This window comes from Bacteroidota bacterium (assembly GCA_016714535.1).
Taxonomy (GTDB): Bacteria; Bacteroidota; Bacteroidia; order AKYH767-A; family OLB10; genus JADKFV01.
The window spans coordinates 461,371-576,713 of record JADKDR010000002.1; the positions used below are offsets into that span (position 1 = coordinate 461,371).

Consider the following 115,343-nt stretch of genomic DNA (forward strand, 5'->3'; position numbering starts at 1 on the left):
TTACCACAAAAAAAATATTCAGGGTATGTGTGGAAATTAATTGCCATCTGCTTACGCAATGCGATATTAAAATAACACCTGATTTTGATTACAACTTACTTTAATCATTTTAGTTAGTTTTCAGTTCTTTTCTCGCTTACATTTTCATAAAATACACTGTTGAATTATTTCAATAAATAAAAAATCAAACTACCTTCACGGCATGACAATGATATCTCATCTTACTAAAATGGCGCACTATAATTGTTGGGCAAATGAGAAAGTCGCAACATGGCTTGTTGAAGCAGGTGACGAAGTATGCAATGCAGCAATGATTAGCAGCTTCAATAATATTAGACTTACCGCACAACATATATACGATGCTGAAACTGTATGGATTATGCGCCTTACAGGTCTACAACTTAAATCATGGCCACCAAGCGCAGATTTTAATTTTGGTATTGAAGTGTTTAAAAACATCTGGATTAGTAATAGCAATGAACTTCTTCAAATGGTACTTTCTTTTTCAGAAAGTGATTTGAGCTCCTTGCGCCAATATCCTACAATTAAAAATGATGGCACCTATAGCAGCCTGGTAGCCGATATGCTAATGCATTGCTTTAACCACAGCACCTATCATCGCGGGCAAATAGTTGCCATGCTGCGTCAGCAAGGGTTTGATAAAGTTGAAAGCACCGATTTTATAACCTTTACAAGGCTGTAATACATACAGGCTCTAAATAATAGCATTTCAAGTGTCTTGAATGTTAAATTAATCAGGCAAAAGCGCGATTTAACCATAGGAGGCTTAATATTTGTTATTTTGGATACCGTATTTATATCTCCACCACTTGTTAATAAAAGATAAATTGTATTTTTGACGTCCCTCAAAAGAACTCAACAGATTGTTATGAATAGAAAAGTATTGGTATTATTAGCGCTCATCATTATTCCGGATCTTGCATTTAGTCAATACAAAGCCAAGCGCAGAAGTGTGAGTAAGCGCTGGAAATCATACCGTTACGAATTTGATTTCGGTATAGGTGCCAGCAATTTTTTAGGCGATTTGGGTGGAGCAAATCAAATTGGCACCAATTATTTTCGTGACCTTGAATTTTCTATGACGCGCGTAGCAGCGCAGATAGGAATGAGGTATCGTATTTCCCCAACTTTTGCCATTCATCCTCATATATATTATGGGAAAATAGCCGGAGATGATAAACTTACCGATGAGTTTTACCGCAATTATCGTAACCTCAATTTTAAATCGAATGTATGGGAAGCTAGTATCAATTTTGAAGCTTTCCTGTTGCGCGAGCAGATGGGCCACCGATATAAACTTAGAGGAGTGCGTGGCCGCAAGAGCTCTGAAACCGGACTATATATTTTTGCAGGTATTGGTGGTTTTTATTTTAACCCCAAAGGTCAATTGGGCAATACCTGGTATAACTTGCATCCCCTGCACACCGAAGGCCAGAATTTGGTAGAAACACGGAAGCATTACAGGCGGATTCAATTAACCATACCCGTAGGCATGGGAGTAAAATATCAGTTCGACCGCAGGGTAGGAATGACCTTTGAATACGGTATTCGTAAAACATTTACCGATTATATGGATGATGTTTCGAAAACATACTACGATAAAACTGCCCTTGAGCAAAACTTCGGAACTTTGTCGCCCCAGCTAAGCGACAAGTCGGATGGCGCATGGCCAAATACCGGTGGAACCGGGGCAGGGCAACAACGTGGCGACCCCCGCGATAAGGACTCTTACATGATGGCCATTATTAGCATTACTTATAAGTTGCACCGTGGCAGGGTTAACTATCCTATTTTCTAATCTTTTTTAATTTTTACATTATCTCTTTTTAGTAAAAAGGATAATTGTGAGTTTGCAAGAAAATAAATGACTCGCTTTTTGCGTTATTTGTGCCCAATGTTGAAATGTGGTTTAATAGTATTTTTTGCATTCGTTTTTAGTGTAAGCCTAATGGGCCAAAGTTCTGAAATCGCCATATTTGGAGGTACTGCAACTGCTAAAACCGATATTAACCGAAGTATGTTTGTAGTGCATAAAGTTTACCCTGCTTTTGGCTTGTATTACCGGCATTGCTTTAATAATCACTGGTCATACAGGTTGTCAGTTGTACGGGCTAAAGTATATGGTAACGATGCCCTTACCAATTCGGCTTATTTTAAAAATAGAAATCTAAATTATTTTAGTCCTATTACCGAGTTTGGTGCTAATCTGGAGTTCAACTTTTTTCAATTTCAGGTTGCCAACCCACGAAGCACGATAACTCCATTTATCAGCGCTGGTTTCAATATATTCAGATTTAATCCCAAAACTAATTATAATGGCGATGTTGTTTTGTTGCAGCCCCTCGGTACCGAAGGCCAGGGCACATCAATTACTGGGGCCAAAGGCAAGTATAAGCGCACATCCACTTCGTTTTCGATGGGTGGTGGCATTAAAATAAGGCTTGCTAATCGTTGGGGAATAACACTTGATGGAATGGGTCGTAAAGCAAGTACCGACTATTTAGATGATGTAAGCACCAACTATGCTGACAAAGTTATTTTGGCTGCAGAGAATGGCGCACTTGCAGCGGCTTTAAGCGATCTAAGCAAAGATCAGCTAAACAACAATGTGGCATTGAGGCAAAGGGGCAACAGCACCGAAAAAGATTGGTATTTTATTGGTGGGCTGAGCATATCTTTTACTCTAAAAAAAGACTATCATAATATTTGCAAGCCATTCCGTGTAAAGTTACATTAAGGTGGTTTAATTATTTTTAAATAAAAAGTAGCTGTGCATTCGAATAGTGTACATTTGCGCTCCCTTTTTTTAATATGAGTTATAAGGATAAACTAGTCAAGGATAAATTGCCAAAGCACGTAGCTATTATAATGGATGGCAACGGGCGCTGGGCAAAGCAACAGGGCAAAATGCGTGTCTTTGGACATCAGGCCGGAGTTAAGTCGGTACGCGAGGCTGTAGAAGCTGCTGCCGAGGCAGGCATTCAGTACCTCACCTTGTATGCTTTTAGTACCGAAAATTGGTCGCGAACATCATTTGAAGTAAATGCGCTGATGGAATTATTGATTAAATCTCTCATTAACGAATTTAAAACCCTCATGCAAAATGATATCAAGTTATTGACCATTGGTAATACACAAGACCTTCCAGAATCAGCAAGAAAAAAATTACTTGAAACCATACAACAAACTGCCAATAACAAGCGTCTTACACTTGTGCTAGCCTTAAGCTACAGCAGCAAGTGGGAAATTACTGAGGCCATTAAAAAAATTGCTGCTCAGGCTAAAGAGGGAATAATTAAAATTGGCGATATTAATTCTTCAACTATCGATAGTTACCTTACTACGGCCGGCATTCCCGACCCGGAACTAATGATACGAACCAGTGGTGAGTATCGTATAAGTAATTTCATGCTGTGGCAACTTGCATATGCCGAATTGTATTTTACTAAAAAATTCTGGCCGGAGTTTTCAAAGGAAGATTTTTTTGAAGCTGTGGTAGATTTTCAAAATAGAGAGAGGCGATTTGGAGGAGCACAAGAGGAATAATTTTTAAAAATAAAATTGATAGTTTTGAGTAATAAGCATTCATACCTGGCGCATTTCTTTACACTAACATTGATAACCATGTTCGTGGGGTATAGTGATGTAAATGCACAGGTGCAACTTGGTCGCGATACAATAATTAAAATAGATTACAGCAATCCGCTAGAGTATGAAATAGGCGGTGTAACCGTGTCGGGCTTAAGGTTTTTAGATGAACGCGCGTTAATTACCATTAGTGGGTTAGAGGTAGGAAGTAAAATAAGGGTGCCGGGCGACCGCATTGCAAAGGCCATCGAAAGTTTATGGAAACAAGGGATACTTGATGATGTGAAAATTGTTGTAACTGAAATAAAGGGCGAAAACATTTTTCTCGAATTGCAATTAGCTGAAAAGCCTCAACTTACCCGATATAAATTTACCGGGGTCACCAAATCGGAAGCAGATAAGTTGCGCGAAAAGTTGGGTTTGAAACCGGGCAATATCATAACCGAAGCATTAAAGAAAACTACGAGCGGTATTGTAAAAAATTATTTTGTTGATAAAGGATTTTTAAAAGCTACGTGTAATATTACTACAGCGTTAGACTCTATTACCCGCAATGGCGAAATCATGTTTATCAATATTTCGAAAAGCAGCAAAACGAAAATAAACAAGATTTATATTGAAGGAAACAGCGAGTTAAAAGACATTAAAATAAAACGAAAGCTAAAAGACACTAAGGAAAGGCATTGGTATCGCCTTTTTAAAACATCCAAATATATTGAGTCAAATCTGGAAGAAGATATAGAGGCAGTAATAGCCAAATACCAGGAGCGCGGTTTGCGCGATGCTAATCTTGTTTCGCATAGCATAAAAGATTATGATGCGAAGTCCATCGATTTAACCCTTACCGTATATGAAGGTCCTAAATACTATTTCAGAAATATTACCTGGATAGGAAATACCAAATACCGTAGTGGACAGCTAGATACTGTATTGAATATTAAGAAGGGAGATATATACAATCAAAAGCAACTTGACGAAGCATTATACATGAGTCAAAGTGGCCGCGATATACAGTCGTTATATATGGACGATGGATATCTTTTTTCAGCATTACTCCGGTAGAGGTGCGTGTAGAAAATGATAGCATCGATCTTGAAATGCGCTTATACGAAGGTAAGCAAGCCACTATCAACAAGGTATATATACGTGGCAATACCAAAACCAACGATCGCGTGGTGTTGCGCGAAATACGCACGCAGCCCGGTCAATTGTTTAATAGAAGTGATGTAATACGTACCGTAAGAGAATTGGCACAACTTGGCTATTTCGATCAGGAAAAACTAAATCCATCACCCAAGGCAAACACGGTTGATGGTAGCGTAGATATGGAGTATAATGTGGAAGAGCGCCCATCCGACCAATTGCAGTTATCAGGAGGCTATGGCAATAATCAACTTGTAGGAACCCTGGGCTTATCGTTTACCAATTTCTCGGCACGTAATATTTTTAAAGGCAAGGAGTACACACCACTGCCGGCAGGCGATGGTCAGCGTTTGTCCATTCAGGCGCAATCGTCAGGAAGGAATTTTCAATCCTATAATCTATCCTTTACTGAGCCTTGGCTTGGTGGTAAAAAACCAAATGCGTTTACAGCTACTATATATCACTCAAGGTCTAATTCATTTTCAGGAGGCTCTAACTTAAGATTAAGTGGTTTAACATTTGGACTGGGGAAACGAATTCGCTGGCCAGACGATTTTTTTAGCCTCTACTACGATATTGGATTTAATATCATCGAAGTAGTTACGCCTGAAGGTAGTATACCAACATACCAATTTGAAAATGGAACAATAAGTAATGGTACTTCCAACAATTTTAATTTGGGTGTTTCGCTATCGCGTAACTCTATTGATGCACCCATCTACCCTCGCAGAGGGGGGTCATTTGCCGCCTCAGTAAGTGCTACACCGCCTTATTCGTTCTTCAATTCTATCGATTATAAAACAGCATCAGCTTCCGAAAAATTTAAGTGGATCGAATATCATAAGTGGAAATTTACAAGTAGTTGGTTTACCAAAATTGCCGATAATCTTGTTGTTGCAGCCCGCATGCAGTATGGGTTTCTGGGAATCTATAACCGTGCAGTTGGTGCTTCCCCATTCGAGCGGTTTTTTATTGGTGGAGATGGAATGACCGGATTTAATTTTTTTGAAAGTCGCGAAATAATTTCGATGCGCGGCTATGATCAAAATGATTTAACCCCACTATCAAACAGGCAAGCTGCCGGTGCAACTATCTATACCAAATATACCATGGAGTTGCGGTACCCCGTATCTCTAAATCCCAATGCCACCATTTACATTTTAGGTTTTGCCGAAGCCGGAAACGGATTTTTAAAGTTTCGCGATTTTTCTCCTTTCAATGTAAAGCGTGCTGCCGGTGCTGGTGTCCGTATTTTCTTACCTATGTTTGGCCTTCTTGGCCTCGATTGGGGTTATGGTTTCGATAATCCATATGGTACAACGCAAGCACGTAAGAGTGGCTTACAGTTTACTATCGGGCAGCAATTTTAAATTGGTCTATCGTGTTATTTCATTACTGAAATACAATTCATAAATAGAAAGTTTATTTCAGGTGCCGAAGTCATACCCTGTGCCGGGAATTTTATAACCTGTTTGCTCTTTCTTATCCCTATCAAATATCAAAACATAAATAATATGGATATCGATAGTTTTATTTATTTTTGAGAAATAATAATACTCCGCACAATGAAAAATTTTCTTCTTGCTATCGCATTCTGTGCAAGCTTAAATTCGTTTGCTCAAAATTTAGTGCTCAATGCAGGCTTCGAAACTGCAAACGTTGGATTGCCCTTTGGAAGTCCTATCCCATTTTTTCCTAACGTATTAGACAATTGGAGTGCAGTTAATGTTGATGGCGAGTTCATGTTTGATCTTAGCCTTGCTCATTCCGGCACCGGATTCTTAAGCGTACTCAATAATCCTAATGGAAACCCACAATTGCCATGGCTTGGTACAACAAATAATGGTAATGGATTTGACAGAGTAATGCAGGTTGTAAATGTAATGCCCAACACAACGTATCAACTTTCGTTTTGGGTACGACATGGCGATGGATTGCGCTATGGAGGCTATGATGATGGAACCTTGCTTGTTGAGGTTGAAGAGTTTACCGCAGTTCAACAAGTGATTGATTCTTTTCATATTGATTTGACAACTGCATGGACATCCTATCAATACTCGTTTACCACCTTGCCCGGTACTACATCCATCGCATTATTGTTTTCATGTTTTGGAGTGGATGCAGCCGATGCCTGGATTGATGATGTTGAAGTTTCAATTCAAGGCGGTGCCGCACCGGTTGTAAATTTTTCAAGTACCGATTCTGTTTTTTGCGATAAGCAGTGTATTAACTTCAACGACTTGTCAACCAATTCACCTACCTCATGGTCGTGGGCTTTTACCGGTGCAAATCCACCAACAAGCACCGATCAAAATCCAACTGCAATCTGCTATAATACCTATGGTACTTTTAATGTAGAGCTAATTGCATGCAATGCTGTTGGTTGCGATACCTTATTAATTTCAAATTTTATAACCGAATTTCAATTACCACCCGCACCAACTATCACCTTAGTAAACGATACACTCTATTGTTCTGCTGCTTTTCAGTACCAGTGGTTTAATATTGATAGTGGATTTATCATTTTAGGCACTAATAATTATTTTGTGCCCGTAGCGCCAGGAAATTATTATGCTTTAATTTCGGATAGCAATGGCTGTCAATCGCCAAGCAATGTAATAGGCGTAACGGTAGGTATATACGATCATAATGCAAGCCAGCAATTGATTATACATAATCAGGCAGACAATATGGTATTGCTGCCTGAGGGCCTTAATAGTACAAGTGCATTTATTTTTGGTTCCGATGGCAGGCATTATAGTGCCCGCATAGCCAATGGAACTATTGATATTTCGCATTTAGCAGCAGGAGCATATGTGCTGATTTTAAAAACACCTAAACAACGATACTCTTATAAATTGATAAAAACTAAAACCGATTAATAGCTATGAATAATTTTACCAATTGTTTAATTACCGTTTATGCCATTTGCTTACTAAGCAGTTGCGCAAGTGATAATACTCAAACAACGGACGTTGCCACAAACACCGTTGCACCTGCACCTATCGATCCGGGCTTTGCACCCAACTTGGGCGGAGGTGCCGCCAATACAAACATGGCCCCTGCGCCAAATCCCGCTGCAGCAGTTGGTGCCGCTCCAAGCACAAATCTGGTTGCAGGCAAAGAAAGAGGTTCGCATTTTACCTGCCCCAAATACTGCACCGGCAGTGGTGCCGAAACCAATGGCATTTGTCCTGTATGTAAGTCAGCTTATGTACATAATGAAAACAGTGATGGCCACCGTGCAGAATTGGCTCGCGTAGCAGCTGCTAATGATCCTTCTATATTGCGTATGCAATTTAAAGATACGGTTTACTCAATGCCTAAAGGCAATGAGTATGAAAAAAAGGCACATTACATTTGTGAAAAAAGTTGCAAAGGAAGTGGCAATGAGTTCATGGGTAATTGTAGTGTTTGCAATGCTGCATACAAGCATAATGATAACAGTTATCATCATGAGGCGATGAATAAGTACGGCTTTAAGGAAGGACAATAATTTTACACTGATACAATTATCTCAGGCCTATGTTGTACCTGAAAGTTGCACGATTGTGCAATAAAGCAAAAGTGATTGGCCTTGTGGTGTAAATCTATAGCAAGTTCCTTTTTCGAACTATCAGTTATAGTGACTTTAGGATACAAGGTTACCTCAGTAAATTTGCCTGCTCCCGTATCATCCTGCTCCATAGTGCCGGTAGCATTATCTTCGTATGCGGTTACAATAATTCCTGCATCGGCACACAAGTGCAAATACCACAGCATATGACATGATGAAATTGATGCAACCAACATGGTTTCGGGATTATGTTTGGTTTCGTCTCCTCTGAATGCTGTATCGCTAGATAACGCAAGTGTTTCTTTATTAGCTGCATTTAGATTAAAATTGCGACTATAGGCTGCATAGTTGCTTGTGCCAGTGCCATTATTGCCCGTCCACGCTATGTTAAGTTGGTAATGGTGTTTCTTGCTCATGCTATAGAGTAATAATTATTTTATAGAATCTTTAGAGGTATGCATCATAAAACCAAATCGCTTGCCAGTTTCAATATTAGTAGACGTGCGTGTTTTTATTTCTAGCAACGTGGTTTGTATCATACTATCGTATGGCATAGCTTGTGGATCAATATCAATACAATATTGAAGTATATCTTGTAACATCGAATTTACCTTTTCTTCCGAAACTACATCGGTATCGAAGCGATTGTAAAGAAGGCCAATTTGTTTTTTGCCTTCCATAAAAAAGTGTTTCTCTTTATTTACAAAAATTCTAGCTACAAGTAATCCTAAGTCCTGCTCACGATTGAACTTGAAAGTGTCGGCCGAAAAGTTGTACACATAAATCATCCCACAAAAGGCTAATAGCGGGTCTTTTTTTGTGTAATTTAGTTTGAGAATGGGGTGCGAATGATCAAAGGTAAGCACCGAAGGATGCATGATAAAAATGAGAACTTCGTTGGCTACTTTAAAATGAATTTCGAGATGGCCACGGTCTTCAAATACTACCTGCAAGCGTGGGTCAGATGCATTAATGGCTGCTTTAAGGCTTTGTTCAAGTTTTAGTAGCTCTGCTTTTATTAGTTCGAAAGCGCTTTTGGTACTTGCAAATACATCAAGCGCTGTACTTCCTTTGTTTATTAGTCCCTTTATTATTGGTTCTGTCATCAAGTTACTTTTTATAATTAATTAATAACAACGCAAAGTTATTAAAACTGTTTTTAGTCAATTAAAATAAAATTTTAAACCTTTTGCAACGTTTACTTTTACAAACAAATAATATCCTATCATCTGTGCGCAAGTTTCGCAACATACTAATTATAGTAGCAGCTGTTTTTTTTATTTACAGTTACCATAAGCAAATTATGCGGGTAGGGTACAAGGCGTATAGGTATATTAAAGCAAAGCGGGTAGTGCCTGTATATGGCAAGCATCAGTTTTCATTTCCCAATAAGTACGCTATTCATGGAGTGGATATATCTAAATGGCAAGATGAAATAAATTGGAGGCAACTAAAATCATGTAATCTTGATGGTGATACCATTCAAATGAAGTTTGTATTTATAAAAGCAACTGAAGGGGCGCTGTACGAAGATCCTATGTTTAGCGACAATTGGGAGGCGGCCAAAGAAGTGGGAATAGCCAAGGGCGCATATCATTTTTATCGACCTAAAATTAATTCGACTATACAGGCAAGTAATTTTATTCAAAGCGTGCAACTGATGAAAGGCGACCTTCCTCCGGTAATTGATATTGAAGAAACCGATGGTAAATCGAAAAAGGAAATCGTAAAGGGGTTAAAGAATTACATTGAAATTATCGAAAAAAAATATGGAGTAAAACCAATCATATATAGCAATGTCAGTTTTATTGAAGATTACCTTGCCGATGACTTTTCGGAATATCACTTTTGGGTAGCGCATTATTATGTAAGCGATTTACACAAGATACCCGGTATCAAAAATTTATTTTGGCAACACCATGACAAAATCAGAATTTTTGGTTGCGCCAATCAAATTGATGCAAATGTTTTTTTAGGAGATGAAGGACTTTGGAAAAAGCTGCTAATTAAATAGCCAAGGTTATTTTGCCGTATGCAAATGGAATTGCTCATGACCGTTTATAGTTACTACATGGAGTATATAGGCTCCATGTTTTAAGCGACCTACTTCAATCATTTTTTCAAAATTAGTTCGCCCCGATTTAAAAATTCCGGTATGAATGATAAGCCCTTCGCTGTCTAGCAAACTTATTTCGATATCACCAATTTGGTCATCACAGCTAAGCAACAAGGTATAATTGCCTGTAAGGTCCGACCTTAGCAAACTTTGTACTTTCATTTTTTTGTGTTGGTGTAAGTAATGTGGTTAGTGTATTGTGCACCTTTACAATACGAAACAAAAGTATTAATTAGGAAGTTGCCATTACTCCAAAAAACCAGAACTACAATTAATTTAGTAACAGGAATACTAACATAAAAAACAGACGCAAGGCTTGGAGTTGCCTAATCTTTGCCTTCTATTTCAGTTACACCGCCCGAAATAACAAACTTCATCATCTCGGTGCCCGCGGCATTGATGGGGGTCACATTGCTTACAGGAACAATTACTAGTTGCCCATTAAAGCCATATGAAAAAGGAAGATATACGGCAACTTTGTGTTCGCCAAGCCCAAGTTCACTCCGGTCGCTTTGGGTAATAAAACCGATACGTTGTACCTGTGCCTCTTTTTCTACCAACACCAGTACAGGATGATTAAATCGTTTTTTTTCGCCCACAAACGCTTCTATCAAATCTTTAATACTTGAATATATTAGTTTTAATAATGGAGTGCGTTCAAATAGACTGTCAATAAAAAGCAAAACCGGATTGCGCACTATATGAGTGGTTAGTATTCCGAGTAAGGTAACAATCCCAATGATGGATAATATTCCCAAGCCCGGCAATTCGAATGTATAATCTTTTGTAATCCGAATAGGAATATGAAATGGAATAAGACTATCTACCCACGCTATGCCCTTTAACAAAATATATAAAGTAAGTACAACAGGTACTGTAACAAGCGCGCCTTGCAAAAAATAGTTGAGCAGTATTTTTATAAAGTTTTTCATTGAGAATTTTTTAATTTGCTTTGGCAAAATTAATACGCCCAGGCTATTATACTTGCCGTATTTTAATGTAAATATTTCAGTTGTTAACATCTCAAACTTGCAAGCGATATAAATTGTAGCTATACTTGAAGCATCTATAAAACATAAAGAGCTGTCACCAATGAAGAAAATACTAAATCTGTTTATCGCGCTCCTAATGGGCATTAGTGCATCCATGGCGCAGGAATCGCTTAAAGAAAAAGAAGTGCCTAAGCCTGTTATCGAAGCATTTAAGGGTGAGCATAGCGATGTGGAAAAGGTTCGATGGGAAAAATATAAGGGCCGCTATCAGGCAGTTTTTTCTGTCGAAAAAAAGGAAACGACCATTGCCTATGACAGAACAGGAAAATTATACAGTACCCAAAAGCAAGTTGATAAGACTGAGCTACCCACAGGATGCGAGTCGTACCTGAACGAAAAGTTTGAAAAAACAAAAATTCTGGATGTGCTTAATATTAATATCAATGACAGTATTGTGTACTCAGTAGCCATGAAATGCAAAAAGGGCGACTATGAAATATTCTTTGATAAAGACGGAAAGTATTTAAAAAAGAAAAGTTACAACTAAGACGATATACGTTCTCTTGAGTTAGTTTAAATTTCCATTTCAGGTTCGTTGCCGGTGGTCATAAGTTTTCCGGCAGTTGCATTTATTACCTGGTCTACGGATATGCCCGGTGCACGTTCTACCAGTCGGAATCCTTCGCCAGCTATCACATCAACTACGGCAAGTTCGGTTACTATACGCTTTACGCAACGCAAACCGGTAATTGGCAAACTGCAGGAAGGCAGCAACTTCGATTCTCCTGCTTTGTTTACATGTTGCATGGCAACAATAATGTTTTTTGCCGATGCAACCAAGTCCATTGCTCCACCCATTCCTTTCACCATTTTTCCTGGAATTTTCCAGTTGGCAATATCTCCCTGTTCACTAACCTCCATTGCACCTAAAATAGTGAGGTCAACCTTTTGCGAACGTATCATGCCAAAACTCATAGCACTATCAAAAAACGAACTGCCCGGCAAGGTGGTTACTGTTTGTTTGCCAGCATTAATAAGATCGGCATCTTCTTCGCCTTCAAAAGGAAAAGGACCCATACCTAATAATCCATTCTCGCTTTGCAATACAACAAGCATTCCTTTTGGTATATAATTCGCCACCAAGGTAGGTATGCCTATACCAAGATTTACATAATATCCATCGCGCACTTCTCGCGCTATTCGTTTCGCAATACCATTCTTATCAAGCATTCTTCTTAATTTTTTTTACAAATAAAATTTTTTAGTTTGAGCACTGCAAAATATGTTAATAATAACTTATTTAATGATTCTGTAGTTTTGATACGGACGAATACTTATTCCCAGGTAATTATCGAGCCAATTAATAAGCCGGTACTTTAAACGCAGTTTTTTATAAGTTAAGTCGTGCTCAAATTTCCAGTTTTTTGAAGCAATGCGATTTCGCATTACTTCGGGATGTGTTCCTTTAAAAGGAATAAGTGAGTCAATTCCTGAATAATCAAATTGATTTTCTTTGCTCACCATTTGTTTTACAGTTTCATCGCTGTGCCAAAGTTTATGAAAACTTTGTTGTTTTAGCTGTTGCGCTTCGGGTGGTTTTACCCATCCATAGTGATAGATAAATGCATCGGCAGGTTTTACTTTCAATGGTTTGCCGTTACATTGAAACCCCTGTGCATCGCGAAAAGAGATAATCTGTTGATTTCTGCGTATAATGCGTACCTCATGCTTATACCACTTTCGCGAATCAGCAACATAATCATACGAACCGTAAAAGTGAACGTAGTTGAAAACTAAACCCTGCACCCTCAGGTCATCTTTGTAGGTGTACATCTGATTACGTATATGGTTACCGTAACGCTCGTGCACTACCTCATCGCCTTGTATATAAAAACACCAGTCTGCTAGCGGATTGGTCGCGTTAAAGGCTTTCATGGTTTCTTCTGCCAATACCCGGCCTCCGGCACGGAGCGTATCGTCCCAAACCGTTTCAATTATTTTTATTTTAGGGCTTTGTATAGATTGTATAAGTTCAAGCGTATTATCGCTGCTCTTTCCAACTGCCACCACCACCTCATCGCAATAAGGTAAGATGGATGCAATGGCTTCGGTTACAGGATAATCAAAGGTAATGGCATTGCGAATAAATGTAAACCCGCTTACAAACATGGCATAGGTTGTAGATTATTTACAGGCAAATATACGCTTGCCTTTTAGGCAGCCAATTAATTTGCTAAACAATATACATTTACAATTGCTTAGCAAGCAAGGCAGCTATCTTTTGTTGCCCTATTATAGGTAGTTATCGTAGGTAAGGGCTTAAGTTAAACTGGTAGTATTAAAAATAGATGTAAGTTGGTAGAACTGAAAAAAAATAAAAGCCCCGCTATTAGCGGGGCTCGATTACTTTTGCTGGCGTATTAATAATTAATTGCCATTGCCTTCTGATAGGTAATTGCGCTTGCCTTTTTCTACTCCGGCCTCATACACCATCCAATAAATGCAACCAAAAGCAGTAAGAAAAATGAATATCCAATTGGTTAATACACCTATATATGGAAGAGGTTTGAACAGGAAAAGGAAGATATCTCCTATAAAATGCCAAAATGCTGAGTACATACTATTAAAAATTGATTCTAAATTTGCGGCAAAAATAATCAATACTTTATTGTAGGCAAGGCCTTTATCTTATATGCTAAAGATTCTTAAAACATCTCCCATTTTTCCCTTAATTTTTATGGTGGTGTGCGGCATATCGGGCTGGGCACTTGGCTTTACAAGGTATTTCAGAGTCGATACTACGGCCGATACGCTTGTTGCGCAATGGCTAATGTCCTATTTTCAGTCATTGCCCCACCGGATTACCATCATTATACTAACTTCGTTAGTGATACTGCAGGGGTTTTATTTAAATTACATTATGAACCGCAACGAAGTCTTGTATAAGAATTCGTGGTTGCCATCGGTATTTTATGTATTGATAATGGGATTGTTTGCCAGGAATTTCACCTTTTCAATTCATATAGTGGTTATTTCGTTAATCTTAATAGTGCTTAATAATGTATTTCGACTTTATAAGTTAAACGAAGCCAAGTCGTTAAATTTTGATACAGGTGTATTGATAGGTGTAATAGCGTGTTTACAACCTCAGGCGGCTTTGTTAATTGTGTTTTATTGTACGGTTATGTTCATTTTGCGTGCGGTAGTATTGCGCGATATACTCATTGCCTGTCTTGGTTTTACTTTGCCATATCTTACAGTTGCCACCACCTGCTTCATACTCGATATACCCATGTCTTTTGACCGCATAACAGGCTTTAAAGCAATCGGTGTTTCCATTCCTTTTGTAGACTATTATCATAAGGTTTCAATTTTTACTTTAGTACTGCTCCTATTTTGCCTTACTATTTCGTTGCTTAAACTATCCGGAAATTTTTATAAAAATGTTATTAGAACGCGTAATATGCAACAAGTGCTTTTTATACTTTCCATTTTTGGCATTGCATATATTTTTGCTTTCCCAAATGAGAATTCCTTTCGCTATACTCTTTTTATTGTCCCATTGTCTGCATTAGTTTCTTACTATTTTGTTGCGGCCAGAAGATGGCTCATTGCCGAAATTCTTTTTACACTTATCATTGGGCTTATGTATTTTAAACTTTACAAAGCCTCTTAATTCTTATTCTCTAAGCGCTGCATTTACTTCCATTTTTATCATTGGTGGCGCTAGCGTATGCGTATAGTTGAATTCAAATATAGCATCTGAACGAAGTGAAAAAAGTTCGAGTTTTTTGCCAATTGATTGTTGCAGAGAATCGAAATGTTCAGCGTCTTTTATGCTTGCCTGAAGCAAAAAGGTGATATTTAATTTTTCTGAAGTAATATCAACCTTGATTTCAATATCGGGCGTATGCACGATAAACAAATTGCTGCAGTAACCAGCCAACTCGCACAACAGCAATGGCGGAAGGCTCCATTCCTCAGCTTCTTCTGCTCCGGTAATTTCTATTGTAAATCGAATGCGACTATCATGTGCCAATTTTATAACGTGCATTAATGTTTCCAATAATTGTATTTCGTCTGTTAGCTTTACTGTGTCGGTATTACTTATAGCAAGCACATTGCGCATGTATAACGATAGTTTGCTTAGCAGTAAATTGGCATTATCTACATCGCCCGATTTTATTTTTTCATTTATACTATCAAGACACAAAACTACAAATGCCGGATTATTGCGGGTTCGGTTTATTCGATTTTTGAGTAGACTACTTTGCTCCTCTACTTCTGCTTGATGAATACGCAACTCTTCGGCTGTTTTGCTATGTTTTATACTCTCTCTTTTTAACTTATAATAATTGGAACCTACTCTGAATAAAAGTATTGTCAATACTACCATGATGGGTATGAGTAAGTAATACAACTCCTGCCAACTCATTTTGGTTACATGCAAGTATTCATTTTTGCTTTCCAATTGGTGCCGTTGTTTGTCTTGAATGCTTAATTTATAAGCTTGTTGCAGGGCGATAATATTTTCATGGTTGGTAAGTGAAGTAATGCTATCCTTTAATAGTTGATTTTGTTTAAAGGATTCATAGGCACTCTTGTAATCTTCAAGTTTATACTGGGTGTTCACTAGTAGGTCGAGTCCTTCAATCAATAATTGATGCGAGTGTTGCTTTTTTAGCATAGGTAGTAGTTGCGTTAGACTTGCCTGTGCGATTGCGAATTTTTTTTGTGCTAACTCTGTTTTTATTTCAGCTATTTTTAGTTTGTGTAAAAGTTGTTCAGGTAGCTTTTGTACTGCAGTTTCTTTGGCTTTGGCAATGTTGGCGGCAGCTTGTTGCACATCTCCCTTCGCAAGATAGGCATCGCATAAGGCAATGAAGGCTTCGGTAATTTCTGATTTAATGCCTAGTTTTTTTTGAACTGCCAGATTATTTTCTAAATACTTGATTGCAACGTTATGTTCATTTTTAGCGGAATGTGATTTTCCTAGAAACAAATTATTTTGGCCAATTCCAGGAGTAATACCTTGTTGTATGCATATGGCAAGTGACTTTTCAAAAGTAGGAATAGCCTCATTAAAATTTTTCCAGTCATAATACATGCGGCCTAGCGAGTAGGTTGCGTGCGCTTTAGCGCCCGCGTTTACTTCTTGCCGCTCAGCAACCTGAGCAGCTTCTATAAATGATTCGAGTGCCTGTTGCTTCAATTGTTGCTGACTTAATATATACCCCCTGTTACATAATGTTCCAGTCAGAAAATTGAAATCTTTTGCTGTTCGGCCATGTGCCAATGCCGAATCATAATACCTGAGTGCCAAGTTGTTTTGGTTATAGTTTTCGTAAAATCGAGCATAATAACTATACGCCCTCGACAATAACAAAGGGTTTTGGCTACTATGTGCCGTATCATACAATTTAGCTACACATTTATATGCTTTTGCACTATCGTTGGTGAGAAAATATCGTATTAGCTCAAAATAGGATTTTGCCAGTGTTGTATCGTTTGCTGATGCTTTAATCTTTTTTTCAAGAGCAAGAGCAATCGTGTCCGCTTGGGCAAATAAGTAAAAGCCATTGTGCATGCTAACGAAAAGCAATAAACAAAACAGGTAATGCTTGTAACGCTGCATTCTTAAAAAATTAATATTGGGTGTAACGGAATCAGAATGGTGCAAATGGTGCCTGTAGCATTTCCGGCTGTGTCTGTCAAATCAGCAATATTAAGCGCGCCTGTTTTACCTTCAACAGTTTTATAATAGTTGAGCCTTTCATTTAAATTAAGTAACGCTTTCGATTGGTGCCCTGTTTTTTTGTTTGTAAGTGACGATTGCTTGCGGCCAATACCATTATCTGCTATCGTTATATTGAGTGTGTCGTTTGTTGCGCTAATGGTAATATCAAGTTTTTTAACCCCTTCCTTTTTTGCCAGCCCGTGCCATATAGCGTTTTCTATTAGCGGTTGCAGCATCATAGTAGCAATGTAGGTGTTAGGTTGCACGATCGCTTCATCAACAATTATCTTATAATGCAGGGTATTCCTCAATCTTAGGTTTTCAAGTTCAATGTATTGGGTTATAAATTCAATTTCTTTATCCAATGTAATTAATGCTGATTGGCTATGATTGCCAGCAAGTTTGAAAAGAGTTTTTAATTGCACCGTATATTTTGAAGCATCATCTAATTTGTTTTGATCTAGGCAAAATCGAATTGCGCTCAATACATTAAACATGAAGTGGGGATCCATTTGTGCTGTGAGGCTTTGTAATAAAAGTTGATGATTTAGTTTTTCTAGTTCTAGTTTGTGCTTACTATTGGCTTTGTTCAGTTCCAATAATACACCATGCCTTTTTCGTTGTAGCCGATTTTGATAAATAACCATACCAATTAATAAGGCAATCGAAAAAAGTAAAATCGATATCAACAAGATGTTTTTTCTGATGCGGTCAGCATTGAGTTCCAGTTCGCTGTTTGTGGTAATCAAATTCTTATTTCGTTTTTCCACAGCAATAAGATCAAGCCGTTTGCTATGATACGCCACCGTTGAATCATAATTCGCATTCATGCGAATGTGCTTTAACGAATCAATTGCTTTAGCAATTTTAATAGCTGATTGGTACTGACCGGAATTAATTGATTGTGCTTCGAGGTGGGATAAGGAGTCCAGGACAATTGCATTATTATCTGCAACTATGCCTTCTTGAGATATTTGACCTTGGCAAAGCTTGCCAATCAAAACGAATATGAAAAAACCGGTTCGCATAAACTGATTCTTAAAAATACCCGGTGAATATTGGAAACTTAATACAGGAAAACTAATCGTTGGCACAAACTCAAGAGCTAAGTTTTTCCTTTACCTTAATGCCGGTAACAAAATACTTATCTATTTCGCATTTGTTTTCATATGGGTTACGTTGCGATATGGTTAATTCACCCTGTCTTTTATTATTGTTTATTACAGCCATAATTAGGAATACATGGATGTTGATTACACCTCACGTGCGCGAGGTTCATTGTTGTATTTGTTCTTTTTAAAAAAGCATAAAAAATTGTATGTGTGCACATAATTGATAAGGAATTAAAATATTATTAAATAAGGAGTTGTAGTTTAGTAATGTTGTTAAAGCTGGCCACAAGCCAGCATGGTCGCGCATCCCGGCAATAGTAAATTAATAAATGGTGGTATTTCGTACATACTTATTAATGTATATTTGGTAAATATTAAAAAAAATAAATAAGAAGCAAATATATATTGTATGCATTTTCTTGTAAAATAAGTTGGTTTGTGTTGTATAAAATCATAGCAAAACGAAGTGAAAGTTTATTCTAATTAAACATCTTGTCCTTCCAATACCACCAATTTAATTTCCCTTTTTAGTATTTTTTTCTGTGGCAAAATATGCGACACAACGAGAAGTGTACAGCATACAAATGTCGTGTCTTATTCTGGTGATGGTATTTAAGTAGGGGGTAGTATATGCCATTCCACTATCCACATATACACTGTCGGTTAAATAAAAATTTAATTGTCGGTATAAATTTTATCGCACTCTATTATTTTATTGGCAATGGTAAAGTACTTGCTTGCACTGCCGGATGCGGTGCTCTTAATGTAAAACTTTTAAAGTTAATTTTCTAAAAAAAACAAAAATATGATTGATGCAGCTTTTTTTTAAAAATAAAGTAGATATTAATTATGATTGCTATTAAAAAAAAGGTATTTGCTTTTAAAATATTTTAATGAATAGGACACTGCTTCATACGGGTTTGCGAAAGCACTATTTTAACCCTTGAACAAAGTACATATCTATTTCGCCTTTGTTTTTAGCTTGTACTTTACCACGGTGAATACAATGAAAGCTATTCTTAATCAATTCATAAGTAGTACCACTGATGTTCACTTTTCCAACCTCGCCACTACTTTCCATACGCGATGCAGTGTTTACCGTGTCGCCCCAAATATCGTAAGCGAATTTTTTAATCCCTACAATCCCAGCTACTGCCGGACCGGTATGAATTCCTAATCGCAGTTCGAAAAATGGAAGTCCTTTTGCTTCTCTGTCAATTTTATTTTTTTCAATAAACTGTTGCATCTCTAATCCGGCCTTTACAACATCATGCGCATGCGTTTCATTTTTTACAGGCAAACCACCGGCACACATATAGGCATCACCAATGGTTTTTATTTTTTCAATGTTATGCCGGGTTACTATTTTGTCAAACTCACTGTAACAGCTATTAATTTCTGCAACCAACTCTTCGGGCGTAAGTTTTTCTGCGGCTTGTGTAAAATTTTTGAAGTCGGTAAACAGAACGGAAATCAAATCAAAACTCTTGGCTTTGGCAGAACCGGTTGCTTTTAATTCTTCGGCTGTTTCGGCTGGTAAGATGTTCAGCAATAATTCATCGCTGCGTTTTTTCTCTTTGGCTATTCGTATTCGTTGTTTTAAAAATATGGATGCAAATAGAGCAACGATTGCAAAGCCTCCAATAAATCCATTGCGAACCAACTTTTGTCTTCTTATTTCTTGTTGTTGTAATTCTTTGTCTTTGGTAAGCAATGAAATCTCGCCTTCCTTTTTATCAAGTTCGTAAGTAAACGAAAGGGTTCCTAGTTTTTTATCGGTTTCAATATTGTATAAGGTGTCTTTTATATTTAATAGTAAGGTTTGATATTTATATGCATTGCTATAGTCGGCAAGTTTTCCATACGATTCGCTCAACCCTTGGTATGCATCTTTTAGTTCAGCGTTTGCATTTAGTATGATAGCGCTATCTTTTGCTTGTGTAAAATATTTTATAGCCAGGTTTGCTTCACCTTGCTGCTGATGTGTTTTAGCAATTGAAACTAATGATTGGGCCACATCTAATTGCGCACCTAAATTTTTTGCAATTTCATACGCTTCTTCTTGGTTTTGAAGTGCCTTTTCAAATTCTCCTTGTTTTGCATATACCTTACCCATAAGGTTAAGGGTGTAAGGAATATTTTCGGAACCTTCTTGCGCTGCCACGGCCTTCTTAAGATACATAAGTGCCGAGTCGTTTTTTTGTTTCACAAAATATATCTCACCCACATTTGCCAAGGCGGTACCTAAAACATCTAGCGCACCAATGTTTTCGGAGATCTTTATTCCTTTTAAATAATACTCAATTGCCTTATTATGCGTAGCTACTTTATTATAGTACACACCACCAATATTAATACAAACTGTTGCCAGGCGCAGCGAATCATTTATCTCTTCCGAAATTTTTAATGCCTGTAAATAATAATCCAATGCATTGGCATCATCACCCTGATTAAAATAAATGGCACCGAGGTTGCTCAATATGTTGGCCATTCCTGCTTTATCGCCTACTTCTTCAAAAACCTTTTTCGACTCGGTCCAATGTTCAATAGCATTTAAGTACTCTCCCTGCATATAGCTTACAATGCCCAAATGTTTTTCAGCTAAGGCGATGCCTTTTTTATAGTTTATTTTTTCAGCAAGTTTTTTTGCGTCTGCAGCAAGCTTGCAGCCGCTTCAGGGCTCGAGTTAAAGTACGTTTTCGTTAATGTATTGAGCAAGTTAACTTTTGTACTGTCGTCCTTGGTGATATTTATTAATTTACGAAGGCTATCACTTTCTGAATTTTGACAATATGAGTTTGATACGGTTAGTAGCCCGGCCGTTAAAACTAAAAGTAAAATCCATTTAGACAAGGTGTGCATTTAAAGTCGGCTAATGTATAAAATATTGAGAGTAGGTTTATGATTTATATCTTGAAATTATAAGATTACGAAAATTTGATTAAATGGAAGTGTCTTTCAAGATACTTGCAGCACAAAAGCATTTGCTGGCACAACGGTTATATTTTGATAATTTGCCTATGAAAAATTCAGATCACTTTAAACCAAAAGACGATAAAACTTAAATTACATATAAAGGGCACCAAATTGGTGCCCTTGATTTTTGCCTTAAAGTGTTACGCTCGTTATTCTCGTTCTTTTTGAATTTGTATTCTGCGATGTGCAAGGCCTTCTTTACAATGCAACTCAACCATGTATGTGCCAGGGGCAAGTAAAGCGCCATCTATTTTCATTAAATTTTGGCCTTCGCTTACGTTAAATTGCTGTTGCAGCATTTTTGCTCCCATCATATTATATACCGTAATTGTTGCTTCCTGCGCTTCTATTTCGCTCCAGAAGTCTACTGTAAAATATCGATCTGACGGCACAGGGAATAAATTAAAACTAAAGGCTTTTGTTTCAGCCAGTCCTTCACGACAAGTAAATGACACGGCTAAGGAGCCCTGCAAACTCGAACCGCAAGTACTCATAGTTGTCACCTTAATTTGTCCGTTTATATTTCCCCAATTTACAGTAATGCTATTGGTTCCTTGTCCACTTACGATGGTGCTTCCTGGTACCACTACCCAGTTATAGCTGGATACTCCAGGTAATACAGCTACCGAATACACCACACCTTGCTGATTTTGACATGCAGTGTTGGTGCCAATTATGGAAGGTTGCGCATACATGCTATACAGCGCTTTGTTACGAAATGCACTTGAGCCACAATTATTATTTGCCTTTACTCTTAAATTACCATGAGCCACAAAGTTTACAAAGTTTACGACTATTGTATTAGTTCCTTGTCCTGAAACTATGCTGCAACCTGCCGGTGCAACCCAGGTATAACTGGTAGCTCCTGTTACCGATGGTATACTAAAGGTTACATTGTTTCTTACTCTGCAAACACTAACTATACCAGTAATAGGAGCAGGCATAGCCGGAGTTGCTATAGAGCCATTTACAACGGAGCTTGCACTAACGGTACAGCCACGGCTATCTGTAACGGTTACGGTATAGGTTCCGTTTAATACCCCTGTTTGCGCTTTGGTGGTAGCCCCACTATTCCACAAGTACGTGTAAGGACTTACTCCACCTGATGGCACAGCTGTAACACTTCCATTATTGAAACCGCATATTGGATGGGTGGTTTTAATAATAGTATTCATTACCATAGGTATCACAACGTTTAGCGTGGCAAGATAAGAGCATCCGTTTGCATCGGTAACCGTATAGGTTTTAATACCGGCAGTTTGATTGTTAAATACCCCTGTGCCTAAATAAGGGCTTGTACCACCGGAGGCAGCAACGGTAACAGTGGTGCTGGTTGCATTACATGCAACCGGTGATGGCGTAGCAGCAGCAAACAGTAATGATGGTTGAGTTATGCTTCCGCTAACAGTCGAGGTGCAACCATTGCCATCTGTAACGGTGTAGTTATACGCTCCTGCATTTACTGTGAAAGTTCCGGTGCCGCTATACGGTAATACACCGCCAATTGCAGAAACTACTACAGTGGTTGTGCCACCATTGCATGCTATGGTGCCGGCTGTTCCAGAAGCAACCAACGCTGCAGGTGCCCAAACGGTTCCTGTAACCTCGAAGGTGCAACCATTGTTATCCGTAATTGTAAAGCTGTATGGACCCGCAGTAACCGTATGTGGCCCTGTATTGGTATAAGGTGCTTCACCTCCCGATGGGATAATAGTAAGCGATGTACTATTGCCATGACAAGAGATGGTACCTACATTTACGGTAGCTGATAGTGATGCCGGTTGATTAATATTTCCTGAAATAAGGGAAGTACAGCCGTTGTTGTCAGTTACCGTATAAGCATACGGTCCTGCGTTTACTGTAAAGTTGCCGGTGCCACCATATGGTGCACTACCACCTGTTGCCGAAACATTAATTGTGGTACTGCCACCATTGCAAGCAATAGTGCCTGCTGAAGCAGAAGCCTGTAACAATGCAGGTTCAGTAACAACACCTGCTACTTCGAAAGTACAGCCATTGGCATCGGTGACAATAAAGCTATAAGGACCCGCTGAAACAATATGCGGGCCTGCATTACTATATGGTGCAGTACCTCCCGAAGGGGATATGGTCAAGGTGGCACTTCCACCAAAGCAAGATATGGTACCGGTATTAGCAGTTGCTGTTAATGCGGCAGGTTCAGCTAATATGCCTGTTGCCATTCTTGTGCAACCATTCATATCTGTAATGGTGTAACTATATGGCCCTGCATTTACTGTAAAGGTGCCTTCGCCTGTATAGGGTGCAACGCCTCCGCTACCGCTTATCGTAATGGTAGTAGCATCACCATGACATCCAATAGTTCCGGCTGTTGCATTTACTTCAAGTAGTGCAGGTTCTGTAATGGTGCCGCTTACCTGACGGGTACATCCATTCGCATCTGTAACGGTGTATGTATATGGTCCGGCCGCAACGGTAAAAATACCATCTCCGGTATAAGGCGCAGTGCCGTAGGAAGCTGCAATGTTTAGTGATGTTGAGTCGCCCTTACATAGAATAGTACCAGCAGTTGCAGCTGCAGTTATAGAAGAATCAACCGTAAGCGTTCCGCTTACATACGCAACAATATAATTTGCAGGAGTTTTAAGAACCAGGCCTGCGGGCACTATTTGATAAATGCCTGCATCAAGATTGCCACTTCCCATTGTATTGCTGGCTGAATCAAGTATAGCAAACACAACAGCAGATGAGCTATCAACCACATTACTGTCTGCATCTTCAAAAATGTAATTGGTTTTCGTATGCGTATATTGTGGTTGAACACCATCGCATCCTGCGTTAGTGTCTTCGGCATTTACATATAACGTTGCAGGTAATACGGTAAGCGTTCCAATATTATAAGTCGCCTCATAATTTTCGTTGAGTAATGCCCCTGGTACAATGGCGTGTGTGCCAGCGTGCAAACCTGTTATAACACTTATCGTATTAAATGTTAACGAATCATTTACCGGTGCATTAACATCATCTTCATCGATAATAGCAACCACTTGTTGGTCTGCCGAATCTTCTATGGTTGAGCTATTAACCACCGCACGTGCATTTACCACTGCCCGCGCATTTACTATGGCACGTGCATTTACTACTGCCCGCGCATTCACAATTGCCCGCGCATTTACTACCGCCCTTGCGTTTACCACCGCCCGCGCATTTACAAGTGTTGCTGTATCTGGGTTTTCCTGATAATTAAATACACTTGCTGTAGCCACATCTACCACCGTATTGGTATCAACTACTTGCCATGTGCCATTTACTATAGCTCTTGCATTTACTACCGCCCTTGCATTTACTACGGCTCTGGCACTTGCCATAAAGCTTAAATGCTCGATATCTGCATTTACAAGTGTGCGGCCATTAACAACTGCACGTGCATCAACAAGTGCAATGGTTGGGGCAAGATCTTTTTTATGTTTAGCCTCAATGCTATCTTCGAAAAGAGTAAGTTCATTCAACGCAATATGGGTTGAATCAAACGCATATTTAAAAGTCATGCTATCGGGATATTCGCCATAGGTAATGGTTATATCATCAGGCGTAATAAGAACAGGCATCTTTCCTATTACCAGTGGCCCATCGGTAAAGTTATAATTATACACACTGTTAAGCGCGACAGCTTCACTATCGGTTATATTTGTAATGTTGCTCAGTGCACGTATGTAGTAGAAGCCTATATTGCTTGATGAGGTGGCATTGGTCTCATACGTAATATCCGAAAGACCGAGGCTGTCTTCGTCTATTCCTAGCGAATCTATGGATACACCATTTATTGTAACGGTGTGTGTAAACGTTGGATTCTCTTCGCCATATCTCCGGGTTTTATAGTCGCATGTTACTACTACATTTTTTGGCGGAGAGGTTAAGAAATATAAACTATCGCTAACGCCACCATCGAGCCCGCTTGGCGACTTAGCAGGGTTGCAAACCGTTAATGGTGGGTTGCCTACAAATGGCGGAATCCAGGCACTTAATAATCCAGTGCCACTAACATCAGCAGGCAGTGTGTCATATTGGAAAATAACACATGCAGAGTCACTAAAGTATGCTCCTGTTATGGTCACTAAAACTGAATCAGGTCCGGGCGTTTGCGTAGTGTCGGCAATGGAGTATGCATCTACCAATGGGCGCGGATTACCTAATAATTGAAGTGCAGCATCTGCTTGTATCAATCCGCTTCCGCTAATTACATCATAACCTGCACTTCCCATATCCATAGCTGTGCTTTGCAAATCAGAACGCATATCGTCAGGGTTATACTCCTGATTATAGTATTTTCTTTTTGCTTCTATCATTAAAGCACCTACTGCGGCAGCATGCGGAGCAGCAGCCGAAGTGCCAAAGAAATTTGGGAATGCATCATTATCCACATTGGGGGCACCAAGGTATACAGTGGTGTTTACACCATTGGGTCCAACTAAATCCGGCTTGTTTCTCGATTGGCCATCTATTAAGGTACCACCACGAGATGAGAAAGCATTAGCAACCGGAGGATTTACACCATATGCAGGTGTATTAAAATACGAAGCAGCTCCAATAGTTATAGCACCTTCTGCATTTGCCTGTCCTACAATGGTTGCTGTGTCTTGCTGGTGCTCATTAATTACTCCTTCGCCACGGAATATGATATATTTTATTTTTATGTTGGATGTGCTTCCCCATTTACGGGTGATAATGATATTGGCATTAACCGTGTTGCGAACTACAAATGGAATAATTTCAACAGGGTCGCCCCATTGATTATCGCGATTGAATCCAAACAAGCGATTGCCAAACTGATCAACCATAAAAATATCAAAATCATTTTGAGCCCCAGGTGCTTGCCCGAGCGAGTAGTAATTATCGTCCCAATGCAATGCAATGGTATAAGTGCCTTTTGGCAATGTAACACTTTGAAACACATCACCGCCTCCAAAATTATGCGCCATGCCAATAAATCCTGCTGGTGCTTGTATCGGGTTAAAGACAGCCTCGTACGATTTAGCTCCAAAGTTTCCTGCGGAAGTAAAATAAGCTATTCCATCATCTTTGGCCTTGTTAACAGCACGCGCAATCAACCCATCCTGAAAAAATGGCTCGGTAATATATGTTACATCATCTACAATAATATCACAACCTGCATCTGATAATTCAGTTACACCATCAGCAAAATTTCCGGTACTTAAAAATCCCGAACGGAAAAACAATTCAGCATTGGGTGCAACATCATGTATAATCTGCAGCATGGCACGTCCTTCATCCGAGGCTCTGCCGTAGTCGTATTCTGCTAATACTACTACAGGCTTTTTATAGTTAGGATTAGTGTCTCCGGGTAAGTCTCCATTTTTAACATCATTAAAAGCCTGGTCTCCAAATTTCGTATTATAGCTATCGCTTATAACTCCAACTTTTACACCATCCCCACTCATTCCCCAGCCTATTCTGGCTGAATCACTTCGCATCGATTTATCACCTTGCGTATACGCTAATCCCGTGCTTGCAAATGAACCTGTTATTGGCGGATAATACGGCCTTACAAAGTTGATCAGATTTGGCAGCGAATCTAACTTGACAAGATTTGCAATTGGATACATACCGGTAATGATTAATGTGGTATCGCCATTATCAATAATGTCCGACATACCATAAGGTGCAGTTTGTATTAAAGCCAACACCGAATCATAGTAACCAATATTGCATATTACTTCAATGAGTACATCTCCCGCAACATTGTCAAGCAAGAACACTTCACTGGTTTGTGTGGTGTCAACAATTGAATCGGGAAAATAAAATAATCCTGTAAGTTCTGCACCAAGCAAACTACCGATGGTATCATTTACAGGTGGCTCATAGTATGGAATAATACAGTTGGTTAAAAATGCGGCTATCGAGTCAGTCATGGAGCAACCATTAATATCTGTAACGGTTACTGTATACAATGCAGCATACATGGTATCAATGGTTGCGGTGGTTGTGCCATCGCTCCATAAGTATGTATATGGTGGTGTACCTCCACTAACACTTGGTGTAACTGAAGTATAGCCCGCACTATCTTCAACACAAATTACTGCAGTATCGCCTTCTGCAAATACAATTGCGATATTGCATAAAACTGAATCGAGTCCATTACAATTTTCATCAATCAGGTTATTTGGTATATCTGTAGCAAGTGGATTAATCAATGAATCACCATCGTTGCAATCCGAGGAGTCAGCAACATATCCTATGGGCTGTGGAATTGAAATACTATCAATAGCTAAGTTTCCAAATCCATCATTATCAGCATCAATGTACCATGTAGTAAAATTGGCGGTACAATTTGTACTATAACTAGCTGTCTGATCAATAGCAAATGGCCATGTAGTATTCATATACGTTAAACTATCAACAAGAATACATGTGAGTGCAGGATTATTGGTGGCATCAAAATTCAACAAATTGCTATTGTTACCATTCTGCATATTTAATGCTTGCATTTGTGAATTATCATTACAATAAATTGAATTTATGGCCGCATTATTTGATAAATCAAGCAATAAGACTTGAGTACCGGAGCAACCAAGCACTTCGAGATTTGCATTTGACGAAACATCTAAAGCAGTAAGAGGATTATTATAACAATTGAGTGAAATCAACTGGCTTAAGTTGCTTACGTTTAGCGCACTCAACTGATTGTTGTCGCACGAAAAGAATTGAATGTTATTGTTGGTAGATAAATCAAGTGTTGTTAAATTATTGATAGCTACATTTAAAACACCAAGGTTAGTAAGACCATTTATATTTATATTGCTAATATTATTCGTATAAGCAACCAGAATATTTAAGTTAACCAAAGTTGATACGTCCAGACTGGTAAGCAGGTTTGAGATACAATGCAAACTGGTTAAAGCTGTATTGTTGGTCGTATTCAAAGTCGCTAATTGATTATAACTACAATTAAGTATCGTTAAGGCCGTGTTACTTGAAATGTCTAATGCAGTAAGGGAGTTGTTTTGGCAATTCAATTGCGTTATGTTAACAAACGCTTCTATTCCGGTTAAATCTGCTATGCCCAAACCACTAACATTAATTGCCCCGGTATATGCACTAGCTTCGCTGCATTGTATTTCGCTATCACTATTGGTGTTGATTAATGCATTTGCTAACAGTGCATTTTTGAAGGTTGTATCCGGTATGTTTAATGCACAAGGACAAGCAGTTCCACTTACAACCCCACCTGGAAAAATCCAGTTAGATGTAACTGCTGTAAGAGCAAAGTTTTGCAGTGTTCCGTTGTTGCTGTTTACTGTTACATCTGTCAATGTTGTAATAGAAGTATTGTTTGCACCAGCCAATCCATGATTAAAATTATAAGCAGCAACCAAACCCGGCTGAGAAGTCATTTCACAATTCATATCTGCCTGTATTTGTGCTTGGGAACGGGCTGTATTCCAGACTCTAAACTCATCAATTGAACCCTTAAAGGGATACTCACCGCCAAAATAAGTTCTTTTGCCAACCGAAATTCCGCTGCTAAAAAAACCGGAAGCAACTTCAGTATTCGTTCCGATTAAATTTCCATTTACATAAAGAGATTGTAAATTACTATTTCCATCGTAAGAACAAGCAATGTGATACCATTGACCGATGTTTAAAAGACCTGTTGACAGAGAGGTATTACTCGCTATATAAAAAGTTAAATTATTTCCAGGACCCTCAAGGCTTGGATTAGACAAATACCCTGCTTCAAATACAAATCCATAATTAGTAGATTCAGGCTTCACCCATGTTTCAATAGTAAATGATGTAGCGGTTTCATAACCGGTTGTTGGAATTGAAACAACATCATCTACTCCGTCAAAAGCCAGTGCAGCGCCAGGTGGCAAAGGACACACAGTGCTATAAGTAGCTCCTGCATCTTTACCTGCACTAAAGTTGGTATAAGAATATGCTGTATTATCTACCTGAATACATGTTAAAGGTGGATTATTGAGGGCAAGAAATCCTGTAAAATTATTGTTATTGCCATTCTGTACGTTCAGTTCAGTTAATTGATTGTTATTGCAATTTAAAAAGTAAAGAGCAGCATTTGAAGAAAAATTCAGACTCCCTAACAAATTGTTGTAACAGTCAACATATTGTAATGCCGAATTAGTTGAAACAGACAAATTAGTAATAAGATTATCATGACAAAAAAGAGCTGTTAACGCAATATTTGTGGAAATATCCAATGAAGTCAATTGGTTGTTATTACAGTATAAATCAGTTAATGCTGTGTTTGCCGATACATTTAAAGTGGTAAGTAAATTTGCTCCACATCTTAACTGAAGTAATCCTAAATTGCTACTTATATTAATGGTTGCCAATTGGTTGCCGCTGCAATACAAACTCGTTAAAGCAATGTTGTTGCTTATATCAAAACTGGTTAATAAATTATTTGAACAATCTAAATTTGTAAGATTTACAAAAGCCTCTATACCTGTTAAATCTGAAATACCCAAATTAGCAATATTAATAGTTCCTGTATATGCCGCAGCTTCATAGCATTGAATTTCTCCATCGGCATTTGTATTGATTGCATTGTTTGCTAACAGGTTAGTTTTGAAAATTGCATCCGGAATTGCAATCGTGCAATTGCAGTCTGCGCTAAATGTAGCCCCTGCATCTTTTCCTGCACTCCAGTTGGTATTCATATAGGCAGGACTATCTACTTGAATACAGGTTAATAATGGACAGTTGGTAGCATTGAATGCAGTTAGGTTCAAATTGTTGCCATTTTGCATGTTCAAACTAGAAAGTGATGGACTTGTTTGAGCATAAAATTGAGTTAAAGCAGTAAGTGCTGATACATCAAGAGAAGTAAGTGGATTGTCGTTGGCTGATAAATAAACAAGACCTGTATTCTGAGATAAATCAATACTGCTGAGTTGATTGGCTTGAAGGGTAGCTGAGGTCAAACTGGTTAGACCCGTTAAATCCAAACTTGTGATTGAGTTAAAACCAACATCAAGAGTTTGCAATAAACCATTATCACTCAGATCTAATGTAGTTAATTGATTTGAAGAGCAATTTAAAGTTTCCAGTTGAGTATTGTTAGACAAATCAAGCGTATCTATACTGTTGGAGTGACAGTATAAGGTTACCAGTGCTGTATTGGCCGTGAGATCTAAACTTGTTAAACTGTTATTGAAACAGTTTAAACTGGTAATACCGGTAAAAGCTTCAATACCGGTCATATTCGTAATAGCCAAACTATTTACATCTATAGCTCCGGTATAAGCTGAGGCTTCAGAGCACTGAATTTCACCATCGGCATTAGTATTGATTAATGCATTTGCCAACAACGCATTTTTAAATGCCGTATCGGGAATGTTTACAATACATGGACAAGCAGTGCCAGTGATAACGCCACCCGGGTTTACCCAGTTCGATGTTGGTCCGTTCAAAGCAAAGTTATTTAAATCTCCATTAATTCCATTGCCACTGGCATCTATTAAAATACTATCTGAAGAATTATTGGCCGAAGCAATTCCCTGATTGAAGTGATAGTTGAGGGCCAAACCATTTTGTGGTGTTTGAATTTCACAAGCATAATGATCAGAAATTTCCTGCGCTGTTAATGCCCGAGTCCAAATCCGCATTTCATCCATTGACCCGGGGTAGAATCCAAGACTTCCTGCTCGTGAACCAACAAATAAACCACTACTAATACCAGTTACACCAATTGCAGTAACTGAATCCACAAATACACCGTTTAAAAATATAGATTGCAATTTAGTTTGTGCATCAAATGTGCAAGCTATATGATTCCACGTTCCAAGCACTAATGGTCCTGTAGAAACATTGGTGTTATCATTTACCCAAAATTGAAGATTTTCGGTTGAGCCTTCAAGGCTTGGGTCCGATGCAGAAACAGCACTTTCCCACACAAATGCACTTTGGCTTGCATCTGCCTTAATCCACGTTTCTATTGTGAACGAGTTTGTAACCACACCGGGTACAAATGCATAATCGTTCACCCCATCAAAATTTAATGCCGATGCCGTACATCCCGAATTGGTAATATTTGAATTGTCATCATTGCAATCGGTATTATTCAAAATAAATCCTGCAGGTTGTGAGCATGAGTAAGCCACATGACCAGCATTTCCAAATCCATCGTTATCCCTGTCACGATAATAAACGGTTGCAGGGGTTACTGTTACATCTTGTGTGCAACTAGCAGTATTGTTTAAGGAATCGGTGGCAGTCCATGTTACCGTTATTTGTCCAAGTGGGAAGCAAGATGGAGCATCATTGGTAACCGTTACTGGTCCGGAACCACCCACAACAACAGGGAAGGGAGGCCCCACCACCAATACACCGATAGCATTGGCCGGGTTGTTACTAAAGAACCTGGGTTGACAGGTATAATCTAATGTGTAATCGTAAGTCAAATAGTACACACCTGGAGTTGATGGCGCCACAAAATTTCCTCCCTGATATGTATTGGAATATCCAACATTAATTGATGGCTCGCATTGAAGGGTTTGAAAGGTGCCACCAATTCCAATATACCCTTGATAAATACAGCCAGGGCAATACACATTATTGATATTAAAATTAGCTACAACTGAATAGCTTAATGAAACCGATGAGCCCGGTGCTACCACTGCGGCATTACCTCCTCCATTAATATTCACTCCTGTATATGTTACATTTCTATCGGTGAAAGAAGGGCCAACTTGAATAGGCATAGGCGGCAGTAGGGCAACACTGCAAGCTCCATTGATATTATCCTGACAAACGGTAAAGGCGGGAGCACATGTAATGTTGAGAGACGAACAGTTTGTGCTGTAAAATGCCCCTCCATTTATTGCACCACTCCAGTTGGTATTCATGAATGCTGTATCATCCACTTGCACACACATGAGCAACGGATTGTTCTGTGCATTGAAATTTACCAAATTGGTATTGTTTCCATTTTGAATATTTAAGGATGTGAGTTGATTGCTATTGCAGTTTAGGTTTTGCAAATTTGTGCATCCACTAACATCTAAAACTGTAAGCAAGTTGCCTTGACATTGCAAATTTATAAAGGAATTGATAGCAGGCAGTTGCAAACCGGGCAATAGATTGTTTGCACAATTTAAGTCGACCAAACTTGTGAATCCCGTAAGATTATAATTAACAAATATTTGGTTGGCAAAATTGAGATAAGATTTGCGTTTAATCCTCGCAATTATGGAAATGGCATTTGCAGCACAGTTTAGATTTACCAAATTCAAATTTGTGGAAACATCCAAACTTAATAAGTTATTGTTGACAATTTAAACCTGTATTAATAAATGCCCCAATGCCTGTCAAATCAGAAATTGCTAAACACTAACACTTATTACTCCTAAAAGAAGTTGCCTCAGCACATTGTATTTCTCCATCGCCATTTGTGTTTATTAAATTATTTGCGGTAATGCATTTTTTTAAAATTTGTATCAGGAATGCTTACAATGCAAGGCAAAGGACACACTGTACTATAGGTTGCCCCGGCATCTTTACCCGCGCTCCAATTAGCGTTCATGTAACTAGGATCGTCCACTTGTATGCAGGTGAGCAATGGATTGGTGGTAGCATCGAATATTACCAAGTTACTGTTGAAGCCATTTTGTATATTAAGAGAACTGAGTTGATTGTCGGCACAGAGGATAGTTGTCAATGCGGTGTTAGTGCTTAAATCTAAACTTGTAATGGCGTTGCTATTACAATCAAAAAATTGCAACCCTGTATTATTGCTAACATCCAATGATGTAAGTGCATTCCCTTGACATTGCAGCATTGATAAATTAATAGATGAAGGCAATGTTAAACTAGTGAATAAATTATTAGCACAATTAAGGTTAAACATATTGGTACGACCAGTAAGATTAATGCTTCCAGGAATTAAATTATTCCCAATAATTAATTGTTAAATGCAGTGTTTCCTGTAAATGCAAGATTAGTAATTGAATTAACTGCACAATTTATTGTTTGTAGGAATGTATTATAAGAAATATCTAATGCTGTTAGATTATTCGTAGAACAATCCAATCCCGTTAAATTTGTAAATGCTTCTATCCCTGTTAAATCGCTTATTCCTAATGAGTTTACATTAATGGTACCAGTGTATGCAATAGCCTCAGCGCATTGTATTTCGCCATCTTCATTCGTATTAATAGAAAAATCTGAAACTAATGCTGATTTAAAATTGGCATCAGGAATATTTACAATACATGCGCAGTTTGTACTATAGATAGCACCAGCATCTTTGCCACCACTCCAATTAGTGTTCATGTATGCGATATCGTCTACCTGTATGCAGGTTAACAACGGATTGCTTGATGCATTAAAGAAAGTAAGGTTGCTGTTGTTACCGTTCTGAACATTTAAGCTGCTTAATGAAGGAGTGTTGCTAACATTTAACCATGTCAACCCTGTTTGTGCAGACAGGTCAAGATTGGTAACCGACATACCGGGGCTGTTAAAAAATGTTATTGCAGTATTTGCTGAAAGGTCAAGGTTAGTAATCGGGTTACCTCCACAAAGCAAGGTCTGTAGCAATAGGTTGTTGCTTAGATCCAGACTTGTTAATAGATTATTTGCACAAAACAAGTAAGTAAGTTGTGTATTGGCGCTAAGGTCAAGCGTTGAAAGTGAGTTATCATAACAAGTGAGTCCATCCAACGCAGTGAATGCTTCTATACCGGTTAAATCTGCAATGCCCAATCCATTGATATACATATGGCCGGTATATGCAGCTGCTTCAGCACATTGTATCTCACTATCACTATTTGTATTGATTAATGCATTTGCCAACAATGCATTCTTAAAGTTAGCATCGGGAATATTTATAATGCATACAGGTTGACCTACTTGAAAAGTACTTAATTGATTACCTGTATAACTTGCTGTAATTGAGGTTGCTGTGCGGTTAGTAACTGTAAGCGGTGTCCATATACCATCGTGCAGTTTTGATACTTCAAATAAATTCCAGTCGGCACCGGCATCAATATCGGCAGGTTGCCAATTTAATGTTACGGATAATCCGCTTAATTCCACACCTGCCGAATCTATTTTCCAATGACGGTTGACACTTTTGGCAGCATCAATATTTGAGGTAATAATACTTACATCATCACCAGCTATTGCGCTTGCTCTTACACCACCGCCAACAGTGGCATCCACAGTTAATGATATTGGATAGTAATCAACATTATCACCAATAAGAAACCAAGCCGAAGAATTTCCGGCAACATAATACTGTTGCATGTTACCATCAATCCAGTCATCGCCATTACCATTATTTTGAGCCGTTGCACCCGGAGTCTAATATCAATGTGAAGTTGCCTGTGTGTAAATGCCATTATTGATATTGAACAGTTGTTCCACATGCATATCGCTTGTAAGCGTAGTGCCTGAAAGGGTGTTCAATAAAAGATGCTTGAATTTACCTGTACCCGATAATGTTTGATTGGCGTTATCATCCATATCCCAAAATCCCAATCCTATATAACCATTGTTAATTACCTCTGGTCCATAGTAATTTACCTGACCACTACCATCTATGGAGGCTCCGGTATTTACATGCCAGGTGCCTAATAAACCGGCACCACCCATAAAGGTAACATCAACACCGGGACCATCGTTTACAGTTACCGTTACATTGTTGGTGCTGAGAGAGCCACCATTTTCTACTACCAATTCATCTATAGTAAGGTTGCTAAGTACAAATATGGTGTGGCCGCTTCTGATGGTAATGGTGCTATCCAACACTGAAGGTGGTTGCGCTGCAGGCACCCATGCAATACCGTCATAAGTTTCCCAATTGTTTACATCAGGCCAAATACCCGATTGCACTGTGCGATATTCATTTGTTGGCGCTACTATTTGCCCCACCTGAAAGCCACTGAATGTTGTAAATTTTTGAGAAACAATATTTGTATCTGTAGTTGCATTGGCTCCAATATCTTGCCATACAGAGTCGTTAAATTTTCGAATAGTAAGTTGATTAATATTTATACCGGCATCTACATCTGCGATATCCCATTCTAAAAACACTTCTGCGCTATCAAATTCTACATCATTGTTTTGTATGTCCCAATTTCTGTTGACAGTTTTAGTAGGGTTGAAGCCACTTGTAGCTAATTCAAAATGGTCGGCCGATTCTTGAGTTGCCACTAAGTTGCCTGCAACTATTACATTATCAAAATGAGCTGAATTGGGCGCATACCTTGTGCTATCACCCATGTGAAAGACAGCATTTATGTTGGTCCCTAATGGAATATTTTTTTGTATTGTGCCTATTACCCAATTGTTTTGTATGTCTAAATTATTCACCACACAAAAGGAGTCTAATATGAGTTTGCCATTGGTAGTTGTAAAAATTTTACCCTGATATAATTTTAACTCATCAAGTATTGTAATTATTCCATTCACATCCAAATTAAACGTATTAGATAAACCCATAAATGTGATGATGCCATTGCCCTCCAAATACTGCTTTGTATCTCCCGAAAAATCAAAAGAATTGCAATTTAACACACCCATATTGACAAGAGTATCTCCATCAAAATCAATGGTACCAAAGAGTGTAGTGCCGGCATTGACAATTATTTTTCCAGCAAGCGTAGTACTGCCTTGCAAATTAAATGCGCCTTGATTTAATGATAAGGTTCCTTGATTTTCAAAAATAACATCGGGTTGTTTTATAATATCAAAATTGGTTTCAACATTGCAAACAGCATTTGGGAATGTTTTTATCAAATTACCTACTCCAGTAGTTGCGATAAAGCCTGAGGGCATTTCAATAGTTAAGTTGCCATAATTTGAAATCACATTCGAATCACCAAGCATATCTATATTTGAAGCATCTTGTAAAGTGAGGTTACCGTAATTGTTGATATGCACTTTATTATTTAAAGAAAATGAGCTGCCACCCGGACTGACTAAATAGGTAGAATTTTGTTCAATAGTTAATTCTCCAGGGCCTGCTATTGCGCAAGGGCTACATTCACCTGTACCTTGAGATTTTATTTTTACAACCGCAGCAGCTGCCATGTTCAATCCGGCATCATTTGTCTTTAATTGGCCAAAACAAGTAATATCATCACCCACGCCATCAATCACATTTACAGTAGATTCTGAAAAATTTAGCTCGGAATTTTTTGTAATAATTACCTGATCGATATTATACACACCTGAACTTGTATGAACCGTACCAAAAATTACAATGCTATTCGCATTGGCAGCATTAGGTGCAACTGTGGCACTAACCCAATTAGTACCATCAAATCGTTGCCAATTGCTAAGGTCATTCCAATTACCAAAAAAATTGCTTTTGTAATCGTTAACTTGACTAAAGTTATATATGTTTATTGAATAAGTACCTGTGCCAAAACAAAATTCCGCATCTTGAAGAGAGAATTCATAAATTCCTGCAGCAAAATCAACGGTAGTATCGGTTCCCCATACCTCGAAACTATTGTCACTGTATAGAATCGTGTAAGGTGGAGTGCCTCCGGCCATGGTGAATTGTATTGCAGAACCTTCTCCATAAGGTACGGTATCATTGCCTATTAGCGTGGCTGTAAATACAACTGAATCCTGTGCTACGCTATATGCTTGAAATCCCAATGCACTTTTACAACCAGATGAATCACTTGCAATAGCGAGATAGTGGTCTGCATATAAACTGGTAAATTCTCCAATATTATTGCTGTCTGCATACCACCCTCCTACATTATATAAATAAAAATCAAAAGGAGCTGTGCCACCACTATCAACAAATAATATTATTTGCCCATCATTTGCTCCGCAATCAGTTGCATTGCTCACAAAGCCACTTATATATATGTTGGGCTTGGGTGTAACTGTAACGGTATACGTTGCAAATGGGCCGTTGGCACAAACACCTTCGCCACGAACATAAAACGTAACGTTTACATTGGACACTACTTGATGAGTAAGACCTGTGTCAATAGGCGCTGCGTTGGTATCGGTGTACCAATACCAATCAGTATTATTAAAAATATTACCTGAAGTAACTTCTATTGTAACTGTATCATTGGCACAAACAGTAGGTGGTCCAACAATTATAGGCTGCTCAGCCGAAAGGCATGTTGTATCTAAAAGGGCAAACCATAAATCTGAACCTCCATTATTTCCAGCTACTTGATAGTTGTTTGAGTTGGTAATTCCGTTTATTGCAATTCGGCCACTTGGCAGTTCAATTACACTTGATGAGAAATCATCATCAGTTCCACCATATTGTTTTTCCCAAATTACAGTTGCAGATGTGTTGAGCTTTTTAACCATTACATCTAAAACATTTTGCGGAATTTGATTTTGATAATAAGTTGCTGCCAATAGGTATCCCCCTGTTGTGGGAATTAACTGGCTACCGCGCAATCCTTCAAACAACTTAATAAAACTAATACTGCCTGCACTACTCAGTTTTGAAACCCAAATATTGCCGGTTCCTGTTGCCGATGTCAAATCACCATCAGTCGAACTCACATTGCCGGTAAAAATATAGGAGCTATCAGCATTCTGTAATATGTTGAAGCAATATTCGGAACTTGTGCCACCAATTACCTTCTGCCACTGTAAAGTATTGGTCGTGCTTATTTTTATTATCCAAGCATCTTCTAAATTAAAAGACCCCGAAACATCTCCATTATTAAAACTATTGGCATAGCCTCCAACAATATAACCACCATCAAAAGTTTGCTTAATACTGTAAGGCTGTTCTGTTGCGATACCCCCATAGCATTTTTGTGATAAAATAGTTCCTACAAGATTAATTTTTACTACCCAATAATCAGAAAAATTTACAGCATGATTGCCTGACACATCACCATTATTAGATTGCGTGGAGGCACAAAAAGCATATCCTCCGGCAACCTCAATAATGTCATTTCCAAAATCCGGCCTGGTTCCACCAAAGGCTTTTTGCCATGTGATGGCACCAGCAGCTGTAAATTTCACAACCCACACATCGCCCACTGGTGGCCCATGCACACCCGATACATCGCCATCGTTTGAATTACTGTATCCTATGGCAATATAACCGCCATCAACTGTTTGTTTTACCGATGAAAAGTCATCATCGTTTGAACCTCCGCATGCACGCTGCCATTGTATTATGCCTAATGAATCATGCTTTACAATCCAAGCATCGCGTCCACCATGATAGCCAGTTATATCACCTGTGTTATTTGAACTGGTGCTGCCAACTTGTACAAAACCTCCATCGGAGGTAAGCACCATATTGTTGCCATATGTATTTATTGTGCTTTCGGAACTATCACCTCCGAAACATTTTTGAAATTGAAGCTTGTTGGGCTGGCTAAATGCACAAATACTTGCAAGAAGTATGATGCTTGAGATTACTAAATTTTTTAATTTCATTTCTTATGGATTAGTTTAATTTTTTAATAATTTATTTTTCAAAGTTTAAGGGGCAAAACTATTTCTCTGTTTTTTTAAAAATATTTACCGCGCAAATACATTTACAAATAATTTAATATGGTATTTAGTTCTTTTTCAATTCTGAATTTAACTTGGCCATTATTTTTTTACGGACCAAAACATATACAGGTTTTATTCTCTTTCAATTTTAATTCTAGTTCTTCTATATCGCGGTGTAAAAATATACATACGTTTACATCATTCAATTGGCGAATCGGTTTTTACACTCCAAAATCACTATATTTGGTGATACACCTTCAATGATAATTTTGATGCCATATTAAATTTTTATTAGTATCAGGTTTAGTTTCACTCTCAGGTGTTCAAAATGACAAAGAAAATTAAAAAGCGATTATTCAATAATCCTTAGCAAGGATGCGAATTTATTTCCAAATACGCAATATAAAGTCATTGTTATTAATGATTTTTAGGCTGGTAGATTTTATCTTTTGTTTTTATAGATAAAGAGAGCACTTTGCCAACGTAAATGCCATTATTGCCATAACAGTAGGCTGTTCAAATAGGAATAAACTAGCACTTTACGATTTCACCTTTGAAAGTTGAAATCAGCAAAAGTGATTTTTTAATTGTTTATTTTTTTTTGAAAAATTGCTGGTCCGATTAAACAGGCTTTCCCTTTTCGAAATTGTTCAATCAATTAATGTCCCCCTAATGTTTTCTCTTTAATTGATTTACGCAAATGCCAGATAAAAAAATGGTGTCACTATAAAAGGAATTCAAATGCTTAAAGTTCAACAAATGGAGCCGTTCTTAGTGGTATACTTATTTAAAGCAAGTTGAAGGTTACCGATCAAACAAGGGTTTTCCTTATTTTAAAAAACACATGATTACCATCTTTTCTCTGCTTGTGTTTGCGATGCATCTTTTGCATCGTTCAATGACATCAATGATTCGCAAAAAGGAATTTAAAATGAAAAATCAGGATCTCAAAGGATGGTGGCATATGAATTGAAAACGTTACTTAATAGAAAAAAATAAACGAACCATGTTGCTGATTGTAATAATAGTAGTAAACATAATGATGCTGATAGCAGGGTTATGGTTGAATAAAAAGGAAGTCAACGAATTGTAAAATTGAGGTTAAAAGAGAAGGTAGGAACAATTAAGCAGATCTTTGTGCGTAAGACATATAATTAAACTACAAGCTGATAGATAAAAGCAATACCATACGGAAATAAATTCCGGCAACGTGAGCAGTCCTGTAAGATTGCTTGAATTAAAACCGAAGGTCCCGTAAGACTAAGGTAGTAATACAAACGTAACCCCGTAAGGTTTCGATACCATAAAAAGACGCGCCCCGTAAGGCTCGCACACCAAAAGACAAGCCCCGTAAGGCTTGCACACCAAAAAGACGCGCCCCGTAAGGCTCGCACACCAAAAAGACAAGCCCCGTAAGGTTTGAGACCACAAGAGCAACTGCGTAAGATTGCCACCATTATAAAAAGAAACCCCTGTAAGGTTTCGAGATTCTAAAATTCAAATGAGCCCCGTTTTTAACGGGGCTTTGTTTTTAATTTGACTTTTTTATGTTTATGTTTTGGTTGATAAATTCGCAATAGATATTTATAGCTTTATCACAATTGGTTTTTTAGTTCTACTTTTGTTGCAAATATATTCTCAATGTCAGATAAGCGAAGAATTACAATCATAACCATATCGGTAATTGCCGGAACAATGCTTTCATTTTTTATTTTCAAAGGTAAAAAGGGCGTGCTTACTAAAGACGATTATATTACTATGGGAAGCATTATGGCTGTTTCTTTAGCTTTAATAATTGGAATCTCATTTATCCTAAAGAGAGCAGATAAAGAGTTTGGCGATAAGCTATAAACCGAAACAAATTTGTGCACATAAAAAAAGCGCACAAATTTTGTGCGCTTCTATTTTACATTTACTCCCTGATTTTATTTAACCAGTTTCATTTCTTTTATAAGATTTGATGCACCGGCATATTTATCAATCACGAAAAGCACATAGCGTATATCCACATTAATACAACGCTTGTACTTCTCATCAAACTTAATATCGCCACTCATTGCTTCCCAGTTACCATCAAAGGCAAGGCCTATTAATTCGCCCGAAGCATTTACAACTCCGCTTCCGCTATTGCCGCCTGTTATATCATTGTCGGTAATAAAAGCAACTTTCAACTGCCCGTTTTCTCCATATTGACCATAGTCTTTATCTTTCCAAAGTTGATATAGTTTGTCAGGAACAATAAACTCTTTTCGTTGCTGTTGTCCATTTTTTCAATAAGACCATCAAGTGTTGTAAATGGAGAATATTTTACTGCATCCATAGGGTCGTAGGTTATTATCTTGCCGTAGGTAAGGCGCATGGTGCTATTTGCATCAGAGAAAACTTTTTTTTCGGGGTTCATTTCGCGTAAACCAGCCACCCAGCTGCGATAGCCGCCATTCAATTTGTTGTTGATAGCCATAGAAGCAGGGCGTATTTTAAGCATCATGTGGTTCATAATTTCAGATGAGAGCTTGTAGGCAGGATCTTTTTTTAGTTTTTTAGAAGATGGACTTTCCAAAAATGCCATTACTTTATCTTCATTATCAAAAATAGACTTTTCAAAAATCTCTTCAGCAATTTCATCGAAGTCACCTTTTTCCTTTTCTACCAATGCTGTAAAACCGGCCGGCAGCTGATCTTTGGGCACATCATCGTAGTACATTTTCATTAACCCCGCCCACAATTTTTGATCTAACGCTGCATTGTAGTCTTTAAAATAGTCTTTTGCTCCTTCTTTAAGACCATCTACTACTTTCTTAATATCTTCCGGCTTCGATTCTTTATTGTCAAGCACTTTTTCGAGCGAGCTAAACGAATAGGAATACGTAGTAATTTCTGAACCTTGCAATACAGCTTCGCGCAGGTAGGTGCTATTTAGGTTTATAGCACGTTGGTCGTTATAAGCCGCATTGATTGATGGTATAGCATTGCCATATTTTTGTTTTCGGGTTGCATCGGCACTATACCAGGATGCAAACTGTTTTTCCTGTTCCAGTTTCTGATCAAATACTCGCATGCGCTTTAATTGTTTGGTTTGCCCAATAAAATATTTCCAATAATTGCTTGATTGCTTGTACTTACTTGCATATTGAATTGCCACCTTTTTATCTTTATTCATTCCATCTTTTATGATATCTAATTTTTCGGTTCTGATTTTTACAATGGCAGGGTTTACCTGATCAACAGCAACCGCAACACCTTCCGAAGTAAGGTAACGATCGGTACGACCGGGATATCCAAGTATCATACTAAAATCGCCCTCTTTAATTCCTGAAATATTTACCGGTAAAAAATGTTTGGGTTTGTAAGGCACATTGTCTTTGCTGTATTTGGCAGGCTTTCCATCTTTGTCGCAATAAATGCGGAAAATACTGAAGTCGCCTGTATGACGAGGCCACATCCAGTTGTCGGTATCGCCACCAAACTCGCCAATACTGCGAGGTGGGGCTCCTACTAAGCGCACGTCTTCAAACTTTTCATAGATAAACAAATAATACTCGTTATCTTTATAAAAGCTGCGTACATCCGCTTCATACCAGGTATCCTTGGTAGCTTCTTTCTTTATGGCTTCATAAATTTTTGGCAATGCGGCTGTCCGTTGAGCTTCGGTCATGGTGTCGCTTAGTTGTTCTTTTACTTTGGAAGTAACATCTTCCATACGTACCAGAAAACGAACCCACAGGCCTTCATTAGGCAGTTCATCTTCCTTTTTCATAGCCCAAAAACCATTGGTGATGTAGTCGTTTTCCACTGTGCTATGATCCTGTATGGCACCAAAGCCACAATGATGATTGGTTAGCAATAAACCCTGATCCGAAATTAATTCACTGGTACAAAATCCACCCAGGTGACAAATAGCATCCTTAAGCGATGAATTGTTGATGCTGTATATTTGATCAGCCGTCAACTTGCATCCTTTGGCCTGCATGTCGGCCTCATTCAGATTTTTTAAAAACGATAATACCCACATCCCTTCGTCTGCGCGTACCATGGTGGCGGTGCTAAAAATTGCAACTAGTAGCAATGCCCATACTTTTTTGTAGAAACACATCATTTGAATAAAATTTATTTATTGTTTAAAGGATTGCAAACGTACTTTATTTTCTGAAAGTGTAAAATCTGTCCTTGTTAACATATGGCTAATTATGGATTGCGCAAAGCCTGTTTGCATTGTTTAATACATTAATTGCCAAGGGTTTCGAAATCTCATTATTGCAAAAAAAAAGCAGCGCAACATTTTGTTGCGCTGCCCCTTAAAAATATTTTTACTCAAATTAATAAACCTGAAGCCAAACCTCATAGGTGTAGGTAATGGCTTTCTTTTCATTAACTCCAATGTTTATATCCCACTTAATTTCAGAATTTGGATTTAATGCTCCCTGATATCCGCTGCGTACTTTTGTTATTTTCCCTCCATCGCTTGCGGTAACTTTGCCTTGCACTCTTATCCAGGTTTAAGGTAATCTTTTATCCTGAAAATTGGCAACATTAATGGTGCCCTTTAAAATCACTTTCGTATATACCGTTTTGTTTATTCGCTTGGCATTTTCTTCGCGCGATACTTCTTCTTCCGTATTCTTTAATTCAACATCAATTGCTTTAGAAAGTTTTACTCTGGCTTCGCTGCCAACTGGTGTACGAAATTTCGTCCTGCGCCAATGGGTCTTCTAACTGACTAACTACAAATATCGGTGCGGTAGTAATAGGGGCGGGAGTGCTGTTTTTAAACTTTACCGAATGATAAACTTCAAACTTTTGGTTAGGATCATTGTAAATGTTGCGCGTGTTGCAATAATTTACATGGTCATATAACCTGGCATCATAAATATCCTGGTAATCCACATTTTGCGAAGCAAGATAAATAATGCTTTTTGAGTTTTTTGGTAAGTCAATATTTCCGGTGCGGTAAAAATAGAGATCGCTGTTTTCTCGCCTTCGGTACTATATGCTTCCCCACCACCAACAACACTGGCATCGGCTTCTGCAACCATGCCTTTAGCAGCCATAGCAGGCGCGGCATTTTGAAACATATAATTGTTTGCGTTACCATATTGAGGTTGGTATACATTGGTGAGATAATTATTGGTAAGCGGATCGAGTGCAAGGCCATAGCGCATTTGCGGGCTGCCAACTACTAAGTTTACATCGGCATCTTTAATTTCTTCCGAAAAATTTTCAATCAGAGCCTTCATTTCAAGACGCGCCTCTTTTATCGTTTATCAGTTTCAATACATACTGAGGTTGCCAGTTCATTCCTTTGCATGGCCATGTAATTTACTTTCGTGTCGTTATTTTTTGTTAGTGATACCCGCATCATTCGATATACGCTATCAGCGCTGAATTTCTCACTTGTAATATCGCTGGTTACTTCAATCAGGTTAGTGGCGGTTGCAAAGGTTATTTTGTTATCGCCTCCCTTCAATTTGACAGCCCCTGTAGTTTGGTTAAACGACATCAATTGTCCGCTTATTTCGCGTATTGGCATCTCCTTACTATGCATATAGCGTAAGGTTACATTTTTACCTATACTGGCTTTAAGCATGTCGCTGGTACTTTCAATGATAGCGCTTTTCTTTACGGTATCATCACGCAGCGAAATCATTTTTACACGATTGTCATTACCTGCGTTTATCCAAAAGGTGCCCATGAGTGCGCGCTCTGGAATATCCATCAGGAATTGGTTGTTTTTTACTTTAACTTCTCCTTCCTTGAGCATAAAGTAGCTGCCATTTTTAAAAATGGAAATTTTAGTGGTTTTTAATTGTGCCATAGTTAACTGGTTTAAAAGAGCAAAGACCCCAACAAACAGAATTTTTTTCATTTCGATATATTTTTTAAATCTGAGAGTACGATGCAAGTATATGCACATTTCACAACCAACGGTAAATAGTTTGAAATAAAGATAGCCAATATCATAGTAACTTCAGCATAAAGCCATTTTATAGGACAATAAACTGTAAAGACAGGCATGTGCTAACTTTTTGAAAAAAAAATTTTGTAGGAATAAAAAATAATTATTTTTGCAGCCCGATTTAGAAAATAGTTCTTGTCGTTTCAAGCGGAAGTAGCTCATTTGGTAGAGCGCGACCTTGCTAAGGTCGAAGGTGGCTGGTCCTGAGCCCGGTCTTCCGCTCCACTTCAAAAGTTATTAGCTTGCCTAATAACTTTTTTTGTTTCCATAAAGGCATTTGCCTGGGTGGTGGAATTGGTAGACACGCAGGACTTAAAATCCTGTGACCTCAACAGTCGTGCGGGTTCAAGTCCCGCCCCGGGTACTAGCGAAAGCGAGCAGCAATGCTCGCTTTTTTAATTTCAGCAAACAAGTGAATGTGGCTGGAAAATTTAGCAGTTTGTAAATATAGTTTTTGAGATAGAAAATTGCAACCATGAACTGAAACGGAATCAGGCTCTGCTGAGGTGCAACCTGCCAGGGATAAGTTCATGCCGATGGAATATGCTTTTTGCTAATAAAACACTAGAGCTGAATTTATATTAATGCGTTCTATTGTTATTGAATAATGCACCTAACAAACCAATCATGCCAGTATTTTTAAGCGTATATAGTTTACAGTAAAAAATAAAGCACAAACAAGAAATCATCTTTTGCAAATAGCAAAAGCATATTTAGCTTCAACTTAGCACTAGCTGTAATTTGCTGTTATGTTGCAAGGTGACTTTTTTTATCTGGTGATGTACGTTGGCCAGGTGGAGTCTTTAATATGATTGAAACAACATAAACCTATAAAAACAATACACGTAGTCACGTACCCGATTTAAAAATCGATATGACCTCAACAGCCGTGACGTCCAATTGATTTGCTTTTAGCATGTTTTACAATTGCTGTTATTTTTGATACTAAGCCTAGTTTTTAGCCGTTTTATTAAACAAAGTTTTATTACCGAGTCAATTGTACGCAAGGTATTTAGTTCTAAAAAACTTTGGCAATAGTGAATTGTTATGTAACATTGCAAGGCAAAATTTATTAAAATTTTTCGGTTATGAAAATTACGTTGAAAGTATGGAGACAGCGAACTGCAGGTAGTCAGGGAAATTTTGAAACATATCAGGTAGAGAATGTTAGTGCGGATATGTCGTTTCTCGAAATGCTCGATGTACCAATGAAATGCTGATAAAGCAAGGTAAAGATCCTATTGCATTTGATCACGATTGTCGTGAGGGTATATGCGGTATGTGTGGCCCTAATGATAAATGGTCGTGCACATGGTCCGTTAAAGGGGAGTTACTGCTTGTCAGTTGCATATGCGTTCGTTTAAAGATGGCGATTCGCTTACCATAGAACCATGGCGTGCAACATCATTCCCTGTAATTAAGGATTTGGTGGTAGATCGCAGTGCGTTCGACCGCATTCAGCAAGCAGGGGGCTACATCTCGGTAAATACCGGTTCGGTGCCGGATGCTAATGCTATTCCGGTGTCAAAAGAAAATGCCGACCTCGCTTTTAGCGCAGCAGAGTGTATCGGTTGTGGTGCATGTGTTGCCGCTTGCAAAAACTCTTCGGCCATGTTGTTTGTGAGCGCAAAAGTTTCGCAATATTCCTTGCTGCCGCAAGGACAGCCAGAGCGACACGAACGTGTGATTAGCATGGTTGAAACCATGGATGCCGAAGGATTTGGCAATTGTACTAATACCGAAGCATGCGAGCCAGATGCCCCAAACAAATTTCGGTAACTAATATTGCACGACTAAATCGGGATTACCTAAAAGCCAAGTTGGTAAGTTAATTTTCTTTTTTCAATGCGAATTCTCTATGCTATTCTGTTTGTAATGTTGGGCTTTCAATCGTTGGCCCAGTTTACAACTATACCATGCAAGGACACGCTCCAAATAGACAATCCCTTTTACTTGTGTAATTGTCCCGAGTATGATCCCGTATGTGGATGTGATGGAAAAACATATCGTAACCCCAAAATAGCACTCTTTGCTTATCACCTAAGCAACTATGTTGATGGACCTTGCGAGCCATACGATTTTGATTTGCTTCCTAATATCACCATTGATGAACTGCGCTTGGAGATTGTGGTAAAAAATCCCTCGCAGGTATTAGTGGTTATTAATGATTTGTTTGGCCATCAGATGTATGGCGATTATTTTGGAGTAACCGACAGGTATGTGGCAACCTTACAAACCGGCCCATGGCAATATGGCTTTTATACAGTGACTGTATATCTCATTGATAGTAATGTGGCTGCCAGGCAAGCTATTAAAACCAAGAAATTTATAAAAGCAAAATATTAGCAGTAATTATTTTAACCCTTTTTTCCGCTCCAGGTCAATATCCACTTGCTCCTTAATTCTGATAGGTACCAACTCTTCTTCCACATTCGAAATTTCGAGGCCAAAATCTTCGGCAGTAGATAAACTGATGGTTTTAATTATACGATATCCCTTTACTATAAATAAATCGAAGGGTGTAAGGTCGTCATCTATGGCAACACGTGTATTTAGTAAAATAAATTTAAAATCGGCCGGCATATTATGCTTGCGCAACGAAGGGTAGTGTGACAGCTCATCCACCTCCCCGTTTTCTACCATCTCGTTTACAATTTTATTAAACATCAGGTTTACCTTGTGTTCAACTTTAAATCCGAAATTAAGTTGTACAAAAAAACATCGTTGTGGTATAATGGTAGCGACCGAGTAATTTGCACCATAGGGCTCATTGGTAATATTAACATGCACAAACCAATAGATATCGGCACGTTTTGGCCGTTTACGAAATATGGAATAAATAATGTTTGAGTCGATTTGATTTTTATTGTCGGTCATACTTAAATACACCAAATTGGTAGCCTCTTTGGGAATGCTATCATCATTCATCAGGTCTTTAAGGGGTTGTATATAATCTTCAATGCTGACGAAATCCGTATGCTTTTTGCGAAGTTTACGTGCCTCGTAAAATATCCACATTACGATAAATAATCCAATTAAAATAAGAAATGTAAACCACCCACCGTGAGAGAATTTATCAAGATTGGAAATGAAAAAAGAAAACTCAATAAACCCAATAAAAAGTGCAAAGCTGAGCAGGGCAATGCGGTTAATCTTTTTAATAACAAACAGGCTTATAAGCAAAGAGGTGGTCATAATCATATCAATGGTTATTGCAAGGCCATAAGCGGCTTCCATGGCCGAGGCTTTTTGAAAAATTAGCACCACCGTAATACAACCGCCAAGCAACACCCAGTTTATAAATGGAATATAAATTTGCCCACGCTGCATGGTTGGATAATTAACTTTCAGATTAGGCAATAATCGTAGTTTCATGGCCTCGTTAACCAGGGTAAAGCAACCGGTAATTATTGCCTGTGAGGCAATGATGGTAGCAAAAGTGGCCAGTACCACACCAAATGGTAAAAACCATTTGGGCATGATATCATAAAATGGTACACCTACAGCACAATCTTGATCAATGCAATTGAGAAGATAGGCCCCTTGCCCAAAATAGTTCAATAGCAGGGCAATCAATACACCCGACCATGCAAGACGAATGTTGTGTTTGCCGCAATGACCCAGGTCGGAGTAAAGTGCCTCGGCACCAGTAGTACATAAAAATACAGCTCCCAAAATCCAGAAACCTGAGGGGTACTCCCAAAGTAAATGTATAGCCCAATAGGGGTTTAACGCGGTAAGCACTTCGGTGTTCTTTACTATTTGCATTACGCCCAATGTGCCAATCATGATAAACCACAAGGTCATGATGGGTCCAAAAAATTGCCCAACTACTTTAGTACCAAATTGCTGAAATAGGAATAGAATAATCAATATAACGATAACGATGGGCACTACCGATACGATGTCAGGGTTTATGATGCGCAAGCCTTCGACAGCCGAACATATAGAAATGGGCGGTGTAATAAATCCATCGGCAATTAAGGCCGCGCAACCTATAATAGCAGGAAATATTACCCATTTGATTTTAAATCTACGTAGCAAAGCATAAAGCGCAAATATTCCACCCTCTCCTTTATTATCATTATTAAGGGTAAGAAAAACATACTTGAATGTGGTAATGCTAATGAGGGTCCAAAAGACACATGAAAGCCCGCCTAATACTAGTTCGCGGCTTAGATCGCGACCGGCAAGTATTGCAGACATTACATAAATCGGTGAAGTTCCAATGTCTCCGAAAATAATGCCTAAGGTAATAAGCACTCCGGCTGCGGTTAACTTGTTTGTACTGAATGACGACATGCCAGAAGGTGCTATTTATCGAATATTAATATTAAAAAGTAATTCTATCTATACAAGGCGGCAAATGTATATGGTATTCATCGAGAATGTTGCTGTAATATTTTACGTTGGCCAAAAACTAATGAACACTAAAAAGGCGCAAATGGTTAACATTTGCGCCCTTATTAAATAAGACTTGTAGGTGGTAATCTACAAAACCTTAACTGTCATTTTCACATCTTTAGTTGGGCGGTCGCCTGGGGCAGTTTGCACCATAGCTATTTTGTCTAATACTTCCAGACCTTCAATAACTTCTCCATATACCGTGTATTCCTGATCAAGGAATGCTGTGCCTCCTAAAGTTTTGTAAGCTTGTTTTTGTTCTTCAGTATATTTAATGCCTTTTTGCTGCTCCATCATACCAATTTCTGCATCGGTCATCGTTTTGCCTTGTACAATATAAAATTGACAGCCACTCGAAGCTTTCTCGGGATTATTTGTGCGTGCTGCACATAACGCGCCTTTTTTATGTATCAGATTTTTGCTAAACTCTGCAGGAATAGTGTAACCAACATCGCCACTGCCAAGCATATCGCTTGGTCCTGCTGTTTTACTTTTAGGGTCACCACCTTGAATCATAAATCCTTTAATTACGCGATGAAACAAGGTTCCATCGTAAAATCCTTCCTTGGCAAGTTTTAAAAAATTGTCACGATGTTTAGGTGTTTCATTGTACAATTTGATTTTGATTTTACCGTAGTCTGTAGTTAATTCTACAATCGGTTCTGTGGATTTTTTTTGTGCTTCGGCATCTACCATACTCATAGCTAACATTAAGGTTAAAAGTTTAAAAATTCTATATTTCATTTTTTAATTATTTAGGGCGGCAATGATAGTTAATATTTTAAGGCTTGTTCTTTATATTCGATGAATTTTTCTACTTTTATCGCTTAAATTATTTATCAAGATGAAATCGCTTGCAAACATTTTAATGGCTATGCTGCTTGTTGCGGCAAGTGTAGCAATTACCGCCTGCAAAAAAACAACACCTGCCGAATGCGAAATTACCATAACCGACTCTATCAACCGTCCGGTACAAGGGGTAATTGTTGTGCTTAGGCAAGACAGCGTAATTAACCCAACTACTAATGTAAAGGCAAATATCAAGGACCAGAAAACTTCGGATAGCAATGGAAAAACCTACTTTTCATTTGAGTGGGAAGCAGTGCTAAATATTGAAGCCAGCAAAGGCAACAAAAAGGCCAAGGATTATATTATCCTCAAGCAATCGGATCGGGTTAGTAAAACGGTAGTCTTGCGTTAATTATAGGCTGTAACCCATCTCTTCAAAATATTGTATCACGCTATTCTTTAACAGCACATCCTGCTCCTTAAGACTTAATTTGGGTAATTGCTTTAGCAATTTCCAATGTGGCCATCCCTCACCATCAGCACCCTCTAGTTCATAATATCCATAATAGCTCATGAGCTTGCATGTAGCAATATGCATCAGATCTTGTTTTTGGTCTTTTGTATATTTCTTGTAACCTATTCCTAACTCCTGCACACCAATCAAAAAAATTATTCCTTGTAGGTCGAGGTCGCTGTCAAATTGTTTGCAAAGCAAATCAACTAAGCTGTTCCACTTTTCTTTTAATAGTAAAATTTCTTCTTTCTCAAGCATGAAGCAAAGGTATTATTTTGAAATAAAGCATTCATACTATTTGACTGACCACGAAAACTATCGATAGAGATTATCGGTATAAATACCGATGTAAGCAGGATATTCAATGATGATTTGTGATGAATAGCAAATCCTTTCATTATTAATAAATATCAAAATTTTCAGCCATACCCCCATTTTTTAACGGGTGTTTGATAAAAAAAACTACTTTTTTTTGGTTATACCCCCTAAATAATACACCTTCGTGCCCGAAAAAATAAAAAAAATACGAACAATGGCTACACTACGCTTTAAAGCATTGGATTTAAGTAATGCCCGCACTCCACAGGCAGTAACTATTCCTACCGAGAAAATATCTGAATATTTTGCATGTAATGTTTTTAATAAGGACATAATGCATAAGTACCTTTCTAAGGAGATAAGTAATCAAATGATGGCCACTATTGATACGGGTCATACAATAGATCGTAAAGTTGCAGAGCAGGTAGCTACCGGAATGAAAACCTGGGCCATGAGCCGTGGGGCTACACATTATACTCACTGGTTTCAGCCGCTCACAGGAAGCACTGCCGAAAAACATGATTCTTTTTTTGAGTTGAATGATGGGCGCCCTATTGAGAATTTTAGCAGCAGCGCCCTTGTGCAGCAAGAGCCTGATGCATCAAGTTTTCCAAGCGGAGGTATTCGCAACACCTTTGAAGCACGTGGTTATACAGCATGGGATCCCTCATCTCCTGCATTTATTATGGAGAGTGCAGCCGGCAAAACGCTATGCATTCCCACTATATTTGTTTCGTACACAGGCGAAACTCTTGATTATAAAGCGCCATTGCTTAAAGCCCTTCATGTATTGGATAAAGCAGCAGTAGATGTATGTCAGTATTTTGATAAAAACGTAACCCGTGTAAATGCAACCCTGGGAATAGAGCAGGAATATTTTTTAATTGACACGGCCATGTTTAATGCTCGTCCCGACTTGCAAACATGCGGGCGTACCTTATTTGGCGATTCGCCTGCCAAAGGACAGCAAATGGAAGACCATTACTTTGGAAGTATATCTGAACGTGTTTATGCATTTATGGTTGAGTTTGAAACCGAAGCTTTCAAATTAGGAATACCACTCAAAACACGTCATAACGAAGTTGCACCAACTCAATTTGAATGTGCCCCGGTATTTGAAGAAATAAACCTAGCGGTTGACCATAATCAGTTACTAATGGACCTGATGGATAAAGTGGCGCAACATCACAACTTCAAAGTACTCTTACACGAAAAACCATACGCTGGAATTAATGGCAGTGGTAAGCACAATAATTGGAGCCTTGGCACCAACACAGGAAAAAATCTTTTATCACCAGGCGGAAACCCAAAAAGCAATTTACAATTTCTTACATTTTTTATCAATACAATTAAAGCGGTGCACGATCATGCGGACTTGTTGCGTGCAAGTATAGCATCAGCCAGCAACGACCACCGACTGGGTGCCAACGAAGCGCCTCCTGCCATCATGTCCATATTTGTAGGGGCGCAATTGACTGCGGTGCTCAACGATCTTGAGAAAAAAATTACCAAAGCAAAAATGACGCCCGAAGAAAAAACAGATTTAAAACTAGGCATTGGTAAACTTCCCGAAATTTTGCTTGATAATACCGACCGCAACCGTACATCGCCTTTTGCATTTACAGGAAATAAATTTGAATTTCGTGCAGTAGGTTCTTCGGCCAACAGCAGTCATCCAATGATGGTCTTGAATACCATTGTAGCTAACCAATTAATTGATTTTAAGAAAGAAGTTGATGCATTGATGGATAAAGGTGCCGGAAAGGACGAAGCCATTTTAAAAGTACTGCGTGAATTTATAGTTGGTACCAAGCGAATTTTATTTGAAGGCAATGGTTACGGAGATGAGTGGGTGCGCGAAGCAAAAAAATTAGGTCTGTCAAATATAACTACCACCCCGCCTGCATTGGATGCAATGGTTTCTGTAAAATCGTTGGAGTTGTTTGAAAAGCTGAATATATTTTCGCATCGCGAAGCAGAAGCACGTCACGAAATTTTGTTAGAAGATTATACCAAGAAACTGGAGATAGAATCGCGTGTAATGGAAGACTTAAGTTTGAATCAAATATTGCCCGCAGCTATTGCTTACCAAACCAGATTGGCAGAAAATGTTGAAGCCATGCACGATATTGGTTTAAAGGGCACACACACCAAAGCGCAGATTGATATTATAAAGGAAATTGCCATGCGAATAAATGGCATAAAAGATATTACCCAAGCCATGGAGGCCGACAGAACTAAAGCCAACAAAATGGGGAATGTGCGAGCTAAAGCATTAGCATATTGCGACAAAGTGAAAAAGCATTTTCCTGAAATTAGAGAGCATGCCGATAGCCTTGAAAAAATTATTGCTGATGAATTATGGCCGCTGCCTAAATACCGCGAAATGTTGCGCATTAATTAATTAACCTTCAAACTATAATTTATACTTGTCTCATTTCCTGTTTGGGTAATTGAGGGTAAGTGCAAAGTGTGTTGTAATTTCGTGGTCATAATCTTTTGCATATTATTTCCATTTCAGTAAGACCATAATTTATACAAACAATAATTAAGGTTGCTGCAATTAGGATTGCCTTGCAAGCGGTTTTAATTTAAAGTTATTCTGACATGTTTTAGTTGGCGGATATGTTGTACTTCAAAATTTATCGCTCTTCTAAATGGTAATTTTTTTTTCAATCGACCTTGATTTTTACCAGCCAAAGCAGATCTGTTTATAATAGAATTTAAGGCTTAAATAGATATAAGTAACATGTGTTTATATCGGTTTCAGCGATTCAACAAAATAGCCTATGTTTGCCCTTCCGCTTTTATAATCAATAATTATTTTCAGTATGAATATTTCTTCTGTAAAACGTACCGTCACCTTAGGTCAATTTATCATAGAACGCCAGTCCGATTTTCCTTATGCCAAAGGAGAGTTGTCACGGTTGTTACGAGATATTGGTATTGCCGCCAAAATTGTAAACCGCGAAGTAAATAAGGCCGGTCTTATGGATATATTTGGCAATGTAGGAAATACCAATGTACAAGGCGAAGATCAAAAAAAATTGGATGTGTATGCCAATGAGCAATTTATTGCTGCACTGCAATCAGGGGGCGAGTGTTGTGCCATTGCCAGCGAAGAGAATGATGACATTATCCATATAGATAATGCTGTAAGCAAGAATGCGAAGTACGTAGTGGCAATAGATCCCCTTGATGGTAGCTCAAATATCGATGTTAATGTTTCTATAGGAACTATATTTAGCATATACAGACGTGTATCACTTAATGGACCTGCAAGCATGAACGATTTTGTACAACGTGGTACCGATCAGGTTGCAGCAGGATATATTACTTATGGCTCATCAACCATGTTGGTGTATACAACCGGCAAGGGTGTAAATGGATTTACACTTGACCCTAGCATTGGTGAGTTTTGTCTCTCACATCCCGATATGAGTATTCCTAAAACAGGAACTATTTATTCTATTAACGAAGGAAACTATGTGCACTTTCCTGAAGGTGTAAAAAAATATATTAAATACTGCCAGGTAGAAGATGAGGCTACGCAACGACCTTATTCTTCACGTTACATTGGTTCGCTTGTTAGCGATGTTCATCGTAATATTATTAAAGGAGGAATTTACGTTTATCCTTCTACGTTTAAATCGCCTCAAGGAAAACTTCGCCTGTTGTATGAGTGCAATCCCTTAGCTATGATTGTGGAACAAGCCGGTGGCAAAGCTACCGATGGCTTTAAGCGGATTTTGGAGATACAGCCCAAGTCGTTGCATCAGCGCACACCATTGTTTATTGGCAGCATGGAGATGGTGGAAAAGGCAGAAGAGTATATGTTAAAATATTCTTCGCCTCATTAAGAATTGTAATTCAAACATTTTCTCCCAAGAGTTTTTTTTACTATTTACTTTTTAATGCTTTAAGATCATTGAAGTTTATATTATACATAGCAGGCAGATACCTTATTGCAAAAAAATCGCACAATGTTATCAATGTAATTACTTTAATTTCAATTGTCGGTATTGTAGTCAGCACGGCAGGATTGATTATCGTGCTTAGTGTTTTTAATGGCGTTGGCAATCTGGTAATTTCATTGTACGACACCTTTGATCCGGATATGCGCATTACACCATCAACCGGAAAATATTTTACCGTAACCAAAGATGAACTTGCAAACATTAAACGTAACCCAAACATCCGTTTGGTATATGAGGTTATTGAAGATAATGCCCTGGTGCGGTATGGCGATAAACAAAGCATTGCACGTGTAAGAGGAATAGATAGTTTATACGAGCACCACACTGCTATGCATCAAAAAATAATTGATGGAAATTTCTCGTTAAGCAAACACAATTATCAGGAAGCGGTGCTTGGTGCCGGAATTGCCTATTCGTTAAGTTTACATCTTAAAGGACTTAACAACACTTTAGTTCTATATTATCCATCGTCACAAAATATGAGCGATGCACTTAACCCCGATGCATTTGTGCAACAGGTGGTTGTGCCCTCAGGGGTGTTTGCCTTACAACAAGATTTCGATTCCAGGTATATTTTTATTTCGCTCGATGCTGCCAGACAATTGTATAATAAGGAAAATGAAATTACTGCACTTGAGTTTATGTTGATTGACAAAACTGCTGCAGATGATACACGTAAGCAATTACAAAGCATCAATAAAAATTGGGTGATAAAAACACGGCCCGAGTTGCATGATTTTTTATATAAAATAATAACCACCGAGAAAATTGCAGCGTACCTTATTTTAATTCTGATATTGGTTATATCTACGTTTAGTATTATTGGAGCACTTACCATGTTGGTTATAGAAAAGCAAAAAGATATTACCGTGCTGCACAGCATGGGAGCGGGCATTGCACAATTGAAAAAAATATTTTTTACTGAAGGTTTGCTCATTACCCTTTCGGGTGCCGTTGGTGGAATATTTATTGGCTTGATTATTTGCAGCCTTCAACTGTATTTTGGAATAATAAAAATGGGAAGCGAAGAAGAAATGTTTGTAGTGGATGCATACCCTGTTGCCATGCAAAGAAGTGATTTTATAGTCACCTTTATGTTGGTTACTTTTATTGGCACCTTAGCTTCGTTGTATGTTGCCCTTAAACTTATCAATAGAAATATGATTAAAGTACATTTATTAAATACTGCAAATGGATAATAAGTTAATACTAAAGACGTGCATAAGCAGTGCATTTGTGTTGATGTTTATGATTATGGCATGCACCACCAAAACAAAAAAGGTGCACCCGATAGTAAAAGGTTTTGTTTATTTAAACGATAAAACGTTTATGATTGATTCGGCAACTTTTTTTCCGCTCGCAATCAATTACAAAATAGATTTAATAGTTGACAGTGATAAAATTGGCATTGCCCCTTACAAAGGATATTACGATAACGAAAAATTTCCCGATCAGCATATCGACTCCAATAGAAATCGCCTGGAGGCAGATATTGCATTAATTAAGAAATCAGGATTCAATACCATTCGCCTTATTACGCTCGGGCAAACCGAAATTGTAAACAATCAACTATACATACGAACACAGGTAAACAACAATTACGACTCGCTGCTATTATTAACGGATGAGGGTAATTTGAAAAAATATTTTGCCTGTGTGCAACTGGTATTTGATGTACTAAAAAAATATAATATGAAAGCCATAATGCTGGCCGAAACAAAAATAGGAGAGCCACAGGGAGAAGTGTTTCTGCAAAAACTATTTACGAATTTTAGTAACGAAAATACCATCTTAGCTTACGATTTATATAATGAGCCGCTCTATTTTGATTCGGCCAAACATGATAAGAAGCAAGCCATGAATATAGCCATACGATGGCAGCAATTAATTGATACTTATGCGCCCTATCATTTAAGTACCATTGGGCTTGCCAGCAGCCGCGAAGTGCTTAATTGGGATCCAAACGTGATGGCCGTTGACTTCATTTCTTTTCATCCCTATGAATATGAATTAAATCAGGTGTTAAGTGAAATATACTGGTATAGTAAACATATGGAAAAGCCATGGATTATAGGCGAAACAAGTTTGCCGGCCGATGATGACTCCATACCATATGCAGCGCAGAGCGAGTTTGCCTTGAAAACGTATAATCAAGTTTGTAATTGCGGTGGTAGCGGCTACTCATGGTGGCAGTACAAAGATGTAGCATGGGGAGATTTTCATCCAGATTATATGGGAATACTAAACAGAAAGGGAACCACCGTTTCGAACGGCATCACGATGCCGGGCACACTGAAGCCGGTAGCATCCGTTTTTGCATCATTAACAAATAGCAAGAAAAACGCTGCCTGTTTGAAACCCGATAATTATTATTCTTTCTCGCAGCATCCAGATTACTTAACCACCGGCACTATCCACGATGACAAAGATTTGCCTCTGGAAGGCGCCATAATTATTGGATGGAACCATGATTGGAGCAAACTTTTGCATACCTACAGCAAAGCGGACGGAAGCTTCGAGTTAAAAACAAATTTTGAAGTAAAAACGGCAGGCATTTCTGCAACAAAGTTCATGACCATTATTCGCTATGAGGTCTCTTCTTCTTTTGCCTTTATTAATAATCGTCATCTTGATGCCGGAGTTATAAGGTTAGAGCCTTTATCGGTTGACATACTTAATAACTCAATGCGTAATTAGACATGTAACAAATCCTACTTGCACTTATCTTAAATTTTAAAAGCTACTTTAGCACAATGGAAAAAGAAGAGATTATACAGCTTAAAGACATAGCTCGAAGGTACACCATCGGCAAAGAGGAAATTCACGCCTTGCGATCAATAACCACATCCATTTTTAAAAATGAATATGTTGCTTTGATGGGCCCTTCGGGCTCGGGCAAATCTACGCTAATGAATATTATAGGTTGCCTTGATACAGCCTCCGGAGGTACATACATATTGAATAAGCAAGATGTAAGTAATAGAACAGATAATGAGCTTGCTGAAATCCGAAATAAGGAGATTGGTTTTGTTTTTCAAACATTTAATTTATTGCCACGCAGTTCAGCATTAGAAAATGTTGCACTGCCGTTGGTGTACAGTGGTTACCCCAAAGCAAAGCGCGATGAAATGGCCAACATGCGCTTGCCAGTGTAGGCTTGCAGGATAGAATGTTGCACAAACCTAATGAGTTGTCGGGTGGTCATCGGCAACGTGTAGCAGTGGCACGGGCATTGGTTAATTCGCCTTCCATCATCCTGGCCGATGAGCCTACCGGAAATCTTGATTCAAAAACTTCCATCGAAATTATGGGATTGTTTCATGAGATTCATGCTAAAGGCAATACCATCATACTGGTAACCCACGAAGAAGATATTGCACGCCATGCACACCGCATTGTGCGGCTCAAAGATGGGTGTATAGAATCGGATAGCATTAATGAAAACCCAACCGTGTTTTCGGCTATGGTAAATTAATTTTGAATTTACTGTAACTGGTTTATTGGCTAAGTAATTTAAGGTTACTTACTCTTATTGCAACTTTGAGTACTAAACATTTCAAATAAAGGTTATTTCGAAAAATATTTATTTTGCCAATCGAAAATAAATTTATATATACTTCAATTAATCTTTAATAGTGATGGGAGTTAAATTTGTGAGGCAATAGAAAAATTAATTTTTTCCCACACTATTAGAGTATAAATTTCACTTTATTTGTGATAACCACAAATAGAAATGAAACTACTTTCACTTTGTACAATATTCTTGCTTGCTGCATGCATTTCATCGGCTCAGATGTTTATGTCGCGCAATTTTCAAAATGCTTTGAAAAAAAATACACGTAACCTTAACGGTAAGCCCGGTGCTGCCATTTGGCAAAACCATGCAGATTATAAAATTGATGTTTCGTATAAAGACAGCACCATCATCGGCAGCGAAACTATTTCTTATGCCAACAATAGTCCCGATACACTGCATAGTATATGGTTACGGTTATATCAAAATGCCAGATTAAAAAATGCGTTGCAGGTATATGACGAACCCGACTCGTATTTTACCGATGGTATTTTTATTGACATGCTTGTGGTGGAGACTGATACTATACAGGTTGATAACACAGCCATACATCAATCGGGCAACTCAACTAATTATCGCCTAAAATTAAAAACACCTTTGGCTAAGGGCAACAAAGTGGCACTTACTTGTAAGTGGCACTATAAACTAAACACCACTACCGATGCTCCCCGCGAAAGCATAGTTAATGATCGCGCTGCTTTTGTCGCATATTTTTTTCCACGCATTGCGGCTTATGATGATGTGGATGGATGGAACATCATTCCGTTTAACGAGCAAATTGAATTTTATAATGACTTCTGTAATTTTGATGTGCGCATTACCGTAGACCGGCCTAATATGGTTTGGGCCACAGGCGAGCTTGTGAACCCACTTGATGTGTTAGGCACCAAAATTTATTTATGGGAAAAAAGTAAAGAGGCTGACAGCCCTATTGCTATTGTTGATTCGGCTGAAGCCAATGCCAAACAGGAAAGTGAGATAGGAGGTACATCAACATTCCATTTCACGGCCGATAATGTTACTGATTTTGCATTTGGCGTTGCAAAAAATTACTGTTGGTACGGTAGCAGTGTTAAGCTTAATAGTGGCATGCGTGTGCATGTTCAAACAGCATATCATCCCGAAGCAAAAAATTACAGCCACGTTCAAACAATGGCTTGCACCTCCATTGACTATTTCAGTAAGGTAATGCCGGGCATTGAGTATCCCTATCCGCAAATGACATTATTTAATGGATTGGGTCAAATGGAATTTCCAATGATATGTAACGATGTAGAAAACGAAAATCCGGATGATGATATAACGCTTACAACACATGAAGTTAGCCATACCTATATGCCCTTTATGTTGGGTACAAACGAAGGGCGATATGCATGGATGGACGAAGGGTGGGCTGTATTTTTTGAATACATGGCAAGCGTCAATGCATTTAAGTTGAATGATAGCACAGCAACATATCCCGACTATTATGTTGCCCGTTATCGCAACAACAAAAGTATGACCCTCGAGTCGCCAATCATCATGCCCTCCGATTTACTCCTGCCCGATGCATATTCTTTTAATTCATACGGTAAGCCGGCCTCTGCATACTTTGCACTTAGAGATTACCTTGGCGATAGTTTGTTTCGCTATGCCTTGCAACAGTATATAATTACCTGGAATGGTAAGCGACCAACGCCCTGGGATTTTTTCAATTGCTTTAACAATGCCACCAACATGGATTTAAACTGGTTTTGGAAAAACTGGTTTTTCGATTGGGGCTATTTTGATTGGGCAGTATCTGTAACCGATGTAAATACCATTACGCAGCGGGTTAATGTGGAAAACCTGGGAGGCAAATTTACCGCTTGCGATGTGGTTATGGTATACCGTAATGGTGACAACGAAGTACATCACCTTAAGCCAGGTGCTACCAGGCAGTCTTTTGATTCAAAGCAGGGGAGTCGATTAAAAAGTGTATTTTTACATCAGGGCCTTTTTATTGATTGCAATTTAACCAACAATAAATGGGAAGCCAAATAATAAATGAAGCATGAATAATTGGGGTGAGGTTAAATTGAACAAGCAGTTATTAAATGCTATCAACGATTTAGGTTTTAAAGAGCCAACCGAAATACAACGCAGGTGCGTACCGCTCATAATGGGAGGACAAGAGGTAGTAGGAATAGCACCCACAGGCACCGGAAAAACAGCGGCCTTTCTTATTCCACTCATACGTTTGTTGAACTACGCGCAAGGCGATCACCCACGGGTATTAATAATTTTACCTACCCGCGAACTTGCATTGCAACTCGAGAAAAATTTTTTGCAATTAGCTAAGTATACCGATTTGCGAATCGTATCGCTGTTTGGTGCCATAGGCCCCAAACAACAAATTGCCCAATTGCAAAAGGGAACCGATATAGTTACCGGTACACCGGGACGCATTCTTGAGTTGTATAGTCGTGGCGACCTGGTATTAAAAAATGTGCATCATTTTGTGATGGACGAGGCCGAGCGATTGATGGACAAGAGTTTCATGTCGCAGCTACATGCCTTACTGGAAGTGCTGCCACGCAAGCGGCAACATTTATTGTTTAGCGCTACCATGAGTCCGTTGGTACAAAAGATAATGGGCGATTTTATTACTTTCCCAAACATGGTGCATGTAAACCCCGAAGAGCGCACGGCAGCCACCGTTTCACAAACTGCTTACCTTGTGCCTAACCTTAAAACAAAAATCAATTTACTTAGGCACTTGTTTGCAAACGAAATAGAATTTAATAAGGTTATTATTTTTTGCAAATCGAAAGTGAGGGCAACCGCTATTGCCGCTTTTATAGCACGCACTTATGGCAATGCTGCATGTGTGGTAGTGCATGGCAACAAAGCGCAACAATCGCGCATGCATGCCATGCAAAAATTTACTGATAAGCCGGTGCGCTTTCTGGTAACTACCGATGTGGCTTCGCGTGGTATAGATGTAACCTTAGTATCGCATGTTGTAAATTTTGATGTGCCATTGGTGCATGAGGATTATGTGCATCGCATTGGCCGCACAGGCAGGGCCACTAACAGCGGTAAAGCCATTACATTGGTTACCATGGCCGATGAGTATCACTTTCGGAAAATTGAAAAATTGATTAAGCAACAACTACCCTTGATTTCCATTCCGCCCGAAGTATTTATTGAGGATACCGCTTATGCAGAACGACAAGCCATGCTGCGTGAAATTGATTTTCAAAAGAAAAAAGAGAACCCCGAATTTAAGGGCGCGTTTCATGTAAAGAAAAATCCGAAAGCTGTAAAAACTGCAAAGGCTGCAAAGCCAGCTAAAACAACAAAGTCTGCAAGTAAATCAAGCAGCAAAAGGAAAAAGTAAAATCAATTGGCTTTTAGTTCCACCGCCACACACACATCACCAATCATTCCATTTACCGGAGGGTTAAATTTGGTTACCATAACTTTGAGATACGATACATGTTGCAATGTATTTTGTAAGGCTGTGCCAATGCGCCAGGCAACATGCTCAATCAGTTTGGCAGGTTGTTTCATTTCTTTCCGCACCACATCATGTATCAGGGTGTAGTCTACCGTATCTTCCAGTTTGTCCGATTGAAGCGATGCTGCGTTATTAAGCTGCAATTCAATATCTGTTCGGTACCATTGTCCAATTATATTTTCTTCGGGCAGGCAGCCATGGTATGCGTAGCAACGTATATTGTTTATGTATAATGTCATTGGCGGTTATTTGTCATCAAGTATGCATGGGCAAAGGAAACTAATTGCTTCCAAAAAATAAAGCATCTAAAGAAGTTGAGTGCGGTTAAAAAAATAAGGGCAGCGCTATAGCGCTGCCCCGTCTGTTTAATTTTGAACCGGTTTTAGATTTGACTATTTGTTTTCTTTTGCCGAATTTGCTTATTAGCAGTTACTACTAACGGTTGATAATAAATTTTTGCCGAAAGGGATTTATATTGTACAACTGATGAGCAAAAAAAAATTATATAATTTCAAAATTGTGCGGTAAATAATTTTTATGAAAAATGAAAACATAAAGTCATTCAACAAAAAACAATAATTTCAAACGCTTTCAATTGTGCCTTCTATTGGTATCTGTGCAAACCATAGGTATTTGAAAATTTATAGCCCTGGGTTGGTGTCCCTGCCATGTCCAACTGTTAGATAAAGCACAGCATTTTGCTGGTGAATTTGTCCACTATAGCTTGTTTGTTTTTTGAAGCATCATTAAAACGAACTCTCAACTTTTACTCGGTTGGCGTCCCCGCCAACCGCTGTGGAATAACATCTTATTTCTATTTGTAAGATAGTGGACAGAACAAAAAATGTTGCCCTCTTTTTTTGGAGATAAAATATTTCGACTACAACATGCGGTTGGCGGGGACGCCAACCGAGGACAGAAAAATGTAGCGCACTAAAATGCTCAATACTTTTTGTTTTCATGGTGACGAATAAATTTATTTTTACTTCACTATCACCAAAGACTTGTCCTCGGTTGGCGTCCCCGCCAACCGCTGTGGAATAGCCATTTATTTCTCTTTGTTAGATTGTGGACTGAACAAAAAATGTAACCCTCTTTTTTGGGGAGATAAAATATTTCGTCTACAACATGCGGTTGGCGGGGACGCCAACCGAGGACAGAAAAGTAAAACCTTATTTGCGAAAGCTTAACGATTGATGATAAATTTTTGCCGCCAATGTTGGTTGTCGGCTTGTGCATCAATAAAATAAATGCCGGGAGGTAAATCGCTTACCGAAATGGTAGTTTCGCCTCCACTATTTGCATTGATTGTTTTTACTAATTGCATAGTTGTGGAATAAATTTTTAATTCAACTTGCGAATTTACGATTGGAATAATTAGATTGATTAAGTCATTTGCGGGATTGGGAAATAACAAAAATTTACCTGTACTTAAATTTAAATCAGCTATTGAATTAGGAATACTCGAACACATTGTATCAACCACAACTGCAGCACTTAACATTGGCAAATAGTAAACAACTGACTGATTGGCAAAATCAAAATAATCATAAATTACAGAGTCGCAATGCTGCGGATTGGTGCTGCCCCAATAGTTGCTGTCAAGATAAAAATTCTGGTTGCCATATTGTACATTGTTATAAATTTCAATATTTCCAGGATTTAAAAAATTATTATGTTTCATATACAAAAATGAAGGGTTTAAAAACCCACCTCCGTCAAAGAAGATAGTATTTGGTGCAATATTATTTGCAAAATGATTATAAGTAATATGCCATTTCGAAGGCGGTAAACCCATGGGCGGTGTAAAATAACAAATATTACTAGATAAACTAATGTTACTTATAAAAGTATTTTGATAGATATATAAATCATGACCAGTTGGTGTTAAACTAAGCACAGCACCTAAATTGGCTTCAAATAAATTGTGATGGACTTCACCGCTAATGGCACCAAATAAACATGCGCCATAAGTCAATTGATTGTTTACAAATTTATTACAATAACATGTTACAAAACCACCGCAAAAAATTAATGAACTTGTAGTAGAATTTGTCAAATCGTTTGCCAAAAATAAATTGTTAAAAATTTCATTTCGATTGCTCAAACTTCGAATCACATCATTTGGTCCATAATTATTTGTAAATACATTGTTATTTATTTGTCTAGGAAACAACCCATTTTCACTAAAATAAATTGCTCCATTATTCAATTCAAAGGTATCGGTTTGGATTGTTATTTTTGGAAAAAAAGGTGGGTATCTGCAGTTTATCCCATAATCGTTGCAACCTTTGATCAAACTTGAATCAATTGTATAATTGGATTCCCAAGAATAAATTCCTGATGTATTGCTTGAAACTATTTTACAATAAGTAAAGTATGGCGCAGAACGTTCAATATGAATTGCACCATAACCTATTCCCCCTGCATAAAGCACGTTACAATATTTCATAATACTACCTGATTGGTATTTGCCCATAAAGTCAAAAACAGCATCGATGCATGTATCAGCAAAATGTATTTTGGCCCAATCACCTTTTTGTGGGTTTGCCTGATTAGAAGTAAAAGTAATCTGGTCTTCAAAGGTTCCAATTGCAATAAGTTCACCATCAATTTGCAGTGCCTTGTCGGTTTCAAATTTAACTATTACACCCGGTTCTATTGTTAGAGTATTGCCGTGAGTTAACAGCGCATTACCATTTACAATATAAGGATTTCCAGCAACACTCCAAGTTGTATTTGTTGAAATAAAGCCACTGATAAATGTTTGTGCAAAGGAATTTATGTACATAATAAAACAAAAACAAATAAGCAAACAAGTTTTAGTTTTCATCTTTTTCATTTTAAATAATATTGTTGGAAAGATAGCAATATCTATTGAATAAATATTATTTCGTAAGATAAAATTCTTTCCATTTAATATTGTAAGGAAAGCAGGCCGAAAACTCATATCTTTTTATCCTCGGTTGGTGTCCCCGCCAAACGCTATGGAATAAAAATAAATTCTTTGTTAACTACGCAAATATACCTACTCAAAATACATCAAATTGAGTATTTCAACTAAATTAATTTACCGTTTCTTCGCACTACAAAATTAACGCTCACAAATAATAAAATTTTAAATACAAAAACAGATGATGAAAGGAATCGGTTTATTGATGATGCTTATCGGGATGATAGGCACATCGTTTGCACAATTGCGGAACTTAAATGTATCGCCTTCCAATGCAGACAAAGTACAAAAAGTAGAAATACAAAAAGTACAAAACGCGCATTATTGTTATAGCCATGAATATATGCTGCAACAAATGTCGCAAAACCCCGACATGATGAAGGAGCAACAAAAGTTAGAAAAAGAAACAGAACGTCTTAGCCGCTTGACCAACGAAAACGAAAATCAAAAGCAAGCTGTAATTACCATACCTGTTGTGTTTCACGTTTTGTATAATTCAACTTACGAGAATATTTCGGACCAACAAATACAATCGCAAATAGACCAATGGAATCGCGATTTCAATAGAGCCAATTGGGATTCGGTTTATATTCCTTCGGTATTCAAGAGTAAATACACAAACATGAATATAAAATTTTGCCTGGCAAATCGCACACCGGGTGGCGCACCTTCGAAAGGAATTATTCGTAAATCAACAACAAAAACAACATGGACAACAGGCGATGCGGCCATTAAACGGTCGGCACAAGGTGGTGATGATGCATGGAATAGAGACAACTATTTAAACGTATGGGTGGTAGGTGCTCTATCGGGCAATGTGTTGGCTTATGCCACGTTTCCGGGAGGCCCCGCTGCCGATGATGGCATTGTTTCGTGGAACGAATGTTTGGGTACAACAGGCACGGTAGGTTACCCATATACACTAGGTAAAGTGCTCACGCACGAAGTAGGGCATTGGCTAAACCTCCGCCATATTTGGGGCGATGATGGTGGTGCATGTACAGGTAGCGATCAAGTGGGCGATACACCAAATGCATGGGATGCAAATTATGGCGATCCTACCTTTCCACATGTTACGTGTAGCAATGGCCCTAATGGCGATATGTACATGAACCATATGGATTATGTAAACGACCAAACAAAAATCATGTTTACCACCGGGCAAAAAACACGCGCCACCTCAGCATTAAATACTACACGTGTTGCCATACAAACATCTAACGGTTGTGTGGCACCAAATGCAAATGCGTTTAGCGTACCCGCTGGAATTTTAGCTCGTGGTGTAAACGAAAATAGTGCGAGCATTTGGTGGAATACAGTTGCCGGTGCTGCAAGTTTCGAAGTGCAATATCGTAAGAATGGCACTACTGCATGGACTACAAAAACGGCAGCACAAATTAATTATCGCATTAGTGGTTTAACAGTCGCCACAAAATACGATTACCGCCTTCGTGCAATTTATGCAAATGGCAACAGTGCTTATTCTGCAATAAAAACTTTTACTACCGCATCGAACTCTGCATGCAATGGCGACCCATTTGAGTTTAATGATACCTACCACACCCCTTGCCCAATCAATAGCGGAAAAAATTATTATGCCAAATTATCGGCAACCGATATGTACGATTGGTATATTGTAAAAAGCGATGCCAGCAAACCTTATATACGCATTACACTTTCGAACTTGCAACAAGATTATGACCTGCAAGCAAACCTGGCCAGTGGTACTTTTTTGGCATCATCTACAAACTCCGGTACTACAAACGATGTTGTAAATTTGGCTGGCGCATCGGGCGAATATTTTCTTGTAAATGTAAATATAGGAGCCAACTTGGTTAGCACAGCTTGCTATAAATTAATAGTGGAATATAAGGCTACTCCATTCTTAGCTAATGATGATGATATTCGCCTTCAAGAGCCATCGAACGAAGCAATTGTAAAAGTTGATATGATGCCGAATCCTGCGAGTAACGAAGCACACCTGAATATACTTACAAATGAAAATATTGATATAGCTATAAGTGTGATTGACAATTTGGGTAAAGTAGTGTATGCAAATAATACCGTTGCAATAGAAGGAGAAAACCTTATCGAACTTCCTGTAAATGAATTTACAAATGGCTTGTATCAAGTAATTGTTTCGGGAAATAATTTTACCGAAATGAAAAAACTTATAGTGAACAAAAACAATTAATACGAAAAAATATTTCGACATTTTATTTCACATTTTTTTAATAAGTACAGTCAGCAATGGCTGTACTTTTTTTCTCTTGATGGCGTTAGCGCTAACCATCTTTAGTCTTTCATCCTTGGTGGGCGGGGATGCAATCCGTGAGTAGAATTTAATAGAAATAAAAATTGATAGTGACCGCTTTCAAAATAAAATTACTTCTCTTTCCATTCCTGCGCATCGGGTTCTACGTATAACCATTTCACTTCGGGGCTGCCACTTCTTATTTCGTGTTCAAGTTTGTTTATTAGTTTGCTTAACTCGAGTGCTGTAAAATTATGTGCACATTTTATTTTCATACACATCATTACTTCGCCCGGCCCTTGTTGTATAGTAATGCAGTTTATTAGTTTTATTACTTCGGCATGTTTTTGTAAAATATCATTTACCGATTGTAATATTTCGTCACTTGCACTTTCACCTATGAGTAAAGATTTCACCTCGACCGATAAAAAAATGGCTACACAAATTAATATCACACCAATACAAAATGAGCCCGCAGCATCGTAACGGCTATCGCCTGTGTAATATGAAGCAAGCATGGCAACAAGCGCCACTATTAAACCAAAAACAGCAGCAGAGTTTTCGCCAAACACTACTACCAGATCACTATCCTTAGTGGCGCGCAGGTATTTCATAAAACTTAACTTGCCACGTATTACATTCATTTCAACAATGTTCGAATACATGGCATAACTTTCGAGCAAGAGCGAAAAAAATAAAATTCCTATGCCCCATGATACATGCTGAATTGGTTCGGGCATATTAAATTTGTGTATGCCTTCGTAAATGGAAAACATACCTCCTATCGAAAATAAAAGCATGGCTACCATAAACGACCAAAAATATATTGCACGACCTTGCCCAAGTGGATGCCTTGCTGTTGCTGCCTTTTGCGACTGTCTTACTCCTACCAGCAAAAGTATTTGATTGGCACAATCGGAAAACGAATGAATTGCCTCGGCCAGCATTGCACCAGAGTGGGTCATAAACGCAGCAACGGATTTTGATATGGCTATTAGCAGATTTACCACCAAACTTTGAATGATGTGCGATGATTTGTTTTGTGGTTTTTTTGACATAATATTTTACAAAGAATAAAAGTAAAGTAAATATAAATTTCTTGCATAAAACTTTCTAAGTGTGTGTCTGATTTTTTTGTAGCGATTTGTCCTCGATTTGTCCTCGGTTGGCGTCCCCGCCAACCGCTGTGGAATACCAATTTATTTCTGTTTGTTAGATTGTGGACTGAACAAAAATGTAACCCTCACTTTTTTGGATATAAAATATTTCGTCTACAACGTGCATTTGACGAGGACGCCAACCAAGGACAGAAAAATTTAAATCAGCTTTTACTGATTCAAAATTTACCTTCGGTTGTTGTGGACCACTGGCGAGGAAAAAAATCCAAAAAAAAAGAGCGACAACAAAACTGTGTCGCTCTTTTTAAAAATTGCCTAACGGTTGATAATAAATTTTTGCCGCCAATGTTGGTTGTCAGATTGTGCATCGATAAAATAAATGCCGGGCGGTAAATCAGCAGTTGAAATTGTGTTTTCAATTCCGCTTTCAAAATTCAAAGTTTTAATCAACTGCATGGTGCTGTTGTAAATTTTGAAAGTTGTTTTTGAATCACCATTATTTATTTTGATGGTAATGAAATCGTTGGCAGGATTTGGATAAATGTTGAAACCATTATCATCAAAGTTATTGTTGTTTTCTCCTGCTATTTTTGACAACGTTTCGCATGTGTTTGATAAGTTGCTTATGCGCATCAGAACTGCACTACCTGTATGTGCAATAAATCCTGTTGTGTTAATTAGGGTTGGACTTATCACAATCTCATTACCAGATTCAAAGTAACCTAAACCACTGCTGCTTATTTCAACTGGGCCGACAGCTGAATTAATATAGACTGAATTAATGCCAAGCACTTTAATATAACTGAAGGGGAATCCGACTCCCACTGCTATTGCATTAAATGGATAGGTTTCTTCCATGCACGATGTGCCAGCAATGTAAGTTGCTATTTCAGTGAGTGTTTGATTCAGCCAGCAGAGCAGGCTGAGGGAACGATTGGACACATGATTGCTCCATTGCATGAGAAATCATGAAAACCGCCAAAATTATGGCCTAACTCATGGGCTGAAAGGTTAACACATAAACTGAATGGCGAACGGTGCAATACGACACTATAGTAGTCGCTACTACAAACGGCTTCATTAGAGGCATAACCAATAGTATTACCTATAAGTACAATGTTTGAAAACATGTGCGTTACATCACGGTCAATGTTTGAGCGGTTATTATCCCACCAGTTGGTAAACTCAGATTTTAAATCTTGCACGGTAGTTCCGGTATATGGGTCGTTAACGGTGGTCCAAATCTGTTGGTACACAATAATAAATTTCATGTAAAACCCCTGCTGATATAAAGACCTTCAACCTGGTTAAGTATAGTACGGATGCGATTCAATGTTACAGCAGCACTAGCAAAAGTCTGGTAATACTCATAATCAGCCTCGGTAGCAATTTCTGCAAAGTAGCAATTGCCGGTTTGCATTTTATTTAAGACGTCCTTTTTATTATCCCACCTTTGCTTCTCCTGTTTTACTTCATCAGCCGCACAACCGTAAGTGTTATTAGGTTTTACATCAGCCGCATCATAAATCACAAAGAGATTCGCAGGAGCATTCGGGTTAAAATTTTTAAGCGGCTCACAATAAAACTGCTGTCCATTTTGAATGATATAACCTTCAAATGTGTTTTCATCAATAGTTAGACGAACTATGTTTCCGGCTTTGTCGTCAGTTATTCCTTTATACGTATTAGCAATTGCCTGAGGTATTTCTTCCGGACCATGGTCTGTCATTGCTATGGCTTTAAAACTTTTACCGCGCATGTCGTTCAACTCTAATTGCAGTGCAAATTTCCGGTCACTTAATTCCAAACCGAAATTGATTTTAGCGCTACATTGATTTACATAGTTTGATATTTCAGTCAATGGTATTTCACAAACAGTATATTTGTTGAAATACTTTTCAAGCGACCTGCTGTATTCTGTGTCAATTTTCTTTAAACTGAAATCTTTGCTCCAACCCGAAAAAACAGCTAGTAACAAAAGAGCGAGCAGTTTGTATTTTATCTTATTCATTTTACTTATAGTTTAATTTGTTAAAACGATGATTTACTTTTGAGACTTTAGTTGATTAACCTGCTTTTGCAAATCAATAACGTACAAAGTCAACTCTTCAATTTTCTTTATCATCTGTGCAGATGTTTTTCCTATTTCCAATCCTTCGCTTTCGATAATTGCACCCGGAGTAACATCAGGCAAGTGTTTGTTTTCTTTTATAAATTCTTCTACCGATTTTAATGATGGAAGTTTATAATCATCAGCAAAAACATAATCGCACCAGCCTGTTGCTACACGTACTTCTTTGGCTCGCATGGTGCCGCATACATCTAATTTATATGCAGGGTTTGCTGTGCCTATTCCGACATTATTGTTTAAATCAGCTATGATAACATTGGACGATGTATTTCCTCCTCTGATATATGTGTTTTCATTAAGTCCTACATGACAAAAGTGAGATGCAAACCCTGTATTGCTGCCCCAGAAACTTGCAGTTGCGGTTAATCCAGCCTTAGGACCAACATCTAATGAGGCTGATTTAAATACGCTATTAATACCCACTTGACCCTCGGGAAAGATAAATAATCCCGTTGTTCCAACTATAGCTTGGTCTGCGCCAGTTGCATTACTAGATGTATTAAAGAACATCACTCCCGATTGAAGGGTCAACCGAAATATTTCCTCCAAAACCAGAACTTAACGGCTTCCAGACGTTTGATGCAACGTATGAATTGAATCCGATACCTGGCCAGTTCTGAACCAAGGAAATCCCTGTAGAGCCTTGTCCAAAAATTGCTGTTGTTTTTCCAACATTGCCTTCAACAACCAACTTTGCTCTACTTGGGTCTTCAGTGCCTATGCCTACATTACCTGCCTTGAATAAACCAAAAGCATCCGCAATTATTACATTCCCGGGCGTTCCTGAATTTGGTTCATATGCTGATAATTCAAGATCGTTTCCACTTTGTTTTATCACAGATGCGTTTGTACTGCCTAATAACAAATACCCTGTCGGTAGCGTTACAAAATTACTGCTATTTGCATGGGGAAATTTGTTGTAGTACCCACTTTGGATGCAGCACCTACGGCATTGCCGCCTACATTCCAGGTTTGTGCTTGTGTTGCCATCATTGTGGCAACTGTTGCGATGCATGTTAATGCAATTGTTTTTAATTTCATTTTTTTAATAATTTAAATTATTAGTATTTTTTTGTTTGTGTTAATTAACGGCAGCAAACTTACAGTGGGTGTTTAGTAAAAAAAACCCCATAAACATGTGGGGGGAATACCCTTGCTTTTAGAAATTAGAAATTAAGAATTGGGGATGAGAAATTGGGGATTGGGGATGAGAAATTAAGAATGAGAAATTAAGAATTGGGGATGAGAAATTGGGGATTGGAAAATAAGAATTGGGGATTGGGGATGAGAAATTAAGAATTAGAATTTAAGAATTGGGGATGAGAAATTTCGCAAGACTAAACATACTAGCCTGATGGAACACTGCTCACGCTGATACAACGGATGAGTGCGGATTTTTTAAATCTTTTTAAATCAGTTTCATCTGTGTTCTACTTTTTTTGCGAAGAAAAATAAATTAATGAATCCACATTTGTACAATCATAAAACCAATTCAACAACAGTCCCCTGCCCTATCACGCTTTCAATTTTCAATTTGCCCTTCATTTCTTCGGCCCGGTGTTGCATATTGGTCAATCCTCCGCGATGTCTTAATTCATTGATGTTGAAGCCTGCACCATTGTCTTCTATTTTCATGTGGATATGTGCATTATCGAAAGTCAAACTTAGTTTTGCTTGTGTTGCGCCCGAATATTTTGCAAGATTATTTACTGCTTCTTTAAATATTAAATACAAATTGGATTTCGTTTCGAGTGTAAGTTTGTAGTTTATTTTTTCGGCAGGAAAATCCATTTCAAAATTTATTTTTTTAGCTTCGAGTAAGGAGGTTGCATACTCACGCATGCGGCTCAATACTTCTTCCATTGTATCGTTGGTTGGTTTTATATTCCAAATAATATCGTTCATGTTTGTAAGCAAGCGTTGGCTGCGTTCATTTATTTTTTCAAGGGTGTTGTTTGTTTTTTCATTATCGGTTTGTTGCAAGTTATTTTGTGCTGTTCGGCTTAAAATATTTATGCTGCTGAGTGTGCTGCCAATGTCATCGTGCAGGTCGCGGCTTAGTTTGTTGCGTATGGCATAAATCCTTTCTATTTGTTGCAATCGAATGCGAATAAACTGCCACACTACAGCAATCACCATTAAGCTACATAATAAATAAAACCACCATGTTTGATAATAGGCATGTTCAATTGTAAAATGATAATTTACTGGTAGTCCCCAAACGCCATCATTATTTTTTGTTGTTACGTTAAAAATATATTCACCAGGTAATAAATTTGAAAAATTAATTTGGCGTTGATATTCCAGTACATGCCATTTAGTATCAATAGGTTTAAGCTGATAGTAAAATTTATTGTAAGAACCATCCGATAAATTGAGTGCTCCAAAGTTGAATTGAAAATTATTTTCCGTGTTTTCAAAAAGTGTATCTCGCTTAATTGCAATTGGTTTTTGATTTACATAGATTGCTTCAAAATATGTTTTCGATTTTCTATTGTTGGTGTAAAGCGATTCGGGATTGAATAAGAGGTAACCACTGTTGTGATTAATATACATTCGATGCATCAATGAATCATAAAATGCATAATCAATTTGTAATTGATTTACCGTGTTGTCATTTTTAAAGTTATTAAATTTACCTGTAATAGTGTTCAACATAAATAAACCGCTATTAGTACCAACCCACAAATTATTTCTGTTATCAAAAGCAATTGCCGAAGTATTTGAATTTTCCAATCCTTCAGCTTTATCATATTGTATGTAAGTATTATTTTGCAGATTGTACCTAACAATGCCATTAATTGTCGCCAGCCAAATGTTGCTACTGCTGCCTGCAATCATGGTATATATTGGGCCTCTATATGGTTCAAAATTATTCTGAACATTGGATGCATGTACTTCTGATATTATATCTGTTGATGCATCCCATATACAAAGTTTATTTTGAATTTGATTATTGGCAAATGCAATGTGGTGCTTATCAATTTCTACTATGGACATGGCATTGCGAATTGGCAAATAGCGAGCATCAGTTGGTGCATAATTATATTGGCTAAAATGTTTGGTCTCCTTTGTAATTATATTGTAGCGGTACAATCCCTTACCACCACCAAGCCCCATCCATACATTATTGTGTTGGTCTTTCAATAACCCCCAACATACATGTTGACTTACAGAATCAGGTATGTATTTACATGGCTCAAAATAATTTCCCTTTCTATAAAATGAAAATATACCATGCCATGTTGATATTAAATATTCATTGCAGTTTATTTCAATTGCATTGATTATGTCGCTGGTTTCAAATGGCGTTTGGTATTTGCCGGATAGTTGATTGTTACTTGCAATAAATAAAATAGTGGAGCCATTCTCTGCGAAAATAATTTTTTCATTTTCGGTGTTTGCCAATATTTTTTTGATGCGAATATTGTTTGCCACTATTTGATTTTTCGTATCAGCTTGAAATTTATTTATTCCATTTGTAATTTTAAATAAACCGCGATGTGTTCCAATCCAAATATTATTTTCGCTATCGCGCAAAATGCTACTACACTGATTTAATTCAGCGTTATTTTCTTTAGCAATTAAATACAATTTTTTACTGCCGGTTTTAAAATTATAAAACAGCATGCCACTGCCTGTTGCTGACAGTATGCTTTGCTTGCCAACCTTTATTAATTCATTTATTTGTGAATTATCTCCACAATACTTACAAGTGTCATTAATAATTATTTGATATAATATTTTATTTTCATTATCGCTAAATGATAAGTTACTCTGCCATATTGTTTTAAATACAAGGCTATCTCTACAAAAGGATTGGTTGGTAGTTTGCTGGTATTTGTACGCCTCCTGGTCAGTGCCCGGTATTAAATCTATATTGCTTAATGAATAATTTGCTAAATCTAAATATTGATAGCCCCCGTTAGCTTGAATTTGCAACTTCTTGTTGTTTAAAATTCGCAAATTTTTAGTGCCAAAATAAAATCTGTTATTGGTCTTCTTCAGGTATGTGTAATCAATTGTGTGTAGCAGCTTTAAGTCACTATTGTATAAAGAAAAAGTAAAATCGGTAATTAAAGCAAAGTAGTTTTCCACTTTATAAAAGCCCATATTTGCCTTTAAATTCGGAATCCTAAAATTATCAAACAAATAATTATTTTCAAACTTCTCTGTTTTTAAATTTAAAACCGAAATGCCTTGCAGGCTACCAATTAGTAAGTAGTGCCGGTATTGTGTAATTGAAATAATATAATTATCAATAAGCGAGTTTTCGAAGTTTGGGATGCGGGCAAAATATTTTTTAAAGGTGGTACCGTCAAATCTATTTAAACCATTGCTAGTACCCACCCATAAAAAGCCGGCAGTGTCTTGATACAAAACACAAATACCATTTGACGATAGTCCATCAAGGTCGGTATAGCTTTTATAATTTATTTGTGTGGGAGCAATATCATTGTCGAAAATGGTTTGTCCAATACTACAATAATTAATAAGTAAAAAAAGCAAGAAGGAAAAAACGGCCTTCTTGCTTTCTTGCATCAGTAATAATATTTTACATTTTGATTTACTCACTGTTGCATTGTCAAATAATTTTTTTGAAAAATAGTTTATTTTTAAATGAGTACTGCGTATGGTTGGTGTATTTTTTTAATAACCTCTTTTGATGATTAAGTTATAGTCAAATTATTGTACTATCAGTTTTTCTGTTTTCAATATCTCATTGTCATTAAGCAGTTGCACTATGTAAGTTCCTTTGCTTAATAATTGCGCATCAAATGTAAAAGTTGATGAATTGTTTGAAGCATAAAACGAGCGCACTAATTTTCCTGCACCATCAATTATTTTGATTGTAAGGTTTTGCAATTTCTCATTTCCTGAAATGGTTATTTGCGCTTCTCCATTTGTTGGGTTTGGTGCTATTTGAATTTGTAATGAGTTATTTTCAATATAGCTTTTGTTCTCGTTATCATTTTTATCACAAAGCACATTCAAGCATTGTTGCATTTGCTGAATTGTTTTTTCAAGTGATGAAACTTTGTTTTTTAGTTCGGAGTTTTCTTTGTCAACTTCCTGAACAGCTTTTACAAGGCTTGGTACAAACTGTGAATAAGCAATGCTGTAATTATCTGTTGGGTTTGTGGGAGCATTTACTCCATCAAACTGATAGCCGATTTCCTTTGCAGTAGCTTCTACTTCTTGTGCAATAAAACCTGTTTGAATATTTTTCTTGGCTGCTGCAATTGCATTTGCATCGGGATAATAATGACTTGCAATGCTATCTGGCATTTGTGATGTAATGTGATGATTCAATTTATCCACATCAACAACATAAGTTACCGGACGCAACGCATTTATAAATTCCAAACCGGGTACATTTTCTTTTACATCTTCTTTAAAACGACCATCACTTAAATTGCTCCAGGGCTTGTAACCGCCTATGACCATTGTAGCAATACCGCTTGCGCCTATTACAATTTTATTGTCGGCATTAGAAAGAGCAGAGTGTCCGAATGAAGATGATCCATTAGCTGGCACGCCAGTCACCTAAAATTGTAACTTCTGTTTGTTAAGATAGCATTATAACCTACACAGGTATTACTATTTCCAGTCGTAGTATTTAAATACATTGCCAAGTGCAGTGTTATAACTTCCATCAATATTAATGTCCAAGGTATAAGACCCAAAAGCACTATTGCGACTACCACTTGTATTGAGGTAAAGAGCATTAATGCCGTTTGCAACATTCCCACCTCCATTAGTATTTGAAAATAATGCAGCATATCCCCCAGCAGTATTTGTGTTACCAATCGTATTGGAGTATAGCGCATCCTTTCCTAAAGCTGTATTGTAAGTGCCAACGGTATTAAAAATCAAACATCCATTCCAATAGCGTGTATTACCAGTGGTCCTAGATTGTAGCAAAAGGCCCAGCTGTATTCCAATACTATGTTTTGTAATGAATATGCCCGCAATTGTGTTTTGACCTGGTATTATACGGAGCGCAAAAGTTCCAAGCCACATTTGAAAACCCAGTTGAGTTGGAATATAAGGATAGATAGCCCATAGCAGAATTATATCCTCCGGTTGCATTCGAAGACAATGCCCCGGTGCCGAATGCTGAATTATTAATTCCTGTAGTATTGCCATAAAGGGCACTGCTACCATTAGCTGTATTGTTAAAGCCGGTGGTATTGGATTGTAATGCATAACTGCCAGTTGCTGAATTAGAGTATCCTGTTGTATTATTATAAAGGCTATAAAATCCTGTTGCCGTATTTTCGTTGGCTGTAGTATTCGCATTTAAAGCATATTTGCCTACCGCTGTATTTCCTGCACCTGTAGTATTGCTATACAATGCATCACTGCCCAAAGCGGTATTGTCATTTGCTGTATTATAGCGCAATGCCTGATTGCCTATTGCTGTGTTACTTGTGCCAATACTGTTTGTTGCTAAAGCATAGTAACCGATACCAATATTGTAATCTGCCGTAGTATTACCTTGTAAGGCTGCCTGTCCCATAGCTATATTCCAGTTGCCCGTACTATTAAAACCCATTGCATTTATTCCTAATGCAATATTGCTTGAGCCACTTGTGTTTGAATAAAGTGAGCTACTTCCAATTGCAATATTGCTTTCGCCAATAGAATTTGAATAAAGTGAGTTAGTTCCAAGCCCGGTGTTATAGTTTCCTGTGGTATTATTAAATAATGCATTATTACCCACAGCAGTATTTGAAACTCCAGTTGTACTATTAAGTAAAGCCCCATAACCAAATGCAGAATTAAAATTACCATTCTGATTGCTTTGCAATGAGTTACTTCCTACAGCAGTGTTTTGATAACCAACAGTGTTATTTAACATACTATAAGTTCCTACTGCTGTGTTGTAACCCGCTGTTGTATTTAATTTCAAAGTATTGTATCCAACAGCTGTGTTGTTATAATTTGCGTTGCTCATCAATGCCTGATAGCCATAGCTTGTATTTGCCGTAGTATTTGAAGACAATATACCCGCTAATTGATTATTGGTTTTCAAAATAAAGCTTGCCGTATCAGTAGTTCCAATAAAATTAACACCTGAGTTAGTACCTGCATTTCCTTTTAAGCCCCAACCGGCAGTAGTTTTTAATGCTGTCCATGCTGTGCCTGAATAATAATAAAATCCGGGAGTGTTAGTAGTTTGATAAATCAATAAACCTGTTGCAGGTGATGCTATGGCATTGCGTTGTGTAGATGTCATACGCGGAATCAGCATTCCCTTTGAAGTTGATTTTATTTCTAACAAGCTTGATGCAGCAGGAGCATTGGTTCCAATACCTGCACTACCATTTGCAGGAAATGTGTTTTGAGCATAAACGCTTATTTGTACAAAAAGCATAATTATTAAAATGCCTGAGAAATATTTTTTCATTTTTATTTAGTTTTTATTTTTATATTAATTTATTCAATAACCAGCTTTTGCGATAGAATCATTTCAGTTTTGTTAAATAATTGAACTAAAAAAGTTCCTGGATTTAATGTTGATGTGTTTAACTCAAAAACAGTGTTGCCGATAACTTGGTAAGCATTAATTTGCCTTCCAACTGCATCAAAAATCTTTAGTGTATATGTTTTGCTTTTATCCGATGAGGTGATTGAAATATTTGCAACATAATGGGCAGGATTAGGAGAAATGACCATATCTATTTCCGCACTATTTTGAAGAGCGTTTTTTTGATTACTGGCCATTAAATCCAATTGATTTTGCATATCAATAATTGCAGCTTTTATTTCACGGTTTTCTTTTTTTATTTCCTGATTTTCTTTTTTTAAATCCTCATTCTGTTGGGATAATTCCTGTATTGACTTAACTACCGGCACCACAAATTCTGCATACCGAAGACCCATAATTTTTCCGCTTTTGTCAACACCACTGAAATCGTAATTTATTTTTTTTGCCGATGCTTCCACTTCCTGTGCAATAAATCCTGTGAAGGCGATTTTTTCGATATCATATTTTTCAGGATACGAACTATTGTCACTAATGCCTGTCAATTCATTTTCTTTATTCAAATCGAAATGATAGGTAACAGGACGTAAATCATTTATAAATATTAGACCGGGGACATTTTCTTTAATCTCTTTTTTAATTCTGCCATCCGAAAAATTGGTCCAGCCAACCTGCCCGCCAATACTGCTCACAGAATTGTCGCCTAAGCGTATTTTGTTGGAAGCATCTACGATTGCTTCGTTGCCAATAGCGGTAATATTATTAAAGGTGCCAATAAATGTTGTTGTGTTTGCTCCTTCTCCAACGGCAGTATTCCTTTGTCCGGTGGTATTCCAATTTAGAGCGCGCTGGCCTACTGCAACGTTTGCACTGCCGGATGTATTGTATTCAAATGCACCATAACCTACAGCTACATTATGTAAACCTGTTGTATTGGAAGACATGCATCCATAGCCCATAGCACAATTTCCACTCCCTGTAGTATTTGAACGAAGCGCATGGGAACCAAAGGCAGAATTCCCATCAGCATTTGGTCCGTTAGAATTTAATAAGGCCTGGTAACCGCAGGCCGTGTTATCTCTTCCTGTTTCATTGCTATATAACGATTTGAATCCAAATGCAGAATTACTGTATCCGCTGGTATTAAATAAAAGAGAACCATACCCATAAGCTGCATTGGCATATCCTGCATCATTTTGTGTTAGTGCATAAGCACCGGTAGCAGTATTTTGGGTGCCGGAAGTGTTTTCTGATAATGCTGCAAACCCTATTGCAGTATTTTCATCAGTATTATTAATTCGTAATGCAGAGTTGCCAATGGCAATATTGTATTGACCTGTTGTATTATACTGCAAGGCACTTTTCCCAACAGAAATATTATTAAAGCCTGATGTATTTGAAAATAGCGCAAGTGAACCAACTCCAATATTAGAACTTCCTGTTGTATTTGCATTCAATGCATCACTACCAATTGCTATATTTGTATTACCGGTTTTATTTTGCAATAATGCTGTATTACCAACAGCCACATTCGAGCTACCTGTAGTATTATTTAACAGCGCCCCATATCCAAAAGCAGCATTATAATTTCCGCTTTGGTTGCTTTGTAATGAGTTACTTCCAACGGCAGTGTTTTGATAACCAACAGTGTTATTTAACATACTATAAGTTCCTACTGCTGTGTTGTAACCCGCTGTTGTATTTAATTTCAAAGTATTGTATCCAACAGCTGTGTTGTTATAATTTGCGTTGCTCATCAATGCCTGATAACCATAGCTTGTATTTGCCGTAGTATTTGAAGACAATATACCCGCTAATTGATTATTGGTTTTCAAAATAAAGCTTGCCGTATCAGTAGTTCCAATAAAATTAACACCTGTGTTAGTACCTGCATTTCCTTTTAAGCCCCAACCGGCAGTAGTTTTTAATGCTGTCCATGCTGTGCCTGTGTAATAATAAAATCCGGGTGTGCTGTTGGTTTGATAAATTAATAATCCTGTTGCAGGTGATGCTATGGCATTGCGTTGTGAAGATGTCATACGCGGAATCAGCATTCCCTTTGTAGTTGATTTTATTTCTAACAAGCTTGATGCAGCAGGAGCATTGGTACCAATACCTGCACTTCCATTAGCAGGAAATGTGTTTTGAGCGTTTCCCGTTAAAACACAAATCAGCAAGCAAATTGAGATAAGGATTTTTTTCATAATGATTTTTATTAATGAATTAATTGATAAATATTTCTTCAAATGAATAATATTTATTTTGATTTTAAAATGGAACTGTATCGTACATCAAAAAATTTCCTACTGCCCAAATGCGTGGAACTGAAATCAACATTTCAACAAATGGGGTTAATCGTTCCTCCAAAAAATGGAGAAACGATTAGCCCAAGATTAATTTTATTTCTATTTATTTCGAGGCAAGAAGGCGAGAGCCCGAGGTGTAAAAATTTCTACTTTCACTTGCACTAACATAAGATCAACAAAATCAGTAAAGGTTAATTCCACAGCAGTCCCATCTCTGTTACACACATCCGAACTTTGTACATAGTATTCGGTGAAACCCGGAGTCGATTGTAATGGCACAGGAATTTTACCTGTGTTTTTTTTGGGAAAGTCAAAGTCGTTAAAATTCACATCTATTAATCCAATTGGTTTTGGTGGATTATTACCAGGATAAAATGAGTTAAGCAACAGACTTAATTGCACTTTGTTGCCTTTCAAATTTTTTTCAATGTGAATGTAAAGCTTAGATCGGCTGTCAAAGTCAATAAACATTCTATCCCAAAACAGCGGATACATAGCTGCTAAGCCTCCTTTATCTTTTATGTAAAAGTTAAGTGGCGTGAGCGTAAAAGTATCAACTCTACTTCCCATAATAATACCGCTGTTTGAAAGATTAAGCGTGTCTGATTTTGACTTTTTTGTTGGCATTTTGTTTATTTTTAAGATTAATATTTTGTTTTATCGGCAGCAAACATAAAGTGAACAAATGAATAAAGAACCCCCATAAACATGTGGGGGGAATACCCTTGTTTGAGTTGGGGAGGTTTTGAAAGTTTGGAAAGTTCAAAGTAGGGGAGGTTGGAAAAGATTGTGCGAAGCAAACACTGCAGTTAGACTTTGGTCAACTGCACAGCAAATGCAATGACTTTGTATTTTTTAAAATCAGTTTCTTAAAAGCAACTGCAATGTATCCTTTGCAAACAACCAATTGAACGGTTCAATTTCACATTAACTATTTATTTGCAACTCCATCGCTACAGTAGTCCCCTGTCCTATCACACTTTCAATTTTCAATGCGCCATTCATCTCTTCGGCCCGGTGTTGCATATTGGTCAAGCCTCCGCGATGCTTTAATTCGTTGATGTTGAAGCCTCCACCGTTGTCTTCTATTTTCATGTGGATGTGTGCATTATCGAAATTCAAAATTAATTTTGCATGTGTAGCGCCCGAATATTTGGCAAGATTATTTACGGCTTCTTTAAATATTAAATACAAATTTCGTTTGGCCTCCATAGTAAGTTTGAAATCAATTTTTTTGGTGGGGAAATTTATTTCGCATTGTATTTATTTTGCTTCGAGTATTCACAGGTTCAGTTGCAAGTAAACATTGAAAGAAATAACAAAATTATTTCAATGGAAAATTTAATTGTACTATTTTTCTTTGAGGTACTCCAATTATTTTCCATAAAGCCCAGAGGGCTGTTACTTTGGTAACAGGAAACAAATCTTGGCCGGAGCCCCATCGGGGCGATACTTTTTTCAGTCGTAAAACTCAAACAAGTATTTGTCTTCATAAGCAACATCAAAATCATTTAACATTTTTAAATATTCCTTCTTAAAAGTTTTTGCCCTATGATGTTCTTCCTGATTCATAATGTATTTGATTACAATGTCTCTTTGGCTTTTAGAAAATGAAAAAGCACCATATCCTGATTGCCATTGAAATTTACTTTTAATAAAACGTTGGTCATTTACCCCAATGTCATTAAGTTAAGCCCTCCGCGCACCCTGAATCCCTAAAGGGAGCCAGTCCGTTGTAACGAAACCTGCGTGGAGGCGCCCTTTAGGGCTACGGGTGAGCGCAGGCAATTGGATTTAATTCCTTAACTTAATGACATTGTCATTTACCCATCCGCTACTATTTGCTTTTACGGAACTCATAAAATCGGAAACATTTGTTGTACAGCGCATGGCTTCGCTTGTAACTTTGTTTTATTTACTAACAGTAACCCTATACGTAAAAGGCCGAATAGTCGAAAACAATAATTTTTCGAAATATGCGTGGTTTTCAGGGTCTATAATTATGGCGATGCTTGCCATGCTTTCAAAAGAAAATGCCATCACATTGCCACTTGCCATAATAATGACAGAAATATTTTTTCTACAATCGAAAAAAACTTTTTTAATCTTGAAAGATTATCGCATAGTCGGATTGTCAATATTGTTCATCGCCATCATTTTATTTGTTGCTTTTAGGTTTTCCTCCGGCATTTTTAATCCCCTCCCACCCGATGCCATAACCAATTTTGTTGAAATAACTCCAGCCAATTATCTGTTCACTCAGTTTAGTGTATTGTTGAAATACTTACAAATGCTTTTATTTCCTATCAATCAAAATATCGATTATGACATAACTTTATCGACAAGTTTTTTCGAAATAAAAACCCTTATCAGTTTTATTTTACTTGCCGCTATTTTGGTTTTGGGTGTGTTATTATTTAATAAAAGCCGAATTATTTCTTTCGGTATTTTTTGGTTTTTTGTAACCATTGCTGTTGAGTCAAGCATAATTCCTATTTCCGATTTAATATTTGAACACCGCACTTATTTGCCTTCTTATGGTTTTATGTTAATACTTACTACGGCCATATTTACTTTGCTATGGCCCAAAAATAAAAACTTAGCCTTGGGCATTCTTGGACTTATAATAATTTCGAACGCTGTACTAACGTATCAAAGAAATAAAGTATGGCAAGATGAAATAACACTTTGGACAGACGCTATTAAAAAATCGCCAAATAAAGCACGGCCATATGTAATCCGGGGCAATGCGTACGAAGATCTTAATAAAATGGATGATGCCATTTTGGATTATAACAAGGCCGTTGAATTGCAGCCAAACTATACTTTGGCATTCACAAACCGCGGTTATGCACATAAACATAAAGGAAATTGGCAAAAAGCAATACAAGATTATAACAAATCTATTTCTTTGAACCCGTTAATTGCGTTAGCGTATACCAACCGGGGTGCCTTACACAGTGGCATAAAGCTATTGAAGACTACACTGCGGCAATATAGGTTGACAATCGATGTGCGCTTGCATATTCTAATCGTGCTATAGCATACGCTACTTTGAAGCAGTTGGACAATGTTATAGTTGACTATTCACAAGCTATAGCGATAGACACTTGCAAATCGTGTGCGAAAGAAAATAGAGGCATGTCGTACCAGTTACGCGTAAGGATTGAGAATGCCATTGCCGATTTTACAAAAGCGATTGAACTATGTCCGGGCAATGTAAATTACTATATTAATTGTGGCCGAACTTATTTAGAGCAACGTGAGTTGAATAAAGCTATAAATGATTTCATGGTAACATTGCAATTGGAACTAAAAAATGTGAAAGCATTGATTGCGCGCGAATACGCTTATAAACAATTGAATATTAAAACGAATTTTTAGTGCATTTTGCATTTGAATTTATACTATGAAAAATAAATTTTTCTTTTGATGCTATTTTTTTGTTTTTTGCGATTCTAAACAGGTTGCGGCTTACAATTTAATACTAGATGTTGCAAAAATAATTTCAGAATTTTTTAAAAATTTTATGTCCGATAACACCAATAAAAACCGCGAATATGCAAACTTACCTTTGCATGTATATGCAGCAGGCAAGCAACCGGGAATAGTAAAAACTTTGCTAACAATAGCCAAGGAGTTTCCTGCGGCACATTCTCTCGGGTATCGTTTTGCAAAACGAAACATAAAGGCCCGGTACACTCAAAGTATTTTAGGCATTGTTTGGGCTTTGCTTCCAAATATTGCTATTGCAGCCGTTTGGATCATTCTCAATAATAATAAGATTGTTACTGTAAGTCACACAGGAGGCAATTATGCTTTATTTGTAATCATCGGAATAATGCTTTGGGCCGTATTTACAAAAGCTGTGCTCACCCCCTTACAAATTATTGATTCGAACCGTGGCGTGTTGGTGAAAATAAATTTTCCGCGCGAGGCATTAGTTATACTTTCATTTTACGAAACTCTATTCAATGCTGTTATAACACTAATTGTTATCGTTGCTTCAATGATATATTTTCAAGTACCTGTATCATTTAGCTCCTTGCTATTTTTCCCCACATTATTTTTACTTAATATTATGGGATTATGTATTGGCACTTTGTTGGTTCCGGTTTCGGTTTTAAACAAAGACATAAATTTTTTATTGCCTACTTTTTTACAATTTGCCATGTACCTTACTCCTGTAGTTTATGCACAAACTACCTCCAATGGTATTTTGCAAATACTATCACTCAACCCCGTAAGTCCTGTGCTAACCATTGCACGCAATTTTCTCCTTGGCATTGATTCACCAATCAGTTGGATTCAACTAATAATTGTAACTCTTGTAACTATAGTATTATTTATTGCAGGAATAATAATACAACGCTTTGCAATGGGAATATTAATCGAAAGAATGGGAAGTTAAACTATGAGTGAGAATACAGAAATATTAGTTGATGTAAAAAACGTATCAAAAAAATTCAGCCTGAATTTGCGTACAAGTATGATGTATGGTTTAAAAGACCTTGGCAAAACTATGCTGGGCATACCATACGATTCATCGCAATTGCGCGAAAAGGAATTTTGGGCTGTAAAGGATATTAGTTTTCAATTGCGCAGAGGCGAATGCCTTGGGCTCATAGGCCGTAATGGTGCGGGCAAAAGCACCTTGCTAAAATTGTTGAATGGATTGATACGCCCCGATGAAGGATCGATAACAATGCGTGGCAAAGTTGGAGCACTTATAGAATTGGGTGCCGGATTTAATCCACTCCTTTCGGGCCGCGAAAACGTTTATAACAATGGACAACTGTTAGGTTTTAGCAAGAAAGAAGTAGAAGAAAGATTTAACGCTATTTTGGAATTTGCCGAAATAGGAAAGTTTATTGATTCTCCTGTACAAAATTATAGTTCGGGTATGAAAGTGCGATTGGGATTTGCAATAGCTGCGCAAATGGAGACCGATATTCTATTGATAGACGAAGTACTGGCTGTTGGTGATATGGGTTTTGTGTTGAAGTGTTTCAACAAAATGGATGTGTTGCGCAGTAAAACAGCAATGATATTTGTAACACATGGTTTATCACAAGTATCGCGTATGTGCACCGATATATGCATTATGAATGAAGGTAAAAGTGCGTATCAATCGAGTAATGTGGCGGCAGGCATTACAAGATACTATGAAATGTTCAAGACCCAAATAGTAAGTTTCAAGGCGAGCGATAAAGTGAGTATCGAAAAAATAACTTTATCGAGCGAAGGAAAAGAATCGACAGATGAAAAAACCCTCACTGTGGAACATGGTGCCGAACTATGTTTAAGCTTAGAATTAAATTGCATTAAACCGGTTTACAATCCAAGAATTGCTTTAATATTTTATGATAAAGAGCAAAAAAATATTGCGGAGACACTCAACTTCGATCAACAAATTGTATTGCCTGAGGTTGAGGGATTATTAAGTATAAAAGCTGTACTGCCACAAGTTATTTTTTCGCAAGGCAATTATTCAATAACTATAGCATTAAGCGAAATTGAGAATGGTTCACGTAAAATTGTTTTTCGTCAACAATCGGCAATATATTTTAATGTGCATAGTAAGGTGCATGGCTGGGCACCTGTTCAGTTAGATTTTAATTGGGAATTGGTTTCCGGTAATGTAAATACTCCATGATTCCGATTACAAAACCTTTTTTACCCCCCCGCGAAGAATACATTCAATATGTGGATGATATTTGGAAACGCAATTGGTTAACCAACAACGGCCCATTGGTAAAAGAACTTGAATTAAAGCTAAAAGAGTATTTGAGTGTAAAGCACTTACTTTTTTTAGGCAATGGTACTATAGCACTGCAAATAGCAATAAAAGCTTTGGAGCTAAAAGGTGAAATTATTACCACGCCATTTAGTTATGTTGCCACCACAAGCAGTATAGTGTGGGAAGGTTGCACTCCGGTGTTTGTAGATATTGATGCCACTATGAATATCAATCCATTATTAATAGAAGCAGCAATAACAAAAAAAACTTCAGCCATACTTGCCACACATGTATACGGCAATCCCTGCGATATTGCAGCAATTACAAAGTTGGCGAAAAAATATAACCTTAAAGTTATATACGATGCAGCACATTGCTTTGGGTCGATGTATAAGGGCAAATCGGTATTCAATTATGGCGACATCACTATAGGAAGTTTTCATGCTACAAAAATTTTTCATACCATAGAAGGAGGAGCAGTAACTACAAAAGACAAAGCATTGATAAAAAAAATGTCGCACCTGCGCAACTTTGGTCATGCCGGACCCGACAAATTTATTGGCGTTGGCATCAATGGCAAAAACTCTGAGTTTCATGCCGCAATGGGCCTCACGAATTTAAAATATGTAGATGAAATACTGGCAAAAAGAAAGTCAGACCATCAGTTATACGACAACCATCTCCAGCACTTACAATTACAAAAGCCCCTGGTATTGAAAAACGCAGGGTATAATTATTCGTACTATCCTGTGGCATTTAAAACAGAAAAAGATTGCATGAAAGTTTTTGATGGCTTACAAAAGTACAATGTTTTTACCCGCAGATATTTTTATCCCCTTCTATCGACACTTGATTATGTAAAACATAAAAAAATGCCCGTTGCCGATAATCTTTCGAAACGAATTTTATGCCTGCCGCTTTATTTTGAATTGTCGAAAACCGAAATCGATTTGATTTGCAAAATGATAATAAGGATATTGAAATAGAGTGATGAAAATTGGAATAATGCAACCGTATTTTTTTCCGTATATTGGTTATTTTCAGTTAATAGAAGCTGTTGATGAATTTGTTTTTTACGATGATGTGCAATTTATAAATAACGGATGGATTAACCGTAACCGTATTCTAATAAATAAAGAGGCCAAAATGGTTACTGTGCCTTTGGCAAATGCCTCGTACAAAAAATTAATTAATGAAATTCCTTTGTTGCCAAAGACAAAATATAAAATATTAACATCGATAGAATTAGCGTATAAAAAAGCGCCAAACTTTGAAACAGTTTTTCCACTCATAAGCGAAGTAATTGCTACCGACTACAAAATGATTTCAGAACTATCTACAGCAAGCGTTATGTGTGTGTCCCAATACCTAGATTTAAAAACCCGATTTCACATCAGCTCACAATCCTTTGCTAATTCGGCACAATTGAAAAAAGAAAATCGCCTATATGATATTTGCGCGCAAACAAAAGCTACTACTTACATAAATACAATAGGTGGCAAATCGCTGTACAATAAACAAGACTTTGCTAACAGAAATATACAATTATATTTTACTGAACCCAATGCAATAAATTACAAGCAATGGGGAAATAATTTCATACCGTGGCTTTCAATCATCGATGTAATGATGTTTAATACCAAAGCAGAAATAAAACAAATGTTAAGCAATTATAAAATAACGTGATGCAAAAGATTGGCATACATAGCGTACCCCGGTCGGGCTCATCATGGTTAGCACAAATATTTAACAGTGCCCCGCAAGTAGTTGTAAAATTTCAACCATTGTTTTCTTATGCATTCAAAAACTATTTGAATGAAAATTCTACCTCCGAAGACATCAGCAATTTTTTCGCGCAAATTTCACTTAGCGATGATGCATTTATAAATCAATCGCAGCAAAGAGATATAGGTATATATCCAACATTTAAAAAAGATAAAAACCTTACCCATATCATTTATAAAGAAGTGAGATATCACCATATTATTAAAAACCTTTTGATGAAGGATAAAGAAATAATATTGTTCGGGCTCATCCGCAATCCGTTTGCGGTAATAAATTCGTGGCTCAATACACCACGCGAATTTCGTAAAGATTTGGGTTGGAGCGAAGAACAAGAGTGGCTATTTGCAACAGCAAAAAACGAAAATAAAATAGAAGAGTTTTTTGGTTTTAATAAGTGGATGGAAGTTGCCCTGATGTTCGAAGAGTTGGCAGCAATATATCCCGAACGATTTTACATAATACAGTATTCTAATTTATTGGCTGACACGCATACGGAAATAAAAAAGATGTTCAACTTTGCCCGCATACCGATGGAACAAACTACTGTTGATTTCATACAAGCATCGCGAAATAAAAATGATAATAATAAATACTCAGTTTATAAACAGCGGGCAATGGATGAAAACTGGAAAAACGAATTGAGTCCCACGATAATTTTGGGAATTGAAAAAATATTGGCTACGAAAACACAATTGCTAAAGTATTTATAAATAATAGTGTTGAATCTAATTAATCAAAAAAACAAAATACATTTTATCGCAAATATGCGTAATTTTGAACAGTTAGATACTGTGGTTAACATAGCAAAAAATTCGGCATGAGTGGTCGCAAAAAATTATCGCATTATTAAAATATTAAGTATATTAGTTATAGAAATGAAATTAGCAGAAAACATTTTTTTTCAAGAATAATAAATATGGCGAAAAATGATATTCAAAAAATCGTTACCTAAACAGTAAAAAAAATGGTTCAACTATTTATGTCATTTGAAAAATGTATAACCACTTGTAAAATATTAAGTGCTCCAAACAAAATAAAAAATAGCAATCCTTTTGTGCTTTTTATTATTATAATGGCGAAGATCAATACATTGCAATGCTTTGATAAAAATAATTATGCCGGCAACAATACATGTTACATGCACTATAGAAAATAAATGATGGTAGAAATAAAAAATAAAAATACTCTGCCACCATTGGTTTCTATAGCATGCATTACGTATAACCATTCACAATTTATTAAACAGTGTTTGGATAGTATATTAATGCAGAAAATAAATTTTACATTTGAAATTGTAATTCATGATGATGCATCGACCGATGGTACAAGGGAAATTATTGAGGAGTATGCAACACGCTATCCCGATATTATTTTTGCAATGTATCAAACCGAAAATCAATTTTCGAAAGGCGTAAGAGGTATTAATCCAAGGTTTAACTATAACCGATGCAGGGGTAACTATATAGCACTTTGTGATGGTGATGATTACTGGACCGATGAGAATAAATTGCAAAAGCAGATAGATTTTTTGCAAGCCAATCATGAATACAGTATGTGTTGCCATGATGCTTTGGTAAAACCATATTATGGAAAAGACTTTATTTATAATGATTATAAAAGCGACCTGGATTTTGAATTTGAGCAATTGATATATCAAAACCGTATACCTACGGCTTCTATTGTTTACAGGAAATTTTATATCGATCCGGAATTTTTTAATGGACTTATGGCCGGAGATTGGTTGTTGATTTTATTAAATGCCGAACGTGGCAAAATTCGCTATTTTAATAATGTAATGAGTGTTTACCGTGTTCACACCAATTCGATATGGAGCAATATGGAGCCAAACGAAATGGTTTTAAAAGGGGTAGCAGTAATGGACAAATTGAACAGGCATTTCAAATACAAATACGATACTATTTTTAAGGATGCTATACGAAAAAGGATGGAGAAATATTCACATAGCAAAAACAATAAAGGCTATTTTTGGAACATGCGAAAAAAGATAATCTTTCAAATAAAAAGGAAACTGACTTTTTAAGTATGCAAATGATTATCAATAATAGCTTAATAAATAAAAGTGCAACAATAAACTGTGCAAAAAGAATACGATGAGAATTGCGATTTGTAATACAATTAGAGAAGCATATTCCGAAACATTTGTGAAAGCGCAGGTAGATTTTCTGCCGGCAGCCTTGGTATTGCATGATGGTATGCCACCAACCATGGTTGATGGAAAGCTAATAAAGGCAGAAAATAAAAAAATAGCGGAATTAACAGGAGGAACAAAAGTTGCACAAGAATCATTATCGCTCGAAGATGAAATTGTGTGTTTGCTAAAACGCGAAAAAATAGATATTGTACTTGCACAATTTGGTCCCGTAGGATATTCAATCCGCGAAGTATGTAGAAAAGCTCAAATTCCTTTTGTTGTTCACTTTCATGGATATGATGCCAGCGGAAATAAACTATTGGCTGACTATGAGGAAAAATATAAACTTCTTTTTTCAGACGCCAAGGGAGTAATAGCAGTATCAAAAATAATGGCGAAAAAACTTCGCGAAATAGGATGTCCGGCAGAAAAAATTACACTCATATATTACGGACCAAATGCAAAGTTTTTTGATTTAAAACCAAAATATGACAGCGTAACTTTTTTTGGAATTGGAAGATTTGTTGATAAAAAAGCCCCCTACTTAACGTTGCTGGCTTTTGCCGAAGTGCTGAAAAAAGTGCCCGAAGCCAAATTAATATTGGGAGGTGATGGTATATTGCTAAATACATGTAAGAATATTGCAAAAGCGTTTGGTATCGAAAACAGTGTTTCGTTTCCGGGAATATTGAAGCCCGAAGAAACAATGCAACTTATGGAGAAATCATTAGCCTATGTGCAACATTCTGTAATTGCCGATACGGGCGATAGTGAGGGTACTCCTGTGGCCGTGCTTGAAGCGGCCGCTGCCGCTTTGCCGGTTATTGCCACATACCATGGCGGTATACCCGATGTAATAATAAATAACGAAACCGGTTTTTTGCTTGAAGAGTATGATATTGCAGGAATGGCACAGGCTATGTTAACCTTGATTGATAATAAAGAAAATGCGAAAAAGCTTGGAATGGCGGGCCGCGAACGAATAAAAAATAATTTTACCATGGATAAATACATTAGTGATATTCGAAATCTATTGAATACAACTGTTGAGAATGAAAAAGGACTATTGATTAGTCAACTGCAACAAATTGTTGAGGAAAAGGAAGTAAAAGCTTCAGCACTGGAAGCCAATGTTCTGGAACTAAAAAAAATAATTGAAGAAAAAGAAAATAATGCGCTGGAACTAAAAAAAATAATTGAGGAAAAAGAAAATACAATTAAGCAAAAAGAAAACAATGTTATAGAATTAAAAAAGATAGTAGCAGAAAAAGAAAACACCGTTAAGAGTTTAGAAAATACAATTGAACAAAAAGAAAACAATGTTATAGAATTAAAAAGATAGTAGCAGAAAAAGAAAACACTGTTAAGAGTTTAGAAAATACAATGGAGCAAAAAGAAAACAATGTTATAGAATTGAATAAAGTAGTAGAGGAAACAGAAAACAATGTTAAAGAATTAAATAAAGTAGTAGAGGAAAAAGAAAATACAGTAAAGACATTAGAAAATGTAATTAATGAGAAGGCAACTAAAGTCAAGCAATTAGAAACAATTATTGGCGAAAAGGAAAAAATTATTGCATCAAAAGATATTCGAATCGAATCGATTTATGAATCCATAACTTTTAAACTTGGAAAGGTATTACTCTCTCCAATTGTTTTTGTAGTAAACTTGTTCAAAAAGTAAGACGATGCCAAAAATATCTGTTGTTGTTCCTGTTTACAATACTGCATCGTATTTAGCCGAATGCCTGAATTCGATAATGAATCAAACGTTTAATGATATTGAAATCATTTGTGTGAATGATGGTTCAACTGATGATTCGCCATTGATGTTGGAGAGTTTTAAAAATAAAGACGAAAGAATTGTTGTTATAAATAAAAAAAATGGCGGCTTATCAAGTGCACGAAATACCGGTATAAAGCATGCCAAAGGCGAGTATGTATATTTTATTGATAGCGATGATTATTTAGAACTCGATGCTTTTGAACGATTGAATAAAAGTATTTTAGAAGACAAACCGCAAGTGGTTTGCTTTGGTTTAAAAGCTTTTTTGGACCCATCGTTTACCGAGGCCACGTTCGATTTAGCAGGAAAAGAAAAATACTACGAAAGAAGTTATCTTGAAGAAAAAGTTTATAGCGGCCCCGAGTTGTATGAGGTACTTTTGGCAAAAAATAATTTTGTTTCCAGTTGTTGTTTGTATTTAACTGAAAGAAAATTTCTTTTACAAACGGGTATTACTTTCTATGAAGGTTTGTTGCACGAAGATGAATTATTTACAAGGCTTCTTTTTTTTAAAACCGAGCGTATAAAAATTCTAAAAAATAAATTCTACAACAGGAGGTACAGGAATGATTCAATAACAACAGTACAGTATACAGAAAAAAATGCTACAGCACTTTTAGTTATTGCCGAATCATTGTTTGAGTTGAATAAGGAAATACGAAGCGAAACTTTGAATAGAGATGTATCAATATTTTTCAATTTGTCGATAAATTTAATAGAGAAGTTAGCGCCACAAAAAAATACAAAAACAAAAGCTACCATTAAACACCTTTACAAGTCACATTTAAAAAAACAATTTCCAAAATATAATAATAGGTTATTTATTTTACGTTTTCAGTTTTTAAAACCAATGATTGCCTGGTGGGAAAAAAAGAAGGCCAGTAAGAAAAGATAGATGTTGCTTACACTATAATTACGCGTATGTTGCGTGAATTGAATGTATTGGATAATATGTCAAAATAATAAAACGTAAAATGGCGGCAAAGCATAGGTTAGATATAATGAGGTTTGTAATAAAATATTTTTACTAATTTTGAGTAGTAGTTATCGCTAAAAGAAAAGTTATGGCAAAGGTTACGGTCATTATTCCGGTTTATAATACGCAAGATTATTTGCAACAGTGTTTAGATTCTGTTATCAATCAATCGTTAACCGACATTGAAATAATTTGTATTAACGATGGTTCAACAGACAATTCATTAAGTATATTAAAGGAGTATGCAGCGCAGAATAATCGGTTACGAATTATAGATATTGAACGTGGCGGACAAGGAACAGCAAGAAACATGGCAATAAAAGAAGCAACGGGCGAATATTTGGGTTTTGTTGATAGCGATGATTGGATAGAAAATGACATGTTTGAAGAACTTTATAATTCAGCTTCCACTTTTGCAACGGATGTAACTGTGTGTGAATTGAATCACTTTAACCAAGCTGAAAACATATTGGCGCAGCCTAACTGGAGAAAACTTCCCGGCCATATAAATTTTGATAATCGTGGTTTTCCCTGGGAAGAATTAGGTCGCGAATGTTTTCGAATTGGTTCTGAGCCTTGCAACAAAATCTATAGAAGAGATTTCATTATTAAGAATAACATCATATTTGCAAAAGGGGTGTATTATCAGGATGTTTTGTTTGTTTACCACAGCTTTGTAAAATCAATTGCCATAAGCTTTGTAAAAAAACCATTATATGTTTACCGGATAGATCGGGCAGGATCAACATCGGTAGATAAAGGCAAAAAACAATTTGATATTTTTAAAGTATTAGAATTATTGCAAATAGAAATGGAAAAGGCTCCGAATTTCAGCAATCTTGAATCGGAATTTCTAAAATATAGATTTGGTCAATACTTATACCATTTCAACAATGTGGTGAAGGTTCACAAAAAGGAATTTTGGTATCGTATAAAATCGGAATATGATAAACTTGGCAGTAGCCATAAAGAAGTTTTAAAATCGAGCAATATGCTGCTGAATCTTGCTTTGAATAAGAGTTACCTCTTTTATAACAATTATGAAACCGCTTCCAAATTGGAAGCGCGTATAAATAAAATTTTGTTTAGCCATAATATTGGACAATGGTTAAAGTCAAAAATAAAATAACATTTCGGTTGGTTGCAAAATTCTAAGCCATCAACTTTATTATTAATATAATACTAATGACATCGAACTCGCCTACAATTTCAATTATTGTTCCGGTATATAACACGGCTAAATATCTGGAAGAATGTTTAAACTCGCTGATAAATCAAACATTTAGTGATATTGAAATCATTTGTGTAAATGATGGTTCCCCTGATGGCTCAGCCGAAATCCTAAAATCGTATCAGGGCAGGGATAAAAGAATTATTGTTGTTGATCAAAAAAATGCCGGACTATCAGCAGCAAGAAATACAGGTATGCGATTAGCAAAAGGAAAATACATTGGCTTTGTAGATAGCGATGACTGGATTGATAATAATTTCTATGAGAAATTAATGCAATCAGCTGTAGAACATGATGCAGAAATAGCTATGGGCAATGTAATTTGGTTTTATGATCATGATAAAACTATTGAAGAGCGATCGTGGATTGAGAGGCTTATGTTTGCAATTGAAGCGGATGTAGCAGAATCGGTAAAAGACAAGAAAAAAGTAATACAAGCCTGTACGGTATGGAATAAAATATTTTTACGAAAACTTGTTGAAGAAAATAATATTTGGTTTTACGAAGGACTGTATTGGGAAGACAACCCTTTTACTGTTATATCAACTATACAAGCCAATAAGGTGGGGCTGGTGAAGGATGTTTTATATCACGTTCGTAAACATGAAAAAAGCATAACAGGCAGCGCCTCTTCTGACAGAAAGCCGTTTGATATTTTTAAAATAATGGCAGAACTGAAGAAGTTTTTCGTGAACGAGAAAATTGATTCAAGGGAAGGTTATAAATATTACTACGAGGATTTGCTATACTTTTATTACTACGTTCTTTTAACCGAAAAGGTACATGAGCGTTATAAAAAAGAATTTTATAAACGAGCACAAAAAGATTTCAATAAATTGGGCAAAGACAAAATTGAGTATTTGATAAAAACATATAAGCAATTCGAAATATTCAAAAATAAAGGCTATTCGATATTTATGATAACCAGCAATGTAAAGAATGCAGTTTATAACTACTATTGCACCTTTTACGATAAGTACTCGGAGGTAAAAAAGAAAATCACTAAATAATACCTTAATGCTACATCAATGAGCACAGCAAAAGTGAGTGTTATTATTCCGGTTTACAATACTGAGTTGTATTTGAATAAATGCCTCGATTCTGTAATTAATCAAACCTTAAAAGAGATTGAAATAATTTGTATAAACGATGGCTCAAAAGATAGCTCGCTCGACATTCTGAAAGCATATGCTAAAAAAGATGATCGCATTATAATTATTGATAAAAAAAATGGCGGCCAAGGTTTAGCAAGAAATATTGCCATTAAAAAAGCCACGGGCGAATATTTAGGATTTGTAGATAGCGATGATTGGATAGCCCACGATATGTTTGAAAAAATGTATTCATCGGCAAAAAATTCTGCAGCGGATGTTACTATTTGCGAGTTTAAATTATACAATTCAAAAACTGAGGAAATACAATTTCCTGAATGGACAAAAATTCAATTCAATAGCAGCCAGGATGAAAAGTCGTTTCATTGGTCGGAGGATATTGCCAGTACTCTGCTCATAAATAGTGGCCCATGTAACAAAATATACAGAACTGAGTTTGTAAAAAATATCAACGCAGAATTTGCCATTAATGTTCTCTATGAAGATATTTTATTCGTACTCAGTTGCATTCTAAAATCAAAAAAGATGAGTTACGTTAGAGAACCCTTTTATATAATCCGATACTATAGAGATGGTTCAACTTCGACCAACACCGGACGTAAGCAATTCGATATTTTCACAGTGTTTCAACTTCTTGAAGAAGTTATTAAAAATATAAGCGAGTTTAAAACAATAAAATCAGCATTTTACAAATACAAATTCAGCCGATATTTTTTTCACTATACGGAAGTAAGTGCAGAACATAAAAAAGAATTTTTGAATAGGATATTTAAGGAGTATGATAAAGCCGATGATGTTGTGAAAGTTGAATTGTTACGAAACTTTCCGCAACTGGAAAGGCCCGATGAAAAGAAAAATAATTCCAATAAGCTTAGCAATTGGTACCTGAAGTTTAAAACACCGGTTGAACAAAAGCTTCAACGTTTTAATATCAAGGGAAGATACACTAAATTAAAAAAAACAGTTAAGCATATTTTATTCAGCCATAACTTGAAAGCAAGATTCAGAAATGCGATAAAAAAATTAACGCCATAAATATTCATTCCGGACTGAATCGTTCACTAATGATAAATTTTCGGTTTTGATTTCTTATAACAGCCGGCAGGTAGCGCCAAAGCTTAATAACGGTTTTTATTGCAATACGTAAACTCATAAAAAATGGCCGTTGCTTATCGAACAAAATAGCAACAAATATTTCCAGAAAAAACATTTTAGACAATGCATCAGCCCGGTCGATTCGACTATAAACATAGGCATACATTTTTTCAAATTCCTCAGCATTAAAGTTTGCCATCTTTGATGAAGTGTTTTTGCAATTGTAGTAGTAAAAGGCATCATCAATTAAAGCAATTTTCAATTCGGTTTCCATCATCATATCAAAAATAAAGCATACATCTTCGAAACTGAATTCTTGTTTAAAAAGCAAACAAACCTCTCTTTTTATAAACTTATTGCATACGCTGCCGTAATGTCCAAATGCACGTTTATCATCAATGTATGTTATGGTTTGCTTTAAGTTGTAATTGCTATACTCGTAAATAACAGAAAAGAGATAGCAGTTATAACCCGGGGATATTTTCTTCTCAAATTTTGCATACAAGTCATTACAAATAAAATCATCGCTATCCAAAAATTGTATCCATCGGCCAGTGGCAATTTTCAAACCCTGGTTGCGGGCATTTGCAGTACCGCCATTGTGTGTTAACTCGATAAGTTTAATGTGTGGATTATTTAATGCTTTTACAACCTTGCAGGAGGCATCGGTACTTACATCGTCAATAATAATAATTTCATAAATTAACGCGTGTGTCTGCTGATTGATAACAGAAGCAATGGCGCGCGATATATACTGTTCGGCATTGTACATAGGTATGATTATACTAATGTCGATACTTTTTGTAATGGTATGATCTTGCTGCACCAATGTTTGATTATATTTTATTAACGTTAAGCTATGGTAGTATTTTTTACACAATTTCTTATACCATTACTATACACTGCAGGTAAAAAATAAAATAATTTGAAAATGGTTCTCATAGCAACACGCAAACTCATGAACAAGGGCATGCCTTTTGAAAACACAATACCAACAAAACTTTCAAGAATAAACATTTTGGTAAGTACATCACAATGGTTTATGCGCCCATAAACATAATTATACATTTTCAAATATTCTTTTTCACTGAAGTTGGCCATTTTCGATGCATCATTTTTACGGTTAAGAATATAGTATGCATCTTTTATTAAATCCACTTTGAGGTTTTTAGTATTCATCATGTCAACAATAAAACAAACGTCTTCGTTTTGCCGCGAAATATGATTGAACTCGGCACAAATTTCTTTTCTGATAAAAAAATTCCAAACGGCATAAAAATATCCTATGGCACGTTTGTCTTTTACTTGTATTATTTTGCGTTGTATAGTTTGATTATGTTCTTCGATAATGAGTGAAAAAACATAGCAATTAATTAAAGGCCGTTGCGCATCTTCAAACTTCGAATAGAGGTCGCTGCAAATTGCATCATCGCTGTCTACAAACTGCAGCCACTCGCCTCTTGCTGCAGCAATACCGGCATTGCGCGCATGCGAAGTACCATCATTTACTTTTAATTCAATAAGTCGAATATTATCATTATTCAAATCTTTAACCACCTGCCGCGATTGATCGGTGCTACAATCATCAACAATAATTATCTCATAAACCATTGAATGTTCTTGTTGATTTTGTATAGAAGCAATAGTATTGGCAATGTATTTTTCGGCATTATACATTGGGATAATTACAGATAAATTAACTCTACCTGCCATTACAATATTGGATAAAACAATTTTGGGAAATAATACGAAATATAAATAGCGGCCCGAATGTAAATAGGATCGTTTTTAAAGTATTTGTTTTTAGCATATTGAGGAAAGTACTGCAACAATGATTTACGCATAGTTATAAACTGTTCAAACTTTGCCTCCTGTTTAGAAGCTCGCAATCGCAACAGATTTGCAATCAACATATGCTTGGCAAACATATATTCCAACTCCTCGAAATAATAATTAAACTGCGACTTTGCTTTATAGTAATTACACACCGATTCAATAATGTTTATGTATTGACTAATAAAACCGGTGTTAAAATTTAATGTATTCGTCTTGATAATATAATTGTAAAGTTTGATTGGGCTCACCACTATTACTTTGGTGTTTATATACCATTTCAAACTTGCCTCAAGGTCTTCGGCCAAACTATTTGAAGAGAAGAATAAATTATCATCTGCCAAAAACAATTCGCGCTTCACAATTCTCAACCAACAAGCCACCTCAATGTCGCAGAGCATTTGAGGCTTCGTCTTTATTTCGATTGGCTGATTATATAAATCAAAATTACTAAACTTATGAAATCTTTCGAGCAGGCTTTGCTTCCTGTTGTACATTCTATTGTAACCAATAATAACCATGTCGGCATCATGCTTATCAATATGAGTTTTTACAATATTAACGTAATCCGGTTCTATATAATCATCGCTATCAACAAAAGCAATGTACAAGCCATTGGCATTTTGTATTCCAAAATTGCGGGTACTACCGGGTCCACTATTTTCCTTTATATATGATTTTACTATTGCTGGATTTTGTAAAACATATTTATCAATAATAAGTTGAGACTTATCAACGGAGCCATCATTTAATAAAATAATTTCAAAAACTTTTTCGGGTTGAGCCAAAATGCTATCTATACATTTTGCTAATGTATTTTCGGCATTATAAACCGGTACAATAAAACTTAATAATATATTTGGTTGCATGTCATCAGGCTGTTAAATAAAAAATATTTGCCACTCGCAACCCCGTATAATTAGTTTGCATTATTTCTTTGGATAATTACTTATATCGTAACTCACGCCCGAAAGCAAAAGCTGAAACCCAAGTATAATTAATAGTGTAGGAATTATTACGGTACCTGTAGGTGCAGGCATACTTATACTCGTGTACTTTAAGTAGTTTTTAATTCCAAATGCAAGGCCATAACAAAACATAGGCAGGCCGGTAAGCAAATATATGGAGGCCACATTAAATTCGTATAAAAAATACTTGAGTAACAATCGCCTGATAAAGGCATACAACAACTTTGGGGGGAATTCAAAAAAAACTCTGGTCCTCGATAAGCCCGAAATTTCTTCACCATAATTTGCATGCATAGGTATATCTTTTACAACTGCGCTGCGATAGTATAACTCAATCAGCATTGAAGTTTCAAAATAATATCGTTTGTGAATTCTGTATAAATCCATCTCCATTAATGTTTCGTTTTTAATGGCAGTAAATCCGTTTGTAGGATCAAAAGTGTTCCAATATCCCGATGAAGCTTTTATAATAAAACTTAGACCGGTGTTACCTAAGCGCCTGCTAATAGGCATTCGTTGCAATGCCCTCAAATTGTGAAATCGATTGCCCTTGGTAAAATCTGCCTTATCATCCAACAGAGGTTTTATCAGGGCCGGAATATAGCTGGCATCCATTTGACCATCACCATCCATTTTTATTGAAATATCGGCTTTGAGTTCCATAGATTTTCTATACCCTGTTAGCATAGCAGCACCTACGCCTTGATTTTTTTCGTGTTGCAGATAAATTATCCTCTTACTATGCTTGGCGAGTTTAAGTAGAATATTTGCAGTATCATCTTTCGAACAATCGTTCACTGCTATTATCCAATCGATGTTATCTGGTATTTTTTCAACCACCGATTCAATATGAGCAGCAACATTGTAACAAGGAATTATTACAGCAATTTTCATAATTATTTTTTGTTGATGTGCCACAAAGGTATTTAAATCAACCTAAAAATAAATCAAACATTTGTGCATAGATTTTGCCAAAAGTTTCGCAAATATTAAAATATTGTCCTTAGCGATCTTTCAATCTCTTGCCAATTTGTACAAGTACAATCGATTATTTTATACTAACATTTGCAACATATGGTGTAATAACCACCTATAGCCAATATATTTTATAGCGCTATGATAATACTATGCCTGCATGGTCCATGTTATAATTACTGTAAGTATCATATCAGACAATACGATTCCGACAGTATTCGCAAAATGAAAATAACTAAGTAAAACAGTCACGCACGATAATTATTAAAAGTATGATTGAAAACAGTATGCTATGCCAAAAAATAGTACTACAAAAAAAATTACGCTGCGATAGAACTAATTAATCCACATAAAAAATAAAAAAACAACTATGCATTTAATGGTAATATTGTAAGTTTGTTCCTCAATTTTTTTGCGGGCCGAAAATATTTATGTTGACCACTCAAAAATTTATCTCCTTATGTTGCTCCTTATAAGGTGCAACAACAAAAATTAAAAATGAAAAAAAACAAAATAAAAACCGCTGTAACTGAAAAGAAAAACAGCAAACAAAATACAGAGCAAAAGGACTCTTTCTTAAAAAAATATTCTTTGAATATTTTTGCCCTATCACTTATCATATTGTTGGGAGCAGTTATCTATTCCAATTCGTTCGATTGTAGTTTTCATGTCGATGATATTCCAAGTATCACCAACAATAATCAAATTCAAAAATTATCGGACATAAATGCTATTTGGAATCATAATCACAGTCGCTTTGTTTCTTACCTTTCTTTTGCAGTCAATTATCATTACGGTAAGGAAAATGTATGGGGTTATCACCTTGTAAATATTATAATTCATATTCTAAATGCTCTTTTAGTTTTTGGCTAACTACCTTATTATTTACAACGAATGCCCTTAAAGACACAGCAACCAACCATTATAAAAAAATATTTGCAATAGCAGCAGCATTGCTTTTCGTTTCGCATCCGCTGGCAACTCAATCGGTAACATATATTGTACAACGATTAGCATCGTTAGTTACATTGTTCTATTTGTTAACCATAACACTATACGTAAAGGGAAGGGTAACCCAAAACAATATTGCACGATATGCTTGTTTTGCCGGGGCTTTGTTGGCAGCCATATTGGCAATGTTTACAAAAGAAAATGCTTTTACATTACCATTCGCCATTATACTGGTTGAGCTATTTTTTCTTCAATCAGCTAAATTTACATTTAATTTTAGTCGTACACAGATTGCCATATTTTTAGCAGCTTGTGCGGGCTTCATTTTTTTTGTAGCCAATAAGTTTTCCCTCAATGTTCTTAAACCTTTGCCGCCCGATGTTTACAATGATTTTAACGAAATATCATCTGCAAACTATTTGTTCACTCAGTTTTCTGTGCTGTTGAAATATATACAGCTTTTGTTTTTACCCATCAATCAAAATTTCGATTATGACATCAGTTTATCCAAGGGCTTTTTCGAAATAAAAACCATTCTTAGTTTTGTGTTGTTGGTAGCAATATTGGTTTGGGGTATATGGTTATTCAACAAAAATAGAATTATTTCTTTCGGTATATTTTGGTTTTTTCTTACCAACCTAATTGAGTCAAGTATTATTCCAATCTCCGATTTAATATTTGAGCACCGAACGTATATGCCATCAGTAGGTTTTTTTCTGGCATTGATTGCAGGCATTTTTGCGTTGCTAAAAAATAAAAACATGAACATTGCTCTAGGCATTTTTGGAGTTATCATTTTGGTCAATTCTGTACTTACGTACCAACGCAACTTTGTATGGAAAAGCGACTTTACGCTGTGGTCGGACATTATAAAAAAATCGCCCGACAAAGCTCGTGCTTATGTTAACAGAGGTAAAATTTATAATGAAATGAAACAATATGAAAATGCTATTGTCGACTTAACAAAAGCAGCTGAAGTTGACCCTCGTTATGAATTAGCGTATACCAACCGCGGTTTTGCATACAAGAGCCTTGGCAATTGGCAAAAAGGATTAGAGGACTATACTAAATCTATAGAGATAGAGGCAAAAAATTCTCTGGCTTATTCGAATCGGGGAAACATTTATGTAAACCTGAAACAATGGGATAAAGCGTTAGCTGATTACAATCAATCGATAAAAATCGATCCTGATTTTCATTTGGCATACCTAAATCGTGCTTTCGTTTACAACGCTCTTGAACAGTGGCAAAAAGCTTTGGACGATTGCAATGTTGCAATAAAGCTAAATCCAAAACATGGCGGAGCTTATGCTTCACGTGGACCTATATATGTAAAGTTGGGAAATGTAGATAGCGCTATCGCTGATTACAATAAGGCAATTGAACTTAATCCTACGTCACCTCACTCCTATTTCAATCGTGGCTCTGTTTATCTTGATAGAAAAGAATGGGAAAAAGCATATCGCGATTTTTCGATGGTGTTGCAGATAGAACCTAAAAACTCCGGTGCCATTACTGCACGCGATTACGCATACAATCAATTGAATGCAAAACAGAATCCTTAGTTTCGAAAAGGGTTAAACATAAAATCAAAAAATAATAGCCTATTTATATTTGTCAAATTTTTCGTTTCACAGTTTTCGATACGAAATTAAAGGCGATTCGTTTAAACTTATCACAACATTAAATCACAGTAAATAATAGTGATTAATCTTCGGATTGGGAATTACAATATTCTTTTCTGTTTGCATATTGAACGCTCTATTAACAACAACTTTAGCACAAGTTCATTGCACAAAAATCTTACTATCCTCAAAATCGAAATTAAAAAGCTGCTTTAATTTTTAGTCGTAAAGTGATTTTAATAGGAGAGTGTTTCAATATAATTGATCTTTTTTTTGCTGAGATAAAAAATAGATTGAATAAATGGAAGAAGATAATTTTGAAAAACAGTAGCATTTATTATCAACCGTTTAAAATAAATATCCCTTTGCCATTCGATTGATATATCTATTTTTGCGCCACTTAAAAAAAAGGATTATGAATTTACACGAATATCAGGGAAAAGAAATACTAAAGAGTTTTGGTGTGGCTATATAAGAAGGTATAGTTGCCGATACTGTTGAAGGTGCAATTGCAGCAGCCGAGGAATTGACAAAACAAACGGGCACAAAGTATTGGGTAGTAAAATCTCAAATACATGCAGGTGGTCGTGGCAAAGGAAAAATTGCCGGCACCGAACAGCGTGGTGTACAGGTTGCAAAATCGATGGATGATGTGCGCACCATTACAAAAAATATTTTGGGCAATGTGTTGGTTACAATTCAAACGGGCGATGCAGGCAAAAGAGTAAACAAAGTGCTCATTGCTCAGGATGTATACTACCCCGGTCCAAACGAAACAAAAGAGTTTTATATGAGTGTGTTGCTTAACCGCAATACAGGGCGTAACATTATTATGTACTCAACAGAAGGTGGTATGAATATAGAGGATTTTGCACATAACACACCTCATTTGATTTTCAAAGAAGAAGTTGACCCTTCTGTTGGCCTTCAATCATTTCAGGCACGTAATATTGCTTTCAACCTTGGCCTCAGCGGCAACGCTTTTAAGGAAATGGTAAAATTTGTGGTGGCACTTTACAATTGTTATGTGCAAACAGATTCTGCCATGTTCGAAATAAATCCTCTTTTCAAAACCAGTGACGATAAAATAATTGCAGTAGATGCTAAAGTATCTTTGGATGATAACGGATTGTTTCGTCACCCAAGTTACGAAGCGCTGCGCGATAAAATGGAAGAAGACCCAACAGAAGTAGAAGCAAGCGAAAACGAACTGAACTATGTGAAGTTGGATGGTAATGTGGGCTGTATGGTAAATGGTGCCGGACTTGCCATGGCCACTATGGATATTATAAAACTTGCCGGTGGCGACCCTGCCAACTTTTTGGATGTAGGTGGTACAGCAAATGCAGCACGTGTAGAAAAAGCATTTCGTATTATTTTGAATGACCCAAATGTAAAAGCCATTCTGGTTAATATTTTTGGTGGTATAGTTCGGTGCGACCGCGTAGCACAAGGCATAGTAGATGCGTACAAAAACATTGGTGAAATAAAAGTACCAATCATCATACGCCTTCAAGGAACAAATGCGGAAGAAGCAAAAAAAATAATTGACGAAAGCGGGCTCAAAGTTTACTCAGCAATTCAATTAAAAGAAGCAGCCGATTTGGTTGCAAAAGTGTTTGCATAATCTTTTTTTCAAAATTCATAATTTAAAAAAATGGCTGCTTTAAAATCACTATCGACCAAAGACAATTTTCTGGGCATTGAAGAAAAAAAATATTACGACTACTCATCATCTAAGTATGTAATACAACAAGTGCCTTACGAACATACATCCTCGTATTTGGCAGGCAGTGCTAAAGGACCGGGTGCAATGGTTAAGGCTTCGCAATTTGTAGAATTGTATGACGAGGAATTGGGCATCGAAACGTTTCGCAAATGTGGCATTGCAACTTTACCTCCATTGGATTTTAAAAATAAAGTAGATGCCAAAGCGGTAGATTATATTGAGCAAGAAACGACACGGTTGCTCAACGATAAAAAATATATTGTGTCGCTTGGTGCCGAACATACAGTTACTTATGGTTTTGTGAGAGCACATTCAGCAAAATATAAAAACCTGAGTGTGTTGCAAATAGATGCACACAGCGATTTACGCGATACTTATCACAACAATAAATATTCGCACGCAAGTGTAATGCATCGTGTGCACGATATGTGCTTGAATCTTGTGCAGATAGGTATTAGGGCTCAGTGCATAGAAGAAGCAGAACTGATAAAAAAATCGAAAAACATTCACACGTATTATGCCCATGATGTGCGCAGCAATAAAAACTGGATGAAGAATGCTGTGAAAGATTTAACCGAAAATGTTTACCTTACAATTGATGCCGATGGCTTCGATCCTTCGATAATGCCGGCTGTTGGTACAGCAGAACCCCGCGGTTTGTTTTGGGAAGAAACTTTAACCTTTTTAAAGAAAGTTATAAAAACAAAAAATGTTGTCGGCTTCGATATTGTTGAATGCGCACCTATGAAAGGGACTATTTTGAGTGAATATACTTTAGCAAAATTGGCTTACAGACTTATAGGCTATTTGGAAACCAAATAAAAAAAGGCAACAAATAATTTGCTGCCTTTCTTTTTTTCTTCAATACTGAAATTTATTGTTTATCCATTTTTACAAACTTAATTGCTTTGTAAATTTCGTTGCCGGCACTTATCCTTATTTCATATACCCCACTTGCCAAATCACCTGCATCGATGTCAAAACCATTTTCGCCAGATTGAACAAACATATTTTCTTTCCAAACTCCATTTGTCGTTCTCTTTTAAATTTAAAACTATGGCCTCATTAAAATAATTTATTGCTTGTGTGTAATCTTCATCAGCATCGTATAATTGGCCCAGATTGCTGTACGCCATAGCAGCGATATGTTCATTATGAATGCTGTCTGCTAGTTGTTGTGCTGTCAGATTGTTTTCAAGCGCGGGGCCAAAATTTCCGGTAACATAATTGCACCACCCTTTTACAATATTGGATAAGGCTATACCCTTGCACCATCTCAAGGCAATAGCAAGTGACTCTGCCTGGGTGGCTAGTTGTAATGCAGTATCAGGACTTTTGATGGACAACTCGCGGGCAAGCATTTACAATTGCATGACTCGTGTAGTGTCTGCTTTCGAATTAACCAGACATTGTTGTAATGAATCTATATTTAAATGAGGCCCCAGGGTAGACAGTTGCCCGTAGCATATGTTAGCTACCTGACTAAGCGCAATTACAATTAGTAATCTTTTTTTGATCATGTTAAATTACACCATCCTGTTTTGAATAGCTTTTGCTACGGCCTCGCTCTTACTATTGACATGCAATTTTAAATAAACATTTTTTACATGGTAGCGCAATGTTTCGATACTGATTTGCAATTCGGCAGAGGCCATTTTATAGCTATATCCACGTACAAGCAAAGACAATACATCGTGCTCGCGCGAGGTAAGTCTTTCTAGTTCTTTCGAATGCATGAAGGGTTGCGAAAAAAGTTTTAGCACTTGCTTGGCTACCGAAGGTGTCATAGGCGCACCGCCTTGGGTTGCTTCACGCATCGCATTTACTATTCTTTCGGGCGTAGTACTTTTTAATATGTATCCGCTTGCACCATTACTTACTGCCTGAAACACCCGTTCATTGTCATCGAATACGGTGAGCATTACAATGCACACTTCGCTACCTGCCGCACGAATAGCCCGCAATCCATTTAGGCCATTTTCTATGGGCATATCAATGTCCATTAATACCAAGTCGGGGTGATGATGCGCCACAAGATGGGCAGCATTTTTACAATTACTGTATGTGCCACATACCTCCAGCCCATCCGATTGATTTATCAATTCTACCAGACTTTCTAGAAAGTCTTTGTTATCCTCAAATACTAAAATTCTAATCATGATTCAATTAATTTGCTGCAAAATAATGGATAATAAAGAGATATCCATCTCACATAAATATGTGAGACGATGAAGTGCCTGTTTAAGATTCATCTTATAGACTTCTTAATGCATAATATGCATTCATCATAGTTCGCTGTTATGCCCTTCAAATCGTGTATTCAAAAAAAATCTGCTAACAAATTCAAAACATAAATTTTTAGCAGGCTCTAAAAGAGCAAAAATTGTACGGATGGAAATCGTTTTTATGAGGCTATTAAATTGGTTCCTATGACTCACATCTTCGTAAATTGCAAATATAGACGTGCCTTAAAAGCAGCCCCCAAAATAAAACAACTATTGACTTTCGTAATTTTTTTTCAAAATAAATTTTGACAAATCTTCTTGTTGGTAATTGAATTTTGTTGCTATATTTGATGCACTGCTATTAATGTTGCAGTTTGCACAAGAAGCAAGATGGATTTAGAAAACAAATTCCATATTATACACTTACGCGAATTGGCTCCGATAATAAGGCGCAGACGAAAACACTAGTTCTTTAGATTTAAAACTTAATACCCAAAAAAATGAAAACAATATTATTCGCTTTAATTGCATTAGCCATAACTATATATGTTGATGCACAAAGTATTAATGCCAGGAGCAAACAAGTATTAGCTAACACAAAAGCTAAGAGCAACCGATTAAAAGAAACACTTTCAACTTCGATGAAAAAAAATCCTGTTGCAATAGCCGGAAAAAAAAAATATGCACCAGGAGTATTTTCTACCTCAGAGTGGATAGTAGGCCATACAGACTATGATCTTCAAACTAACGGTGCTATTTATCCGCGCATTGTTAATCATATGAATGGAACAGTTAGCGCCACATGGACAATAATTCCTGATGGGGCTGCCAGCGCAAGCAGAGGAACAGGTTACAATTATTATGACGGAAGTGCTTGGTACAACAATGTAAATTCCAGAATAGAAAGTGTGAGGACAGGGTTCCCCAGTTATGTTACAACAGGTGCTGGACGAGAGTTGGTTATTGCCCATTCTTCCTCGCTAGCTAATATGAGCATTTATTATAGAGACACTATTGGAATAGGAGTTTGGCAGCCAGTATTAATATCGGGCGCATACACAGTTACATGGTTCAAAGCTGCTGTTGGCGGTTTTAACGGTACTAACATACATGCTATTTACATTGGATCTAACATTGGCGATTCACTATATTATTTAAACAGCTATGACAATGGAAATACCTGGAGCGCCATGTTGAACGTAGTTCCATTAATAAACGGAACTCAGCCTATATGCATAGGAGACAGTTATGCAATCGGTAGTAAGAAATCTAAAGTTGCTATTACTAAAACAAAGTCCCTCGAAAATTTGTTTTTATATAAATCGCTTGATAGCGGAATTACATTTACACAAAGTGTGCTAGGCAATTTTTTTCCTGGTGGAAGTTATAATCCGGTTGGAAATATTTCTGATTTTAATGGAAATGGAGTAGCTGATACATTCCCCTCTTCAAGCGGTGATGTTTGCTGCGTAATTGATGATTCAGGAGTGGTACATGTTGCGTGGGGAGTAGTTTATCAATGCGACACAAATCTAGCTGATTACCCCTATGTAATGTTTGAAAGAAGTGGAATAGGATACATAAATGAAACCATGACAAGTCCAGTTTACATTGATGGAGTTAGAGATTGGAATGGAAATGGAAAAATTGATTTAAAGAAAGAATTAGACTCACCATGTTCTATAGACGATTTGCCATGGGGGCGTTACGGGAATACTTACACCTGTGCATCACCTTCATTAGCAGTAAAAGATACGCAGGTATTCCTTACCTTTCAGGCAATAAACGAATTGGCCGATACTAATTATTTTGGCAAATCTTATTTCCAAATATATGCAACAACCTCTGATGATTATGGCAAAACATGGCCTTACAATTTATATAATGTTGTGACCAACTCGGGTTATATCGACTCTTCAATTGCCGAGTGCGTTCATGCATCGCTCGCCAAAGAAGTAGATAACAATATTTATATGGTGTATCAGCGTGATTTTGCTCCGGGAAATTCTTTAGCAAGTGGCGTTTGTGATTTGCAAAATAACGATCCCATGGCTAATTTGAACGAAATAGTGGTAGCCTTTGTACCTACCATCGACCTTAGAGTAGGTGCATCTTCATTACTAGATAATAGTAGCAAGTCGCATACGCTAGGCATTTATCCTAATCCTGCTGCCAATATAATTAATTTCAATGTTCCTGATGAGCTAATAGGCACGGCAACATTGGAAATTTATAATACAATGGGGCAGTTAACTAATCTTGACTTGTTGAGTGCAAAAAATTATTCAATTGCAAAATTGAAAGAAGGAATGTACTATGCTGTAATCAGGCATAGGGCTATAGTTATAAGGGAAAATTTATCAAAAATTAATTAGCAACCCATTTAGCACTAGAATAGCAAATAAAAATAATTTCAAACAAATTTTCCGTTGAAAAATTAGTTGATGCTCTTAATTTTTTGAAGAGAAAAAAATCGTCTCAGCTTTGCTGTGGAAATTTACTTTCATCCATAAAGAAAATTTCCCAGGTATGTCCATCAAAATCTTCTATGGTGCGTAGTTGCATAAAGCCGTAGTCCTTCATGGGGTTAGGTTCTGTTGCCCCTGCTTTTATCGCACTTTCAGCGGTACGGTTCATTTGTTCCGTTCCCTCTTGCGAAAGCGATAGTAATGCCGCAATATTGTTTTTGGTATCGGCAATTGGCTTGCTGGTAAATGATGAGAAACGATCTTTATGCATCAACATTACAAAAATGCTTTCGCTATAAATCATGCATTTGGCAGTATCGTCACTAAATTTTGGATTAATACTAAAACCCATAGCCTCGTAAAGTGATTGCGACTTTGATACATCGGCTACGGGTAAGTTTATAAAAATTTGAGTTGGCATGCGTTAGTTTATTAGAATATTAAATTCTGATTTTCAATTTTCGCTTGCCTAGAGGCCTAATAGTTTTTTTGAAGGATCATCGCCAGCAAACATTAGCTTAATCGGGTCTTCGAGCATTTGCTTTACTTTCACCAGAAAACCTACGCTTTCTCGTCCATCAATAATGCGGTGATCATAGCTTAAAGCTACATACATAATTGGGCGTACTTCCACTTTGCCATTAATGGCTACCGGGCGCTCAACAATATTGTGCATGCCAAGTATTGCAGCCTGTGGAGGATTAATAATAGGGGTAGAGAGCATGCTGCCAAATACACCACCGTTGGTGATGGTAAAAGTGCCTCCCGTCATTTCTTCAATCGTAATTTTTCCATCGCGTGCCTTCGTTGCTAAGTCCATTATTTGCGATTCTATCATTGCAAGTGTAAGTGTTTCTGCATTGCGTATAACCGGTACCATCAATCCTTTTGGTGCACTTACGGCTATGCCTATATCGTAATAGTTGTGATATTCAATTTCTTCGCCATCAATGTATGCGTTTACAGCGGGATACAATTTTAGCGATTCACATACGGCCTTTGTAAAAAAGGACATAAATCCCAATCCAACTCCATGCTTTTCTTTAAAGGTGTCTTTGTATTTAGTGCGCAAATTCATGATGGCGCTCATATCTACCTCATTAAAAGTGGTAAGCATGGCGGTAGTATTTTTTACTGCTACCAAACGTTGCGAAAGTTTCTTTCGCAGCATGCTCATTTTTTCGCGTGTTGCAGTTCGTTCTCCGGTGGTAATAGTAGTATCGGTAGGTGTATATGACGGTGTGTTTTTTGCCGTGCTGCTTACTATATCTTGCTTGGTAATGCGTCCACCTTTACCAGTGCCGCTCACGCTTTCAACCATAATATTTTTTTCGGTGGCAATTTTTCGGGCTGCAGGCGACAATATTTTTTCTGCCTGAACCCCATTCGTTTTTGATTCCTGCTTTGGTGCAGATAGCACCTGTTCTTTATTTTCTGCTTTTGCCGGTGCTGCTGCTGCGGTATCTATTGTTGCAACCACATTGCCTACTGCAACGGTTTGGCCTTCTTCTACAAGGATGTTTAATATTCCATTTGCTTCGGCACTTAGGGTAAGTGTAGCTTTATCACTGTCTATCTCTGCAATTTCCTCATCCTTTTCTACATAATCACCGTTTTTTTTAAGCCAACGTGCTATTTGAACTTCGGTTATACTTTCTCCGGGACTCGGCACTTTCAATTCTAACATGATTATTTATCTATAAATTTTTGGTGCGCAAAGGTGTGCATTTTTATTACTTGGTCACAGTTATTTTTCCTGAAACCAACCGCCCGTTGACCACCGCTTGATAAACATAACTTCCGTTACTAAGGCGCGACACGGGCATGCTTACATTTCCATTAATACGGATATTTTTTTCGTACACCATTTTACCATTGCCGTCTATCAAAACAATGCGACTTATCTCGTTTTTGGTAGTTGCATTAATAAGTAATGATTGCGTATTGCCATCATAATAAATAGCGATGCCCGCTTCGTTAATTTCACTAAAGCCAATACTTACACCGGTAGTTGCAGAAGGCACACTGCAATTGTTGCTATCGGTAATTACTATATAATAGCTGCCGGCTACCGTAGGAATAAAAGTAGCATTGGTGCTTAGCACCAATGTAGGATTAAGCACATTAAACCAGGCATACGTTACATTGGTTGTATTGCATATGAGTGTATCATTTTGATTTATTATCAAATGTATGGTTGGTAGTTGCAGCTCGGTAATGAAATTGGGCATAAGGATGGTATCGCAGCCAGCTGCATTGCATGCAATTAATTGTACATCAAATGAACCGTAATTGTTGTAGCAAATACTTTGAGGATTTTGCAAAGTTGAGGCAGATGGATTTGCTCCTGTAAATGTCCACAACCACGAAGTTGTATTACCTGAAGATAAATCGGTAAAGTCAATGCATTGCTTATCGCAAAATATGGTATCGCTGCTGCCGAAGGCTGCCAGTGGCAAGGCATTTGGCGTATAACCAATACAACAATTGCCGCCACTACTCACATTGTTTACCCCTTGCCAGCAACCATATTGTGTAAAATGATAGCGCATGGTACCTCCAAAAACCTGCATAAAATAAGCAACTACCTGATCGGGGGTGTTGCATCCTCCTTGATTATTAATGGTGTCGCAATCGTAATTGCAAAGAATATTTGGCCACCCGTTTTGCGTTTGAATTGGCGATGGCGGGTAAAATACTATGGTGTCTGTTCCTTGCGGTGCACCTACAATATTGGTTTGGGTTGGTGTATTGTTGCAATGTTTATTGGTAGTTGTGTAATATCCTGCAAAATGCACTGCCGTAATATTATTTACAAAAGGGCCTCCAAGGCTGATGGTAACGGGTTCATAGCTGACCACACCAATTTTCAGGTTAGGAATATTTACATCCACATTAATATTGATTTGCCCACCATCGTAGTTACTGTAAATGATAACATTTCCGGTTGTATCGCAAATCTGACTGTTTGCCTTGTCAAACAGAAGCGCCATAAAGGCAATTAGGAGTAAAGAATATTTATTCATAAAAAAATCGGTTTAGTTATTTTGGAGCAAATTAATGAAAAAAAACAAAACCAACAATGGTGGACTTTCCTGCAAAAGTAAACAGGCAATCGTTTATAAAAAATTACCCAATAAGAAAACAAGTTGATGATTAAAAAATTTGGAGGTTATTAATTTTTGTTACTTTTGCGCTCGTTCAAATAAGGTCCTGTGGCCGAGTGGTTAGGCAGAGGTCTGCAAAACCCTGTACAGCGGTTCAAATCCGCTCGGGACCTCAACAAAAACAAAAAACCTCCCATGTGGGAGGTTTTTTTTTATTGCCTGGTTAAGGGGCAGGTATCTTTATTTTTTTTCAAGTGCCAATGGATTACTCAATCCGCTAAATTTTTTCAGATCCATTTTTACTGAGCCTACCATTATCTTGGCTTCAAGTCGGATAGGTATTTTATTTTCATCATCGGTTACCCAAATGGTCATGTCCTCATTATCCTTAAACACACGGCCTTGCTGCAAAAGCGGGCGTAAGGCAATACACCTAAAGGTTCCTAACCGTGTTTTAACTTTTTGACGACCTATAAAACGCACGTTCAAAGGGATTACCTGATCGTCTAACCAGGCTTGTATTGGCACTACATCACCTTCTTTAATGCGGTTAAAGTCGATGGTGCGAGCATAGTAGAATGCTGATATTAAATCTTGCAAATGTTCGGGAGTAGTCATAAGCGATTTTTCGCTCTTCGCGGTATTATTAAAGTGATTAAAATAAACGTTTTGGTTTATCTTATATCCTCCTTCGTCTACATTGCGTATAAAACGCCATGGAATAATGGCCTGTGAGTCAATTACGCTCTCATATTTATCGCGCACTTTAAAAAACAGGTCAAATGTGCCGATGCTGCGGCCGGTTCCGGTAACTCGATAACAGGTGCGACCAAGGTATGTTTCGGTTTGTGAGTGCACTTCTACTCGGGCTTCACCTGCGTCAATAAAGCCATAGTGCAGGCGATATTCAAGCACCTCGCCAGGTCGGAATGCTTTGTTGGGATGCGTACGCAAGGGCTCATTTGCCATGACTTGCGTAAGCATGCTAACGATAAGCAAGATGGTAAGGCTGCTTATGATTTTTGCTGATTTTCGTATTTTACGAAGTACCATTTCTATTTATATTTGTTAAACGCAATGGTTAAATCAAATCGTATTCCAACTATGTTTGATAGTACAACAAATGTAAGAAAAGAATGGTTTGTTTAACTCAATTTCATACTTCTTGCCCAGCGTCATCGCTTGCCGGAGCGTCAAGTGTGGCCTCTGATGATGGGTTTTCGGGATTTTCGGCCGCAATACTTAGGGTGGCTGATTCGATATCAAGCATGGCTTCGGCCGGAATTCCTATCGTATTCTCATCTAGTATAATGTCTTTTAACTTGGGCAAGTCAGCAGAGTCTTTTAGACCAAAGTAATCCATAAAGTTTTTACTCGTAGCATAAACCAACGGCTTGCCGGGTAGGTCGCTTTTTCCTTCTATTTCTATCAATTCTTTTTCGAGTAGTTTCTGAATGCTGTAGTCGCAACTTACTCCACGAATTTGCTCGATGGCCGCTTTCGAAATTGGTTGTCGGTATGCAATAATACTTAGCGTTTCGAGGGCAGCAGTACTTAAACGTTTTTTATTTTTTTGTGCTATAAATATTTGGATAGCTCCATAGAAGGCAGGCTTGCTCAGAAAACGATATCCTCGTGCTATCTCATTTAGACCAAAGCTGTATTCATCATCTTCATACTTCTCGCGAATGGCATCAATGCATGATTTCACTTCCTCATCGGTAAGTTCCCAGCCATAAACAGATTTAAGGCAACTTTTTATTTCGTCAAGAGTTATGCTTGTTTCGCAGGCAAATATCAGGGCTTCTATGTTTTGTCTTAGTAATTCCATTTTCTTAAATTTCTGAAGGGATGCGAAGGTAAGTTTTTTTCGAATTTGAATGGGAATTTAGTTTTAAGGCACAACTAAACGATTAGTTAAAACTCAAGATTGGTGCTGTTTCCTGATTGATATTTTTTCTTCTAGAATTAAAAAGAGTTGTTAAAATGTGCCGTGGAGTGGCTAAGCAGCAAGTACCAAATAAGGTTGCTACTTGTGTATAAAGGAAAAACAAGTAGCACAAATTTTCGGCCCTGCTTATTAATTCTTATTGAATATGCCGTGCTTAGAAGGAGGTAAAATGGATACTCCAATTTTATAAACCACTGAAACGTTATTTCAAAACGGATTATTTTTTAGAGCAAAAAAAAAGCAACCTTTTCAGGTTGCTTTCCAATGAAGAACTATACAAAAATGGGTTAACGGTTCAGTTTATTTGTTTTTAGAAGAGTCTGTATTTGATGCAAAAGAGCCAAAGTCATTTCTAAACACAACGGTGTAGTAGTAATCAGGATGGTCTATAGATGCCATTAATAGTCGCAAACCTTCGCCTACCTGATACCATTTGTATTCAACAACTCCGTAATCATAGGTGGTCTTAATTAGGACAACATTTTGAAAGGTGCCAAATGGGAGCAGCAAACTACCTGAAGCCACGTATTCAGTTTGTACCAAGGCTGTATTTCCTTTGTGCATCTCAAAGGCATCGGTAAACTTATCACCAACGTTCATTGGTAAGCGCAACAATAGTTGCGTGTCATTGTACTTTACCAGGTTGAACGAAAGTTCGGTTGTCACGTTACCGAGGTATTCAAACGTTGATGAGTCTATCCGAAGGTATTCATAGGCAACGCTTTCGCCACCATTCATTATTTTTTTAACGTGTGTTGCTTCGGGAAATCCTTTGGTAACGCTTACATCTTTAGGATTTACTACATAAATTTCATCACCATTTGGTTTGAATTTGCTGGCAGCAAAATTCCATTCTATGTTGTTTCCTGTCGCTTTCAAATTTTAATCTCTTAAAACTTTCCAAAACCTGCGTCTTAAATTCGGTTTGCAGGCGAAGGCCTTTTTTCAACTCGGGGCCTTGAGCAATTGCACTGGCACATGCTATCGCTAGCGCCAGGGTTGATACTACTTTTGATGTTGCTTTCATCTTTCTTTTTTTTAATTGGTTACTTGTTATGGCTATTGTTTAATTACACGACAAAAGTAGCATGTCGGCATACCCTTAATCAAGGGCGTTATCATCCATTTTACTTTTCAGGGGTTTTCCCTTGTTGTGAAGGCTACTATATATAGGTGTAATGTGCGGTACGCAATGGTGTATTTGCTCTATTGCCCGGGAAGGCCTTTGACACTAGCTTTACGCATAAAAAGGGAGACTGAAAAAATACTATTGTAACCGTAATAGTATATGCACTGCAAGAGATAAAGTCAATTCACTACTTCTAGTGATTGACAGGTACTCACACATAATGTTTCTTTGCATCGTATTCCTGATACATACACACTCAAAAAGAAAAAGGAAAGGGACTTAATCGAAAAGTGTTACACAACCATTACTAACACTCTTTTTAAAAGTACAACTTTTGAAGGCCGCAACACACGCGGCCTTTTTTTTATTTCGTATCCGTAGTGTCGGATTTAGGTTGGGTTCCCGGGTTGCGGCCTATTTTATAGTTCGGATTTGGCAGTTTCATTACAAGCATGGTGTTTTTGCAGTAAACACATTTGCCGCTATCGCTGGGCGATGTGCCACAATGCGTGCAATATAATCCTCCAACTTT

At 37.2% G+C, this 115,343-nt stretch carries 91 protein-coding genes, 3 tRNA genes and 4 pseudogenes (2 of these 98 only partly in view); 46 read left to right on the plus strand and 52 right to left on the minus strand.

What is annotated here, in order from left to right; all coding sequences use genetic code 11:
• The 9 genes from IPO27_04995 to IPO27_05035 all read left to right on the plus strand — a co-directional run.
• Nucleotides 1-75: the final stretch of a glycosyltransferase family 2 protein gene (locus IPO27_04995; protein MBK8845953.1), read on the plus strand. Its footprint begins 831 nt before the window's first position; only the last 75 of its 906 coding nucleotides appear in the window; the start codon falls outside the window, past its left edge; its stop codon occupies nt 73-75.
• A gap of 127 nt (nt 76-202) precedes the next feature.
• The gene (locus tag IPO27_05000) at nt 203-703 is read left to right on the plus strand and encodes a hypothetical protein (protein MBK8845954.1); all 501 of its coding nucleotides are present in this window, start codon (nt 203-205) and stop codon (nt 701-703) included.
• A 186-nt stretch (nt 704-889) separates the two neighbouring features.
• Nucleotides 890-1,819, plus strand: coding sequence for a hypothetical protein (locus tag IPO27_05005; protein ID MBK8845955.1), 930 nt, complete (start codon nt 890-892; stop codon nt 1,817-1,819).
• 150 nt (nt 1,820-1,969) lie between these two features.
• Nucleotides 1,970-2,758: a hypothetical protein gene (locus IPO27_05010; protein ID MBK8845956.1), complete on the plus strand. Its 789-nt coding sequence runs from the start codon at nt 1,970-1,972 to the stop codon at nt 2,756-2,758.
• A 74-nt stretch (nt 2,759-2,832) separates the two neighbouring features.
• Entirely contained in the window at nt 2,833-3,567 is a 735-nt protein-coding gene (locus IPO27_05015; protein ID MBK8845957.1) for an isoprenyl transferase, read from the plus strand.
• Nucleotides 3,568-3,591: 24 nt separating this feature from the next.
• On the plus strand, nt 3,592-4,671 hold the full coding sequence (locus tag IPO27_05020) for a hypothetical protein (GenBank protein MBK8845958.1): 1,080 nt from the start codon (nt 3,592-3,594) through the stop codon (nt 4,669-4,671).
• Nucleotides 4,672-4,673: 2 nt separating this feature from the next.
• Entirely contained in the window at nt 4,674-6,122 is a 1,449-nt protein-coding gene (locus tag IPO27_05025; GenBank protein ID MBK8845959.1) for a BamA/TamA family outer membrane protein, read from the plus strand.
• Between the two features lie 195 nt (nt 6,123-6,317).
• A complete protein-coding gene (locus IPO27_05030; protein MBK8845960.1) occupies nt 6,318-7,634 on the plus strand; it encodes a carbohydrate binding domain-containing protein in 1,317 nt (438 codons plus the stop codon).
• 5 nt (nt 7,635-7,639) lie between these two features.
• Nucleotides 7,640-8,248 carry a hypothetical protein gene (locus IPO27_05035; GenBank protein ID MBK8845961.1) on the plus strand — a complete coding sequence of 203 codons (609 nt, stop codon included), beginning with the start codon at nt 7,640-7,642 and terminating at the stop codon, nt 8,246-8,248.
• Between the two features lie 2 nt (nt 8,249-8,250).
• Here the strand turns inward: IPO27_05035 and IPO27_05040 are convergent, their stop codons facing one another.
• Both IPO27_05040 and IPO27_05045 read right to left on the minus strand, forming a co-directional pair.
• On the minus strand, nt 8,251-8,724 hold the full coding sequence (locus tag IPO27_05040) for an OsmC family protein (GenBank protein ID MBK8845962.1): 474 nt from the start codon (nt 8,722-8,724) through the stop codon (nt 8,251-8,253).
• 15 nt (nt 8,725-8,739) lie between these two features.
• Entirely contained in the window at nt 8,740-9,414 is a 675-nt protein-coding gene (locus IPO27_05045) for a hypothetical protein (protein MBK8845963.1), read from the minus strand.
• An 83-nt stretch (nt 9,415-9,497) separates the two neighbouring features.
• Here IPO27_05045 and IPO27_05050 point away from each other — a divergent pair, with 83 nt between their 5' ends.
• Nucleotides 9,498-10,322 (plus strand): glycoside hydrolase, encoded by an 825-nt coding sequence (locus tag IPO27_05050; GenBank protein ID MBK8845964.1) that lies wholly within the window; start codon nt 9,498-9,500, stop codon nt 10,320-10,322.
• Nucleotides 10,323-10,328: 6 nt separating this feature from the next.
• Here IPO27_05050 and IPO27_05055 read toward each other — a convergent pair whose 3' ends face one another.
• Nucleotides 10,329-10,586, minus strand: coding sequence for a hypothetical protein (locus IPO27_05055; protein ID MBK8845965.1), 258 nt, complete (start codon nt 10,584-10,586; stop codon nt 10,329-10,331).
• A 164-nt stretch (nt 10,587-10,750) separates the two neighbouring features.
• Nucleotides 10,751-11,356 carry a DUF502 domain-containing protein gene (locus IPO27_05060; protein ID MBK8845966.1) on the minus strand — a complete coding sequence of 202 codons (606 nt, stop codon included), beginning with the start codon at nt 11,354-11,356 and terminating at the stop codon, nt 10,751-10,753.
• Nucleotides 11,357-11,516: 160 nt separating this feature from the next.
• On the opposite strand from IPO27_05060, the gene IPO27_05065 reads away from it, so the two are divergent.
• Nucleotides 11,517-11,963, plus strand: a complete 447-nt coding sequence (locus IPO27_05065) for a PepSY-like domain-containing protein (GenBank protein ID MBK8845967.1) — start codon at nt 11,517-11,519, stop codon at nt 11,961-11,963.
• Nucleotides 11,964-11,989: 26 nt separating this feature from the next.
• On the opposite strand, the gene IPO27_05070 is transcribed toward IPO27_05065, so the two are convergent.
• The 3 genes from IPO27_05070 to IPO27_05080 all read right to left on the minus strand — a co-directional run bounded on the left by IPO27_05070 (nt 11,990) and on the right by IPO27_05080 (nt 14,035).
• The gene (locus IPO27_05070) at nt 11,990-12,646 is read right to left on the minus strand and encodes a CoA transferase subunit B (GenBank protein MBK8845968.1); all 657 of its coding nucleotides are present in this window, start codon (nt 12,644-12,646) and stop codon (nt 11,990-11,992) included.
• A gap of 66 nt (nt 12,647-12,712) precedes the next feature.
• Complete coding sequence (locus tag IPO27_05075) at nt 12,713-13,585, minus strand: glycosyltransferase family 2 protein (protein ID MBK8845969.1); 873 nt, start codon at nt 13,583-13,585, stop codon at nt 12,713-12,715.
• A gap of 258 nt (nt 13,586-13,843) precedes the next feature.
• Complete coding sequence (locus IPO27_05080) at nt 13,844-14,035, minus strand: hypothetical protein (protein MBK8845970.1); 192 nt, start codon at nt 14,033-14,035, stop codon at nt 13,844-13,846.
• Between the two features lie 73 nt (nt 14,036-14,108).
• Here IPO27_05080 and IPO27_05085 point away from each other — a divergent pair, with 73 nt between their 5' ends.
• The gene (locus IPO27_05085; GenBank protein ID MBK8845971.1) at nt 14,109-15,092 is read left to right on the plus strand and encodes a hypothetical protein; all 984 of its coding nucleotides are present in this window, start codon (nt 14,109-14,111) and stop codon (nt 15,090-15,092) included.
• Between the two features lie 3 nt (nt 15,093-15,095).
• On the opposite strand, the gene IPO27_05090 is transcribed toward IPO27_05085, so the two are convergent.
• The 7 genes from IPO27_05090 to IPO27_05120 all read right to left on the minus strand — a co-directional run bounded on the left by IPO27_05090 (nt 15,096) and on the right by IPO27_05120 (nt 38,650).
• Nucleotides 15,096-17,051 (minus strand): tetratricopeptide repeat protein, encoded by a 1,956-nt coding sequence (locus tag IPO27_05090; protein ID MBK8845972.1) that lies wholly within the window; start codon nt 17,049-17,051, stop codon nt 15,096-15,098.
• Between the two features lie 2 nt (nt 17,052-17,053).
• Nucleotides 17,054-18,154 carry a histidine kinase gene (locus IPO27_05095; protein MBK8845973.1) on the minus strand — a complete coding sequence of 367 codons (1,101 nt, stop codon included), beginning with the start codon at nt 18,152-18,154 and terminating at the stop codon, nt 17,054-17,056.
• Between the two features lie 1,042 nt (nt 18,155-19,196).
• The gene (locus IPO27_05100; protein ID MBK8845974.1) at nt 19,197-20,855 is read right to left on the minus strand and encodes a tetratricopeptide repeat protein; all 1,659 of its coding nucleotides are present in this window, start codon (nt 20,853-20,855) and stop codon (nt 19,197-19,199) included.
• 535 nt (nt 20,856-21,390) lie between these two features.
• Nucleotides 21,391-32,490 carry a T9SS type A sorting domain-containing protein gene (locus IPO27_05105; GenBank protein MBK8845975.1) on the minus strand — a complete coding sequence of 3,700 codons (11,100 nt, stop codon included), beginning with the start codon at nt 32,488-32,490 and terminating at the stop codon, nt 21,391-21,393.
• A 176-nt stretch (nt 32,491-32,666) separates the two neighbouring features.
• Nucleotides 32,667-33,110, minus strand: coding sequence for a hypothetical protein (locus IPO27_05110; GenBank protein MBK8845976.1), 444 nt, complete (start codon nt 33,108-33,110; stop codon nt 32,667-32,669).
• 53 nt (nt 33,111-33,163) lie between these two features.
• Nucleotides 33,164-34,510, minus strand: coding sequence for a hypothetical protein (locus IPO27_05115; protein MBK8845977.1), 1,347 nt, complete (start codon nt 34,508-34,510; stop codon nt 33,164-33,166).
• 63 nt (nt 34,511-34,573) lie between these two features.
• Nucleotides 34,574-38,650 (minus strand): hypothetical protein, encoded by a 4,077-nt coding sequence (locus IPO27_05120; protein ID MBK8845978.1) that lies wholly within the window; start codon nt 38,648-38,650, stop codon nt 34,574-34,576.
• A gap of 1,701 nt (nt 38,651-40,351) precedes the next feature.
• Between IPO27_05120 and IPO27_05125 the strand changes: the two genes are divergently transcribed.
• Nucleotides 40,352-40,561: a hypothetical protein gene (locus IPO27_05125; GenBank protein MBK8845979.1), complete on the plus strand. Its 210-nt coding sequence runs from the start codon at nt 40,352-40,354 to the stop codon at nt 40,559-40,561.
• A 74-nt stretch (nt 40,562-40,635) separates the two neighbouring features.
• On the opposite strand, the pseudogene IPO27_05130 reads toward IPO27_05125, so the two are convergent.
• From IPO27_05130 to IPO27_05150, 5 genes and pseudogenes are all read right to left on the minus strand, one after another.
• Nucleotides 40,636-42,803, minus strand: a pseudogene (locus IPO27_05130) (S46 family peptidase).
• Between the two features lie 223 nt (nt 42,804-43,026).
• A complete protein-coding gene (locus IPO27_05135; GenBank protein MBK8845980.1) occupies nt 43,027-43,194 on the minus strand; it encodes a hypothetical protein in 168 nt (55 codons plus the stop codon).
• A 157-nt stretch (nt 43,195-43,351) separates the two neighbouring features.
• On the minus strand, nt 43,352-43,594 hold the full coding sequence (locus IPO27_05140) for a hypothetical protein (GenBank protein MBK8845981.1): 243 nt from the start codon (nt 43,592-43,594) through the stop codon (nt 43,352-43,354).
• Nucleotides 43,549-43,944: a hypothetical protein gene (locus IPO27_05145; GenBank protein MBK8845982.1), complete on the minus strand. Its 396-nt coding sequence runs from the start codon at nt 43,942-43,944 to the stop codon at nt 43,549-43,551. The genes IPO27_05140 and IPO27_05145 overlap by 46 nt, the downstream gene beginning before the upstream one ends.
• A 17-nt stretch (nt 43,945-43,961) precedes the next feature.
• Nucleotides 43,962-44,522 carry a hypothetical protein gene (locus IPO27_05150; protein MBK8845983.1) on the minus strand — a complete coding sequence of 187 codons (561 nt, stop codon included), beginning with the start codon at nt 44,520-44,522 and terminating at the stop codon, nt 43,962-43,964.
• A 288-nt stretch (nt 44,523-44,810) separates the two neighbouring features.
• On the opposite strand from IPO27_05150, the gene IPO27_05155 reads away from it, so the two are divergent.
• From IPO27_05155 to IPO27_05170, 4 genes and pseudogenes are all read left to right on the plus strand, one after another.
• A tRNA-Ser gene (locus tag IPO27_05155) sits at nt 44,811-44,888 on the plus strand.
• A gap of 54 nt (nt 44,889-44,942) precedes the next feature.
• Nucleotides 44,943-45,027: transfer RNA gene (locus IPO27_05160), tRNA-Leu, on the plus strand.
• A gap of 724 nt (nt 45,028-45,751) precedes the next feature.
• A pseudogene (locus IPO27_05165) lies at nt 45,752-46,495 on the plus strand (succinate dehydrogenase/fumarate reductase iron-sulfur subunit).
• Nucleotides 46,496-46,508: 13 nt separating this feature from the next.
• Nucleotides 46,509-47,009: a hypothetical protein gene (locus IPO27_05170; GenBank protein MBK8845984.1), complete on the plus strand. Its 501-nt coding sequence runs from the start codon at nt 46,509-46,511 to the stop codon at nt 47,007-47,009.
• A gap of 6 nt (nt 47,010-47,015) precedes the next feature.
• Here IPO27_05170 and IPO27_05175 read toward each other — a convergent pair whose 3' ends face one another.
• Both IPO27_05175 and IPO27_05180 read right to left on the minus strand, forming a co-directional pair.
• Nucleotides 47,016-48,965, minus strand: coding sequence for a KUP/HAK/KT family potassium transporter (locus IPO27_05175; protein MBK8845985.1), 1,950 nt, complete (start codon nt 48,963-48,965; stop codon nt 47,016-47,018).
• Between the two features lie 189 nt (nt 48,966-49,154).
• On the minus strand, nt 49,155-49,811 hold the full coding sequence (locus IPO27_05180) for a peptidylprolyl isomerase (GenBank protein ID MBK8845986.1): 657 nt from the start codon (nt 49,809-49,811) through the stop codon (nt 49,155-49,157).
• A gap of 100 nt (nt 49,812-49,911) precedes the next feature.
• On the opposite strand from IPO27_05180, the gene IPO27_05185 reads away from it, so the two are divergent.
• Nucleotides 49,912-50,268 (plus strand): hypothetical protein, encoded by a 357-nt coding sequence (locus IPO27_05185; GenBank protein ID MBK8845987.1) that lies wholly within the window; start codon nt 49,912-49,914, stop codon nt 50,266-50,268.
• Here the strand turns inward: IPO27_05185 and IPO27_05190 are convergent, their stop codons facing one another.
• Nucleotides 50,269-50,628, minus strand: a complete 360-nt coding sequence (locus IPO27_05190; GenBank protein ID MBK8845988.1) for a hypothetical protein — start codon at nt 50,626-50,628, stop codon at nt 50,269-50,271.
• A 274-nt stretch (nt 50,629-50,902) separates the two neighbouring features.
• Between IPO27_05190 and IPO27_05195 the strand changes: the two genes are divergently transcribed.
• From IPO27_05195 to IPO27_05225, 7 genes and pseudogenes are all read left to right on the plus strand, one after another.
• Nucleotides 50,903-53,092: a glutamine synthetase III gene (locus IPO27_05195; GenBank protein MBK8845989.1), complete on the plus strand. Its 2,190-nt coding sequence runs from the start codon at nt 50,903-50,905 to the stop codon at nt 53,090-53,092.
• Between the two features lie 427 nt (nt 53,093-53,519).
• On the plus strand, nt 53,520-54,548 hold the full coding sequence (gene fbp / locus IPO27_05200) for a class 1 fructose-bisphosphatase (protein ID MBK8845990.1): 1,029 nt from the start codon (nt 53,520-53,522) through the stop codon (nt 54,546-54,548).
• A 68-nt stretch (nt 54,549-54,616) separates the two neighbouring features.
• A complete protein-coding gene (locus IPO27_05205; GenBank protein MBK8845991.1) occupies nt 54,617-55,864 on the plus strand; it encodes an ABC transporter permease in 1,248 nt (415 codons plus the stop codon).
• Nucleotides 55,857-57,362, plus strand: coding sequence for a hypothetical protein (locus tag IPO27_05210; protein ID MBK8845992.1), 1,506 nt, complete (start codon nt 55,857-55,859; stop codon nt 57,360-57,362). Before IPO27_05205 ends, IPO27_05210 begins: the two co-directional genes overlap by 8 nt.
• A 71-nt stretch (nt 57,363-57,433) precedes the next feature.
• A pseudogene (locus IPO27_05215) lies at nt 57,434-58,140 on the plus strand (ABC transporter ATP-binding protein).
• A 258-nt stretch (nt 58,141-58,398) separates the two neighbouring features.
• Nucleotides 58,399-60,261 carry a M1 family metallopeptidase gene (locus tag IPO27_05220; protein MBK8845993.1) on the plus strand — a complete coding sequence of 621 codons (1,863 nt, stop codon included), beginning with the start codon at nt 58,399-58,401 and terminating at the stop codon, nt 60,259-60,261.
• 10 nt (nt 60,262-60,271) lie between these two features.
• Nucleotides 60,272-61,600: a DEAD/DEAH box helicase gene (locus IPO27_05225; GenBank protein MBK8845994.1), complete on the plus strand. Its 1,329-nt coding sequence runs from the start codon at nt 60,272-60,274 to the stop codon at nt 61,598-61,600.
• 2 nt (nt 61,601-61,602) lie between these two features.
• Here the strand turns inward: IPO27_05225 and folB are convergent, their stop codons facing one another.
• Nucleotides 61,603-61,959 (minus strand): dihydroneopterin aldolase, encoded by a 357-nt coding sequence (folB, locus tag IPO27_05230; GenBank protein ID MBK8845995.1) that lies wholly within the window; start codon nt 61,957-61,959, stop codon nt 61,603-61,605.
• Nucleotides 61,960-62,906: 947 nt separating this feature from the next.
• Nucleotides 62,907-64,553 (minus strand): T9SS type A sorting domain-containing protein, encoded by a 1,647-nt coding sequence (locus IPO27_05235; GenBank protein ID MBK8845996.1) that lies wholly within the window; start codon nt 64,551-64,553, stop codon nt 62,907-62,909.
• A 301-nt stretch (nt 64,554-64,854) separates the two neighbouring features.
• Here IPO27_05235 and IPO27_05240 point away from each other — a divergent pair, with 301 nt between their 5' ends.
• On the plus strand, nt 64,855-66,867 hold the full coding sequence (locus tag IPO27_05240) for a T9SS type A sorting domain-containing protein (GenBank protein MBK8845997.1): 2,013 nt from the start codon (nt 64,855-64,857) through the stop codon (nt 66,865-66,867).
• Nucleotides 66,868-67,058: 191 nt separating this feature from the next.
• On the opposite strand, the gene IPO27_05245 is transcribed toward IPO27_05240, so the two are convergent.
• The 15 genes from IPO27_05245 to IPO27_05315 all read right to left on the minus strand — a co-directional run bounded on the left by IPO27_05245 (nt 67,059) and on the right by IPO27_05315 (nt 81,654).
• On the minus strand, nt 67,059-67,985 hold the full coding sequence (locus IPO27_05245; GenBank protein MBK8845998.1) for a cation diffusion facilitator family transporter: 927 nt from the start codon (nt 67,983-67,985) through the stop codon (nt 67,059-67,061).
• Nucleotides 67,986-68,360: 375 nt separating this feature from the next.
• Nucleotides 68,361-68,903, minus strand: coding sequence for a T9SS type A sorting domain-containing protein (locus IPO27_05250; protein ID MBK8845999.1), 543 nt, complete (start codon nt 68,901-68,903; stop codon nt 68,361-68,363).
• Between the two features lie 47 nt (nt 68,904-68,950).
• A complete protein-coding gene (locus IPO27_05255) occupies nt 68,951-69,316 on the minus strand; it encodes a hypothetical protein (GenBank protein MBK8846000.1) in 366 nt (121 codons plus the stop codon).
• Nucleotides 69,313-70,056 carry a hypothetical protein gene (locus IPO27_05260; GenBank protein MBK8846001.1) on the minus strand — a complete coding sequence of 248 codons (744 nt, stop codon included), beginning with the start codon at nt 70,054-70,056 and terminating at the stop codon, nt 69,313-69,315. Before IPO27_05260 ends, IPO27_05255 begins: the two co-directional genes overlap by 4 nt.
• Before the next feature lie 33 nt (nt 70,057-70,089).
• On the minus strand, nt 70,090-70,707 hold the full coding sequence (locus IPO27_05265) for a hypothetical protein (GenBank protein ID MBK8846002.1): 618 nt from the start codon (nt 70,705-70,707) through the stop codon (nt 70,090-70,092).
• Entirely contained in the window at nt 70,676-71,014 is a 339-nt protein-coding gene (locus IPO27_05270; GenBank protein ID MBK8846003.1) for a hypothetical protein, read from the minus strand. Before IPO27_05270 ends, IPO27_05265 begins: the two co-directional genes overlap by 32 nt.
• A 44-nt stretch (nt 71,015-71,058) precedes the next feature.
• Nucleotides 71,059-71,217 carry a hypothetical protein gene (locus tag IPO27_05275; GenBank protein ID MBK8846004.1) on the minus strand — a complete coding sequence of 53 codons (159 nt, stop codon included), beginning with the start codon at nt 71,215-71,217 and terminating at the stop codon, nt 71,059-71,061.
• 438 nt (nt 71,218-71,655) lie between these two features.
• The gene (locus IPO27_05280) at nt 71,656-74,718 is read right to left on the minus strand and encodes a hypothetical protein (GenBank protein ID MBK8846005.1); all 3,063 of its coding nucleotides are present in this window, start codon (nt 74,716-74,718) and stop codon (nt 71,656-71,658) included.
• A gap of 144 nt (nt 74,719-74,862) precedes the next feature.
• Nucleotides 74,863-75,723, minus strand: coding sequence for a T9SS type A sorting domain-containing protein (locus tag IPO27_05285; GenBank protein MBK8846006.1), 861 nt, complete (start codon nt 75,721-75,723; stop codon nt 74,863-74,865).
• A gap of 54 nt (nt 75,724-75,777) precedes the next feature.
• Nucleotides 75,778-76,101 (minus strand): hypothetical protein, encoded by a 324-nt coding sequence (locus IPO27_05290; protein MBK8846007.1) that lies wholly within the window; start codon nt 76,099-76,101, stop codon nt 75,778-75,780.
• 22 nt (nt 76,102-76,123) lie between these two features.
• A complete protein-coding gene (locus IPO27_05295) occupies nt 76,124-77,590 on the minus strand; it encodes a hypothetical protein (protein ID MBK8846008.1) in 1,467 nt (488 codons plus the stop codon).
• 29 nt (nt 77,591-77,619) lie between these two features.
• Nucleotides 77,620-79,872, minus strand: coding sequence for a tail fiber domain-containing protein (locus IPO27_05300; GenBank protein ID MBK8846009.1), 2,253 nt, complete (start codon nt 79,870-79,872; stop codon nt 77,620-77,622).
• Nucleotides 79,873-80,073: 201 nt separating this feature from the next.
• The gene (locus tag IPO27_05305; GenBank protein MBK8846010.1) at nt 80,074-80,601 is read right to left on the minus strand and encodes a hypothetical protein; all 528 of its coding nucleotides are present in this window, start codon (nt 80,599-80,601) and stop codon (nt 80,074-80,076) included.
• 300 nt (nt 80,602-80,901) lie between these two features.
• A complete protein-coding gene (locus IPO27_05310) occupies nt 80,902-81,186 on the minus strand; it encodes a hypothetical protein (GenBank protein ID MBK8846011.1) in 285 nt (94 codons plus the stop codon).
• A 246-nt stretch (nt 81,187-81,432) separates the two neighbouring features.
• Complete coding sequence (locus tag IPO27_05315; GenBank protein ID MBK8846012.1) at nt 81,433-81,654, minus strand: transposase; 222 nt, start codon at nt 81,652-81,654, stop codon at nt 81,433-81,435.
• A gap of 130 nt (nt 81,655-81,784) precedes the next feature.
• Between IPO27_05315 and IPO27_05320 the strand changes: the two genes are divergently transcribed.
• The 14 genes from IPO27_05320 (at nt 81,785) to IPO27_05385 (ending at nt 95,790) form a co-directional block, all read left to right on the plus strand.
• Nucleotides 81,785-83,017 (plus strand): tetratricopeptide repeat protein, encoded by a 1,233-nt coding sequence (locus IPO27_05320; GenBank protein ID MBK8846013.1) that lies wholly within the window; start codon nt 81,785-81,787, stop codon nt 83,015-83,017.
• An 11-nt stretch (nt 83,018-83,028) separates the two neighbouring features.
• On the plus strand, nt 83,029-83,358 hold the full coding sequence (locus IPO27_05325) for a hypothetical protein (GenBank protein MBK8846014.1): 330 nt from the start codon (nt 83,029-83,031) through the stop codon (nt 83,356-83,358).
• A gap of 145 nt (nt 83,359-83,503) precedes the next feature.
• Complete coding sequence (locus tag IPO27_05330; GenBank protein MBK8846015.1) at nt 83,504-84,385, plus strand: ABC transporter permease; 882 nt, start codon at nt 83,504-83,506, stop codon at nt 84,383-84,385.
• A 3-nt stretch (nt 84,386-84,388) separates the two neighbouring features.
• Nucleotides 84,389-85,630 (plus strand): ABC transporter ATP-binding protein, encoded by a 1,242-nt coding sequence (locus IPO27_05335; protein ID MBK8846016.1) that lies wholly within the window; start codon nt 84,389-84,391, stop codon nt 85,628-85,630.
• On the plus strand, nt 85,627-86,700 hold the full coding sequence (locus IPO27_05340) for a DegT/DnrJ/EryC1/StrS family aminotransferase (protein MBK8846017.1): 1,074 nt from the start codon (nt 85,627-85,629) through the stop codon (nt 86,698-86,700). The genes IPO27_05335 and IPO27_05340 overlap by 4 nt, the downstream gene beginning before the upstream one ends.
• A 4-nt stretch (nt 86,701-86,704) precedes the next feature.
• On the plus strand, nt 86,705-87,400 hold the full coding sequence (locus tag IPO27_05345; protein ID MBK8846018.1) for a WbqC family protein: 696 nt from the start codon (nt 86,705-86,707) through the stop codon (nt 87,398-87,400).
• Nucleotides 87,400-88,209, plus strand: a complete 810-nt coding sequence (locus IPO27_05350; protein ID MBK8846019.1) for a sulfotransferase domain-containing protein — start codon at nt 87,400-87,402, stop codon at nt 88,207-88,209. The genes IPO27_05345 and IPO27_05350 overlap by 1 nt, the downstream gene beginning before the upstream one ends.
• Nucleotides 88,210-88,667: 458 nt before the next feature.
• Nucleotides 88,668-89,540, plus strand: coding sequence for a glycosyltransferase (locus tag IPO27_05355; GenBank protein MBK8846020.1), 873 nt, complete (start codon nt 88,668-88,670; stop codon nt 89,538-89,540).
• 70 nt (nt 89,541-89,610) lie between these two features.
• A complete protein-coding gene (locus IPO27_05360; GenBank protein MBK8846021.1) occupies nt 89,611-90,993 on the plus strand; it encodes a glycosyltransferase in 1,383 nt (460 codons plus the stop codon).
• 41 nt (nt 90,994-91,034) lie between these two features.
• Complete coding sequence (locus IPO27_05365) at nt 91,035-91,334, plus strand: hypothetical protein (protein ID MBK8846022.1); 300 nt, start codon at nt 91,035-91,037, stop codon at nt 91,332-91,334.
• A 4-nt stretch (nt 91,335-91,338) separates the two neighbouring features.
• Nucleotides 91,339-92,331, plus strand: a complete 993-nt coding sequence (locus IPO27_05370) for a glycosyltransferase family 2 protein (protein ID MBK8846023.1) — start codon at nt 91,339-91,341, stop codon at nt 92,329-92,331.
• A 169-nt stretch (nt 92,332-92,500) separates the two neighbouring features.
• Nucleotides 92,501-93,541 (plus strand): glycosyltransferase, encoded by a 1,041-nt coding sequence (locus IPO27_05375; protein MBK8846024.1) that lies wholly within the window; start codon nt 92,501-92,503, stop codon nt 93,539-93,541.
• Nucleotides 93,542-93,597: 56 nt separating this feature from the next.
• The gene (locus IPO27_05380; GenBank protein ID MBK8846025.1) at nt 93,598-94,653 is read left to right on the plus strand and encodes a glycosyltransferase; all 1,056 of its coding nucleotides are present in this window, start codon (nt 93,598-93,600) and stop codon (nt 94,651-94,653) included.
• A gap of 18 nt (nt 94,654-94,671) precedes the next feature.
• The gene (locus IPO27_05385; GenBank protein MBK8846026.1) at nt 94,672-95,790 is read left to right on the plus strand and encodes a glycosyltransferase; all 1,119 of its coding nucleotides are present in this window, start codon (nt 94,672-94,674) and stop codon (nt 95,788-95,790) included.
• A gap of 4 nt (nt 95,791-95,794) precedes the next feature.
• Here the strand turns inward: IPO27_05385 and IPO27_05390 are convergent, their stop codons facing one another.
• From IPO27_05390 to IPO27_05405, 4 genes are read right to left on the minus strand one after another with little or no spacing between them, the layout of a single operon-like run.
• Nucleotides 95,795-96,676 (minus strand): glycosyltransferase family 2 protein, encoded by an 882-nt coding sequence (locus tag IPO27_05390; protein ID MBK8846027.1) that lies wholly within the window; start codon nt 96,674-96,676, stop codon nt 95,795-95,797.
• A gap of 26 nt (nt 96,677-96,702) precedes the next feature.
• Nucleotides 96,703-97,563 (minus strand): glycosyltransferase family 2 protein, encoded by an 861-nt coding sequence (locus tag IPO27_05395; GenBank protein ID MBK8846028.1) that lies wholly within the window; start codon nt 97,561-97,563, stop codon nt 96,703-96,705.
• The gene (locus IPO27_05400) at nt 97,563-98,552 is read right to left on the minus strand and encodes a glycosyltransferase family 2 protein (protein ID MBK8846029.1); all 990 of its coding nucleotides are present in this window, start codon (nt 98,550-98,552) and stop codon (nt 97,563-97,565) included. Before IPO27_05400 ends, IPO27_05395 begins: the two co-directional genes overlap by 1 nt.
• 60 nt (nt 98,553-98,612) lie before the next feature.
• Entirely contained in the window at nt 98,613-99,545 is a 933-nt protein-coding gene (locus IPO27_05405; GenBank protein ID MBK8846030.1) for a glycosyltransferase family 2 protein, read from the minus strand.
• Nucleotides 99,546-100,124: 579 nt separating this feature from the next.
• On the opposite strand from IPO27_05405, the gene IPO27_05410 reads away from it, so the two are divergent.
• The 4 genes and pseudogenes from IPO27_05410 to speB all read left to right on the plus strand — a co-directional run bounded on the left by IPO27_05410 (nt 100,125) and on the right by speB (nt 104,753).
• Complete coding sequence (locus IPO27_05410; protein ID MBK8846031.1) at nt 100,125-100,499, plus strand: hypothetical protein; 375 nt, start codon at nt 100,125-100,127, stop codon at nt 100,497-100,499.
• A complete protein-coding gene (locus tag IPO27_05415; GenBank protein MBK8846032.1) occupies nt 100,436-102,142 on the plus strand; it encodes a tetratricopeptide repeat protein in 1,707 nt (568 codons plus the stop codon). The genes IPO27_05410 and IPO27_05415 overlap by 64 nt, the downstream gene beginning before the upstream one ends.
• Before the next feature lie 475 nt (nt 102,143-102,617).
• A pseudogene (gene sucC, locus IPO27_05420) lies at nt 102,618-103,829 on the plus strand (ADP-forming succinate--CoA ligase subunit beta).
• Nucleotides 103,830-103,859: 30 nt separating this feature from the next.
• Nucleotides 103,860-104,753, plus strand: a complete 894-nt coding sequence (gene speB, locus IPO27_05425; GenBank protein ID MBK8846033.1) for an agmatinase — start codon at nt 103,860-103,862, stop codon at nt 104,751-104,753.
• A gap of 155 nt (nt 104,754-104,908) precedes the next feature.
• Here speB and IPO27_05430 read toward each other — a convergent pair whose 3' ends face one another.
• A complete protein-coding gene (locus tag IPO27_05430; GenBank protein ID MBK8846034.1) occupies nt 104,909-105,292 on the minus strand; it encodes a tetratricopeptide repeat protein in 384 nt (127 codons plus the stop codon).
• A 165-nt stretch (nt 105,293-105,457) separates the two neighbouring features.
• A complete protein-coding gene (locus IPO27_05435) occupies nt 105,458-106,090 on the minus strand; it encodes a response regulator transcription factor (GenBank protein ID MBK8846035.1) in 633 nt (210 codons plus the stop codon).
• A 566-nt stretch (nt 106,091-106,656) separates the two neighbouring features.
• On the opposite strand from IPO27_05435, the gene IPO27_05440 reads away from it, so the two are divergent.
• Nucleotides 106,657-108,531, plus strand: coding sequence for a T9SS type A sorting domain-containing protein (locus IPO27_05440; protein ID MBK8846036.1), 1,875 nt, complete (start codon nt 106,657-106,659; stop codon nt 108,529-108,531).
• Nucleotides 108,532-108,634: 103 nt separating this feature from the next.
• On the opposite strand, the gene IPO27_05445 is transcribed toward IPO27_05440, so the two are convergent.
• Genes IPO27_05445 through IPO27_05455 form a run of 3 tightly spaced genes read right to left on the minus strand, consistent with a single transcriptional unit; the run spans nt 108,635 to nt 111,650 of the window.
• Nucleotides 108,635-109,045, minus strand: coding sequence for a glyoxalase/bleomycin resistance/extradiol dioxygenase family protein (locus IPO27_05445; protein ID MBK8846037.1), 411 nt, complete (start codon nt 109,043-109,045; stop codon nt 108,635-108,637).
• Between the two features lie 48 nt (nt 109,046-109,093).
• Entirely contained in the window at nt 109,094-110,314 is a 1,221-nt protein-coding gene (gene odhB / locus IPO27_05450; GenBank protein ID MBK8846038.1) for a 2-oxoglutarate dehydrogenase complex dihydrolipoyllysine-residue succinyltransferase, read from the minus strand.
• A gap of 43 nt (nt 110,315-110,357) precedes the next feature.
• Nucleotides 110,358-111,650, minus strand: a complete 1,293-nt coding sequence (locus IPO27_05455) for a hypothetical protein (GenBank protein ID MBK8846039.1) — start codon at nt 111,648-111,650, stop codon at nt 110,358-110,360.
• Between the two features lie 183 nt (nt 111,651-111,833).
• On the opposite strand from IPO27_05455, the gene IPO27_05460 reads away from it, so the two are divergent.
• A tRNA-Cys gene (locus IPO27_05460) sits at nt 111,834-111,904 on the plus strand.
• 67 nt (nt 111,905-111,971) lie between these two features.
• Here the strand turns inward: IPO27_05460 and IPO27_05465 are convergent.
• From IPO27_05465 to IPO27_05480, 4 genes are all read right to left on the minus strand, one after another.
• Nucleotides 111,972-112,784, minus strand: coding sequence for a DUF3108 domain-containing protein (locus IPO27_05465; protein MBK8846040.1), 813 nt, complete (start codon nt 112,782-112,784; stop codon nt 111,972-111,974).
• 103 nt (nt 112,785-112,887) lie between these two features.
• Complete coding sequence (gene scpB, locus IPO27_05470) at nt 112,888-113,562, minus strand: SMC-Scp complex subunit ScpB (protein ID MBK8846041.1); 675 nt, start codon at nt 113,560-113,562, stop codon at nt 112,888-112,890.
• A 420-nt stretch (nt 113,563-113,982) separates the two neighbouring features.
• Nucleotides 113,983-114,561 (minus strand): hypothetical protein, encoded by a 579-nt coding sequence (locus IPO27_05475; protein ID MBK8846042.1) that lies wholly within the window; start codon nt 114,559-114,561, stop codon nt 113,983-113,985.
• 614 nt (nt 114,562-115,175) lie between these two features.
• Nucleotides 115,176-115,343: the end of a hypothetical protein gene (locus IPO27_05480; GenBank protein MBK8846043.1), read on the minus strand. Its footprint extends 183 nt past the window's final position; only the last 168 of its 351 coding nucleotides appear in the window; its start codon lies beyond the right edge, outside the window; it ends in the stop codon at nt 115,176-115,178.

Bases quoted from the DNA above. Each gene is read 5' to 3' on its own strand.
- IPO27_05210 (MBK8845992.1), top strand. From the start codon at position 55,857: ATGGATAATAAGTTAATACTAAAGACGTGCATAAGCAGTGCATTTGTG.
- IPO27_05195 (MBK8845989.1), top strand. From the start codon at position 50,903: ATGGCTACACTACGCTTTAAAGCATTGGATTTAAGTAATGCCCGCACT.
- IPO27_05280 (MBK8846005.1), bottom strand. From the start codon at position 74,718: ATGCAAGAAAGCAAGAAGGCCGTTTTTTCCTTCTTGCTTTTTTTACTT.
- IPO27_05185 (MBK8845987.1), top strand. From the start codon at position 49,912: ATGAAATCGCTTGCAAACATTTTAATGGCTATGCTGCTTGTTGCGGCA.
- IPO27_05245 (MBK8845998.1), bottom strand. From the start codon at position 67,985: ATGTCAAAAAAACCACAAAACAAATCATCGCACATCATTCAAAGTTTG.
- IPO27_05220 (MBK8845993.1), top strand. From the start codon at position 58,399: ATGAAACTACTTTCACTTTGTACAATATTCTTGCTTGCTGCATGCATT.
- IPO27_05085 (MBK8845971.1), top strand. From the start codon at position 14,109: ATGCTAAAGATTCTTAAAACATCTCCCATTTTTCCCTTAATTTTTATG.
- IPO27_05445 (MBK8846037.1), bottom strand. From the start codon at position 109,045: ATGCCAACTCAAATTTTTATAAACTTACCCGTAGCCGATGTATCAAAG.
- IPO27_05455 (MBK8846039.1), bottom strand. From the start codon at position 111,650: ATGAATAAATATTCTTTACTCCTAATTGCCTTTATGGCGCTTCTGTTT.
- IPO27_05410 (MBK8846031.1), top strand. From the start codon at position 100,125: ATGAAAAAAAACAAAATAAAAACCGCTGTAACTGAAAAGAAAAACAGC.
- IPO27_05310 (MBK8846011.1), bottom strand. From the start codon at position 81,186: ATGGAGGCCAAACGAAATTTGTATTTAATATTTAAAGAAGCCGTAAAT.
- IPO27_05040 (MBK8845962.1), bottom strand. From the start codon at position 8,724: ATGAGCAAGAAACACCATTACCAACTTAACATAGCGTGGACGGGCAAT.
- IPO27_05180 (MBK8845986.1), bottom strand. From the start codon at position 49,811: ATGAAATATAGAATTTTTAAACTTTTAACCTTAATGTTAGCTATGAGT.
- IPO27_05235 (MBK8845996.1), bottom strand. From the start codon at position 64,553: ATGAAAACTAAAACTTGTTTGCTTATTTGTTTTTGTTTTATTATGTAC.
- IPO27_05400 (MBK8846029.1), bottom strand. From the start codon at position 98,552: ATGCAACCAAATATATTATTAAGTTTTATTGTACCGGTTTATAATGCC.
- IPO27_05145 (MBK8845982.1), bottom strand. From the start codon at position 43,944: ATGAAGGCTCTGATTGAAAATTTTTCGGAAGAAATTAAAGATGCCGAT.
- IPO27_05465 (MBK8846040.1), bottom strand. From the start codon at position 112,784: ATGGTACTTCGTAAAATACGAAAATCAGCAAAAATCATAAGCAGCCTT.
- IPO27_05065 (MBK8845967.1), top strand. From the start codon at position 11,517: ATGAAGAAAATACTAAATCTGTTTATCGCGCTCCTAATGGGCATTAGT.
- IPO27_05350 (MBK8846019.1), top strand. From the start codon at position 87,400: ATGCAAAAGATTGGCATACATAGCGTACCCCGGTCGGGCTCATCATGG.
- IPO27_05340 (MBK8846017.1), top strand. From the start codon at position 85,627: ATGATTCCGATTACAAAACCTTTTTTACCCCCCCGCGAAGAATACATT.
- IPO27_05120 (MBK8845978.1), bottom strand. From the start codon at position 38,650: ATGAAATTAAAAAATTTAGTAATCTCAAGCATCATACTTCTTGCAAGT.
- speB (MBK8846033.1), top strand. From the start codon at position 103,860: ATGGCTGCTTTAAAATCACTATCGACCAAAGACAATTTTCTGGGCATT.
- IPO27_05000 (MBK8845954.1), top strand. From the start codon at position 203: ATGACAATGATATCTCATCTTACTAAAATGGCGCACTATAATTGTTGG.
- IPO27_05295 (MBK8846008.1), bottom strand. From the start codon at position 77,590: ATGAAAAAATATTTCTCAGGCATTTTAATAATTATGCTTTTTGTACAA.
- IPO27_05075 (MBK8845969.1), bottom strand. From the start codon at position 13,585: ATGTTTGTAAGCGGGTTTACATTTATTCGCAATGCCATTACCTTTGAT.
- IPO27_05435 (MBK8846035.1), bottom strand. From the start codon at position 106,090: ATGATTAGAATTTTAGTATTTGAGGATAACAAAGACTTTCTAGAAAGT.
- IPO27_05415 (MBK8846032.1), top strand. From the start codon at position 100,436: ATGGGGTTATCACCTTGTAAATATTATAATTCATATTCTAAATGCTCT.
- IPO27_05300 (MBK8846009.1), bottom strand. From the start codon at position 79,872: ATGAAAAAAATCCTTATCTCAATTTGCTTGCTGATTTGTGTTTTAACG.
- IPO27_05405 (MBK8846030.1), bottom strand. From the start codon at position 99,545: ATGAAAATTGCTGTAATAATTCCTTGTTACAATGTTGCTGCTCATATT.
- IPO27_05015 (MBK8845957.1), top strand. From the start codon at position 2,833: ATGAGTTATAAGGATAAACTAGTCAAGGATAAATTGCCAAAGCACGTA.
- IPO27_05370 (MBK8846023.1), top strand. From the start codon at position 91,339: ATGCCAAAAATATCTGTTGTTGTTCCTGTTTACAATACTGCATCGTAT.
- IPO27_05365 (MBK8846022.1), top strand. From the start codon at position 91,035: ATGGAGCAAAAAGAAAACAATGTTATAGAATTGAATAAAGTAGTAGAG.
- IPO27_05330 (MBK8846015.1), top strand. From the start codon at position 83,504: ATGTCCGATAACACCAATAAAAACCGCGAATATGCAAACTTACCTTTG.
- IPO27_05055 (MBK8845965.1), bottom strand. From the start codon at position 10,586: ATGAAAGTACAAAGTTTGCTAAGGTCGGACCTTACAGGCAATTATACC.
- IPO27_05430 (MBK8846034.1), bottom strand. From the start codon at position 105,292: ATGCTTGCCCGCGAGTTGTCCATCAAAAGTCCTGATACTGCATTACAA.
- IPO27_05125 (MBK8845979.1), top strand. From the start codon at position 40,352: ATGTCAGATAAGCGAAGAATTACAATCATAACCATATCGGTAATTGCC.
- IPO27_05070 (MBK8845968.1), bottom strand. From the start codon at position 12,646: ATGCTTGATAAGAATGGTATTGCGAAACGAATAGCGCGAGAAGTGCGC.
- IPO27_05395 (MBK8846028.1), bottom strand. From the start codon at position 97,563: ATGGCAGGTAGAGTTAATTTATCTGTAATTATCCCAATGTATAATGCC.
- IPO27_05385 (MBK8846026.1), top strand. From the start codon at position 94,672: ATGAGCACAGCAAAAGTGAGTGTTATTATTCCGGTTTACAATACTGAG.
- IPO27_05045 (MBK8845963.1), bottom strand. From the start codon at position 9,414: ATGACAGAACCAATAATAAAGGGACTAATAAACAAAGGAAGTACAGCG.
- IPO27_05375 (MBK8846024.1), top strand. From the start codon at position 92,501: ATGGCAAAGGTTACGGTCATTATTCCGGTTTATAATACGCAAGATTAT.
- IPO27_05275 (MBK8846004.1), bottom strand. From the start codon at position 71,217: ATGAAATTAAAAACAATTGCATTAACATGCATCGCAACAGTTGCCACA.
- IPO27_05005 (MBK8845955.1), top strand. From the start codon at position 890: ATGAATAGAAAAGTATTGGTATTATTAGCGCTCATCATTATTCCGGAT.
- IPO27_05035 (MBK8845961.1), top strand. From the start codon at position 7,640: ATGAATAATTTTACCAATTGTTTAATTACCGTTTATGCCATTTGCTTA.
- IPO27_05175 (MBK8845985.1), bottom strand. From the start codon at position 48,965: ATGTCGTCATTCAGTACAAACAAGTTAACCGCAGCCGGAGTGCTTATT.
- IPO27_05360 (MBK8846021.1), top strand. From the start codon at position 89,611: ATGAGAATTGCGATTTGTAATACAATTAGAGAAGCATATTCCGAAACA.
- IPO27_05150 (MBK8845983.1), bottom strand. From the start codon at position 44,522: ATGGCACAATTAAAAACCACTAAAATTTCCATTTTTAAAAATGGCAGC.
- IPO27_05335 (MBK8846016.1), top strand. From the start codon at position 84,389: ATGAGTGAGAATACAGAAATATTAGTTGATGTAAAAAACGTATCAAAA.
- IPO27_05115 (MBK8845977.1), bottom strand. From the start codon at position 34,510: ATGCAACAGTATTATGTTGCCGGAAATTCTTCGGCTTGGTTTCTTATT.
- fbp (MBK8845990.1), top strand. From the start codon at position 53,520: ATGAATATTTCTTCTGTAAAACGTACCGTCACCTTAGGTCAATTTATC.
- IPO27_05080 (MBK8845970.1), bottom strand. From the start codon at position 14,035: ATGTACTCAGCATTTTGGCATTTTATAGGAGATATCTTCCTTTTCCTG.
- IPO27_05345 (MBK8846018.1), top strand. From the start codon at position 86,705: ATGAAAATTGGAATAATGCAACCGTATTTTTTTCCGTATATTGGTTAT.
- IPO27_05090 (MBK8845972.1), bottom strand. From the start codon at position 17,051: ATGCAGCGTTACAAGCATTACCTGTTTTGTTTATTGCTTTTCGTTAGC.
- IPO27_05030 (MBK8845960.1), top strand. From the start codon at position 6,318: ATGAAAAATTTTCTTCTTGCTATCGCATTCTGTGCAAGCTTAAATTCG.
- IPO27_05110 (MBK8845976.1), bottom strand. From the start codon at position 33,110: ATGTTTAACCTTAATTGTGCTAATAATTTATTCACTAGTTTAACATTG.
- IPO27_05380 (MBK8846025.1), top strand. From the start codon at position 93,598: ATGACATCGAACTCGCCTACAATTTCAATTATTGTTCCGGTATATAAC.
- IPO27_05440 (MBK8846036.1), top strand. From the start codon at position 106,657: ATGAAAACAATATTATTCGCTTTAATTGCATTAGCCATAACTATATAT.
- IPO27_05240 (MBK8845997.1), top strand. From the start codon at position 64,855: ATGATGAAAGGAATCGGTTTATTGATGATGCTTATCGGGATGATAGGC.
- IPO27_05305 (MBK8846010.1), bottom strand. From the start codon at position 80,601: ATGCCAACAAAAAAGTCAAAATCAGACACGCTTAATCTTTCAAACAGC.
- IPO27_05225 (MBK8845994.1), top strand. From the start codon at position 60,272: ATGAATAATTGGGGTGAGGTTAAATTGAACAAGCAGTTATTAAATGCT.
- IPO27_05250 (MBK8845999.1), bottom strand. From the start codon at position 68,903: ATGGAAGAAACCTATCCATTTAATGCAATAGCAGTGGGAGTCGGATTC.
- IPO27_05190 (MBK8845988.1), bottom strand. From the start codon at position 50,628: ATGCTTGAGAAAGAAGAAATTTTACTATTAAAAGAAAAGTGGAACAGC.
- IPO27_05255 (MBK8846000.1), bottom strand. From the start codon at position 69,316: ATGAAATTTATTATTGTGTACCAACAGATTTGGACCACCGTTAACGAC.
- IPO27_05260 (MBK8846001.1), bottom strand. From the start codon at position 70,056: ATGAATAAGATAAAATACAAACTGCTCGCTCTTTTGTTACTAGCTGTT.
- IPO27_05320 (MBK8846013.1), top strand. From the start codon at position 81,785: ATGACATTGTCATTTACCCATCCGCTACTATTTGCTTTTACGGAACTC.
- scpB (MBK8846041.1), bottom strand. From the start codon at position 113,562: ATGGAATTACTAAGACAAAACATAGAAGCCCTGATATTTGCCTGCGAA.
- IPO27_05060 (MBK8845966.1), bottom strand. From the start codon at position 11,356: ATGAAAAACTTTATAAAAATACTGCTCAACTATTTTTTGCAAGGCGCG.
- IPO27_05170 (MBK8845984.1), top strand. From the start codon at position 46,509: ATGCGAATTCTCTATGCTATTCTGTTTGTAATGTTGGGCTTTCAATCG.
- IPO27_05010 (MBK8845956.1), top strand. From the start codon at position 1,970: ATGGGCCAAAGTTCTGAAATCGCCATATTTGGAGGTACTGCAACTGCT.
- folB (MBK8845995.1), bottom strand. From the start codon at position 61,959: ATGACATTATACATAAACAATATACGTTGCTACGCATACCATGGCTGC.